This is a genomic window from Nonomuraea montanisoli (genome assembly GCF_013363975.1).
Lineage (GTDB): Bacteria > Actinomycetota > Actinomycetes > Streptosporangiales > Streptosporangiaceae > Nonomuraea > Nonomuraea montanisoli.
In genome coordinates this window covers 395,231-508,331 of record NZ_JABWGN010000003.1, presented here as the reverse complement: position 1 = coordinate 508,331, position 113,101 = coordinate 395,231, and the positions used below count along the sequence as shown (strand labels likewise).

103 protein-coding genes and 1 tRNA gene (2 of these 104 cut by a window edge) are annotated in these 113,101 nt (G+C 72.4%); 53 read left to right on the top strand and 51 right to left on the bottom strand.

Features of this window, described 5'->3' with window-relative positions; translation table 11 throughout:
• Both HTZ77_RS09215 and HTZ77_RS09210 read left to right on the top strand, forming a co-directional pair.
• Window positions 1-293: the 3' portion of an ABC transporter ATP-binding protein gene (locus tag HTZ77_RS09215; RefSeq protein WP_328808499.1), read on the top strand. The gene continues 1,462 nt to the left of window position 1, outside the view; the window shows 293 of its 1,755 coding nt (coding positions 1,463-1,755); the start codon falls outside the window, past its left edge; the stop codon is at window positions 291-293.
• On the top strand, window positions 290-2,005 hold the full coding sequence (locus tag HTZ77_RS09210; protein ID WP_175589043.1) for an ABC transporter ATP-binding protein: 1,716 nt from the start codon (window positions 290-292) through the stop codon (window positions 2,003-2,005). Before HTZ77_RS09215 ends, HTZ77_RS09210 begins: the two co-directional genes overlap by 4 nt.
• 21 nt (window positions 2,006-2,026) lie before the next feature.
• Here the strand turns inward: HTZ77_RS09210 and HTZ77_RS09205 are convergent, their stop codons facing one another.
• The 5 genes from HTZ77_RS09205 to HTZ77_RS09185 all read right to left on the bottom strand — a co-directional run bounded on the left by HTZ77_RS09205 (window position 2,027) and on the right by HTZ77_RS09185 (window position 12,749).
• Window positions 2,027-4,357: a polysaccharide lyase 8 family protein gene (locus HTZ77_RS09205; RefSeq protein WP_175589042.1), complete on the bottom strand. Its 2,331-nt coding sequence runs from the start codon at window positions 4,355-4,357 to the stop codon at window positions 2,027-2,029.
• A gap of 58 nt (window positions 4,358-4,415) precedes the next feature.
• On the bottom strand, window positions 4,416-6,269 hold the full coding sequence (locus HTZ77_RS09200; RefSeq protein ID WP_328808498.1) for an AAA family ATPase: 1,854 nt from the start codon (window positions 6,267-6,269) through the stop codon (window positions 4,416-4,418).
• A 67-nt stretch (window positions 6,270-6,336) separates the two neighbouring features.
• A complete protein-coding gene (locus tag HTZ77_RS09195) occupies window positions 6,337-7,749 on the bottom strand; it encodes a DUF2201 family putative metallopeptidase (RefSeq protein ID WP_175589040.1) in 1,413 nt (470 codons plus the stop codon).
• A gap of 111 nt (window positions 7,750-7,860) precedes the next feature.
• Window positions 7,861-10,368 carry a hypothetical protein gene (locus HTZ77_RS09190; protein WP_175589039.1) on the bottom strand — a complete coding sequence of 836 codons (2,508 nt, stop codon included), beginning with the start codon at window positions 10,366-10,368 and terminating at the stop codon, window positions 7,861-7,863.
• A gap of 2 nt (window positions 10,369-10,370) precedes the next feature.
• Window positions 10,371-12,749, bottom strand: coding sequence for a hypothetical protein (locus HTZ77_RS09185; RefSeq protein ID WP_175589038.1), 2,379 nt, complete (start codon window positions 12,747-12,749; stop codon window positions 10,371-10,373).
• A 296-nt stretch (window positions 12,750-13,045) separates the two neighbouring features.
• Here HTZ77_RS09185 and HTZ77_RS09180 point away from each other — a divergent pair, with 296 nt between their 5' ends.
• Complete coding sequence (locus HTZ77_RS09180) at window positions 13,046-13,627, top strand: YdeI/OmpD-associated family protein (RefSeq protein WP_328808497.1); 582 nt, start codon at window positions 13,046-13,048, stop codon at window positions 13,625-13,627.
• Window positions 13,628-13,652: 25 nt separating this feature from the next.
• On the opposite strand, the gene HTZ77_RS09175 is transcribed toward HTZ77_RS09180, so the two are convergent.
• Entirely contained in the window at window positions 13,653-14,375 is a 723-nt protein-coding gene (locus HTZ77_RS09175; protein WP_175589037.1) for a 3-keto-5-aminohexanoate cleavage protein, read from the bottom strand.
• A gap of 219 nt (window positions 14,376-14,594) precedes the next feature.
• On the opposite strand from HTZ77_RS09175, the gene HTZ77_RS09170 reads away from it, so the two are divergent.
• Window positions 14,595-16,550, top strand: coding sequence for a right-handed parallel beta-helix repeat-containing protein (locus HTZ77_RS09170; RefSeq protein WP_205302323.1), 1,956 nt, complete (start codon window positions 14,595-14,597; stop codon window positions 16,548-16,550).
• Window positions 16,551-16,671: 121 nt separating this feature from the next.
• Here the strand turns inward: HTZ77_RS09170 and arfA are convergent, their stop codons facing one another.
• From arfA to HTZ77_RS09145, 5 genes are read right to left on the bottom strand one after another with little or no spacing between them, the layout of a single operon-like run.
• Window positions 16,672-18,153, bottom strand: a complete 1,482-nt coding sequence (gene arfA / locus HTZ77_RS09165; RefSeq protein WP_175589035.1) for an arabinosylfuranosidase ArfA — start codon at window positions 18,151-18,153, stop codon at window positions 16,672-16,674.
• A gap of 3 nt (window positions 18,154-18,156) precedes the next feature.
• The gene (locus HTZ77_RS09160; protein WP_175589034.1) at window positions 18,157-20,280 is read right to left on the bottom strand and encodes a family 43 glycosylhydrolase; all 2,124 of its coding nucleotides are present in this window, start codon (window positions 20,278-20,280) and stop codon (window positions 18,157-18,159) included.
• 3 nt (window positions 20,281-20,283) lie between these two features.
• Window positions 20,284-21,093: a carbohydrate ABC transporter permease gene (locus tag HTZ77_RS09155; protein ID WP_175589033.1), complete on the bottom strand. Its 810-nt coding sequence runs from the start codon at window positions 21,091-21,093 to the stop codon at window positions 20,284-20,286.
• The gene (locus HTZ77_RS09150) at window positions 21,090-22,013 is read right to left on the bottom strand and encodes a carbohydrate ABC transporter permease (RefSeq protein WP_175589032.1); all 924 of its coding nucleotides are present in this window, start codon (window positions 22,011-22,013) and stop codon (window positions 21,090-21,092) included. Before HTZ77_RS09150 ends, HTZ77_RS09155 begins: the two co-directional genes overlap by 4 nt.
• Window positions 22,013-23,335 carry an ABC transporter substrate-binding protein gene (locus HTZ77_RS09145; protein ID WP_175589031.1) on the bottom strand — a complete coding sequence of 441 codons (1,323 nt, stop codon included), beginning with the start codon at window positions 23,333-23,335 and terminating at the stop codon, window positions 22,013-22,015. Before HTZ77_RS09145 ends, HTZ77_RS09150 begins: the two co-directional genes overlap by 1 nt.
• Before the next feature lie 127 nt (window positions 23,336-23,462).
• Here HTZ77_RS09145 and HTZ77_RS09140 point away from each other — a divergent pair, with 127 nt between their 5' ends.
• Window positions 23,463-24,482, top strand: coding sequence for a LacI family DNA-binding transcriptional regulator (locus HTZ77_RS09140; protein ID WP_175589030.1), 1,020 nt, complete (start codon window positions 23,463-23,465; stop codon window positions 24,480-24,482).
• Window positions 24,483-24,497: 15 nt separating this feature from the next.
• On the opposite strand, the gene HTZ77_RS09135 is transcribed toward HTZ77_RS09140, so the two are convergent.
• From HTZ77_RS09135 to HTZ77_RS09110, 6 genes are all read right to left on the bottom strand, one after another.
• The gene (locus HTZ77_RS09135) at window positions 24,498-25,154 is read right to left on the bottom strand and encodes a hypothetical protein (RefSeq protein ID WP_175589029.1); all 657 of its coding nucleotides are present in this window, start codon (window positions 25,152-25,154) and stop codon (window positions 24,498-24,500) included.
• 109 nt (window positions 25,155-25,263) lie between these two features.
• A complete protein-coding gene (locus tag HTZ77_RS09130; protein ID WP_175589028.1) occupies window positions 25,264-25,659 on the bottom strand; it encodes an SCO4402 family protein in 396 nt (131 codons plus the stop codon).
• A gap of 41 nt (window positions 25,660-25,700) precedes the next feature.
• The gene (locus tag HTZ77_RS48110; RefSeq protein ID WP_175589027.1) at window positions 25,701-26,861 is read right to left on the bottom strand and encodes a Wadjet anti-phage system protein JetD domain-containing protein; all 1,161 of its coding nucleotides are present in this window, start codon (window positions 26,859-26,861) and stop codon (window positions 25,701-25,703) included.
• Entirely contained in the window at window positions 26,858-30,268 is a 3,411-nt protein-coding gene (locus HTZ77_RS09120; protein WP_175589026.1) for an ATP-binding protein, read from the bottom strand. The genes HTZ77_RS48110 and HTZ77_RS09120 overlap by 4 nt, the downstream gene beginning before the upstream one ends.
• Complete coding sequence (locus HTZ77_RS09115; protein WP_175589025.1) at window positions 30,265-31,065, bottom strand: DUF4194 domain-containing protein; 801 nt, start codon at window positions 31,063-31,065, stop codon at window positions 30,265-30,267. The genes HTZ77_RS09120 and HTZ77_RS09115 overlap by 4 nt, the downstream gene beginning before the upstream one ends.
• Window positions 31,058-32,569 carry a DUF3375 family protein gene (locus HTZ77_RS09110; RefSeq protein ID WP_175589024.1) on the bottom strand — a complete coding sequence of 504 codons (1,512 nt, stop codon included), beginning with the start codon at window positions 32,567-32,569 and terminating at the stop codon, window positions 31,058-31,060. The genes HTZ77_RS09115 and HTZ77_RS09110 overlap by 8 nt, the downstream gene beginning before the upstream one ends.
• A gap of 699 nt (window positions 32,570-33,268) precedes the next feature.
• Between HTZ77_RS09110 and HTZ77_RS09105 the strand changes: the two genes are divergently transcribed.
• The 4 genes from HTZ77_RS09105 (at window position 33,269) to HTZ77_RS09090 (ending at window position 37,055) form a co-directional block, all read left to right on the top strand.
• Entirely contained in the window at window positions 33,269-33,487 is a 219-nt protein-coding gene (locus tag HTZ77_RS09105) for a hypothetical protein (protein ID WP_175589023.1), read from the top strand.
• A gap of 14 nt (window positions 33,488-33,501) precedes the next feature.
• Window positions 33,502-33,666 carry a hypothetical protein gene (locus HTZ77_RS09100; RefSeq protein WP_175589022.1) on the top strand — a complete coding sequence of 55 codons (165 nt, stop codon included), beginning with the start codon at window positions 33,502-33,504 and terminating at the stop codon, window positions 33,664-33,666.
• A gap of 854 nt (window positions 33,667-34,520) precedes the next feature.
• The gene (locus tag HTZ77_RS09095) at window positions 34,521-35,819 is read left to right on the top strand and encodes a hypothetical protein (RefSeq protein WP_205302321.1); all 1,299 of its coding nucleotides are present in this window, start codon (window positions 34,521-34,523) and stop codon (window positions 35,817-35,819) included.
• Between the two features lie 522 nt (window positions 35,820-36,341).
• A complete protein-coding gene (locus tag HTZ77_RS09090; RefSeq protein WP_175589020.1) occupies window positions 36,342-37,055 on the top strand; it encodes a GntR family transcriptional regulator in 714 nt (237 codons plus the stop codon).
• Between the two features lie 13 nt (window positions 37,056-37,068).
• Here HTZ77_RS09090 and HTZ77_RS09085 read toward each other — a convergent pair whose 3' ends face one another.
• Together HTZ77_RS09085 and HTZ77_RS09080 are read right to left on the bottom strand one after the other, a co-directional pair.
• Window positions 37,069-37,374, bottom strand: a complete 306-nt coding sequence (locus HTZ77_RS09085; protein WP_175589019.1) for a hypothetical protein — start codon at window positions 37,372-37,374, stop codon at window positions 37,069-37,071.
• A gap of 287 nt (window positions 37,375-37,661) precedes the next feature.
• Window positions 37,662-37,735 (bottom strand) — tRNA-Ile (locus HTZ77_RS09080).
• Between the two features lie 162 nt (window positions 37,736-37,897).
• Between HTZ77_RS09080 and HTZ77_RS09075 the strand changes: the two genes are divergently transcribed.
• Window positions 37,898-38,449 carry a histidine phosphatase family protein gene (locus tag HTZ77_RS09075; protein WP_175589018.1) on the top strand — a complete coding sequence of 184 codons (552 nt, stop codon included), beginning with the start codon at window positions 37,898-37,900 and terminating at the stop codon, window positions 38,447-38,449.
• 18 nt (window positions 38,450-38,467) lie between these two features.
• Here HTZ77_RS09075 and HTZ77_RS09070 read toward each other — a convergent pair whose 3' ends face one another.
• Window positions 38,468-39,400, bottom strand: coding sequence for a LysR family transcriptional regulator (locus tag HTZ77_RS09070; RefSeq protein ID WP_175589017.1), 933 nt, complete (start codon window positions 39,398-39,400; stop codon window positions 38,468-38,470).
• A gap of 95 nt (window positions 39,401-39,495) precedes the next feature.
• Here HTZ77_RS09070 and HTZ77_RS09065 point away from each other — a divergent pair, with 95 nt between their 5' ends.
• The 3 genes from HTZ77_RS09065 to HTZ77_RS09055 are packed head-to-tail and all read left to right on the top strand — an operon-like array spanning window position 39,496 to window position 40,886.
• Complete coding sequence (locus tag HTZ77_RS09065; RefSeq protein WP_175589016.1) at window positions 39,496-39,720, top strand: DUF6158 family protein; 225 nt, start codon at window positions 39,496-39,498, stop codon at window positions 39,718-39,720.
• A complete protein-coding gene (locus HTZ77_RS09060) occupies window positions 39,720-40,070 on the top strand; it encodes a hypothetical protein (RefSeq protein WP_175589015.1) in 351 nt (116 codons plus the stop codon). Before HTZ77_RS09065 ends, HTZ77_RS09060 begins: the two co-directional genes overlap by 1 nt.
• A gap of 36 nt (window positions 40,071-40,106) precedes the next feature.
• Window positions 40,107-40,886 carry a putative hydro-lyase gene (locus HTZ77_RS09055; protein WP_328808496.1) on the top strand — a complete coding sequence of 260 codons (780 nt, stop codon included), beginning with the start codon at window positions 40,107-40,109 and terminating at the stop codon, window positions 40,884-40,886.
• Here HTZ77_RS09055 and HTZ77_RS09050 read toward each other — a convergent pair.
• Window positions 40,849-43,080 (bottom strand): ATP-binding cassette domain-containing protein, encoded by a 2,232-nt coding sequence (locus HTZ77_RS09050; RefSeq protein ID WP_175589014.1) that lies wholly within the window; start codon window positions 43,078-43,080, stop codon window positions 40,849-40,851. The two genes, HTZ77_RS09055 and HTZ77_RS09050, sit on opposite strands and share 38 nt — an antisense overlap.
• A gap of 61 nt (window positions 43,081-43,141) precedes the next feature.
• Between HTZ77_RS09050 and HTZ77_RS09045 the strand changes: the two genes are divergently transcribed.
• Together HTZ77_RS09045 and secY are read left to right on the top strand one after the other, a co-directional pair.
• Window positions 43,142-43,762: a TetR/AcrR family transcriptional regulator gene (locus tag HTZ77_RS09045; protein WP_175589013.1), complete on the top strand. Its 621-nt coding sequence runs from the start codon at window positions 43,142-43,144 to the stop codon at window positions 43,760-43,762.
• A 103-nt stretch (window positions 43,763-43,865) separates the two neighbouring features.
• Window positions 43,866-45,155 (top strand): preprotein translocase subunit SecY, encoded by a 1,290-nt coding sequence (gene secY, locus HTZ77_RS09040; protein WP_175589012.1) that lies wholly within the window; start codon window positions 43,866-43,868, stop codon window positions 45,153-45,155.
• Window positions 45,156-45,161: 6 nt separating this feature from the next.
• Here secY and HTZ77_RS09035 read toward each other — a convergent pair whose 3' ends face one another.
• From HTZ77_RS09035 to HTZ77_RS09025, 3 genes are all read right to left on the bottom strand, one after another.
• Window positions 45,162-45,812, bottom strand: coding sequence for a response regulator (locus HTZ77_RS09035; RefSeq protein WP_175589011.1), 651 nt, complete (start codon window positions 45,810-45,812; stop codon window positions 45,162-45,164).
• On the bottom strand, window positions 45,809-46,879 hold the full coding sequence (locus HTZ77_RS09030) for a sensor histidine kinase (RefSeq protein ID WP_175589010.1): 1,071 nt from the start codon (window positions 46,877-46,879) through the stop codon (window positions 45,809-45,811). Before HTZ77_RS09030 ends, HTZ77_RS09035 begins: the two co-directional genes overlap by 4 nt.
• A gap of 97 nt (window positions 46,880-46,976) precedes the next feature.
• Entirely contained in the window at window positions 46,977-47,873 is an 897-nt protein-coding gene (locus HTZ77_RS09025; RefSeq protein WP_235994454.1) for a phosphotriesterase family protein, read from the bottom strand.
• A gap of 160 nt (window positions 47,874-48,033) precedes the next feature.
• Between HTZ77_RS09025 and HTZ77_RS09020 the strand changes: the two genes are divergently transcribed.
• The gene (locus HTZ77_RS09020; RefSeq protein ID WP_175589008.1) at window positions 48,034-48,489 is read left to right on the top strand and encodes a TIGR02611 family protein; all 456 of its coding nucleotides are present in this window, start codon (window positions 48,034-48,036) and stop codon (window positions 48,487-48,489) included.
• Between the two features lie 61 nt (window positions 48,490-48,550).
• Entirely contained in the window at window positions 48,551-49,552 is a 1,002-nt protein-coding gene (locus HTZ77_RS09015; RefSeq protein ID WP_175589007.1) for a hypothetical protein, read from the top strand.
• Between the two features lie 18 nt (window positions 49,553-49,570).
• Here the strand turns inward: HTZ77_RS09015 and HTZ77_RS09010 are convergent, their stop codons facing one another.
• Both HTZ77_RS09010 and HTZ77_RS09005 read right to left on the bottom strand, forming a co-directional pair.
• Complete coding sequence (locus HTZ77_RS09010; RefSeq protein WP_175589006.1) at window positions 49,571-49,891, bottom strand: GroES family chaperonin; 321 nt, start codon at window positions 49,889-49,891, stop codon at window positions 49,571-49,573.
• 49 nt (window positions 49,892-49,940) lie between these two features.
• Complete coding sequence (locus HTZ77_RS09005; protein WP_175589005.1) at window positions 49,941-51,059, bottom strand: endonuclease/exonuclease/phosphatase family protein; 1,119 nt, start codon at window positions 51,057-51,059, stop codon at window positions 49,941-49,943.
• 78 nt (window positions 51,060-51,137) lie between these two features.
• Here HTZ77_RS09005 and HTZ77_RS09000 point away from each other — a divergent pair, with 78 nt between their 5' ends.
• Window positions 51,138-52,391, top strand: coding sequence for an ArgE/DapE family deacylase (locus HTZ77_RS09000; RefSeq protein WP_175589004.1), 1,254 nt, complete (start codon window positions 51,138-51,140; stop codon window positions 52,389-52,391).
• On the opposite strand, the gene HTZ77_RS08995 is transcribed toward HTZ77_RS09000, so the two are convergent.
• From HTZ77_RS08995 to HTZ77_RS08985, 3 genes are read right to left on the bottom strand one after another with little or no spacing between them, the layout of a single operon-like run.
• The gene (locus HTZ77_RS08995) at window positions 52,388-53,215 is read right to left on the bottom strand and encodes an ABC transporter ATP-binding protein (protein ID WP_175589003.1); all 828 of its coding nucleotides are present in this window, start codon (window positions 53,213-53,215) and stop codon (window positions 52,388-52,390) included. The two genes, HTZ77_RS09000 and HTZ77_RS08995, sit on opposite strands and share 4 nt — an antisense overlap.
• Window positions 53,215-54,270 (bottom strand): FecCD family ABC transporter permease, encoded by a 1,056-nt coding sequence (locus HTZ77_RS08990; RefSeq protein WP_328808495.1) that lies wholly within the window; start codon window positions 54,268-54,270, stop codon window positions 53,215-53,217. The genes HTZ77_RS08995 and HTZ77_RS08990 overlap by 1 nt, the downstream gene beginning before the upstream one ends.
• Window positions 54,271-54,319: 49 nt before the next feature.
• Entirely contained in the window at window positions 54,320-55,444 is a 1,125-nt protein-coding gene (locus HTZ77_RS08985; RefSeq protein WP_235994453.1) for a FecCD family ABC transporter permease, read from the bottom strand.
• A 61-nt stretch (window positions 55,445-55,505) separates the two neighbouring features.
• Here HTZ77_RS08985 and HTZ77_RS08980 point away from each other — a divergent pair, with 61 nt between their 5' ends.
• Window positions 55,506-56,528, top strand: a complete 1,023-nt coding sequence (locus HTZ77_RS08980; RefSeq protein WP_175589002.1) for an ABC transporter substrate-binding protein — start codon at window positions 55,506-55,508, stop codon at window positions 56,526-56,528.
• Here the strand turns inward: HTZ77_RS08980 and HTZ77_RS08975 are convergent.
• Both HTZ77_RS08975 and HTZ77_RS08970 read right to left on the bottom strand, forming a co-directional pair.
• Window positions 56,512-58,950 (bottom strand): helicase-associated domain-containing protein, encoded by a 2,439-nt coding sequence (locus tag HTZ77_RS08975; protein ID WP_175589001.1) that lies wholly within the window; start codon window positions 58,948-58,950, stop codon window positions 56,512-56,514. The two genes, HTZ77_RS08980 and HTZ77_RS08975, sit on opposite strands and share 17 nt — an antisense overlap.
• A 77-nt stretch (window positions 58,951-59,027) precedes the next feature.
• The gene (locus HTZ77_RS08970) at window positions 59,028-59,531 is read right to left on the bottom strand and encodes an ATP-binding protein (protein WP_175589000.1); all 504 of its coding nucleotides are present in this window, start codon (window positions 59,529-59,531) and stop codon (window positions 59,028-59,030) included.
• 223 nt (window positions 59,532-59,754) lie between these two features.
• Here HTZ77_RS08970 and HTZ77_RS08965 point away from each other — a divergent pair, with 223 nt between their 5' ends.
• From HTZ77_RS08965 to HTZ77_RS08950, 4 genes are all read left to right on the top strand, one after another.
• Window positions 59,755-60,576 (top strand): helix-turn-helix domain-containing protein, encoded by an 822-nt coding sequence (locus HTZ77_RS08965; RefSeq protein ID WP_175589180.1) that lies wholly within the window; start codon window positions 59,755-59,757, stop codon window positions 60,574-60,576.
• Entirely contained in the window at window positions 60,577-60,813 is a 237-nt protein-coding gene (locus tag HTZ77_RS08960; protein WP_113703532.1) for a DUF397 domain-containing protein, read from the top strand.
• Window positions 60,814-60,937: 124 nt separating this feature from the next.
• On the top strand, window positions 60,938-61,192 hold the full coding sequence (locus HTZ77_RS08955) for a hypothetical protein (RefSeq protein WP_175588999.1): 255 nt from the start codon (window positions 60,938-60,940) through the stop codon (window positions 61,190-61,192).
• A gap of 102 nt (window positions 61,193-61,294) precedes the next feature.
• Window positions 61,295-62,053: a hypothetical protein gene (locus tag HTZ77_RS08950; protein ID WP_175588998.1), complete on the top strand. Its 759-nt coding sequence runs from the start codon at window positions 61,295-61,297 to the stop codon at window positions 62,051-62,053.
• On the opposite strand, the gene HTZ77_RS08945 is transcribed toward HTZ77_RS08950, so the two are convergent.
• Window positions 62,043-62,630 carry a histidine phosphatase family protein gene (locus HTZ77_RS08945; protein WP_175588997.1) on the bottom strand — a complete coding sequence of 196 codons (588 nt, stop codon included), beginning with the start codon at window positions 62,628-62,630 and terminating at the stop codon, window positions 62,043-62,045. The genes HTZ77_RS08950 and HTZ77_RS08945 overlap by 11 nt on opposite strands.
• 58 nt (window positions 62,631-62,688) lie before the next feature.
• Here HTZ77_RS08945 and HTZ77_RS08940 point away from each other — a divergent pair, with 58 nt between their 5' ends.
• Window positions 62,689-63,657, top strand: a complete 969-nt coding sequence (locus HTZ77_RS08940) for a zinc-binding dehydrogenase (RefSeq protein WP_175588996.1) — start codon at window positions 62,689-62,691, stop codon at window positions 63,655-63,657.
• A gap of 42 nt (window positions 63,658-63,699) precedes the next feature.
• Here HTZ77_RS08940 and HTZ77_RS08935 read toward each other — a convergent pair whose 3' ends face one another.
• A complete protein-coding gene (locus HTZ77_RS08935) occupies window positions 63,700-64,611 on the bottom strand; it encodes a TIGR03621 family F420-dependent LLM class oxidoreductase (RefSeq protein WP_175588995.1) in 912 nt (303 codons plus the stop codon).
• A 123-nt stretch (window positions 64,612-64,734) separates the two neighbouring features.
• On the opposite strand from HTZ77_RS08935, the gene HTZ77_RS08930 reads away from it, so the two are divergent.
• The 10 genes from HTZ77_RS08930 (at window position 64,735) to HTZ77_RS08885 (ending at window position 73,985) form a co-directional block, all read left to right on the top strand.
• Complete coding sequence (locus HTZ77_RS08930) at window positions 64,735-65,505, top strand: phytanoyl-CoA dioxygenase family protein (protein ID WP_175588994.1); 771 nt, start codon at window positions 64,735-64,737, stop codon at window positions 65,503-65,505.
• The gene (locus HTZ77_RS08925; protein ID WP_328808494.1) at window positions 65,490-66,446 is read left to right on the top strand and encodes a phosphotriesterase family protein; all 957 of its coding nucleotides are present in this window, start codon (window positions 65,490-65,492) and stop codon (window positions 66,444-66,446) included. Before HTZ77_RS08930 ends, HTZ77_RS08925 begins: the two co-directional genes overlap by 16 nt.
• On the top strand, window positions 66,443-67,636 hold the full coding sequence (locus HTZ77_RS08920) for a cytochrome P450 (protein ID WP_175588993.1): 1,194 nt from the start codon (window positions 66,443-66,445) through the stop codon (window positions 67,634-67,636). The genes HTZ77_RS08925 and HTZ77_RS08920 overlap by 4 nt, the downstream gene beginning before the upstream one ends.
• A complete protein-coding gene (locus HTZ77_RS08915; RefSeq protein ID WP_205302317.1) occupies window positions 67,633-68,460 on the top strand; it encodes an SDR family NAD(P)-dependent oxidoreductase in 828 nt (275 codons plus the stop codon). Before HTZ77_RS08920 ends, HTZ77_RS08915 begins: the two co-directional genes overlap by 4 nt.
• Before the next feature lie 84 nt (window positions 68,461-68,544).
• Complete coding sequence (locus HTZ77_RS08910) at window positions 68,545-69,402, top strand: Gfo/Idh/MocA family protein (RefSeq protein WP_175588992.1); 858 nt, start codon at window positions 68,545-68,547, stop codon at window positions 69,400-69,402.
• Window positions 69,403-69,602: 200 nt separating this feature from the next.
• Window positions 69,603-70,577, top strand: coding sequence for an ABC transporter substrate-binding protein (locus HTZ77_RS08905; protein ID WP_175588991.1), 975 nt, complete (start codon window positions 69,603-69,605; stop codon window positions 70,575-70,577).
• Window positions 70,578-70,750: 173 nt separating this feature from the next.
• Complete coding sequence (locus HTZ77_RS08900; RefSeq protein ID WP_407940487.1) at window positions 70,751-71,791, top strand: FecCD family ABC transporter permease; 1,041 nt, start codon at window positions 70,751-70,753, stop codon at window positions 71,789-71,791.
• Window positions 71,788-72,657, top strand: coding sequence for an ABC transporter ATP-binding protein (locus HTZ77_RS08895; protein WP_175588990.1), 870 nt, complete (start codon window positions 71,788-71,790; stop codon window positions 72,655-72,657). The genes HTZ77_RS08900 and HTZ77_RS08895 overlap by 4 nt, the downstream gene beginning before the upstream one ends.
• A complete protein-coding gene (locus HTZ77_RS08890; protein WP_175588989.1) occupies window positions 72,654-73,337 on the top strand; it encodes an adenosylcobinamide amidohydrolase in 684 nt (227 codons plus the stop codon). Before HTZ77_RS08895 ends, HTZ77_RS08890 begins: the two co-directional genes overlap by 4 nt.
• 21 nt (window positions 73,338-73,358) lie before the next feature.
• Window positions 73,359-73,985: a Uma2 family endonuclease gene (locus tag HTZ77_RS08885; protein WP_175588988.1), complete on the top strand. Its 627-nt coding sequence runs from the start codon at window positions 73,359-73,361 to the stop codon at window positions 73,983-73,985.
• Here HTZ77_RS08885 and HTZ77_RS08880 read toward each other — a convergent pair.
• Entirely contained in the window at window positions 73,966-75,675 is a 1,710-nt protein-coding gene (locus tag HTZ77_RS08880; RefSeq protein WP_175588987.1) for a hydantoinase B/oxoprolinase family protein, read from the bottom strand. The two genes, HTZ77_RS08885 and HTZ77_RS08880, sit on opposite strands and share 20 nt — an antisense overlap.
• A complete protein-coding gene (locus HTZ77_RS08875) occupies window positions 75,668-77,779 on the bottom strand; it encodes a hydantoinase/oxoprolinase family protein (protein WP_175588986.1) in 2,112 nt (703 codons plus the stop codon). The genes HTZ77_RS08880 and HTZ77_RS08875 overlap by 8 nt, the downstream gene beginning before the upstream one ends.
• Window positions 77,780-77,883: 104 nt before the next feature.
• Between HTZ77_RS08875 and HTZ77_RS08870 the strand changes: the two genes are divergently transcribed.
• The 6 genes from HTZ77_RS08870 to HTZ77_RS08845 all read left to right on the top strand — a co-directional run bounded on the left by HTZ77_RS08870 (window position 77,884) and on the right by HTZ77_RS08845 (window position 85,501).
• The gene (locus HTZ77_RS08870; protein ID WP_175588985.1) at window positions 77,884-79,377 is read left to right on the top strand and encodes a S1C family serine protease; all 1,494 of its coding nucleotides are present in this window, start codon (window positions 77,884-77,886) and stop codon (window positions 79,375-79,377) included.
• Window positions 79,377-80,903: a serine/threonine protein kinase gene (locus HTZ77_RS08865; protein ID WP_175588984.1), complete on the top strand. Its 1,527-nt coding sequence runs from the start codon at window positions 79,377-79,379 to the stop codon at window positions 80,901-80,903. The genes HTZ77_RS08870 and HTZ77_RS08865 overlap by 1 nt, the downstream gene beginning before the upstream one ends.
• Window positions 80,904-80,992: 89 nt before the next feature.
• Window positions 80,993-81,649, top strand: coding sequence for a response regulator (locus HTZ77_RS08860; RefSeq protein WP_175588983.1), 657 nt, complete (start codon window positions 80,993-80,995; stop codon window positions 81,647-81,649).
• A 113-nt stretch (window positions 81,650-81,762) separates the two neighbouring features.
• Entirely contained in the window at window positions 81,763-83,826 is a 2,064-nt protein-coding gene (locus tag HTZ77_RS08855) for a DUF6421 family protein (RefSeq protein ID WP_175588982.1), read from the top strand.
• Entirely contained in the window at window positions 83,823-84,452 is a 630-nt protein-coding gene (locus HTZ77_RS08850; RefSeq protein WP_175588981.1) for an SDR family NAD(P)-dependent oxidoreductase, read from the top strand. Before HTZ77_RS08855 ends, HTZ77_RS08850 begins: the two co-directional genes overlap by 4 nt.
• A complete protein-coding gene (locus HTZ77_RS08845) occupies window positions 84,449-85,501 on the top strand; it encodes a threonine aldolase family protein (protein WP_175588980.1) in 1,053 nt (350 codons plus the stop codon). Before HTZ77_RS08850 ends, HTZ77_RS08845 begins: the two co-directional genes overlap by 4 nt.
• 76 nt (window positions 85,502-85,577) lie before the next feature.
• Here HTZ77_RS08845 and HTZ77_RS08840 read toward each other — a convergent pair whose 3' ends face one another.
• Window positions 85,578-86,066, bottom strand: coding sequence for an RNA polymerase sigma factor (locus HTZ77_RS08840; RefSeq protein ID WP_205302315.1), 489 nt, complete (start codon window positions 86,064-86,066; stop codon window positions 85,578-85,580).
• Complete coding sequence (locus HTZ77_RS08835) at window positions 86,063-86,527, bottom strand: hypothetical protein (protein ID WP_205302313.1); 465 nt, start codon at window positions 86,525-86,527, stop codon at window positions 86,063-86,065. Before HTZ77_RS08835 ends, HTZ77_RS08840 begins: the two co-directional genes overlap by 4 nt.
• Window positions 86,528-86,599: 72 nt before the next feature.
• Here HTZ77_RS08835 and HTZ77_RS08830 point away from each other — a divergent pair, with 72 nt between their 5' ends.
• Window positions 86,600-87,100, top strand: coding sequence for a DUF3995 domain-containing protein (locus HTZ77_RS08830; protein ID WP_175588978.1), 501 nt, complete (start codon window positions 86,600-86,602; stop codon window positions 87,098-87,100).
• 19 nt (window positions 87,101-87,119) lie between these two features.
• Here the strand turns inward: HTZ77_RS08830 and HTZ77_RS08825 are convergent, their stop codons facing one another.
• A complete protein-coding gene (locus HTZ77_RS08825) occupies window positions 87,120-88,526 on the bottom strand; it encodes a phytoene desaturase family protein (protein WP_175588977.1) in 1,407 nt (468 codons plus the stop codon).
• A gap of 19 nt (window positions 88,527-88,545) precedes the next feature.
• Window positions 88,546-89,241, bottom strand: a complete 696-nt coding sequence (locus HTZ77_RS08820; protein WP_175588976.1) for a DUF305 domain-containing protein — start codon at window positions 89,239-89,241, stop codon at window positions 88,546-88,548.
• Window positions 89,242-89,375: 134 nt separating this feature from the next.
• Here HTZ77_RS08820 and HTZ77_RS08815 point away from each other — a divergent pair, with 134 nt between their 5' ends.
• Window positions 89,376-90,086 (top strand): DUF3105 domain-containing protein, encoded by a 711-nt coding sequence (locus tag HTZ77_RS08815; RefSeq protein ID WP_175588975.1) that lies wholly within the window; start codon window positions 89,376-89,378, stop codon window positions 90,084-90,086.
• A 29-nt stretch (window positions 90,087-90,115) separates the two neighbouring features.
• Here HTZ77_RS08815 and HTZ77_RS08810 read toward each other — a convergent pair whose 3' ends face one another.
• The gene (locus tag HTZ77_RS08810; RefSeq protein ID WP_175588974.1) at window positions 90,116-90,844 is read right to left on the bottom strand and encodes an aspartate/glutamate racemase family protein; all 729 of its coding nucleotides are present in this window, start codon (window positions 90,842-90,844) and stop codon (window positions 90,116-90,118) included.
• Window positions 90,845-90,939: 95 nt separating this feature from the next.
• Between HTZ77_RS08810 and HTZ77_RS08805 the strand changes: the two genes are divergently transcribed.
• The gene (locus HTZ77_RS08805) at window positions 90,940-91,518 is read left to right on the top strand and encodes a helix-turn-helix domain-containing protein (protein WP_328808493.1); all 579 of its coding nucleotides are present in this window, start codon (window positions 90,940-90,942) and stop codon (window positions 91,516-91,518) included.
• A gap of 40 nt (window positions 91,519-91,558) precedes the next feature.
• On the opposite strand, the gene ald is transcribed toward HTZ77_RS08805, so the two are convergent.
• On the bottom strand, window positions 91,559-92,683 hold the full coding sequence (gene ald / locus HTZ77_RS08800; RefSeq protein WP_175588972.1) for an alanine dehydrogenase: 1,125 nt from the start codon (window positions 92,681-92,683) through the stop codon (window positions 91,559-91,561).
• Between the two features lie 171 nt (window positions 92,684-92,854).
• Between ald and HTZ77_RS08795 the strand changes: the two genes are divergently transcribed.
• Window positions 92,855-93,841 (top strand): excalibur calcium-binding domain-containing protein, encoded by a 987-nt coding sequence (locus tag HTZ77_RS08795; protein ID WP_175588971.1) that lies wholly within the window; start codon window positions 92,855-92,857, stop codon window positions 93,839-93,841.
• Here the strand turns inward: HTZ77_RS08795 and HTZ77_RS08790 are convergent.
• The 3 genes from HTZ77_RS08790 to HTZ77_RS08780 all read right to left on the bottom strand — a co-directional run bounded on the left by HTZ77_RS08790 (window position 93,838) and on the right by HTZ77_RS08780 (window position 97,815).
• The gene (locus HTZ77_RS08790) at window positions 93,838-95,223 is read right to left on the bottom strand and encodes an NCS2 family permease (protein ID WP_175588970.1); all 1,386 of its coding nucleotides are present in this window, start codon (window positions 95,221-95,223) and stop codon (window positions 93,838-93,840) included. The two genes, HTZ77_RS08795 and HTZ77_RS08790, sit on opposite strands and share 4 nt — an antisense overlap.
• Before the next feature lie 87 nt (window positions 95,224-95,310).
• On the bottom strand, window positions 95,311-95,544 hold the full coding sequence (locus HTZ77_RS08785; RefSeq protein ID WP_175588969.1) for an EF-hand domain-containing protein: 234 nt from the start codon (window positions 95,542-95,544) through the stop codon (window positions 95,311-95,313).
• Window positions 95,545-95,607: 63 nt separating this feature from the next.
• A complete protein-coding gene (locus HTZ77_RS08780; RefSeq protein WP_175588968.1) occupies window positions 95,608-97,815 on the bottom strand; it encodes a xanthine dehydrogenase family protein molybdopterin-binding subunit in 2,208 nt (735 codons plus the stop codon).
• A 93-nt stretch (window positions 97,816-97,908) separates the two neighbouring features.
• Here HTZ77_RS08780 and HTZ77_RS08775 point away from each other — a divergent pair, with 93 nt between their 5' ends.
• The 5 genes from HTZ77_RS08775 to HTZ77_RS08755 all read left to right on the top strand — a co-directional run bounded on the left by HTZ77_RS08775 (window position 97,909) and on the right by HTZ77_RS08755 (window position 104,416).
• Window positions 97,909-99,585 carry a helix-turn-helix domain-containing protein gene (locus HTZ77_RS08775; RefSeq protein WP_175588967.1) on the top strand — a complete coding sequence of 559 codons (1,677 nt, stop codon included), beginning with the start codon at window positions 97,909-97,911 and terminating at the stop codon, window positions 99,583-99,585.
• A gap of 287 nt (window positions 99,586-99,872) precedes the next feature.
• Window positions 99,873-101,156, top strand: a complete 1,284-nt coding sequence (locus HTZ77_RS08770) for a helix-turn-helix domain-containing protein (RefSeq protein WP_175588966.1) — start codon at window positions 99,873-99,875, stop codon at window positions 101,154-101,156.
• A 44-nt stretch (window positions 101,157-101,200) separates the two neighbouring features.
• On the top strand, window positions 101,201-101,809 hold the full coding sequence (locus HTZ77_RS08765) for a copper resistance CopC family protein (RefSeq protein ID WP_175588965.1): 609 nt from the start codon (window positions 101,201-101,203) through the stop codon (window positions 101,807-101,809).
• Window positions 101,806-103,800: a cytochrome c oxidase assembly protein gene (locus HTZ77_RS08760; protein WP_175588964.1), complete on the top strand. Its 1,995-nt coding sequence runs from the start codon at window positions 101,806-101,808 to the stop codon at window positions 103,798-103,800. Before HTZ77_RS08765 ends, HTZ77_RS08760 begins: the two co-directional genes overlap by 4 nt.
• Before the next feature lie 226 nt (window positions 103,801-104,026).
• Complete coding sequence (locus HTZ77_RS08755; protein ID WP_175588963.1) at window positions 104,027-104,416, top strand: sensor histidine kinase; 390 nt, start codon at window positions 104,027-104,029, stop codon at window positions 104,414-104,416.
• Window positions 104,417-104,453: 37 nt separating this feature from the next.
• Here HTZ77_RS08755 and map read toward each other — a convergent pair whose 3' ends face one another.
• The gene (gene map, locus HTZ77_RS08750) at window positions 104,454-105,302 is read right to left on the bottom strand and encodes a type I methionyl aminopeptidase (protein WP_175588962.1); all 849 of its coding nucleotides are present in this window, start codon (window positions 105,300-105,302) and stop codon (window positions 104,454-104,456) included.
• Between the two features lie 32 nt (window positions 105,303-105,334).
• Here map and HTZ77_RS08745 point away from each other — a divergent pair, with 32 nt between their 5' ends.
• Window positions 105,335-105,511, top strand: coding sequence for a hypothetical protein (locus HTZ77_RS08745; protein WP_175588961.1), 177 nt, complete (start codon window positions 105,335-105,337; stop codon window positions 105,509-105,511).
• Between the two features lie 35 nt (window positions 105,512-105,546).
• On the opposite strand, the gene HTZ77_RS08740 is transcribed toward HTZ77_RS08745, so the two are convergent.
• Entirely contained in the window at window positions 105,547-106,197 is a 651-nt protein-coding gene (locus HTZ77_RS08740) for a cyclase family protein (RefSeq protein WP_175588960.1), read from the bottom strand.
• Window positions 106,194-106,445, bottom strand: a complete 252-nt coding sequence (locus tag HTZ77_RS08735) for a CBU_0592 family membrane protein (protein ID WP_175588959.1) — start codon at window positions 106,443-106,445, stop codon at window positions 106,194-106,196. Before HTZ77_RS08735 ends, HTZ77_RS08740 begins: the two co-directional genes overlap by 4 nt.
• Before the next feature lie 73 nt (window positions 106,446-106,518).
• On the opposite strand from HTZ77_RS08735, the gene HTZ77_RS08730 reads away from it, so the two are divergent.
• Window positions 106,519-107,460, top strand: a complete 942-nt coding sequence (locus HTZ77_RS08730) for a LysR family transcriptional regulator (RefSeq protein WP_175588958.1) — start codon at window positions 106,519-106,521, stop codon at window positions 107,458-107,460.
• Window positions 107,461-107,520: 60 nt separating this feature from the next.
• Here HTZ77_RS08730 and HTZ77_RS08725 read toward each other — a convergent pair whose 3' ends face one another.
• A complete protein-coding gene (locus HTZ77_RS08725) occupies window positions 107,521-108,099 on the bottom strand; it encodes a hypothetical protein (RefSeq protein ID WP_175588957.1) in 579 nt (192 codons plus the stop codon).
• A gap of 173 nt (window positions 108,100-108,272) precedes the next feature.
• On the opposite strand from HTZ77_RS08725, the gene HTZ77_RS08720 reads away from it, so the two are divergent.
• A complete protein-coding gene (locus tag HTZ77_RS08720; RefSeq protein ID WP_175588956.1) occupies window positions 108,273-109,469 on the top strand; it encodes a lipase family protein in 1,197 nt (398 codons plus the stop codon).
• Between the two features lie 201 nt (window positions 109,470-109,670).
• Window positions 109,671-110,324, top strand: a complete 654-nt coding sequence (npdG, locus tag HTZ77_RS08715; protein WP_175588955.1) for an NADPH-dependent F420 reductase — start codon at window positions 109,671-109,673, stop codon at window positions 110,322-110,324.
• A 70-nt stretch (window positions 110,325-110,394) separates the two neighbouring features.
• Here the strand turns inward: npdG and HTZ77_RS08710 are convergent, their stop codons facing one another.
• The 3 genes from HTZ77_RS08710 to HTZ77_RS08700 form a co-directional block, all read right to left on the bottom strand.
• Window positions 110,395-111,000: a response regulator transcription factor gene (locus tag HTZ77_RS08710; protein WP_175588954.1), complete on the bottom strand. Its 606-nt coding sequence runs from the start codon at window positions 110,998-111,000 to the stop codon at window positions 110,395-110,397.
• A 163-nt stretch (window positions 111,001-111,163) separates the two neighbouring features.
• Window positions 111,164-112,372, bottom strand: coding sequence for a sensor histidine kinase (locus HTZ77_RS08705; RefSeq protein ID WP_175588953.1), 1,209 nt, complete (start codon window positions 112,370-112,372; stop codon window positions 111,164-111,166).
• A 20-nt stretch (window positions 112,373-112,392) separates the two neighbouring features.
• Window positions 112,393-113,101, bottom strand: partial view of an ABC transporter permease gene (locus HTZ77_RS08700; protein WP_175588952.1) — the 3' portion only. It continues 17 nt past the right edge of the window; the window shows 709 of its 726 coding nt (coding positions 18-726); the start codon falls outside the window, past its right edge — the gene reads right to left on this strand; its stop codon occupies window positions 112,393-112,395.

Sequence of the window (113,101 nt, the reverse complement as noted above, 5' to 3'; positions counted from 1 at the left end):
CCGTCCTGGTGCTCGACGAGGCGACCGCCTTCGCCGACCCGCAGACCGAACAGGCGGTGCGCCGCGCCCTGGCGGCCCTGGCGGGCGACCGGACCGTCCTGGTCATCGCCCACCGCCTGGAGACGATCGCCGACGCCGACACCGTCGTGATGCTGGAGAACGGGGCGGTCGTCGAGCGCGGCGCGCCCGCCGAGCTGCTGGCGCGCGACGGCAGGTTCGCCGCGTTCTGGCAGGCCCACCGATCGGCCGTCGCCGGCGAGAGCGACGCGCCCCGAGGAGACGAGCCCCGATGATCCGTATGTTGCTGCGCGTGCTGGGACACGAGTACGCCCGGCCGGTGCGCCGCACCGTGGCCCTGATGACGACGACCGCGGTGGCCGAGGGGCTGTCGTACGCGCTGCTGGTGCCGGTGCTGCGGGCGCTGTTCGGGAGCACGCCCGCCGGCGCCCGCCCCTGGCTGGTCGCGTTCGGGACCGCGGTCGCCGTCTACGCGGCGCTGCGCTACCGCAGCGACCTGTCCGGTTTCCGCGTCGCGACCGCGCTGCTGCGCGGCATGTACCACCGGCTCGGCGACCACCTGGCCCGGCTGCCCCTCGGCTGGTACGGCGCGGCCCGCGTCGGGGAGGTGTCCGTCCTGGCCGGCCGCGGCGTCCTGGAGTCCATGAGCGTGATCGTGCACCTGCTGGCGCCGTTCCTGTCCGCCTGCGTGACTCCGCTGACGATCGTGGCCGTGATGCTCGCCTACAACGGGCCACTGGGGCTGGCAGCGCTGGTCGCCGCACCGGTCGTGGCGGCCGTCCAGGTCTGGACGGGACGCTCGATGGCCGCCGACGACGAGGAACGCCACGAACGCGACCACGAGGCCGCCGGACGGGTCATCGAATACCTCCAGGCCCAGCCGGTGCTGCGAGCCGGCGGCCGGACCGACGAACGCTTCCGGCTGCTCGACGACGCGCTGCGGGAGGTCCAGCGCGCCTCCCGCCGTACCGTGCTGTCGGCGCTGCCCGGCACCCTGGGCCTGACGCTCGCGGTGCAGGCGGTGTTCACCGCGCTGCTGGTCCTGGGGTCGTACCTCGCGCTCGGCGGGACCGTCGGCGTGGCGGAGGTGCTGACGATCCTGGTGCTGGCCGCCCGCTGCGCGGACCCGCTGCTGTCGCTGTCGAGCATCGGCGGCAAGCTCCGCGGCGCGCGCTCCGTGCTGGCCAGGCTCGACGCGGTGCTGCGCACCGAGCCGCTGCCCGAGGCGCCCGAACCGGTCCAGCCGGTACGCCACGACCTGGAGTTCGCCTCCGCCGTCTTCCGGCACGGCGACCGCGCGGTGATCGACGGCGTGTCCTTGTCGGTGCCCGAGGGGCAGCGGCTGGCCGTCGTCGGGCCGTCAGGCGCCGGCAAGAGCACGCTGCTGCAGTTGCTCGCGCGCTTCCACGACGTGGACGGGGGAGCGGTGCGGCTGGGCGGCGTGGACGTGCGGGAGATCGGCACGGAGACGCTGATGGCGCGCATCGCGATGGTGTTCCAGGACGTCTACCTGTTCGACGGGACGATCGAGGAGAACGTGCGGCTCGGCCGTCCCGGCGCCACCGACGCCGAGGTGCGGGCGGCGGCGGCCGCGGCACGCCTGGACGAGGTGATCGAGCGGCTGCCCGGCGGATGGGCGGCGAACGTCGGCGAGGGCGGCGCGCTGCTGTCGGGCGGCGAGCGCCAGCGCGTCTCCATCGCGCGGGCGCTGCTGAAGGACGCGCCCGTCGTCCTGCTGGACGAGGTGACCTCCGCGCTGGACCCGGTGAACGAGGCGGCCGTCCACCAGGGCATCGAGCGGCTGATGGCGGGGCGGACGGTGGTCATGGTGGCGCACCGGCTGCGGACCGTCCGCCGCGCCGACCGCATCGTCTTCCTGGACGGCGGCCGGATCGTGGAGGAGGGCGGCCACGACGAGCTGCTGCGCCGCGGCGGCCGCTACGCCGAGTTCTGGAACCTCTCCCTCACGCCCGCGGCGCGCCCATGAGCCGGTCGTTCGGTGGAGCTCTCAGACGCGCACCACGGCGGTGCGGGCGTGCCCGCGGCTGCCGCCGACCTTCACCTTGACCCCCCTCTTGGACCTGCGCACCCCGTGGCCGCCCTCCTTGACCGACCTGACTGGCCAGGGCAGCCTGATCCGCACCTCGTCGGCGGTCCTGGACGGGTCGGAGACCGCGAGCCGTACCCGCCCGTGGTCGCGGCGGATCAGCAGCGCGCACGGGCCGTCGGCGGTGAGCGGCCCGTGCGCGGTCTCGACGGTCCCGGCGCGCCAGAAGACGGCGGCGAGCAGGTCGCCGTGGGAGATGGCCTGCGCCGTTCCGGAGTTGGCGAGGATCTCGACCCGCCGGGCGTAGGCCGCGGTCTGCGCGACGGAGGCGTCGGGCAGCACGGCGTAGGCGTAGCGGGCCCGGTGCGGGTCCACGCCGTGGTCGATCAGGATGGTCGTGTAGTGCCTGGTGACGGGGGTCGTGTCGCCCCCGGTGGTGGCGCCCTTGTCGATGTCGCGCCAGCGGCCGGTGCGCTGCTCGCGGATCACCTTCGGCTTGGCGCCGTCGAGCAGCGCGTAGCCCGCCACGCCGGACAGGTGGACCCAGCCGTCGCCCCGGGCCAGCGGCGGGTGCGCGTCGTGCGTGTTGCGGTTCTCCACGATCGTCTCGGCGCGGCGGCCGTCGGAGGCGGTGATCCCGGCGCCGAGGGCGATCACCGCGTCGTCGAGCAGGAACCACGCCTTCTTGGCCCGCAGCGAGGAGCCGTCGGCGACCAGCTTCATGGCCGCCACGCCGCACTCGCCGTCGAGCGCCACGCCGCCCGCCCACGGGGTGGGCGGCAGGGCGCGCCCGCTGTGCGGCAGATCGGCCCGTCTGCGGCGGTCGACCGTCGTGCCCGGCAGCCGGTACGGGTCGATCGTGGGCCACAGGTCGTCGTTCCAGTGGGTGAGATCGGCGGTGTAGAGGTAGGTCATGCCGTCGCCGGTGTACCAGCCGTGCAGGTTCTCCCGGTTCATGGCCTCGGCCGCGCCGACGCGCTCCGAGCTCATCGCGATCGCGTACGCCCAGGTGGGGCGGCGGTGCACGACCCGGTCCATGTCGGCGAAGACGTACGTGCCCGTCGTACGCGGGCCGACCGGCACCGACGCGTCCTCCAGCAGGGCCCTGGCCTCCGCGATGCTCGGCAGCGGCGCGAGCGTGTCGTACGGGATGGCCGTGTTGCGGGTGAGCCAGCCCTTCACCATCGGCCGCCAGCGCCGGGCATGGCGCTCGGGCGCCGCCTCCAGCAGCGTGAGGACGGCCTCGACCGCCTTCTGCCCCGAATGGAAGTCGCGGTGACCCTGCACCGAGATCTGCCGCCCGCGGACGCAGTCCATCATCAGCCCGTCGAAGATGAACGGGACGAACGAGCGGTCCACGATGTCGTAGACGTCGCCGATGCCGGTGATCTGCCACGGCGAGCGCGCGAGCATGGCGATGAGCTTGGCCACGCTGTCCAGGTAGTCCACGCCGTAGCTGCCGTTGTAGGGGTACACGCCGTGCTGGATGAACGACCCGTCACGGTAGAAGCCGTCGCCCGGCCCGGAGGTCGGCCGCAGCAGGGCGGAGACCGCGTCCCTGGCCCGCTCGATCAGGCCCGCGTCGTGGGTGAGCAGGCCGCGCATCGCCACCGCCATGGCCTTGCCCGCCCGGTTGGAGCCGGTCTCGACGACGCCGGGATGGCTGACGCGCCGCTCCGGGTCGGGGCACCACCGATGTAACGGGCGCAGCCAGCGTTCGAGGCGGTCCCTGGGCAGGCCGTCGTACATCAGGGCGCAGGTGTCGGTCAGCGAGCGGGGGACGCCGATCTCCCACCAGTACCAGTTGCTGCCCCGCCGGTCGAGGCCCTCGTTGTAGGCGTGCTCGTACAGGAAGTCCAGTGCGCCGGCCGCGGTCTCGGCGACCCGCCTGTCGCCGTGCATGGCGGTGCCCGGCGTGGCCCAGCCCAGCGCCAGCGCGCGCATGCGGTTGTAGGCGCGGTTGAAGTTGCCGGTCGCGGGGTCGTCGAGCGGCAGGTCGGGCCACAGGCTCGGGCGGCCGGGGTCGGGCGCGAGCTTGCGCAGCACGGCGTTGGCCGAGCCCTCGACCGCCTGCGTCCGCTCCAGGTAGGTGGGGTCGTACGACCCTCCGGCCAGCAGGCTCACCCACCGCTCGCGCGCGGCGTCGAACGCGGCGGCGCCGGCCGCCGCTTCGGACGCCACGGCCGGTCTCCGCGCCAGGGCGAGGCCGGCCAGGGCCGCCGCGCCGAGCAGGGCGGACCGCCGGCTGAGGGAGTGGGGCATGGCGGCCTTTCCGGCAAATCTGGCGTGCATCAAGGAAAAATCATATGTCGATCAGTGTCCGGACATCGCGCAGCGGAGCCGCCAGGGATCACCCCTTCGCCATCCTGGCGAAGGCGTCCACCCAGAACCGCTGCCTGCCCTCGGCCTGCCCCACCAGGTACGTCGCGCGCAGCTTGGGCGGCAGGTGGCGCAGCAACCGGGCCACCACCTCGATGTGCTCGCGCAACTGCGACACCTCCGCGTTGGCGAAGATCTGGTGGACGGTGTCGGAGTCGGCGGTGCCCTCGCCGGAGGCCGCGGCCGCCGCCGCGAGCCGCGCCTCCCACGCGTCGGCCTCCGCGGCGAGCTCGCGGATGCCGATCGATCTGCGCCCCGACAGCCGCTCCCGCAGCCCGGCGAGCGGGATCGGGGCGTACTCGCCCTCGCCCAGGTAGATCAGGCCGGTCTCCAGCGGCTCGCCGACCTGGTGGAGCTTGATCAGCCGCTCCAGGGTGCGCTTGGTCACCCACTCGCGGCCCTCGTCGTCGATGTCGTTCTTCCACCAGTCGAGCACCACCTCGGCGACCTCGCCGTAGGTGTCGATCAGCCACTGGTTGGCCGGGATGTCCTCGGGACGCACCTCGTAGCTGACCGTGAACCGGCTCGCCTGGGCCACGTTGTTGGAGCTGACCAGCAGCTTGCGGCCCAGGTGGTAGGGCGGGTTCTGCAACGCGACCTGGGCGCGCAGGTTGCTGATCGGGCGCCCGGCGAGCGACCACTCCTGGGTGACCTCCATCAGCTTGGCGAAGGTCGACTTGTCCTTGGGGCGGTTGTACTCGTCCCAGACGAGCACCTTGGGATCGGGCCCCAGCAGTGACCGGGTCAGCAGCACGTCGAGTGTGCCGTCAGGGGTCGGGATCGGCACGCACAGGTCCTCGACGTTGGTGACCGGCAGCGAGAAGTAGACCGGAGGCCGCCCGATCTCCTCGGCGACGACCTGCTTGGTGACCTCGGTCTTGCCGCAGCCGGGCGGCCCTTGCAGCAGCACCGCCCACCGGTTGCGCACGGCCGCGCGCAGGATGCGCCGCACCGGGTCGGGGACCCGCGGGGGATTGGCCGCGCCCACCGCCGTCGCGATGCGGTCGAGGATCTCGCCGGTGCGGTCCTTGCCCGGCGACCCGTCCTGCTGGGGCTCGGACAGCTCGACGCGGGCGCCGTTCAGCAGCGGCAGCCCCCACCGCAGCGGGAACCCTTCGCGGGCGCAGTCGAGGACGTGCTCCAGCGTGCGCGGGGAGAGCAGGTGGCGCAGGTACGGGCTCAGCCCGGCCCAGAGCCGGAACACCTCGGTGAGATCCCGGTCGGGGTGCCGGGCCGCCAGGTGGTGCCGCCAGCCGGTGTCGTTGGCGGTGATGCGGAGGGTCACCATGCGGTCGAGGACGGCCAGGTCGCTGCGGCGCGCGCTGGTCTCGGCCGCCGACTCGTTGTCCGTGAGGAACACCCCCACGCATCCCAGGGCGCGCAGGTCGTGCTCGCCGAGCGTCCAGTTGCAGGCGACCTGCATGAGCTGCGCCTGGATCGTGTCGCCGGCCTGCAGCGAGTCGTCGATCAGCAACACGAAGGGCCGCCCCGGGCGGAGCTGGCGCATCAGCAGCTGGCGCAGCGCGAGCTCGCCGCTGCGCTCGTCGCGCACGGGCGCGTTGACCAGCAGGTCGTCGGGGGTCAGGTTGGCCGCGGGGATCAGCACGACCTCGGTGCCCGGGTACGCCTGGGGGATGTACGACAGGAAGGTCGAGGTCTTGCCGATGCCGTGCTCGCCGAAGACCTGCCCGGTCTGCCCCATGGACAGCATGGCGTCGATGAAGCGCTCCAGCCGCGGCCGGGCGGCCTTCCGCGGCGGCTCGGGGTAGGTGGCGCTGGGCTTCCAGCCGGCGGGGACCGTGAGAGCGGGCTCGGTGATGGTCACGTGGGGGTTCTCTCCGTCTCGTGCGGCGGACCTCGTGCGGCGGTTCTGGTCTCTTGTGGCGGGCGGATCAGCGGTCGCCGGTGGTGACCCGGTGGCAGGCCATCGGCGGTCTGTGCGTCTCGGGCCAGGTGTCGCCGCCATCGGTGATCAGCCAGATCCACCGGTCGGGATCGGCCGGGGTGACGTGGGGGGCGTAGCCGTCCGTCACCATGATCACGGCATCGGGGGTGAGGTCGAACGCGCGGCCGCCGACCTCCAGGCGGCCCTCGGCGTAGTCGACGACGTTCTGGAAGTTCGTGCCGCCGCCGCCCAGCACCCGCTCGCCCGGGACGAACGGCATGACCTGGCCGTCGAAGCTCAGCCAGTGCGTCTGCACGCCCTCGGTCTGTCCGACGAGCGTGGTCAGCCACTCCACCACCTCGTCGGACATGGATCCCGAGGTGTCGATGGCCACCAGCACCACCTTGGTGCGCTCGGGGCCGCGCCGCGACAACATCGGGTCGTGCCCCAGCGCCAGCAGCACCGCGCCCAGCTTCTTGGGGTAGACCAGGCGCTCGCCCTCGCGCAGCCTGGAGGCCAGCGTGTCGACGAGCCAGCGCTTCCACCACTCGACCCTGCGGGTGCGCGGGGTCTCGCCGCGCAGCGCCGCCAGACCCAGGTTGCCCCACATGCGGGTGAGCCGGTCGCCGCCGCCCTCGGTGCGCCCGGCCAGGTCGAGCAGCTCGGAGCGGGCCTGCTCGTTGCCTCCCAGGGCCTGGCGCATGACCTCGCCCAGCACCTCCTGGGCGACCCGCTCCACGGTCTCCGGATCCATCGGGACGCCGTCGCCGTCCATGTGGACGCAGAGCGGCGGCGGCACCGGCGGGTTCGTCATCCGCTTGAGCTCGCCGTAGACCGACAGGTCGGTGACGACGAACTCGTCGTAGGACAGCGGGCTCAGGCCCTGGGCGCGCAGATCCTCGGTGTACCGCCGGTGGACGGCCCTCGGGTCGATGCCGATCTTCTCGTCCTCCTCCGAGCGGGGCAGCTCGTGCCTGCCCAGCCGGGTGAGCACCACGTGGTTGATGGTCACCTCGGTGGCCAGGGTGAACACGGGGTCGGTGCGCAGCCCCTCCTCGACGTAGAGGTGGCGCTGGATGAGGTGACGGGCCTCGTGGTAGAGCACGAACTTGACGCCGTGGATGCCCAGGGCGACGAAGAAGCCGGGGTTGTACAGCAGCAGGCAGGTGCCGTCGCCCGAGGCGACGACCGCCGCCGTGGGGACGGCGGTCGTCGGGATCTGGTGGTGGCACTTGGCGTAGAGCCAGGACGCCACGGCGCTGTCCCTGATGCCGAAGTCGAGCAGCGCGGCCTCCTTGAGCCGGTGGGCCCGCTCGATGACGGCGGGGTCGGCCGGCTCGTGATCGGCCAGGGCGCGCCGGTCGGTGAGATCGATGACGCGCCCGCGGCCGGCGTGCCGTTGTCCGGACGCAGTGCTCATCGTTCCCCCTCGTGTCGTCGGCATCCGCACCCTACTGATCGCCACCGACAATGCGGCGGCCGCACTGATCGCCACCGACAATGCGGCGGCCGCACTGACCGGTGGCCGCGCTCAGCCCACCGCGGTCGCGGCGGTGCGCAGCAGTTCGGTGATCGATCCGGTGAACCCCGGCAGCATGCTCACGGCCAGCAGCCAGGCTTCCGGGCTGTCCTTGAGGGTGTCGCGCATGAGGGCCGACAGGGCTTCGTGCCCGCCGCCGTCCCGGCCGTGCCGGTTGAGGTGCCTGAGCACGTTCTCGGCGGGGAAGCCGTGCTCCACGGCCTGGGCCCAGGTGACGCGGCCCGCCTCGATGGCGGGGATCAGCCAGCCGTCGGGGTGGCCGATCTCGAACGTCGCGAGGACCTTCTCGGGGGGAATGCCCGACATCAGCCGGCCGTACATCTTCCCTTCGAAGGTCAGCAGCACGGTCTCGGCCTCCCTGCGGAACTCCTCCGGGCAGTCGGGCACGCGGGGGAGCAGGCCGACGATGTCGCCGTGGAAGGGCTCGCGGCGGTGCTCGGCCAGCAGCTCCGCCCAGTGCCACCGGTGGGTCTCCTTGAACATCGCGGCCCGGTCCCTGCGGGTGCGCCACATCGCGATCTGCGCCTGAACGGACGTGCCCTCCGCGACCCGCGTCTCGAGCTCCGCCAGCGCCGACCGGCGGTCCGGCCGCCTCAGCAGGTCCTCGATCACCTCGCGGGACCTGTCGTAGGTGGAGAAGGTGACGGGCGGCTCGGAGAGCATCGCGGCGACCGCCTCGGCCCCCCACGTCCGCCAGACGTGCAGGAACAACCGCAACTGCGGGATGGGGCCGAGGACGTACACCGTGCGGAGCATCGTGTCGAAGAGGTCGGTGTGGGAGCATGCGTAGAGGTCGGCGACGCGCCAGTTCTGGGCGTGTTCGGGCCGGGTCGGGAAGGCGTACTCCGGGTCCGGCCGCTCCTCCGCGACGGCGATGATCCTGGCGCGCTGGTCATCGGTGCAGGCGGCGTGCCAGAACAGCAGGAGGAGCACCTCGGGGTCGGCGGTGCTCATCAGCCGTTCGATCGCCTCAGCGTCCAGGCCGGGCCGGCCGGCCAGGATCCACGCCGGGGACACCCTGCCCTTGGGAGCGGTCGCCAGCGCCTGGTCGGGCCAGCCCGGACGCCACGCGCACAGACGGTAGAGGTCGTGCGTGGTCTGCCCGTCGAGATGGGGCGTCAGGGCCTCGTGCGCGGAGTCGGCGGCCGCGTCCAGCAGCGTCGCGAAAGCGAGCCGCACTCCGGTGTAGGAGGACGGGGCCGAGGAGTAGGGGCAGGACGCGGCATCCGGCCACTCACCGTCCATCGGGCTCGTCGCGGACCCGGCGACTGGTTTGCTCGCCGCGGCCTCGGCGAGCAGGTCCGGGATGGTGCCGGGGAAGTCCTTCAGCAGGGCGCGGGCGGACCGCCAGGCGCCGACGTCGTCCCCCAGGTGCTTCTCGACGAGGTCCGACAGCCGCTCGGTGAACTCGTCGACCGCCGGCGCGTACTCCCGCCGGACGCCCCGCACGGCTTCGAGGACCGCGACGGCAGGTGCGCCGTGGGCGGCCAGGTCGGCCCCGCTGATCCCCCGCCCCAGCCCACGCGAGACCAGGATCCGCGTCGCCTTGGCCCGGCCGCGCTTGTTGCAGTCGGCCCGCACCAGCTCCACGTCCAGGTGCGCGGCGTTCTCGGCGACCACCGTGGGATGCCGGGCGTAGAGCAGGACGCGCAGCTCGCCGGGACAGTCGGGACGAGCCGTCACAGCGGCCGCGGCGTCCTTGACGAACGGCTTCTTCCGCGCGGCGGCGGTGAGGGCCGCCCAGTCCAGCGGCTCGCGCCACTCCAGGGACCGGCGGTGGTCCCCGGGCGTCTTCCCGTCGTACAGCTCGGCGAGCAGACCTTCGACGCCTTCGGCCCGTTCGGCCGCCGCGCGCAGGACGCCCGCGTCGCCCGTGTCGAGGACGGTCCGGAGCACGCCGGCGACCTCCGGCCGCAACGGCCCGGCGTCGACGCGTGCGAGCCGCTCCAGGCCGTCCTCGGCGTGGTCGTGGAGCGTCAGCAGCGCGTCGAGCTGGTCGGCGACCAGCCCCAGCTCGGGCTCACCGGATTCGAGGACGCGCCGCGCGTGGTCGAGCACCGGCGACGGATCCGGGTGCTCGGCGGCGGCGACGACCTCGCGGCGCAGCCGCCACGACCAGGCCGGGTGCCCCAGGTGGGCGCGCTCGACGACCTCGGGACGCCCGGTCGCGGCCAGCCGCTCGCGCACGTCGGCGCGGTCCCTGGTGGCCCTGGCGGACATCAGCGTCTCGACGAACGGCGTGACGTCGCCGGCCAGCACCTGCTCGATCCGGTCCCGCGCGGCGGGGTCGGCGAGGAGCCGCGCGTTGTCGAGCACGGCGGCCAGGAACCGGGGCTCGCGTACGGCCAGCGCGTCCCGCAGCAGGCTGTCGGGGATCCGCCGGCCGACGCGAAGCACCTTCTCGATGACGTCGGCGGCCCCGGCCAGCGGCCGGGTCCAGTCCTCGACCGTGGCGGCCTCGACCAGCGCCGGGACCTCGGCCCAGTGGTATCCAGACATGTTCACTCCGTTTCGACGCCGGTGGCGGCGGCCGCGGTGCGCACCAGCTCGGCCACCGATCCGGTGAACTCGGGCAGCATGCGCAGAGCCAGCACCCAGGCCTGCGGGCTGGGGTCGAGGTGCTCACGTACCAGCGGGGCGAGCTGCGTCCGCATGTGGTCGCCCCAGCCTTTCAGGACGACATGGGCCGGACGCGCGTGCTCAAGGACGTCGTCCCAGGTCAACCCCTCCCACCTGACCGCCTGGAGCAGCCAGCTCCCCCAGTAGGGGGTGATGTTCGAGGCGCCCAGGATCTCCAGTGACGTCCGGCCCTCGTCCAGCAGGAGCTGGAGCTCGTCCGGCGCGCTGTCGTCGCCGATCGCCTCGGACTCGTCGCGGAACTCCCGGGAACACTCGGGGATGTTGCTCAGCCCCTTCAGCACCAGGGGAGGCAGCGGGTGACGGGCGTGCTCGGCCAGCAGCTCCGCCCAGCGCCAGTGGTGGGCCTCCCGGAACAGCTCGGCTCCGGAGAAGTGCTGCTCGCGCAGCGCCGCGCTCTGCCATCGGACCGTCTCGCCCTCGGCGACCTCCGCCCGGAGCTCGGCGAGGGCGGCGTCACGGTCCTTTCCGGCCAGCAACCTCGTGACGGTCTTGCGGACCTCCCTGCGGATGACCATGCGGGTGTGGGAGACCGCCCTCGGCGGGTTCTCCAGGAGCGCGGCCACCGCGTCCGCGCCGTGGCGCTCCCACAGGTTCAGCACCATCCGTAGTTGCGGGACGATCCCGCGGACCCGGACGTGCTCCAGGATGTGCCGTTGCAGCTCGACGTCGGCACAGTCCACCGGGTCGCGTCCACGCCATCCCGAGGTGCGTCGCATGAGCTCCTGGATCAGGGCGGGGTCGAGCGGCAGCGGCTCCGTGGCGCCCTCTCGCATGGGACGTCCGGACAGCAGGCGCTCGCGCTGCGGGGCCGTGGCGCCGGACCGCCGGAACAGGCGGGCGTTGACGGCGGGATCGTCCAGACGCATCAGCGCCTCGACGGCGCCGGCGGTGAGCGAGGCGCAGTTCGCCAGCACCCGTACGCAGCCGGGCTGCCGCGCGGTCAGCGCGAGGTCGATCCACTCCGTCCGCCACCGCCCGTGACCGAACAGGTCGCAGACGGTGCGATCGTCCAGATGGGGCAGCAGGGCGGCGTGCGTGGCGGTGGGCGCGGCGTCCAGCAGCGTGAGGAAGGCCGCCCGTGCGCCGGTGACCGAGGAGGAACGCTCCGGGGCGGGCATGCCGGCCCCGCCGGGCCAGCCGCCTTCGGACTTCGCCGATGTGGTGGCGGACTTGTCGAGGAGCTCGGGAACCGTCCCGCCGAACCGGGACAGCAGCGCCCGCGCCGACCGCCACGCCTCGACGTCGTCTCCCAGGCGCTCGCGAACCAGGTCGGCGAGCAGGGCCGCGAGATCTCTCCACGCGCCGCCGCTCGCCTCGGGCGGCTGCCGGACGGCCTCCAGCACCGCGGCGGCGGGCCGCGCCGACTCCAGCACCTGCGCGGCTGAGAGCCCCTCGTCGAGCCCGCGGCGTACCAGGACGGCCGTCGCCTTGGCGGCGCGCGGCCCGCCCGGGTCCAGAGTGAACATCCCCGGGTCCACGCGTGCCGAGTGGGTCGCGACCAGCACGCCCCGCTCCTGATACCAGGCCGTACGGAGCTCGTTGGGAAAGTCGGGGCGGGCGATCAGCAGCGCGGTGGCCTTCTCGTCGAAGGGCCGGCTCGCGGCGGCGGCGGCCACGGCGGTCCAGTCGATCTGTTCGCGCAGCGCCAGGCACTCCTCACGACGCTGCTCCGGACGGTCGTCGTGGAGCTCCTCGATCAGTCCGCCGGTGCCCTCGGCGAGCTCGACCGCCTTCCGCAGGGCGCCGGCGTCGGTCAGCGCCTCCCGTACGACCTCTACGACGTCGGGGCGCAGGGCGCCGGCGTCGGCGAGCTGCTCCAGGGCGGCCCGCCCGCCGTCGTGGTCGTGGATGGTGAGCAGGGCGCGAAGCTGCTCGGCGCGGGTGAGCGTGCCGCCCGCCTTCTCCAGGCAGGTACGCGCGGCGCCCGGCAGGGGACAGACCACGGCGGCCTGCGGCATGGTGCACGTGAACTCGAACAGGTCGGCGAGCGCGCCTTCCGGGCCGGTCCAGCCGGCGCCGCGGGGGGCCGCCAGGATGTTCCGCCGGGCACGCGGCGACCATGCGCGCGACCACAGTGAGGGCTTGTCCGACATGACGTCGACCATGCTGCCCAGAGCCCCCTTCATCACGTCGGCGTAGCCGGTGGCGGCGAGCCGGTCGACCAGCGACGGCTCGGCGGCGATGAGCGATTTGTTGCCGGCCAGCCGGCCGAGCCGCACGGGGTCGTCGTCGGCGAACACGGCCTCGATGAGCGCGTCCGGTAGCAGGCCCGCGCCGAGGGCGGGCGCGAGGACGTCCGAGGCCGAGGCGAGAGGGTGGCGCCAATCGTCCAGTGCGGAGACTTGTAACAGGTTCGAGCTGCTGATGGGGGACTCCGATGGTGTCGTCGGGGAGGGGCGACGGGCAGGCGTGGGAGTTTAGTTGATCAACGCCGTCACCGCCGGGCCGATCAGGGCGTCCTGGGAGGAAGGGCGCGCCGTAGCATGTGCCACGTCCGCTCGCCGTTGGTCTTCCGCTTGAAGGAGTGCTGCAGATCGTGACGGAAAAGCAAGACCTCCCCATCCTCGCCTTCCCCTCCCAGGCCGCGTTCGAGAACTGGCTGGAAGCCGAGCACGAAGCGGTGCCGGGGCTCTGGCTGAAGATCGCGAAGAAGGAGTCCGGCATCGCCTCGGTCAGCTACGCCGAGGCGCTCGACGTGGCGCTGTGCTTCGGCTGGATCGACGGGCAGAAGCGCACGTTCGACGCCGAGCACTGGCTGCAGCGCTTCACCCCGCGCACGGCCAGGAGCAGGTGGTCGCAGGTGAACCGCGTCCGGGCCGATGAACTCGTCGCCGCCGGGATGATGCGCCGCGCCGGCCTGGCCCAGATCGAGGCGGCCAGGGCCGACGGCAGGTGGGAGGCGGCCTACGCCCCGCAGAAGACCGCGGAGGTGCCCGACGACCTGCGGGCGGCCCTGGACGCCGACCCGGCCGCGGCGGCGTTCTTCGCCACGCTGGACAGCAGGAACCGCTTCGCGATCCTCCACCGGGTGGGCGACGCCAAGAAGGCCGCCACCCGGGCGGCGCGCATCGAGAAGTTCGTCGCGATGCTGCGGGAGAACAAGAAGATCTATCCCTGATCCCCGCGGAGCGACGGCGGACCGGTCAGTGAGCCGGGCCGAGCACGGCGCGGGCGGCGCGGACCAGCTCGGCGTTGGTCGTCGCCGGAGTTCCGTCGGGCAGCTCCAGCACGTCCTCAAGTCCGATGCGCGTGGCGAGCCCGAGCTCGCCCGCCAGCCTGAGGACCGGCCACGCGGCCCCGTCCTCGGCGTGGAGGAGGACTGGCGCCCGCAGCCCGTCGCCGAGTTCGCCCAGCAGCGTGCGCGCGGCGGCTCGCGCCGTGCGCGGGTCGGTGTCGGTCACCTCCGCGAGCACCCGCAGGACGCCGCCCGCGAGCGGGGAGGCCAGGAACCTGCGCGGCGCAGGCGTTCCGGAGAAGATGCCGGCCTCGATCCCGACGCCGCGCTCCAGCAGCGCCTCGGCCACCTCCTCCGCGCCGTCCTCGTGCCAGTTGACCGAGGCGTGGTCGGGCAGGACGGACCAGGACCGGATGAGCTCGACCCGCTGGCGGGGATCCGGTGCGGCCCACGCGCCGGTGGTGACCCCGACCGGTATGCCGGGAACGGCCTCGCGTACCGCGGTGACCGCGGCGGCCACGTGGTCCGGGATCAGGGTGTCGGCGCCTTCGGGGGTTTTCGGGTGGAGGTGGACGTCCGTCGCGCCGGCGGCGACGGCTTCCCTGACCGCCGCGGCCAGTTCGGCCGGTGAGATCGGCAGGTTCGGGCACGCACGCCGGTCGCGGGCGCCGTTGGGACACACTTGCAGCATGCGGTCATGATGCCCGGCGGCGATCAGCGCCTGCTCGCCGTGTGATGTCCGTCGCTGTCCCTGATCAGCAGGACGCCGGCATCGGCCCTGCAGTACTCTCTCAGCGTTTGATCTTGAGGCTTGGCGCGAGCTCTGGCTACAGCGACGACGGCCGACGGTCGAGTGCGCCCAGGGCTGGTCAAGACCTGGAAGGGAACAGGAATGCGAAGAACCTGGCCAGTGGCGTTGGTGGCCCTCGCCACGGTTGTCATGGGCGGCGCGACGCCGGCGAGTGGCGACGCGGTCGACAAGGCAACCGAGACGACGACGGCAACGGCAGCGGTCTGCGGGAGCTCGTCGCTGAACGGCCCGACCACACCGCCCGCCGGCGCGGTCGTGGTCCCCGAGGGCGACAACAGCGGTGTGAACTTACGCCAGGCGAACACCACGTACTACTTCGAGACCGGCACGCACACGCTGGGCACCGGCACGTATGCCCAGATCGTCCCCGGCAACGGCGCGACGTTCATCGGCGCGCCCGGCGCGGTGCTGAACGGGCAGCGGCTGAACCGGTACGCGTTCGGTGAGCGCGCGACCGGCGTCACGATCCGGTACCTGACCATCACCGGGTTCGTCGCGCCGCACGATGAGGGCGTGGTCAACCACGACTCCGGCGACGGCTGGGTCGTGGAGCACAACACCATCCGCGACAACGCCGGCGCGGGGCTGATGGCCGGGGCCACGAACAAGATCCGTGGCAACTGCCTCAAGAACAACGGGCAGTACGGCCTGAACGCCTACAAGTCCGGCAACACCATCACCGGCCTGGTGGTGGCGGACAACGAGTTCACCGGCAACAACACCGAAGACTGGGAGCACCAGATCCCTGGGTGTGGATGCACCGGTGGCATGAAGTTCTGGGCGGTGAACGGTGCCGATGTGACCGGTAACTGGGTCCACGGCAACCACGGGCCGGGGGTCTGGGCGGACACCAACAACAACGACTTCCTCATCGAGGACAACCTCATCGAGGACAACGACTCGCTCGGGATCTTCTACGAGATCAGCTACAACGCCGTGATCCGGAACAACACCATCCGCCGCAACGCCTGGGCCTCCGGTGCCGAGCGGGCGGCGAAGGGCGACCCGTTCCCCGAAGCGGCGATCTACCTGTCCGAGGCGGATGGCGAGCCCCGCGTGAAAGCGCGGACCAGCAAGATCGAGATCACCGGCAACGTGCTCGAGAACAACTGGGGCGGGATCACCGCGTGGGCGAACGCCGACCGGTTCTGCAACAGCCCGGCCTCGACGACCGGCGACTGCACGCTGATCGTCGGACCGACCAACACCTCACGGTGCTCGGCTCCCGCCATCGCCGGCGAGCCGCTCTACACCGACTGCCGCTGGTGGACGAAGAACGTCGACATCCACCACAACACGTTCGCCTTCAATCCCAGTGCCGTCAACGGCGGCTGCTCGACGCAGTACTGCGGGCACATGGCCCTGCTGTCCAACTGGGGTACATATCCGGACTGGTCACCGTACAAGGGCGCCGTGATCCAGCAGTCGATCGTCCACGGGTCGCACAACTCCTGGCACGACAACACCTACACGGGACCGTGGCAGTTCAGGGTCGCCGACATGGGCACCCGCATCGTGCCCGGGCTGTGGGTCGGCCCCCAGTACGGCCAGGACGCCGGCAGCACGTTCGACGGTGGCACGCCCGCCCCGCCGGCGATCGCCGAGCAGGACTTCGAGTCCGGTACGACGACCTCGCCCTACGCCGCGTGGTACGGGGCCGGCGTGGCGCACCAGACCGGCGGCGCGCACGGCGGCACGGGCTCGCTGCAGATGACCAGCACCCAGGGGTCCGGCAGCGCGGTGTCGCTCGACAACTTCCCCGGGTACAGCGGCGTGGTCGCCGGCACGAGCTACCAGGTGTCGCTGTGGTACCGGGAGGCCGTGGCGACCATGCCCGCCGTCACGTGGAACGTGCGGTGGCGCGACGAGTCCGGCACGGTGCTGCGTACCGACGCCATCTCCCTGGCCCGGAAGACCGCCTGGACCGAAGCGGCCGGCACGTTCACCGCGCCCACGGGCGCGACCCGCGTCGACTGGACCTTCGTCTGGAACGCGAGCGCCGCCGGACCCGCGTTCCAGATCGATGACGTGGCGATCCGTCCCGCGAAGGCCTGAGCGACAGACCTGAGGAACATCGGAACCCCTCGAACCCCCCGGGTTCGGGGGGTTCGTCAAAGATGCCGCGCCTCGATCGCGACGCCGCGCTCCGGGCCACGAGCCGGAGCGCGGCCGGACGTCATCGCTGCTCGCGCAGGCTCTCGCACTCCGCGAGAATCATCGTCCACGAGGCGGCGGGCAAGCGCGCCGTCAGCCGGTCACCGTCGGCCCGTACGGTCAACGGCTGCGGAAGCGCCTCCACCCGGTGCGGGTCGTCCCCGGCGGCGATCACCGAGGCCGACACCGGCCGGACCGCCGCCGGGAGCCGGGCGGTGAGGTCGAGGTCCTGGTCGGGCGACCGGTTGACGGCGAACAGCGCCACCCGGGACCCGTCGACGGTGGCCACCGCCGACAGCGCGGGCGCCTCGCCGTACCGCTCGGTCTCCAGGAGCGGCCCGGACGGCTCCACCCGCAGCACGGTGCCGCGCGCGTGCCGGGCCGTCAGCGCGAACGGGTGGAAGATCGTCTGACGCCAGGCCGGGCCGCCGGGCTCGGTCCTGATCGGCGCGATGATGTTGGCGAGCTGCGCCTGGCAGGCGATGCTCACCCGGTCGGCGTGCCGCAGCAGCGTGATCAGGAAGTCTCCCACCACCACGGCGTCGGCGGCGGTGAAGGTGTCCTCGATCAGCTCCGGCGCCTCCTGGAACGGCGAGCGCTCGCGCCCGGTGAACCGGCTCTGGTTCCAGACGTTCCACTCGTCGAACGACAGGTTGATCTTCTTCTTGCGCCGGAGCTTCGCCCCGACGTGGTCGGCCGTGGCCACGACGGCCGAGATGTAGCGGTCCATGTCCACGGCGCTGCAGAGGAAGCCGGGCAGGTCGCCGTTCTCCTCGTAGTAGTTGTGCAGCGACAGGTAGTCGACCGCGTCGTAGGCGTGTTCGAGCACGGTGGCCTCCCACGCGCCGAACGTCGGCATCCCGCTGTTGGAGCTGCCGCACAGCACCAGCTCGATGCCGGGGTCGACGAGCCGCATGGCCTTGGCGGTCTCGTTCGCGAGCCGCCCGTACTCGTGCGCGGTCTTGTGGCCGATCTGCCAGGGTCCGTCCATCTCGTTGCCGAGACACCAGAGCCTGATCCCGTACGGGTCGGTCACTCCGTGTTTGACCCGCAGGTCCGACCACTGCGTCCCCGACGGGTGGTTGGCGTATTCGAGCAGGTCACACGCCTCCTGGAGGCCCCGGGTGCCGAGGTTGACGGCCATCATCGGCTCCACCCCGGCGGCCCGGGTCCAGGTCATGAACTCGTTGAGCCCGAACGCGTTCGTCTCGATCTGCCGCCAGGCCAGGTCCAGCCGCGTGGGCCGGTCGGGGCCGACGCCGTCCTCCCAGCGGTAGCCGGAGACGAAGTTGCCTCCCGGGTAGCGGACCACGCTCACGCCCATCTCGCGGGTCAGCTCCAGCACGTCGGTGCGGAAGCCGTCGCCGTCGGCCGCCGGGTGGCCCGGCTCGTAGATGCCGGTGTAGACGCACCGGCCCATGTGCTCGACGAACGAGCCGAACAGGCGCCGCTCGACGGGGGCGATGCGGAAGGAGGGGTCAAGGGTCAGGTGTGCTTGCGGCACAGGTCAGGCTCCTCGGTAGACGCGTACATAGTCGAAGTCGGCGTTGACGGCCGGCTGGGCCCCTCCGTGGGCGGCCAGGCCGATGCGCACGGCCGTGTCCTTGGGGAAGGTCCACACGCCGCCCCAGGTCCAGGTCCTGCCGTCGCGGCTGGATCCGGCGCGGAACTCGTGCTCCCCGTTGGCCGGGTCCACGTGGTGCGCCAGCCGCAGCCAGGTGGTCCTGGCGGGCGGGCCGACGATGTTGCCGCCGTAGGACAGGCGGCCGGCGAAGGGCAGCTCGCGGCCGTACTCGACCTGGCGGGTGTTCCAGATGGCGACCTGGGACAGGCGGGCGAAGTCGTCGTCGGAGGCGTAGGCGACCAGCCCCGCCTGCTGGTAGTTGCGTACGGCGTCCTCGCCCAGGTCGAGCGTGACCTTGGTCTCGACGACGTAGTCGCCCCTGGGGGCCTCGCGCAGCAGCACCGACGCCTTGTTGTCGGCCCCGACCAGGTCGGCGCCCTGGACGGGCCAGCGCAGCACGCCCTCCTCGGTCCTGGCCGCGGCGTCCGGCCGCACCCAGGTCCAGCGGGAGTCGAGCGGCCCGTCGAACTCGTCGGCGTCCAGCAGCCTGCCCGTACGCGGCGTCGGCGCCGCCCTGGTGACGGCCTTGAACAGCGGGGCGGCGGAGACGTTGTCGAAGTCGGCGCCCCCGTCGGCGACCAGCCCGACCGGGCCGTGCGCGCCGCCCGTGACGGTGACGCTCGCCTGCGGGTCACGGAGCCGGGCCTCGGTCACCTCGGCGGTGATCGTCCGTCCCTTGACGGTGACGGCCAGGTTGTGCCAGGTCGTGGCCCCTCCGGGCAGCGCCACCGTACGGGACGCGCCGCCCGAGGTGAGCGTCAGCCCGTCGCGCGAGACGACCGCGGTCGTGCCGCCGACGCGGATCCCGGCGGACCGGTCCGTCCTGAGGTCGGTCTCGACGCGGACGTCCCCGCCGAGCGACGCGCGGCTGAGGAGCGTGCCCTGGCCACGGACATGTCCATCCTGTACGGTCCAGCCGGCCGTGTTCCGCCAGCCCGACAGATCGCCCGCGAACCGGTCGTCCACGACCCCGCGGGTCACCGGCGTCTCCCGTGACCGCTCGGAGGGCCCGGCCCCGGCACGCACGGCCGGCCAGCCGTCGATCCAGTCCAGCCGGTCCAGCAGCATGGGCCGCTCGTTGATCCCGTACGGCTCGTCCAGGAACGGGTCGCTTCGATCGATGGCGTGGTAGAGCATCCAGTCCTGACCGGAAAGGTCGGTGAGCTGGGCGTGGTGGCCGGTGCCGATGAAGCGGTTGCCGTTCTGGTCCAGGACCGGGGTGCCGCCGGCGCGCGAGGCCAGCAGCGGCACGCCCTCGCGGTCGACGAACGGCCCGCGCGGGCTGGTCGAGCGCCCGGCCAGCACCGAGTAGCCGGTGGTCGGCCCGGCGCAGCAGTTGGCCGAGGAGCCGAGCAGGTAGTAGAAGCCGTCGTGGCGCACCACGTACGCGCCCTCGAACTTGTTGTCGATCGCGACCTGCTGCGGCTGCCCGGTGGCGTGCAGCCCGTCGGCGGACAGCTCGGTGACCCACAGGCCGCCGAAGAACCCGCCGAAGTACAGGTACTTGCGCCCGTCCGCGTCGGTGAACTGCGCGGGGTCGATCGTGTTCCAGTACGAGCCGCCCGAGGGGCGCGGGGCGACGACCGGGGCGTCGATGTGCGTCCACGGCCCGGTCGGCGTGGGCGCCGTGGCGGCGCCGATCGAGTAGTCCCAGCCGGCGGGCGTGGTGGCGGTGTCGGTGACGGTGAAGTACATGACGTACCGGCCGTCGAGGTAGCGGATGTCCGGCGCCCAGAACAGACTGCCCGGCGCCGCGTACGACGGCAGGTTGTCCGGCCCGAACGCGTCGCCCACGTAGGTCCAGTCGACCAGGTTGTCCGAGCGGGCGATCGGCAGCCTGTGCAGGGCCTTCTCGCCCTCGCGCAGCGGGTCCGAGGTGCCGTAGGAGTACCAGTAGCCGTCCTGCCCGCGGATCACCGACGGGTCGGCGAACGTGTCGGAGAAGGAGCGGGACACCGGATTGGTGAAGAGGGAGAGGATCAGCGTGGCGATGACAGCCAGGTGCATGGGTCAGCCTTTCAGGCCACTGCGGGAGATGCCTTCGATGACGTACCGCTGGGTGAGACTGAAGAGGATCAGGACCGGGACGCTGGCCAGCGCCGCGCCCGCCATGATCACCGGATAGTGGATCGTGTACGCGCCCTGCAGGATCGACAGGCCCGGCGGCAGCGTGAAGTACTCGGGACTGAAGATCACGTAGATCGGCCAGATGAAGTCGTTCCAGTTGGACAGGAAGCTCAGCACGGCCAGCGTGGCCAGCGCGGGCCGCGACAGCGGCAGCGTGATCCGCCAGAAGATGTGCCAGTGGTTGGCGCCCTCCATCAGCGCGGCCTCGTCCAGCTCGCGGGGCAGCCCGAGGAAGAACTGCCGCAGGAAGAACACCCCGAACGCGCCGGCCGCCCCCGGCACGATGAGCGCCGTCAGGCTGTCCAGCCAGCCGAGCCGGTCGACGATCAGGAACTGCGGGATGAGGAAGACGAACCCCGGCACCAGCAGCGTGCCGACGATCATCCCGAACATCAGCTTCTTGCCGCGGAACTCCAGCCGGGCCAGCGCGTACGCGGCCAGCGCCGACACCGCGAGCACCAGCAGCATGTGCGCCGTGGCGGCGATGAGGCTGTTGGCGAACCAGCGCAGCACCGGCGTGTCCGTGGTGCCCTGGAAGACCGTCCCGTACGCGGACGTCGTCGGCTCGGCGGGCAGCAGCGTGGGCGGCACCCGGGTGGCCTCGGTCTGCGTCTTGAACGACACGCCCAGGGCCCACACCAGCGGCCCCACGAACAGCACGGCGAGGGCCAGCAGGCCCGTGTAGCGCTTCATGACCGGGTCCTGAACAGCCGGAAGTTGACCACGCTGACCAGGATCAGCGCCAGCGTGAGCAGGTAGCTCATGGCCGAGGCGCTGCCCATCTTGTACTCCCGGAGCCCCTGCTGGAGCATGTACATGATCGCGGTCCGTGTGCTCCCGCCCGGCGCCCCCTGGGTCAGCAGGTACGACTGCCCGAACATGTTCGCCGAGGCCAGGATCGTCGTCGTCACCACGAACAGCGCGACGGGCCGCAGCCCCGGCAGTGTGACGTGGACGAACTCGCCCCACCGTCCCGCGCCGTCCACCTTCGCCGCGTCGTACAGCTCGCGCGGGATGTCCTGCATGCCGGCCAGGTAGATCACGGCGTTGAACCCGAGCGTCCACCAGACCGTCACCCCGACCAGCGCGATCCAGGCCCACGGCGTCGCGGTGGTCCAGGGGATCGGCGTGCCGAGGATCCAGTCGACCAGGCCGAGGTTCGGGTCGAGCAGCAGCCGCCACATCAGGCACACCACCGCCACGCCCAGCACGAACGGCGCGAAGAACAGCCCCCGGAACAGCGTCCTGCCCCGGAAGGGCCGGTTGAGCAGCAACGCCACCCCGAGCGGCAGCACCACCAGGAACGGCACGCTGAACACGGTGAAGATCCCGGTCGCCCGCATCGACATCCAGAAGTCGCCGTAGACGGGCGACTGGTCGTCGAACAGCGCCGTGTAGTTGGCCAGGCCGACGAACGGCTTGCCCTCCAGCATGTAGTCCCAGTCGTGCAGGCTCACCCAGATCCCGAACAGGGCCGGGGCCAGCACGAACACGGAGAACAGGATCAGGTACGGCGCCAGGAACAGGTACGGCGTCGCCTTGCCCGCACGGGGAACGCGCACCTCCCGCTCCGGGGTCTCCTCCGCCGCCTGCTTCGCCGAGACCGCGACCATCAGGCGCCGTACTTCTTCCGGTTGGCCTCAAGGATCTTGTCGGCCTTGGCGGCGGCCTCCGTGAGCGCGTCCTTGGGGCTCTTCCTGAGCAGGATCGCCGCGTTGATCGCCTGGTCGACGACCGCGGAGGCGTCCCCGATGCCCGCCACCGACGGCAGGAAGTACAGGTAGTCGATCTGGGTGCCGATCGCGGCCTGTTCCTTCAGCGCCGCGAACTCCGCGCCGTCGCGGATCGACTTGCGGGCCGGCACCTGGCCGCCCTTGGCCCACTCCAGCGAGTGGCCGCTGATCCAGTTGATGAACACCTTGGCCGCGGTCAGCTTGTTCGGGTCGGGCGTACGCTGCTTGAACACCACGAACTGGTGCGAGCCCGCCCACGCCGCCGGCTGCGACCCGATCCGGGGGAGCGGCGCCACGCCCCACTCCAGGTTCTTGATCTCCTTGAGCGTGTTGATGGACCAGATGCCGTTCCAGTTGAACGCGGCCTTGCCGTTCTGCAGGGCGATGAAGTCGGCGTCCTGGCCGACGTTCTTGGGGCTGTAGCCCTTGTTGACGAGCTCGACGAGCCAGGTCAGGGCCTGCACGCCGGGATCCTCGGCGAAGCGCGAGACGCCGGCGTCGTCGGCGAAGAGCCGGCCGCCGTTCTGGTGGAGCAGCGTCCCGAACTGCATGCTTCCGGTGAACGGGAACGGCGTGGCCCAGTGCCCCTGGATGCCCGCCTTCTTCAGCGCCTCCAGCGCCGCCATGTACTCCTCGCCGGTCCGGGGCGGCTGCTCCGGGTCGAGCCCGGCCTGCTTCATGACCGTCTTGTTGTAGAACATGCCCAGCGGGTGCACGTCGAGCGGGATCGAGTAGCGCGCGCCCTTGTAGACGCCGGCCTTCCAGACCGGCGGGGAGAAGTCCGCCTCGGTGAGGCCGAGCGCGTTGGCCACGTCGTCGAGGGGCAGGACCACCTGGCGCGCCGCGTTGGTGGCGACGCTGTCGACGTGCATGATGCCGAGGTCAGGGCCTTGACCCGCGGAGACGGCCGCGGGGACCTTGGCGTAATAGTCTTCCCACTTGTAGACGTTCATCGACACCTGGATGTTCGGGTGCTCGGTGTTGAACTGGTCCACCAGCTTCTTCATGACCGGGCCGTCGCCGCCGGTGAAGCCGTTCCAGAACTTCAGCGAGACCGAGGGGCCGGTGTATTCGGTCGGCGCCGCCGTGGCGGCCGGCGCCTGCTTGGGGCCGCCGCCTCCGCCGCAGCCCGTGGCGCCGATGACCAGCGCGCCGAGGCCCAGGCCCAGTGCGCGCCGCCTGGAGAGTTTGTCGAGGGACATGCCAGATCACTCCTGCCCGTGGGGTTACGGACGTTCTACATCGTTGGTTCCAACGTTGTAAATTGCCTGGCGCCAGTTCGTTACATCGTTGTAAACCAGGTAGGGTGCCGATGGCGAAGGGGGCAGGGTGCGGCCGAGGCTGAAGGACGTCGCGGAGCTGGCCGGGGTGTCGATCAAGACCGTGTCCAACGTGGTCAACGACTATCCCCATGTCAGCGACGAGACACGCGCCCGGGTGGAGGCGGCGATAGCCGAGCTCTCCTACCGGCCGAACCTGTCGGCGCGCAGCCTGCGCGCGGGCCGCTCCGGCGTGGTCGCGCTGGCGGTGCCCGACCTGGACAACCCCTACTTCGCCGAACTGGCCACGAACGTCATCGAGGCGGCCGACCGGCGCGGCTGGACCGTGCTCATCGACCAGACCCGGGGCGACCGGGCCAAGGAACGCGTGGTGATCTCCGGGATCCGCGACCACCTCATCGACGGGCTGCTGTTCAGCCCGCTCGCGCTCACCGGCAAGGACCTGGCCGGGCGCGACGAGCGTACGCCGATGGTGCTGCTCGGGGAGCGCATCGGGACGGGCCGCTCGCCGTACGATCACGTCGGCATCGACAACGTGGCCGCCGCGCGGGCGGCCACCCTGCACCTGGCCGAGCGCGGCCGGCGCAGGATCGCCGCCATCGGCGTGCAGCGCACGGCCGCCGCCGCGACGGGCCGGCTGCGGCTGAAGGGCTACCAGCAGGCGCTCGCCGAGGCCGGCGTCCCCGCCGACCCGTCGCTGGTCGCGCCGGTCGCCCGCTGGGGGCGCGCCGACGGCGCCGAGGCCATGAGCCGCCTGCTCGACTCCGGCGCGCCGGACGCGGTCTTCTGCTTCAACGACACGCTCGCGCTGGGCGCCCTGCGGACGCTGCTCAAGCGGGGGTACGAGGTGCCGGGCGAGGTGATGGTGATGGGGTTCGACGACATCCAGGACGGCCGGTTCGCCACGCCGACCCTGTCGACGGTGGCGCCCGACAAGGCGCTGATCGCGCAGTCGGCGGTGGACCTGCTGGCCTCGCGGCTGAGCGGCGGGACGGACAGGGCGCACGAGGTGTGCGTGCCACATCGACTGGCGTTCCGGGAGAGCACGGATGTGACCGGGAAGGGGTGAGATGACTCCCTCATGTCACTCGGACGGATAGCCGATCTCCTGAAGGTCGGCCTGGACGTCGCCCAGGCCGACTTCCGGGTTGAGCGCTCTGACGACCCGTTCTGTCAGCGGCCGGAGCGCGAAGACATGCGCGACCGCCTCCAGCGGCACGGGCGGCGCGTCCTCGTCTGTGGCCGCCCATGCCGCGTATGCCTCTGGTGAACGATCAACCAGCAGATCGAACATCTGCTCCGAGCCGTCCCTCTCGTAGGCGGCCCTCCCCGTGCGCCAGCCGTCGTCCGATGCGGTCCGCCACAGGCAGCAGGTGATGAGTGGGACGTCCTCGAGCGTGAAGGCCATCTCCTCGAGCTGCGGCCTGAACACCTCGGGGACGTCGTCGACCACGCCCGGCCAGGGACGAAGATCATCACTGGCGAAGGGCGAGACGGGCGACTCGTGATCGAAGCCGCGGATGTACACGCCGGCTGGGCAGAACACGATGGAGTAGTCATCGCCCGAACCATTGCGCCATGAGGCCATCTCCTCCCCGGGCGCCCAGTGCGCGTCGAAGGAGTACTCGCGGTACTCCCACTCCGGGATCCGTATCGCATCCACCATGGCCAGCGCTCGGCAGTGGTCGCGCAGTACCTCGACGGGAGGCAGGGCGGCGGCCACCTGGTGCACGTTCTTCATGAGGAGATCTCTACAGCACGCCCCTGACACTGCAAGCGGCATCAAGCAGGGGCGTGCCACGTCGGTACAGCGGATCATGGATGGGGAGCCGCTCGCTCGTGTGCTTTCGTCACAAGCTCGGCTTGCCGGAGGACAAGGCCAGGTAGGCGGCGCCGGCCGCGTCTAGGGCATTGATCCACTCTGGATGGTCGAGATAGGCCTTGTCCGGAGCCGTGGGGCCGAGGTCATCGAGCACGTGCAGGAGCGCGTCGACCACCGTCTGCACGAGGTCGGCTTCTCGTTGATCAAGGAAAAGGTGGGGGATCAGCGCTCGTGCGCCGTGTTGATCGATGAAGGTGTCGTCGATGAGCCAGTGCACGGCAGCGGTGAGATCCGGCCATCCCTTCCCGGAACGCCAGTGCAGGTCCTGATGGTCGCGGTCGCCCAAGGCTCGTAGCGCCTCGAGCACGTCCTCGCGCCGCTCTGGCCACCGCACCTGCTGCTTGCCCGGATGTCCTTCCTCCACGAGAGCAAGCTACTCGGGACCTCCCCGGTCGAGGCAAGACCTCAAGAGCCCCTGATGGCCGCCTGTACCGCTGCGTTCGCGACGCTCAAGGGGACGCGTTCCTGCTCGATTCGCCGATGACCCTGCAGTGCCGGGTCCAGCAAGCGCTGATACACCGCCCGCTCGGCGGCAGTCAGGTGTGGCAAGGGCTTGGGGATCCCAGGCTGCAGTGGCTTTCCGTTGCGGTCGGTGTTGGTGCCGAAGGGTTCGTAGGCGTCGTAGGTGGCCTGATCCATGAGGATGCTGATGGCCGCGACTCCGTCGTCGCGCCAGCCGTTGAGGATCTCGAAGCCGTAGGCGTCGATATCGCCCCAATACAACAGGTGGCGTGAGCCGGTGAGCCAGCTGAAGGCTGCTGCGGCTTTGCCGCCGAACCCGTCCCCCTCCACGGCGATGCCGCCAGGTAGCGGCGGGAAGTGGATCGCGGTGTCCTTGTTCTCGGAGACGATCACGATGTCCGGCTGGTACGCCGGTGTGAACGCGTCGCCGACGGTGGCGCTGTCGTGGCGGCGGCCGCCGGTCGCACGGTGGCCGGGGTCGAGGTAGGTGAAGTGGATCCGTGACGGGTGGGCCGGCAGCAGGCCGAGGTCTTCCCGGCCTGCGAGGTTCAGGATCAGTGGCTGGTGGGTGTTGAGCCATTTGGCGTGGACGCCGGGGATGGGGACCTGCCGTGGGGTGTATCCGGAGGCGTCGTTGCGGGTGAACCAGGTGGCGACTTTCAGCAGCAGGGCGAAGTCGGTGTCGGTGTGGCCGTCCGTGGCGCGGATGATGCGTTGTGGTTCGGGCGCGGCGGGCAAGACGTCGGCGAGCAACGCTGCTCGGCGTCGGCCGCGTTCGAGCCGTTCGGCCCAGTCGCCGCCGACCACGGCGGCGGCATCGTCGGCGGTGAGGATCTCCAGGTGGCTGGGCACGTCCTGGACGGTGGTGAAGACCTGCCGCGAGGCGGTGTGCAGCCGGACGGGGTGTCGCGCGACCCAGTCGCGCCAGGTGCGGATCAGCGGGTGAATGGTCTGCTGCCATCCGCTTTCCAGTGCGTCCTTCTTGTCGGGCACGCTCAGCGGGAACTTGTGCGGCCACGCCTGGCCGGCTCCGACGGCCTGGTTGTGCCAGGTGTTCTCCAGCCTTCGCCGGGCGTCGGCGACAACCTGATCCGGAGTCTTCACGCCGGCCCCTCGTCGTCAGAGTTCTGCCGGGCGGGAATCTGCGGCACCGGTTCGATCGCGTTGACTGACGAGTAGCCCTTGGGGCTCTTGACCATCAGCAGAACGCGGTCGGCGTGGGGCTCCAGCGAGGTGAACTTGTCGAACGGCGCTCCGATGATCAGCTGGAATCCCAGGCCCTTCCACGCATCGACCGAACGGCCGGTGAACTCGCTGTCAGCTTTGACGAACCCTTCGTCGAGGAACACCGGGGCGTAGCGGGGGCGGACGTTCTCGTCGTCGCCGAGTTGGAAGCGCAGCGCGGCCCCGACAATGAACGCGACCAGTTCCTGGGCCTCGCCCCCGGATTTTCCGCCGATCCTGTCGAAGGTGGCACGCTCGCGGCCTTCGGCATCGTAGGCGACGGCGGTGACGTTGATGTGCTTGCGGACGTCCAGGAAGTAGTCGCGAGTGTTCTTCCCCCGCCCCTCGGGGCGGATCTGCTTCATGAACTCCTGAAGCCGGGCGAAGGCGGCTTGGACGTGGCGGTCGGTCATGCCGTCGACGTTCAGGCGCGCCAGAGCATTGAGTTCGCGTTTGAACGTGGTGATGTCGTCGCGGTTCAGGACGCGCAACTCGATCTTCAGACGGTCTCGGCGAGCGCCAAAGGGCAGCCCGGCCAGGATGTTGTTGATGGGTGTGAGCCGGTCGATGATCTCGTCGATGGCATTGCCGAACGCTCCGGCGAGAGGAACGAGGTCTTGGCCGGACCAATCGGTCAGGCGCCTGGTCCACTCCTCGCGACGCTTGTGAAGTCCGGTGGTCAGGATCCCGTCGAGGATCTTGCGGTAGGAGGGGTAGTCGTCGACGGAGTCGGACAGGTTCGGGTCATTCCAGGTCTGCTGGTAGTGGCGGAAAATCGTCTCCAGGGACTGAGTGGCCCGCTGTGCCTTGGCTCGGGCTTCCTCGGCGGATGTGGCCAAGCGCTTTTCGAGACGTTTGACGCCGATGGTGAAGCCGTTGAGATCGTCGGCGGTGGCCACCTCGGCGAACTCCGTGTTCAGGTAGGACTTCTGCTCGTTGGTGAGGGTGACTGCCTGTCGGGCGTTGATCCGGTCGATGGCGCCACTGACGGCGTCTTTTCGTTCGACCAGCTCACTCCACGCATCGTCGAGCTCTGCCATTCGGGTGTCGGCCCTGTAGTAGGCCTTGTCCGCCTCCCCTAGTTCTTGCTCGACGCCTTCCAGGTCGGTCCGGAGTTTGCGCAGCGTGTCGTCGGCTTTGAGGATGTCCTCACGCAGCTGCTGCTTGGACCGGATGTCGTTGTCGATGCCGTCGGGGTCAATGTCCCTGAAGCGGGCGACAGCCAGGACGTGGCGATGGGCCATGCGATCCTCGGCCAGTGCGTCGATCTTCCGGTCGGCATCGGCCAGTTTTTGATCATGGCGGGTCAGGATCTTCTCGATCTTCTCGAGGTCTTCGGCGATCTCGGCGAGGCGTTCGGTGTTGGTGAATCCGATGACGTCAGGGGCACCTCGTTCGCCGTGGGCGCCGGAGGTGCCTGATCGGGTCTGGCCGCTTGCGGTGACGCGAAGGCCGGGCCCGCGCAGCCCCTCCGGGCTCTCCACGCACAAGGCGTCGGTGTTGTCGGCGGTGAGGCGGTTCTGGACCCACGCGGTGAACGGGGAATCTTTGTACTCGAGTTTCCCCGAGATCCGGTCGGGCTGTCGGGTGCGTGGCCGTGCCGTGGCAGTCAGGTCGACGCCTTCGAAGCTGATGCGCCCTCGCAGCCGCAGCGGATCGATGATCTTCGAGACATGGTCCAGCTGATTCGCGTCGACGAGCATGACCCTGGCCAGTCCGAACAAGGTGGTCTCGATGGCTTTGCGCCAACCCCGATGATCGGCCTTGATGTCAATGAGCTCACCGACGAACGGCAGCAGCTCAGCTTCGATGTCGGCTTCTTCCGCGATCTGCATGCGGATCGCGTGGAGCTTGGGGTCCATACGGCCGGCGCGGCCGGACAGGGACCGTTGTTCCTCGAGCAGTTCACCTTTGAGCCCCAGCGGCTCGCGGGCCTCGTCTCTGATCGCGTCTCGCTCGTCGCGAGCGACCTTCGCGGCGTCATCGCAGCCTTCCAGAAAGGCTCTGGCAGCGGTCTGCGCATCGGCGAAATCGGATTCCTCGGACAGCTCCAGGTGTAGACGCCGCGTGTTGGCGTCGAAGGTCTCCCGTCGGGATTGGGCAGCCGCGCGATCCTGTCCGAGTTGCTCGACGGCCCGCTCCAGGCCGATGATCGTGGCGTTGGCTTCGTTGCCGCCCAGGTCGGCTTCCAGATGGGTCTTGCGGCCGGTGAGCTCGATGCGCCGGTTCTGCGCGACGGCTTTGTCGGTCCTGGCTTCGCCATGCTGGATGCGGTTCGTGGTCTCGGCCGTCTCCAGCAGCTGCTCCTCGTACGTCAGCTTCCACAGCCCGAACGGGGAATCACCGGACATGAGGTGGATACCGAAGCCGTCAATGAGCCGGGCTTGGGCCAACTCGGCCTCACGGGTGTCGTTCAGCTCCGGGATCGGCTCCAGGGCTCTGGCCTTGGCCTCCTCGGTGGCCATCGCTGTATGGGCGTCCTCCAGGTCGCCGAAGTGCTCCAGCGCCGCATCCGCTGCGGCATAGGTGCCGGGCAACTCCAGCACCATGGCGGTGTACAGGTCGTTGACGGAGGTGACCTGGTGGCCCGCCTGGATACGGGCCAGCAGCCGCAGCGCCCGGGCGCCGTCGCCGCCGACGCCGATGCCCAGGCGAGTGAAGAATGCCTGCGAGAAAGCGCTGTAGCTGTCGTGCATGGTCAGGTTCGGGAGCGCGGCGGTCACCGAACGCCGATCGAACTTGTCGGCAGCGAACCGTTCCAGGGCGCGCAGGTCGATGGCGCCGTCGATCGTGCACATCTTGCGGACCAGGTCGCTGTCGCGCACTGCCGAGCGCGGAACGTAGTACAGCCGCGCAACGGTGTAGCGCCGCTGCCTGTCATCGATGAAGGTCAGCGCGATCGCGCCCCAGGTGGCGCTGTTCTGTCCCCGCAGCACCTGGTCGGCGAGTTCCCCGGTGGCGCTGTCGCGCCCGATGTCCTGCTTGCCGCGCAGGTAGGACAGCAGGCTGCGCTGGTCCGCGCTGCGGGCCCGGCCGACGGTCGCATCGTTGGAGGCCCCGTTGAACGGCACCGAGGAGTCCATCATCACGGCGATGTAGGCGTCCAGGAGCGTGGACTTGCCCGTGCCGGACGCCCCCGACAGCAGCGTCGAGGTGGGCGAGAACGACACGCTGGCGTGGCCGGAGAATCCGCCCCAGTTGACCAGCTGAAGAGTCTCCACCTTCCACTGCGTGATGCCAGGGTCGGCCCCGGGGATGTAGAACATCGAATCCTGATGCACGGTCACCCCAGCGTCTCCATCTCCACCACATCGTCCGCCTCGTCCACGTCTTGCAGCTCATCGTCGATGTCGGTGCCGAGGTCCTCGGCGGTCGAGCCCTGGCCGCCGTTCTTGGCGATCAGCCACTCGTGCAGTTCGGCCAGCCGGGCAAGTGGCAGCAGGACGGCGATGACCGAGGAGATCCGTAACCGGTCGACGTCATTGGTCCGGGTCAGGACCCGGCTGGCGACCATGTTGTCGACAGCCTTATCCGCGCGCCCCTTGTCCCGCGACCGGTCGGTGGCATGTGGTGGCCGAAAGGTGGCGATGTAGTCGAGCAATTCCTGCCGCTCGACTGTGACGTCATCGTGGCCGGCCTGCTGCTCGGCGCGGTACCGGTGCCGCAGATACACCAGCAGGATCGTCTCCTCGCGGGTGTAGGCGGTGTTCTTCAGCAGGGTGGGGAAGTCGGCGCCATCGGAGATGACTTTCCGCTTGTAGGCGACCTCGTGCTGCAGGTCCACGTGCAAGTCGAGGAACATGTCGTTGAGCCGTGACTTGAGCAGCCGGCTGTGTTCGCGGATGACGCGCCACTCGGCGGGGTTGCCTGCGGCTGAGACGAACTTGTTCCGCATCAGGCACACCAGCGCGCGCCGTTGCTCAAGCGACAGGCCGCCTTCGTCGCCGGAGAACAGGGCGAGGGTGGACCGGTCGGCGTCGCTGTCGTCGGCGAGATCCTCGTCGGTCGCCACGAATTGCTCGTCGTATTCGCTCGGCGCTTCCTCGATGCTGTCGCCGGGCTTCGACGGATGGGGCTCAAGCATCGGTGCTTCCTTCATCAGCTGCGGCGGTAAGCCGTTCGGCGTGGTGGGAGGACAGCAAGGCGGTAGCGGCCAGGAAATTGCGGCGGTGCCCGTCAGGCCGGATGGCGCGGAACTCCTCGGTGGTCCCGTCGGTGATGGAGGAGTCGTCGAGGCTGGAGAGTATGTGCAGAAGTCCCAGGATCTCCACCGGTCGGCGGAGATCGGCCGGCAGTGCGTTGAACACCTGTGCTGTGGTTGCCACGCTGGACTCCGTCAGCGCGTCGATGAGGGCGGCTCGCAGTTGCTCCAGCGACGGGCCGCCCGCGGCCCTCAACTCCTCCACGCTCGGCGGGGCCGGAATGTCGTCGTCGATCTGCCGCAGCGGAGGTGGTGGGGCCGCTGCGGCCGGGTCGTACATCTTCTCCCGCAAATGGCCGATTTTCGCCACCGGCGGCAGCAGGTCAACGTTCACCATGGATCGGGGCCCTGCGGTCTCCATCCAGGTCATCAACTCCCGCTGGATACCGCGAAGGACACGCTCCAGCTCACGCTCGGCGAGCGGGTCGTTGTTGACGATGTGCTCCTTGAGGGTCTTGGACAGCCGGTGCCGCTGGTCCAGAACGTCCCTGGTGCCCTGGCGGATCACGGTGACCGTGCCGCGCAACTCGGTCACGTCCCGCTCGTCCAGCGCCTCGGCGGCCGGGTGGCCGAGCAGGACCTGGATGTTCTCGCGCAGTTCGTTCATCAGCTCTGCGTCTCGCAGCAGCTCGAATGCGCCGTCGAAAGCTCGCCCCTCGGGAGTGGTCCGCAGTAGGCGGTCCTGGCTCTCCAGATACTCGTCCAGAACCTCGCCGACCAACCGCTCTTCGTCACGCAGGTCCCTCAGGATCTGGCGGTGCATATCCAGCATGGATTCCTCGACGCGCTTGAAATCCGACGGTAGCTGGCCGATCAAGTCCATGAGGTTGGCGTATCCGTCGAGCATTCGATCCTCGGATGCGGCGGCCACGGCGCCGCCGCCGGCGATGCGGTCGCGCTCGACCTCCAACTCGCGGATCTGCGCGTTCAGGCGATCGACACGATCCTGAGGATCTGCCGAGGCCTCGGTCGCCCAGCGCCGGACCGTGTCCAGGATCATCGTCAGGCGGGACTCGGAGACCAGTGCCCGATCTCGTGACAAGTTCTGGATCAGGTCGAGAGCTTCCAGTGACGACGATGTCAGCGAGTACACCAGGCTGCCGTCCGGTGCGTTGTCGCGGAACAGCCATTGGTTCTTGACCCACGCGTTGCACAACGCCCGGCCGCTCTCCGAGGCCGGCACCTCGATGCCTTCACCGAGCATCTCGCCGAGGTATGTGTCGACCTGCGCATGGAGGGCGTCCACCTGGATCGAACGCTGGTCTCGGGAGAACGCGCTGCGCAGCACAGCCACCCGGAACGGGCCCCATTTACCATCAAGCAGTCTCAGAGTAGGGCGAGCTAGGGCATCGCCGGCACGTGTCAGCTCGCCGACAACTCCACTCATCCGCCCACCTGCCCTAGTTGTCGCACGGATTCCCGTCAGAGGGTAAGCCGCGCTCAAGACCGCATATCGATATGTCGCATTCGCTGCGATTTGCGGTCAGCGAACGACGAACTGTGGGAGCTGCGCCATCGTTGATACTCGATTCGGCTGGAATCGTAAGGCACGCCTATAGCTGCGGCCAATGGAGTGAAGACTCCAGGCCGACGGCGTGTTGTTTAGTACCGCGTTGACTCTCTTGCGCGCACGGGTTCTGTCCCGCAACGCGGTGCTGGGCGAGCTTGCTCAGCACCACCTGGTCGGCGGCCCCTTGACCGCACCCTCGTGATGTCAGGTCCTCCCGAACACCCTCTTGCCCGACCGCTTGAACAGGGTGTCATCGACCACCACGATGATCGCCGAGCCCGCCGGCGGCAACGGGTCACGACCAGATCCCACAACACCAGCCCGAGGGCGTCGGCTGTGGGTGCAGTGATGGGGCGAGCCGGACTGGTTGTCGGTGGTGGAGTCGCGGTTGCGGCCGACCATGCACCGGGCCTGCCGGGATCACGTGCGGCTACATCTGATCCCGTACCTGGGCAGGGTCAAGCCGGCGGAGTTGTCGCGGCAGGATGTGACGCGCATGTTCGCGGCGCTGGGACGGCGGCGGAATCGGTACGGCCAGTACTTGAGGACCTGATCGCGGGCAACCTGGGGCGGGGCGTGCGGCTGCCAGTGCCGGTGCGCTCGCATCCCGTGGTGTGGACCGCTCGTCGGGAGGTGGCCTGGCAGCGCGGGGGAGAGCGTCCGCCGGTGGCGGTGCGGACGGTCGAGCAGTTGGCCGCCCTTCTGCGCGTCGCGCAGGAGGATTCGCTGTTCGTGCTGTGGTGGCTGGTGGCCTTGCGCGGGCTGTGGCGCGGCGAGGTGGCCGGGCTGCGCTGAGGTATGCGGGCATCGTGCTGACCGCCGACACCTATCTCTCGGTGCTGCCGCAGCTGTACCACGACAGCGCAAGGGCGATCGCGCGGCTGGTGCTGAGACGGTTCGGGCGACCAACCGGGAGATCGGCAAGGCCCGTGACTCACGATCAGATGACTGCGATGCTGATCACGCTGTTCTGAGGACGGTCCGTGCATAATCCGGATTGAAGGATGCGCCGTTCGCCTGCGGAGAATCGGGATTTGAACCCTGGACGGGGTTGCCGCCGAACCGTATTAGTCAGGTCGGACCCTGACAGTTCCGGTGGCGACGAGCCGGTATGGCGTGTACAGGAGGTAAGGCGGGGCGAGATCGTGCGGATAGGCCTCGGCCCACTGCTGAGCCACCTGTATGGCCTGATAGAAAGACCCGATGCTCACGGCGAACCGGGGCGCCGACGCCCCAGTGCGCAGTAGACCTCCACCGCGTCATCTGCTGTTGGTTGCACGATCACTCGCCATCCGCCCGGCAGGCACACAGGAACCGCCGTTACGGCGTAGAAAGCAAACAGCGCAAAGATCGCCTTCGGCCGCATGTGGGAAGAGGGTGGGGCACAATCCCGCCCCATGATCAGTTGCGATGCCTTGGGTGGGGTGGAGCTCAAGCGCAACAGACTCCTGACATCCTGCTTGCGAAGACGCATGCCGATCTTGATCCACCCGTGGGAACGCAGCTCACGGCCCTGATCGTGTTCTCCGTGCCCCTCCGCTGTTCCCCTCCACTGGGCATGCGACGGGCACGGCTACATAGGGTGAACCTTTCATCCGCGCTTAATGATCGTGAAGACTGGCCTTCCCGTGCCCTGAACGATCGAGGTTGGGGTTAAAGAACACTCTCCGTTCGGATAGAGGACCTTTCATCCTCTGATGGCAAGCTCATGTCGATGCGTACTTGTCACACGCACAGGAGGGGCTGATTGAAGCCGACGAGAAAGCCTACGGAGGACGTTTTAGGGGAGCTAGTACAGCCGTCGAACGTAGCAGTTCACTCGGATTCTATGCTGCTCGGCAGCGTAGAGAAGGCGGCAGCGAAGGACGACAAGAAGCGAAAAAAGAGAGGTGACCAGCCACTTCGCCGAAAAAGCGGCTTGAAGCCCCTCCGTAATTTGGAGGTCGGCGGGTCGCTGGGATTGACCCCGTGGAATGTGCTGCACGATCTCTCTCAGGCTCTCTCATTGTCCCGTCAAGGCGCTGGCCGCGGCCTAGCGGAACACTGGGGAAGCCTCAAGTACAGCCAGGCGCTGGATCCGGTCCCCAACGCGTACCTGGGGTTGTCCGACGAAGGTAAGGGCATAGCACGGTACTACAAGCAACTTCAGTCGCGAGAGCTAGGGCAGGGTTTCGCCATAGCACTAGCCAGACACGTTCTCAGACAGCGTTACCCTGACCGCTTTGTATCGATCGTCAGCGCAGACATCGTCCTACGTGCGGGATGGCAAAAGAGCTCGTCCGGTTACCAGTATCAGCCCGACTTCTTCGCAGAAGTCTGGAAGCCGGGTGAGCAGTCATGGGTCTTTTTGATAGCGGCCAAGGGAAATCACGGTCGCGGACCCAACTCTTCCTACGGGCAACTCGCAGCATGCTCGGCCCACGTGGAAGCCATGCACATCGGAACGTGGGGCCAGACACCCTGCCTCATCTTCAGTACAGAGTTGCCGATGGAGGGCCCAGTCACAATCCACTGCCTTCATGCGCCTGGAAATGGCGACTGGATGGAGGCTTTCCCTAAGTATCCACTGCGGAACCTGGACAGCGCGGCCGAGAACGCGAACATCATGCCGGGAATCCAACCCCCCTCTGAGGGTAATGAAGTTCCGCCCCCCGAGCCTGGATTTCATGTCCAGCCCGAGCACTACGCATGGTTTCACCATGTTTTGGCGCGGACAGCGACCGCCGGAGTAGCAGCCTTCGCCGGCGATGGCGATACCACTGCTCAGTATTTGACCGCACGCCAGGGAAATCAGCGCTACACCACTGGCTTCGCGCACCCGGCGGCAGGCAGCGTCCAGGACGCGGCTCACGAACTGCTCGATATCCCATTCATCGGCACGGACCACGTCTTCCGTCTCAACGACAAGCGCGTAGAGGCGTTTTCTGGAGTCGCGGAGAATCTTTTCACCCTCCTCGCTCCGAAGGATAACGGGAAACCGGCACCGGGAAGAGTTGAGCAGTACCGCAGTTACGTATACGACGGGCGCGGGACCTGGCCGGAGCAGATGTGGGATCGAAAATGGGGAGGTCCCGTTTCGATACACGAGGACGGCACCGTCTTAGCTGTGCGTGTACTACGTATCTAACCTAGGCAGTTCGGTGATCAACGTGCTCGCCACACCGACCGAGACGTTCGGCGAGGTTTGATTCGGCTGCAGCATACTCGAAGGGCGACAGTTTTGGCGTTTATGCCTCGCTGGACCACCTGACGCGCCTACACCCGCCTGCATTGATTTCTACTCTCCAGCTGCGCCTCGACGTTTCAAGCCTGAGGAAGCAAACGCCACTGCGGCGGCCCCGGCCATGAAACCGAAGATTATTGCAGATAGGGCAAAAATAGAATAGGGTGACCAGCTGGAAAGATCGCCAGGTCGAACATTTCCCCTGGCTTGCAGTAGCGTATAGATGACACAGAAAAAGGGCAGGCAAGCACGCATGCGGCACTCAATGTATTAAATGTCGTAGACGCCTTTCCCTTCCGATGGGAGTAGTCGGACCATAAATCACTGAGGCCTCCCAGGGCAAATGTAAGGCCGAGGAGACATGTCGACCCATTACTCAGCCATGCCGGAAATGCCCATGTATTGGTCTTATCAGAGTGTTGGAACATGCAATCAGTCGCAACAACCTCACAGGCGCTTCAACAGCGTATCGAGGCGGGAACCTACCTGCCCGGCTCCATGCTCCCCAGCGAACATCAGCTCATCCAGGAGTTCGGCGTCTCCCGGCCCACCGTCGTGGCGGCGCTTCGGGTGCTGCGCGAGCAGGGCTGGATCGAGTCTCAGCAGGGCAAGGGCCGCTTCGTGCGCAGCCGTCCTGCGATGGCGACGCTGGAGTCCAACCGCACAGGTCAGGCGTACCTGACCAGTCCGGAGACGAACGCCCCCGGCGAGCTGGTCGAGGCCGGCGCGGTGGCACTGCCCAACCGGGTGGTGGCGTTGCTGGATGCGCAGCCCAAGAGCAAGGCGTTCCTGCGCCGGCGGCTGGTCATCCGTGATGGCGAGCCGAGTGAGCTGGTCTCGCTGTGGCTGCCTCTGGAACTGTCCGAGGGCACCGACCTGACCAGCGGTGAGCCGTTGCCGCAGGGCATCCGGCAACATCTCCAGTCACGCAAGGGGGTGCGCTTCGATCACATCGTGGAGCAGATCACCGCCCGCATGCCCACGACCCAGGAGGTCAAGCAGCTCGGCATACCGAAGAACGTGCCGCTGCCGGCGGTCTTCGGTGCTGTTCGCGATGCCTCTGGCCGGCCGCTGGTGGTGGTGGAGGTGCCGCTTCCGGCCGATCGCCACGAGTTGGAGGACGCCTACCCGATCGGGTGACCGGCGCTTCCGGCTACTTGTGCAGCGCCAGCCGGGCCCAGAAAACAGCCACCGCGATGAGGGCCAGGGTGAAGACGATGGTGGCGTTGCGCCGCTTGGAGGCGAGGGCGAGGAGGAGCCCCAGCATGGGCGCGCCGAATCCGACGATCAGCATGGCGTATCCGCAGATCTGGGAGAGCTGTTTGTTGGTTGCCTGCCCTCCGGCGAGGGCGAAGCCGTAGCTGAACCACAGCGCTCCCAGGAGCGGTGTGCCCAGGATCCATAAGAGGAACAGCAGCCATGGCCAGGCGGCGTCCTTGGGCTGCGGATCCGGTTTCATGATCTGGATTGTCCTGCTGAGGCGTCGGATCAGCCAGCAGCTTTCAGTACCAGCAGGGACACAACCTGACGTCGATCTTGGAAGCCCTGTCGCAGTGATCGCGCGGAATGCAACGGACCCCGAACCCATCCGGCGTCTTTTGCAATGCGCGACCTGGGGAAACGCCTCAAGATCCATTCCGCGACGGGTGGCACACGGCTGCTCTCCGCTGCTACCGGCTGCCTGTCCGCGTAACCCGCGATCCCGCGAAACCCCTGCTCAAGCCAGGTGTGCGGTGGTGAGAAGAGTAGGGCGGGTGGGACTTGAACCCACGACCCACGGATTATGAGTCCGATGCTCTGACCGGCTGAGCTACCGCCCCTGGATTCAGTTGTCCGCCGCCCCCGAACCCCGGGGCGCAGGCTAAGGGTAGAGCATAGGCCCTCGCGCCGAGGGAGGGTTCGCTGCGAGCACATCATTCCACGCTCCCACGGGTTGATCGAGTGGGTCACGGGTTTCCGGGGTGGGCCGGTAGCGTCTGGGGATGGGCGTGAGACTGGTCTACGAGACGCACTCCGTCACCGTGGACAACGAGATCGGCATCGCCACCGGCATCCTGCCCGGCGAGCTGTCGCAGCGGGGGCGGGAGCTGGCCGTCGAGCTCGGGGTCCGGCGGCGGGACGTGGACGTGGTCTACTGCTCCGATCTGCGGCGGGCGGTGCAGACCGTGGAGATCGCCTTCCCGGTCCGCGACAGGGACGGCAAGGAGGTCCGGGTCGACGCGCGGTTGCGGGAGTGCGACTACGGGATCCACAACGGGCGGCCCGTGAGCGAGGTGGCGGCCCTGCGGCGCCGGTACATCGACGTGCCCTGGCCCGGCGGGCAGAGCTACCGGGACGTGGTGGCCGCGACCGCCTCCTTCCTGGAGGACTGCATGAAGGAATGGCAGGGGCGCACCGTGCTCGTCGTCGCTCACTCCGCCAACCGGTGGGCGCTGCAGAACCTGCTGGAGGGCGTGCCGCTGGAGGAGCTGGTGGACGCGCCGTTCGTGTGGCGGCCCGGGTGGGAGTTCACGGTGGCCACCTGGCCCGTGTGAGCCGCTGGGAGCGCGTGGTCACGGGGCGGTGCCGAAGGAGGGGTTGCGGACGAGCCAGTCGCTGTACGCGGGGTTCCGGCGTACCGAGTCCATATGGGCCTGTTTGGCGTGGGACAGGACCCAGGTGGCGTCCGGCGCGGCGGGGTGGCGGCCGAGGAGCTGGCGCCAGCGTAACGGCGCCCCCGCCAGCGGCACCATCACCAGCCCCGGCTCCGGCACGTGCGTGGCCTGGCAGAGCGCCACCGCGCGCCCCACCTGGGCGAGGTGCGCGCAGGTGGCCACGTCGGTCTCGTAGATCGTGCCGGGCGTGAACCCGGCGCGGGCGCACGCCATCGCGAAGCAGTCGGCGAAGCAGGCGTCGCCCGGCGTGACGGCCCACTGCTCCTCCGCCAGGTCCGCCAGCTCCACCTCCTTCTCGCCGGCCGCCGGGTGCCGCTCGGGGACGAGCACGAAGATCGGGTCGAGGCTGATCGAGTCCCACAGCAGCGCGCCGGCGGGGGCGCCGCTGTCGCCGCAGGCGCCGACGAGCGCGTAGTCCAGGCGTCCCAGCTCCACCATCGAGGCCAGCTCGCGGGCCGACCAGCTCGTGTACGTGCTGACCGTGTGCTCCGCCGCCAGCCGGTGGACGAGGCCGCCGAGCACGGGCCCGTACGTGGCGCCGATGCGGAACCCGGGGGAGGGGCGGGTGACGAAGCGGGCCGCCTCGTCCTGGAGTTCCTGGGCGGCCGGGAGGAGGACGCGGGCACGGGCGAGCACCAGCTCGCCGAGGCGGGTGGGCCGGGCCCCGAGCCTGTCGCGTTCGAACAGGGTGCCGCCGAGCGCTCTCTCGATGCGTTTGAGTTGGGCGGACAGGGCCGGCTGCGCCAGACCCAGCGTGGACGCGGCCTTGCTCACGCTTCCCGCGTCGGCGACCGCCCGGACGATCCTGAGGTGCCGGAGCTCAAGGTCCATACCGGGAAGGTAAGGCTCACTTCTGTTCCCGGCAATCCCATGTGTCAGGAAATGTGACAGATATTGTCGAGGTCATTCAGGGTAGGGGGCACCGCATGACGACCATGGGAATAGACCCCAGAGACCTGAGTGACGACGATCTGCTGCGTGAGCTGCGGCAACTGCACGCCACCCGGACCGACGCCTTCTTGCACGGCTCCGACGACGCGCTCGCCCGCCACACCTCGCGGACGAACGAGCTGGAGAGTGAGTACCTGCGCCGCTACCCCGAGCGGGACGTGGACCCCGAGCGGCTGCGGGAGGGAGCGAGGGCGCGCTGATGACCCACCACGAGCATGAGGACGCGCAGGCTCACGACGTGCCGGCTCACGACGTGCCGGCTCACGACGTGCCGGCTCACGACGTGCCGGCTCACGACGTGCCGGCTCACGACGTGCCGGCTCACGACGTGCAGGCGCTGTCGGATGTGGACGTGCACGTCTACGAGGCCGTCGCCGCGGAGGCGCAGGGTGGAGGCGGCGCGGACGTCGGCGCCCTGTGCCGGGCCACGGGCCTGGAGGAGGACGGGCTGCGGCGCAGCCTGGCGACCCTCGTCGCCCACGGGTACGTGGTGCCCCAGGGCGACCGGGTGGGGCTCGGCCCGCACACCTTCTCCGTGGAAACGGACTGATGCGCTGAGCGACACCTCGGGGCGTACTGTCGAAGCGTGGATGTCGCCGACCTGACGCCCGCGCAGGCGCGCGAGCGGTTCCGCGCGGGCGAGCGGTCGCCCACCGCGGGCTGGTGCAGGGGCTGGACGCAGGCCAACCTGATCGCCGTGCCCCGGCCGATGGCCTACGAGCTGCTGCTGTTCGCCCATCGCAACGCGCGGGCGTGCCCCGTCCTCGACGTGGGAGAGCCGGGGGCGTACTCCACCGCGCTGTTCCGCGGTGACCTGCGCACCGACCTGCCGGGCTACCGCGTCTACCGGGACGGGCGGCCGGTCGCCGACGTCGACGACGTGCCGTCGTGGTGGCGGGACGACCTGGTGCCGTTCCTCATCGGCTGCAGCTTCACCTTCGAGAGCGCGCTGCTCGCGGCGGGCGTGCCGGTACGGCACCTCGAGCTGGGGACGAACGTGCCGATGTACCGCACGAGCGTCGAGTGCGAGCCGACGGCGACGTTGTCCGGGCCGCTCGTCGTGTCGATGCGGCCGGTGCCGGAGGAGCTGGTGGACACCGCGATCGAGGTCAGCGGCCGGTACCCGATGGTGCACGGCGCGCCGGTCCACGTGGGCGACCCGGCGGCGATCGGCGTCGCGGACCTCGCCCGTCCGGACTTCGGTGATCCGGTCGAGGTGCGGCCGGGCGAGGTGCCGCTGTTCTGGGCGTGCGGGGTGACGCCGCAGGCGGCGATCATGGCCAGCGGGGTGGAGTTCGCGATCGGCCACCTGCCGGGCCACATGGCGATCATGGACGCGCGCGACGACGACTACCGGGTGACCTGAGCGACCGGGCCAGGTACGCGCCCGTGGCGGTGGCGGCCCGGCTCAGCTCGGGCGGCGTGCCCTCGAACACGACCTCGCCCCCGTGCCGGCCGGCCTCCGGCCCCAGATCGATCACCCAGTCGGCGTGCTTGACCACCTCCAGGTCGTGCTCGACCACGACGACCGTGTTCCCGGCGTCGACCAGCCGGTCGAGCAGCGCGAGCAGCGTGCCGACGTCCGCCATGTGCAGGCCGGTGGTCGGCTCGTCGAAGACGTACACGTTGCCCTCCTCCCGCAGCCGGTGCGCCAGCTTGAGCCGCTGCCGCTCCCCGCCCGACAGGGTGGTGAGCGCGCGGCCCAGCGTCAGGTGGCCCAGCCCCAGCTCCGCCAGCCGGGCCGGTCCCGGCAGGTCGTAGACGCCGGCCGCCTCGTCGGCCGTCAGCGCCAGCACCTCGGCGATGGTCCGCCCGCCGACCCGGTACGACAGCGCCTCCGGCCGGAAGCGGGTGCCCTCGCACGCGTCGCACACGCGGGTGACCGGGTCCATGAACGCCAGGTCCGTGGTGATCTCGCCGCGTCCCCCGCAGGCCGGGCAGGCGCCCTCCGAGTTGGCGCTGAACAACGCCGCCCGCACGCCGTGGGCGCGGGCGAACATCCGCCGCAGCGGGTCCATCGCCCCCAGGTACGTCGCCACGGTCGAGCGCACCGACGCGGCGATGGCCGACTGGTCGACGAGGATCACGCCGGGGTGGCGGTCGGCCAGCTCGACCGTGGCCAGCGTGCTCTTGCCCGACCCCGCCACGCCGGTGACCGCCGTGAGCACGCCCAGGGGCAGGCGGACCGTCACGTCCCTGAGGTTGTGCGTGCGGGCGCCGCCGACGGTCAGCCAGCCGGCCGGCTCGCGGCGGGCGTCCTTGAACCCGGTCACCCGCTCCAGCATGCGGCCGGTCAGCGTGCCGCTCGCGCGCAGCCCGGCGACCGTTCCCTCGTACACCACCCGGCCGCCGTCGGCGCCGGCGCCCGGCCCCAGGTCCACGACGTGGTCGGCGAGCCCGATCAGGTCGCGGTCGTGCTCGACGACCAGCACGGTGTTGCCCTTGTCGCGCAGCTCCAGCAGCAGGTCGCCGAGCAGGTGCACGTCGCGCGGGTGCAGCCCGGCGCTGGGCTCGTCGAACACGTACGTCATGCCGGTCAGGCTGCTGCCGAGGTGGCGCACGGTCTTCAGGCGCTGCGCCTCGCCGCCCGACAGCGTCGGGGTCTCGCGGTCGAGCGTCAGGTAGCCGAGGCCGATCGCCTCGATGCGGCGCAGCGCCTCGACCGCCTCGCCGGCGACCGGGTCGTCCAGCTCGTCCAGCACGCCGATCAGGTCGGCGACCTCCAGGGCGCACAGGTCGGCGAGGTTGCGCCCGCCGATGCGCGAGGCGAGCGCCGCCGCGTTGAGCCGCGCGCCCCGGCACGCGGGGCAGCGTGCCTCGCGGACCACCCGGCGCGCCGTCTCGTCGAGGGCGTCGACGGCGCGGTTGAGGTGCAGGCGGTTGAAGCGGGTGACGACGCCCTCGTAGGTGTTCTCGTAGCCGCCGCCGCGCTCGACCTTGAAGCCGCCGCCGTACAGCAGCAGGTCGAGCTCGTCGCCGGTGAAGTCGCGCAGCGGCTTCGCGGGGTCGAACAGGCCGCTCGCCGCGTAGAGCTTCCAGGCGTACGAGCCGACGGGGTGGATGCGGATGGCGCCCTCCTCCAGCGACAGCTCGCGGTCCAGCAGCAGGTCGAGGTCCACCTCCATCGTCCGGCCGATGCCGTGGCAGCCGGGGCACATGCCCTGCGGGTCGTTGAAGGAATAGGCCGTGGCGGGGCCCGCCGACGGCTCGCCCCGGCGCGAGAACAGCACCCGCAGCATGGGGTGGATCTCGGTCATCGTGCCGACCGTGGAGCGCGCGTTGCCGCCGACCGGCTTCTGGTCCACCACGACGGCGGCCGTCAGTCCGGCCAGCCGCTCGGCGCGCGGGCGTTCGTAGGAGGGCAGCCGGTTGCGGACGAACGCGCTGAAGGTGGCGTTGAGCTGGCGCCGCGACTCGGCCGCGATCGTCTCGAACACGACCGACGACTTGCCCGACCCCGACACCCCGGTGAACACCGTGAGCCGCTCCTTGGGCAGCCGCAGCGAGACGTCCTTGAGGTTGTTCTGGCGCAGTCCGACCAGCACCATGTCGCGCGACATGCGAGCCTCCTTAGCTTTTGCTAATGCCATTAGCTAATACTCATAGCGTAAGCTACATGCCGTGGCTGACATTCCGGATCGCAGGGCCCGGCGCAGGGCGGAGACGCAGGACGAGATCCTCGGGCTGGCGCTCGGCGTGATGGCGGAGGAGGGCGTGGCGGGGCTCAGCATGTCCACGGTCGCCCGGCGGCTCGGGGTCCAGCCGCCGTCGCTGTACCGGTACTTCCCGTCGCGCACCGCCGTGTACGACGCGCTGTTCGAGCGCGGCCAGCGCCAGTACCTCGACGCGGTCCGCCGGGCCGCCGAGCCGCACCCGCCCGGCCTGCGTGCGCTCGGGGCCTCCTACGAGGCGGGCGCGCAGTGGATCATGGACAACCAGGTGCTCGCGCAGCTCCTGTTCTGGCGGCCGGTGCCCGGCTTCGCGCCGTCGCCGCAGGCGTACGCGCCCGCCCTGGACATCCACGCGCACTTCGCCGGCCTGATCAGGGGCGCGGTGGAGCGCGGCGAGCTGCACCCGGACGCGGCCGGCGACGACGGGCTCGCCCTGGCCGCGAGCCTCATCGCCGGGCTGGTGTCGCAGCAGCTCGCCAACGAGCCGGACGCGGGCTGCACGGAGGGCCGCTACACCCGGCTGGTCCCGCGCCTGCCCGGCGTCCTCGCCTCGGTCTACCCGCCCTCGTGACAGGAGCCGCTCGTGACGCGCACCCGTGTACGCGGATCCGCGTACACGGGTGCATCGGCTGAGCGGACGACCCCAGGCCGGCCCCGGGCCAGACTCATGGGCCATGCTCACTGTGCTGATCAGGGCGTTCCGGGTGCCGGAGCTCCGCCGGAAACTGCTGTTCACGCTGGGTCTGCTGGCGTTGTTCCGGTTCGGGCAGACGCTGCCCGCGCCCGGCGTGGACGTGGTCGCCGTCCAGCGGTGCCTCGGCACGGCGCGCGGCGGGCTGGTCGACATGATGCAGCTCCTCAGCGGGGGCGCCATGCTGAAGCTGTCCGTCTTCGCGCTCGGCGCCATGCCGTACATCACCGCGGGCATCGTCATGCAACTGCTCGCGGTGGTGGTGCCGCGCCTGGAGGCGCTGCGCAAGCAGGGACAGAACGGGCAGGCCCGGATCACCCAGTACACCCGCTACCTCACCGTCGGGCTGGCCGTCCTCAACGCCACCACCGTCACGGCGCTGGCCCGTGCCGGCAACCTGCTGCCCGGCTGCGCGACGCCGCTGCTGCGCGACCAGGGCCTGCTCGCGGTCGCCGTCATCGTGGTCACCATGGTCGCGGGGGCCTGCATCGTCATGTGGCTCGGCGAGCTGATCACCGACCGGGGGATCGGCAACGGGATGTCGCTGCTGATGTTCACCCAGGTCGTGGCCGTCTTCCCGTCGTACATGTCGACGATCTTCATGGTCAGCCCGTTCTCGTTCGGGGTGATGCTGGTGACGGGCGCGTTCCTCGTCGCGGGCGTCGTGTACGTGGAGCAGGCGCAGCGCCGCCTGCCCGTGCAGTACGCCAAGCGCATGGTCGGGCGCCGCATGTACGGCGGGACCAGCACCTACATCCCGCTCAAGGTCAACCAGGCGGGGATCGTGCCGGTCATCTTCACCTCGTCGCTGCTCTACCTGCCCTCGATGGCCGCGCCGCTGCTGGGCGACGGGGTGGGCGGGTGGCTGTCGCGGGTCCTCGCCACGGGCACGCACCCGCTCTACCTCACCGCGTACGTGCTGCTGGTCGTGGGGTTCGCGTACTTCTACGTGTCGATCAGCTTCAACCCGGTGGAGGTGGCGGACTCCATGCGCAGGTACGGCGGGTTCGTGCCGGGGATCCGGCCGGGCGGGCCGACGGCCGGCTACCTCGCGTACGTGCTGTCGCGCCTGACCGCCGCCGGGGCGCTCTACCTCGGCGTGCTCGCGCTGCTGCCGATGATCGCGTTCATGATCCTCAGGGATCCGGGGACGCAGCAGAACTTCCCGTTCGGCGGCACCAGCGTGCTCATCATGGTGGGCGTGGGCCTGGAGACGGTCAAGCAGATCGAGGCGCAGCTCCAGCAGCGCACCTACGAGGGCTTCCTGCGCTGATCGGCGTCATCCCGGGACGGCCAGGCCCGCCCGCATGGCGAACACCACGAGCTGGGCCCGGTCGCGCGCCCCCAGCTTCACCATGGCCCGGCTCACGTGCGTGCGGACCGTGTCGGGGCTGATCACCAGCTCCCCGGCGATCTCCTCGTTGGACCGGCCGGTCGCCACCCACGCCACCATCTCGCGCTCGCGCGGGGTGAGCGTGTCCAGCCCGCGCACGGGCTCGGCGCCGCTCCGGCCGAACAGGGAGATGACCTTGCGGGTGATCGACGGCGACAGCAGCGCCTCGCCCGCCGCCACCACCCGCACCGCGTTCACCAGCTCGTCGGGAGCGCTGTCCTTGAGCAGGAAGCCGCTGGCTCCGGCCTGGAGGGCGGCGAAGACGTACTCGTCGACGGCGAACGTCGTCACCACCACGATCCGCGTGCCCGCCAGCTCGGGGTCGGCGGCGATGGCGCGCAGCGTGGCCAGGCCGTCCATGCCGGGCATGCGGATGTCGAGCAGCAGCACGTCGGGACGGGTACGGCGGAGCAGGTCGAGCGCGGCGGCGCCGTCGGCCGCCTCGCCGGCGCACTCCAGGTCGGGCTCGCGCTCCAGCAGCGCGCGCAGGCCCATGCGCACGACGGCCTGGTCGTCGGCGACGGCGACCCGGATCATCCGCCCTCCACGGGGAAGCGGGCGAGGACGCGGAAGCCGCCGTCATCGCGGGGGCCCGCCGTGAGCCGGCCGCCGAGCGCGCTCACCCCGGCGCGCATCCCGGCCAGGCCGCGCCCGCCGGTGCCGGGCCCGCCGCCGGGCTCCCGGGTCACAGCCGCGTGGTTGACGACTTCCACGACGTACGCGCCCGGCTCACCGGACAGGGTCACCCTGGCCGTGGCTGAGGGGCCGGCGTGGCGCAGGACGTTCGTGAGGGACTCGCGCACGACGCGGTAGACGGCGTCCTGGAGAGGGGGCGGCACGGCGGGGTCGTCCGGCTCGACCTCCACGCGAAGTCCCGCGGCCCGCACCCCGTCGACGAGCGCCCCGAGCCCGCCGTCCGCGCCGCGCGCGCTGTCCGCTGCCCTGTGCGCCGCGTCCGTCCTGTACGCGGCGTCCGTCCCGTGCCCGGCGTCCGCGGTGTCCATGACGTACGGGATCCGGCCGGCGGGCTCGCCGGAGCGCGGGTCCAGGCGGTCGAGGGCGGCGCGGAGCTGCGCCAGGGCGGTCAGGCTCGTCTCGCGGATCGCGTGTAACGAGACCCGCGCCTGCTCGGGATCGTCGTCCAGGGTGACCAGGGCGACCCCGGCCTGCATGGCGATGGCCGCCAGCCCGTGACCGGCGGCGTCGTGCACCTCGCCCGCGATCCACGCCCGCTCCGCCGCGAACGCCTCCCGCGCCGTGTCCGCAGGAGCGGGGGAGAGGGCGAGGGCAGGGGCGGCTCGGAGGACGGTGGCGGGGACGTCGCGGGCCGCGGGCAGTCCCCACGCCTTGCCGGGCGCGGCGAGACCGGCCCCGGCGACGTTCTCGCGCGGGACGGGCGGGGCGGCGGCCTCCGGGGCGGCCGGAGCCGGAGGGAGACCGGCTTCGGCGGCCGCCGCTGCGGCGGCCCGTGCCTGGGCGAGGCCGCTGAACGACCACGGGACCGCCAGCCAGCCGGCCCACGCCAGCATCACCACGACGGGTACGTCGCCCAGCCGCGCGAACCACCCGCGCGACCGGCCGCCGCTGTGCGTGTCCTCGCTCACCATCCCCCACCCGGCCAGGCTCGTATCGCCTAGATCCTAGCCATTTCCCGCCCTCCGGGCGCCCGCGCCGGGCGGCGGAGGCGGGGCCGGGGACGGCTCAGGCGGCGCCGGAGGTGAGCCAGCGCAGCGGGTTGCCGTGGGTGACGAGCCGGATCGTGTCCTCGTCCACCCCGGCCTCGCGCAGGCGCGGCAGCACGGCGTGGAACAGGTGCGCGTACCCGGGCCCCTCGTACTTGGCGAGCTGCGACACGCGGCTCGTCCCCGTGCTCAGCAGCAGCCGCTCGCCGTGCCCCTCCTCGATGAGCCCGAGCGCGACCCGGACGGCCGCGTCCACGCCGTCGCCGAGGGCGGTCACGCTCACGTACGCGCCCATCTCGGCGATCTTGCGGGCCTCGGGCAGGTCGGAGCCCGCGTACCCGGCGGCGACCCGCGAGGACGGCAGTCCTTGGGCGAGCAGGATCTCCAGCACCCCGAGCGCGTCGCGGCCGTGGGTGGCGACCGGGAGGCGGGTGGCCATCGAGGCGTGGGCGGCGGCGATGAGGGCGCGCTCCTCGGCCGGCGTGGGCGCGGCGCCCCAGCAGCCGACCTCGCCGATCACGCCCGGGAACACACCGGTGCCGTCGAGGCCGTTCGAGATCTCGTCCATGAGCAGCCGGGTGAGCGTGTGCACGTCCGCGTCGCGCGCCGGGGAGAACGGCTCGCTGAACACGCCGGTCGAGGCGATCACGGGCACCCGCGCGGCGGCGGCCAGGCGGGCCAGGCCGGCGGCGTCGCGGCCCATGCCGAGGCAGGTGAGGTCCACGACGAGGCTCAGTCCCTCGGACCGGCGCAGGTCGAGGAGCTCGTCGGTGACCGTGTGCTCCTCGTCGAGCCAGCGGTGCGGGTCGGAGTCGATGCCGACCGCCCAGCGCATGTCGGTGCGCAGGTGCTCGTGGGGGAGGACGGCGCCCTCCACCGAGGCGGCGCGGATCGGGCCGGTGACAGTGCGAAGCATGACCTCGGGCATAGCGCACATTAACCGATGTTTGAAAGATAGTGCCGCTTGGGCCGGAATTTTTACTTTCGGCGGGGTTTATAGATCGTTAGGCTTCGGGTCGCATATGTCCGGAGCGTCGGCCGTATCCTTGGGACACGAACGAACGTCCGGGGGAACTGTGCCGATTCACGACTCAGACACCGGGGGCGCCGACGCGGTGAAGGACGAGGCCGCGCTCGCCTCCGACATGCCCGCGCGCCGCGGCGGCCTGCACGGCTGGCTGGACGGCGTCCGCTCCACCCGCACGGGCGCCCTGACCCTCAAGATCGTCATCGGCGCCATCGGCGCCGTCATGGTCGTGGGCGGCCTCATCATGGTGCCGTTCCCGGGGCCGGGCTGGCTCGTGGTGTTCGCGGGGCTGGCCGTGCTCGCCACCGAGTTCCACTGGGCGCGGCGGGTGCTGGAGTTCGGCAAGCGCACCCTGCACGCCTGGACCGAGTGGTACAAGCGGCAGGGCTGGGCCGTGCGCATCGTCGTGCTGCTCGTCACCGTGGCCGCCGCCGCCGCGATCGTGTACTTCGGCATGAAGGCGGTCGGCATCGACCTGCTCCTGCTGGCGCAGCGCTTCTTCTGATCCGTTCCACGTCGGCCCCTGTCATACCGGGCCGTTATCGCCCGGGATATCGCGGCGCGCGGTGTCTAGTGTGCGGGGGGTGCCCGCCTTCGCCGCCGCCGTGCTCTCCCTCACGCTCCTCGCGCCGTCCGGCCTCGCCGCGCCGACGCCCATCCCCACCCCCACACCGGCCGTGTCCGCCGGGAGGGCGACGGCCCTGCCGCTGCCGGGCGTCGGCGTGACGTACCAGCAGGCGTCGGGCGATCCCGCGCGGCTGTCCACGTACGGGCTCGGCACCAGGGCCACGTACGTGCGCGCCCGCACCGGCGACGCGTTCACCGTGCGGGCGGGCGTGTCGGAGGCCGCGGCGTCGCCCGACGGGCGCACCCTCGCCGCGGTGCCCACCACCTACCGGGCCGGCAAGGACGCCCTCCTCCTCCACGACCGGGCCACCGGCGCGCTGCGGCGCGTCCCGACCGTCGCCAAGCCGCTCGCCGCCTCGTCCGTCGCGTGGTCCCGGGACGGCCGGCGCGTCGTGCTGACCGTCGAGCGCAAGACCGGTGGGTCCTGGCGCGCAGCGGGCTTCACCGTCGTGGACGTGGCGGCGGGCACCGCCCGCACGGTCACGGTCGCCGGCCTCGACACCCGGGCGGCGTTCACGTGGACGCCCGCGGGCGAGCTGATCGCGAGGTACGGCGACGGGCTGCGCGCCTACCGCGCCGCCGACGGCGCCGTCCTCAGCACCCACGCCGCGCTCGGCCGGCCCGCCGGCCCCGAGGACCCGTACTCGCCCTCCGGCCGCCGCCTGGCACTGTGGTGCCCGCCGCGCTCCGCCGAGCGTCTGTGCGTCGCCGACCCGGCCACCGGCCGGATCACCAGGCGCGTCGCGGTACGGCCGGCCGCGCTGTTCGGCTGGTGGGACGAGGACCACGTCATCGCCGTCATGCCCCAGGGCGGCGCCTACCGGCTGACCGTCGTCGGCCTGGACGGCAGGGCCACGCGCGCGCTGGCCGTCATCCCGGCCCGCACGTGGACCGCCAAGCTGTGGCTGACCTTCAACCGCGCCTCGGGCGACCGGGCGTGAGGAGAGAACCGCGCGGGATCAGAGGTAGAGCCCCGTGCCGTGGTCGGTCTCCTGCGTGGCCACGGCGTGCAGGTCGCGCTCACGCATGACCAGGTAGACCTGGGCGTGCAGCTCCACCTCGAACTGCTCCTCGGGGTTGAGCAGCACCTTGTCGCCGACCTTGACCGAGCGCACGTTGGACCCGACGCCGCAGACCTCGCCCCAGGCCAGCCGGTTGGCGAGCTTGACGGTCGCCGGGATCACGATCCCCGAGCCGCTGCGCCGCTCCTCGGCCTTCTGCTCCAGCCGGATCATCACCCGGTCGTGCAGCATCTGAATCTCGAACTTCGGCTCTGCCACGGGCCAAGTTTACGATCCGCCGGGAGGACGTCGCGCCCGACCAGCGCTTTCATGATCCGTCCGCCTCGGCCGGCCACGACGCGGGCAGGGCCAGCTCGGCGAGGACGGGACGGTGGTCGCTGCCCACCGGCGCCTGCACCCCGTACCCGCGCACCGACACCCGCTCCGGCACGAGCACGTGGTCGATCGCCACGCCGGGCAGGCCGTGCCACCCGCGCGCCGGCCAGGTCGGCGTGAGCCCGCGCCCGGCGGCGTCGGCCGCGTCCCGGTAGCCGGAGGCCAGCAGGCGGCGCAGCGGCAGGTGGTCGAGGGTCGCGTTGAAGTCCCCGGCCAGCACCCGCAGGGTCCCGTCGGCGCGGGGGAGCGCCTCCAGCTCCTGTCGCCAGCACGGCCGGGTCTCGGAGACGTGGACGGCGCACGGGTGCACGGACACCACCTCCACCCGCGTGCCGCCCGGAAGCTCCAGCACCCCGGCCACCTGCTCGAACGTGCTCGGCGGCGGGCCCGCGGCCGGGGTCAGCCGGTGCCGCGCGTACAGCGCCGACCCGTCCGCCCCAGGACCGGGACGCGCGACCACGTACGGCAGCGCGCGGCTCAGCCCGGCCCGCTCCAGCCCCTCCTGCGCCGCGGGCGTCAGCTCCTGGAGCGCCAGGACGTCGGGCCGCAGCCGGTCCACCAGCGCCACGAGGGCCGCCGGGTCGGCCGAGCCGACGAGCAGGTTCGCGCTCAGCACCCGCAACCCCGCCCCGCCGGCGTCCCGAGGGTGTCCCGTGCTCGGCGCACCCGCCCCCGCCCCGCCCGCGTCCCGAGGGTGTCCCGTGCTCAGCGCACCCGCCCCCGCCCCGCCCGCGTCCCGAGGGTGTCCCGTGCTCAGCGCCAGCACCCTCGCACCGCCCGCGTCGCCATCCGGTAACGCCCTGGGCAGCACGGCGGCGCCCAGCCCCACGACCGCCACCAGGGCCAGCGCCGCCGGGGCCCGCAGCCGCAGCAGCCCCGCCGCCAGCAGCAGCACCACCGCCGCGCCCCCCGCGTACGGCGTGAACGCCACCACCGGGACCCACGGCCAGCCCGGCTCGAACCCGCTCCACCGCACCGCCGCCCACCCCGCCAGGACGCCCCCCGGAACCCCGGTGACGACACCCGCCGCGACCCGCTGCCATCGACGCAACCCGCACCTCCCCTCCTGTATCGCCACCACGCCAGGACCGGGTTCATGGCGGGGGCGCGGCGTGGCTAGGGTTGCCTCATGCGCGAGGTGGAAGCCCGGGTCCTGGACGCCGTCGACGACCCCGGCACCGTGAGCCTGCTGGCCGAGACGGTCAGGGTGCCCAGCGTCACGGGCACCGACGCCGAGTCGGAGCTCCAGCACCACGTCGCCGGGCTGCTCGTCGAGGCCGGGCTCGACGTCGACGTGTGGAAGATCGACATCGACGGGCTGCGGGCCCGCGAGGACTTCCCCGGCACCGAGGCGCCCCGCACGGAGGCGTACGGCGTGGTCGGCGTCATCGGCGGCGAGGGCGTGCCCGCGCTGGCGCTGCAGGGCCACGTCGACGTCGTGCCGACCGGTGACCTGGCCAAGTGGGAGGGCAGCGACCCGTTCGCCGCGCGCATCGTGGGCGACACCCTCCACGGCCGGGGGGCCTGCGACATGAAGGCCGGCCTGGTCGCCAACATCGCCGTCGTCCGCGCCCTGCGCGCCGCCGGGGTGCGCCTGGCCCGGCCGCTGGCCGTCCACTGCGTGATGAGCGAGGAGGACGGCGGGCTCGGCGCGTTCGCCACGCTGGCCCGGGGCCACACCGCCGAGGCGGCCGTCCTCACCGAGCCGACCAGCGGCACCGTCATCACGGCCAACGCGGGCGCGCTGACCTTCCGGCTGGAGGTCCCCGGCCGCGCGGCCCACGGCGCCACCCGGACCGAGGGGGTCAGCGCCGTCGAGGTGTTCTGGCCGGTGTTCGAGGCGCTGCGGCGGCTGGAGGAGGAGCGCAACCGCGACGTGCCGCCGCTGTACGGCGACAACGCGCTGCCGTACCCGATCGAGATCGGCACCGTGCGGGCCGGCGACTGGGCGAGCACGGTGCCCGACCTGCTGGTCGCCGAGGGACGGCTGGGCGTCCGGCTCGACGAGGACCCCGCCGACGCGCGCGCCGCGCTGGAGGAGGCGGTGCACGGGGCGGCGAGCCCCTGGCTGCGGGACAACCCGCCGGTGCTGACGTGGCCGGGCGGCCAGTTCGCCAGCGGGCGGCTGCCCGAGGGGCATCCGCTGCTGGGAGAGGTGAACCGGGCGGTCGCCGACGTCTCGGGCGCCTGGCCGCGCGAGGCCGCCGCGCCGTACGGGAGTGACCTGCGGCTGTACGCGGCGGGCGGCATCCCGTCGCTGCACTACGGGCCGGGCGACGTGCGGTTCGCGCACGCCCCGAGGGAGCAGGTGGAGCTGGCGGAGCTGCGCGAGGTGACCCGCGCCCTCGCCCTGCTCGCCGTCCGCCTCTGCGGCGTCCGCTAGGAGCCCTCCACGAGGGCGGCCGGGGCGCAGGCGCGGCGGCGGGCCTCCGGGATGACGAGCGGGGTGCCGGTCTGCGGATCGGCGATGATCTCGCAGCGCAGGTCGAACACCCGCTCCACCAGCTCGGGCGTCACGATCGCCGACGGGTCGCCCTCGGCGACGATCCGGCCGCCGCGCATGACGACGAGGTGCGTGGCGTAGCGGCACGCCTGGTTGAGGTCGTGCAGCACGGCGACCATCGTGCGACCCGCCTCGTGCAGGTCGGCGCACAGGTCCAGCACCTCGATCTGGTGCGAGATGTCGAGGAACGTCGTCGGCTCGTCCAGCAGCAGGATCGGCGTCTCCTGGGCCAGCGCCATGGCCAGCCACACCCTCTGCCGCTGACCGCCCGACAGCTCGTCCACGATCCGCTCGGCCAGCTCCGCCACGTCGGTGGCGCGCATCGCCCCGGCCACCGCGGCCTCGTCCGCCCGCGACCACTGCCGCATCAGCCGCTGGTGCGGGTAGCGGCCGCGGGCCACCAGGTCGGCCACCGTGATGCCGTCGGGCACGATCGAGGTCTGGGGCAGCAGGCCGAGCCTGCGGGCCACCTCCTTGGACGGCAGCGAGGTGATCACGCTGCCGTCGAGGTGGACGACGCCCTCGCGCGGCTTGAGCATGCGGGCGAGGGCGCGCAGGAGCGTGGACTTGCCGCAGGCGTTCGGCCCGATGATCACGGTGAACGACTCGTCGGGGATCGTCACGTCCAGGTCCTCGGCGACCACCCGCTGGTCGTAGGCGAGCGTCAGGCCGGATCCCGACAGCCGGGCGGCGGACTCGGGCATCAGTGACGGTCCTTTCGCAGGAGGAGGGCGAGGTAGACGCCGCCGATCGCGGCGGTGAGCACCCCGACGGGAAGCTGGACGGGCGCGAACACCCGTTGCCCGGCCAGGTCGGCGGCCGTCAGGAGGACGGCGCCCGTGAGCGCCGCGGTCGTCATGCTGACGCCGGGGGAGCGGGCCAGCCGCCGGGCGAGCTGCGGCGCGGCCAGCGCCACGAAGACGACGGGGCCGGCGGCGGCGGTGGCCACGCCGCACAGCAGCACCCCGGCGACGACGGCCGCCGCCCGCACGCCCTCCACGTTGATCCCCATGGCGCGGGCCGCGTCGTCGCCCATCTCGATCATGCGCATCGGCCGCGACACGTACGCGCAGACCGGCAGCAGCACGGCGACGGCCACGCCGACCGGGATCGCGTGGTCCCAGCCGCGCCCGCTCAGGCTGCCGGTGAGCCAGGCGCCGGCGGTGGCGGCGTCGTTGATGTTCGCCCGGGTCAGCAGGTACGAGTTCACCGCGACGAGCAGCGCGTTCGCGCCGATGCCGACGAGCACGAGCCGGTAGCCCCGCACCCCGCGCCGGAAGGCCAGCCCGTACACCAGCAGGGCCGTCGCCACGCAGCCGGCCAGCGCGCCGCCCGCGACGTGCACGGCCGTGCCGCCGGAGACGACGGCGAGGATGCCGCCCGTCGAGGCGCCCGCCGTGAACCCGATGAAGTCGGGGCTGCCGAGGGGGTTGCGGGTGAGGCTCTGGAAGATCGCGCCGCTCACCCCGAACGCCGCGCCGACCAGCAGGCCGGTGACGACCCGCGGGGCGCGCAGCTTGCCCACGATGAGCTCGGCGACCGGTGTGCCCTGCCCGAACAGCGCGTGCAGCACGTCCGGCACGGGAACGGTGAACTCGCCGGTGGAGATCGCCAGCACGGCCACCACGAACCCGGTGACGGCGAGCCCGAGGCACACCGCCGGCGCGCGGGGGGCCGGCCGTACCGACCAGGACCCGAGGCGCACCGCCCGCCGGGGCCGGGCGGGAGAGGAGGACCCGGGAGAGGAGGACAGGGTCACGGAAGGTCTCCTGCGCGGGATCGTACGGGGGAACTGTCTGAACGCGGGGTCACAGGGCGGCGAGCCTCCTGCGCCGGGCCATCAGCATGAACACCGGGGCGCCCAGCAGCGCGCACATGATCCCCACCTGCACCTCGCCGGGCCGGGCGACGAGCCGCCCGACCACGTCGGCCGCCAGCAGCAGCGCCGGCGCGACGACCACCGTGTACGGCAGCACCCACCGCTGGTCGCCGCCCACGAGCGCGCGCACGGCGTGCGGCACCGCGAGGCCCACGAACCACAGCGGCCCGGCCGCCGCGGTCGCCGACCCGCACAGCAGCGTGACGGCCAGCCCGGCGAGCACCCGGGTGCGGCCGACGGCCACGCCCAGCGCCCGGCCGGCGTCGTCGCCGAGCGCCAGCATGTTGAGCGGCCGCGCCAGCGTCAGCCCGAGGACGACGCCGGCCACCATGAACGGCGCCAGCCGCGTCAGCGTGCCCGCGTCCTGCCCGGCCAGCGACCCGGTCAGCCAGAACCTCATCCGGTCGAACGTCCGGGAGTCGATGCGCAGCAGCGCCGAGCACGCGGCCGTGAGCGCCATGCCCACGGCCACGCCCGCCAGCGCCAGCCGCACCGGGGCCGAGCCCGACCGGCCCGCCGAGCCCAGCGCGTAGACGAGCACGGAGGCCACGGCCGCGCCCGCGAACGCGAACCACACGTACACCGCCGGATCGGACACCCCGAGCAGCGCGAGCGCCACGGTCACGCCCAGGGCCGCGCCCTCGTTGATCCCGAGCAGGCCGGGGTCGGCCAGCGGGTTGCGGGTGAGGCTCTGCATGACGGCCCCGGCCAGGCCGAGCGCGGCGCCCACGCCGATGCCCAGCAGCGTGCGGGGGACCCGCAGCTCGCGGATCACGGTGTGGTCGCTGGAGGCGTCGGGCGCGAGGAAGGCGTCGATCACCGTCGAGAGCGGCACGGACCGGGCGCCCAGCGCCACGCTGGCCAGCGCGACGAGCACCAGCACGCCGAACGCGGCCATCAGCCCGCCGGTCAGGAGGGCCGTCCGCCGCCGCCCCGTCCCCCCGTCGCCCGCACCTACGCCTGCCGCGGCGTCCGCGTCGTGCGGGCGGGCCGTCCCGGTCGGTGGCTCGATCTGCTTGGCCGGGCGCACCCGCCCCCCTCTCGTCGCGGTCAAACTAAGGTAAGGCTAATCTCATAACGATCGACCAAGGCAAGCCTAACCTCAGGAGATGGAAATGTCCGAACCGGTACTGGCCCGCAGGGGCTTCCTCGCCGCGGCCGCGGGCCTGGCGGCGTCGCTGACCTTGGCGGCGTGCGGGTCAGGCACCGGGACGGAGAGCACGACGGCGGGCGGATCGCCCGCCCCGAGCGGATCCGCCGGCGGCGGCCCGTGGACGTTCACCGACGACCGCGGCCGCAAGCTGGAGCGCCCGAGCCGTCCGGCGCGCGTCGTGGCCCAGGTCGGCTCGGCCGCCGCGCTGTGGGACTTCGGGGTGCGGCCGGTGGCGGTGTTCGGCCCGCACAAGCTCAAGGACGGCGGCAAGGACCCGCAGGCGGGCAACGTCGACATCACCAAGGTCACGGGCCTCGGCAACGTGTGGGACGAGTTCAACGTCGAGCAGTACATCGCCCTGCAGCCCGACCTGCTGGTCAGCAACATGTACGTGAAGGACACCCTCTGGTACGTCCCGGAGAAGTCCAAGGACACCATCGAGCAGGTGGCCCCCACCGCCGGCATCATGCTGACCGGCAAGAGCGCCACCGAGGTGATCGGCCGCTACGAGGCCCTGGCCACCTCCCTCGGCGCCGACCTGCGGGGGGTGCCCGAGGCCAAGGCCCGCCTGGAGGCCGCCTCGAAGGAGCTGGCCGCGTTCAAGGACCTGAAGATCCTCATGGTGTCGGGCGGCGCCGACGCGTTCTGGGTGGTCAACCCGCCGGAGTACCCCGACATCGTCCACCTGACCGCCGCCGGCCTCGACGTCGTCAAGCCGTCCAAGGTGGACGAGGGCGGCTTCTTCCAGACGCTGAGCTGGGAGAACGCCGACACCTACGACGCGGACGTCATCCTGTACGACACCCGCACGCAAGCGCTCAAGCCCGAGGAGATGATGAAGAAGCCGACCTTCGCCAAGCTCCCCGCGGTCAAGGCCGGGCAGCTCTACCCGTGGCGGGCCGAGACGCCGTTCAGCTACCAGGGGTACGCGGCGTTCGTCGAGGCGCTCGTGGCCGACCTCAGGAAGGCTAGTAAGCTCCCCTGACCTCGACGATCTCGCCCAGCGGGAACTCGAGGTAGTCGCCCGCCTCCTCGCACCAGGCGTCGAGCGCGGCGCCCTTGAGCTCGCCATGGCTGATGGTGGCGGTCAGGCCGCCGGTCAGCGTGATGCCGGCCCGCACGCCCCGGTCGACCACGAAGCCGAGCAGCGACTGCTGCGCGGTGGGCAGCCGGGTCGCCATCCGCCCGATGACGGCCCAGGTACGACCGGCCGGCTGGGCGTTCTGGCCGGTCGCGAGCAGCCGGCGGGCATGCTCGTACGGGTCGGGCGCGGGGTCGGCCACGATGTGCGCGAACCCGTCGGGGCCGGCCAGCGCGGCGGCCCCCGGCGGGACGGGCCGTTCCGGCAGCTCGGCCACCTGCCCACCGGGCAGCAGGATCAGCTTGCCGCCCGCCGGCGGCTCCTCGGGGCGGATCCGGCGGATGGTGATCTCACCGGTGTCGGCGACGGGCACCGGGGCGTAGCCGTGGTCGCGCAGCGTGGCCAGGGTGCGCTCGGCGTCGGCCGAGCCGACCAGCACCGTGGGGGCCAGCAGCCGCAGCCCGAGCCGGGCCAGCCGCCGGTTGGCGGCGATCTCGGCGAGCAGCGCCGGGTCGGACGCCTGCACCACGCAGCCGACCGTGGTCACGGTCACCTCGCCGTGGCGGCGGGCCACGTCGCGCACGAGGTACTCCAGCGGCTGCGGCACCGTGCCGACCGCGGCCAGCTCCTCCAGCAGCTCGTCGGCGTCGTGGCCGTGGTCGAGCGCGCCGCGCACGCTCGCGGGCGTGAAGCGCCACACCGAGGCCGCCCCGCGCGACTCGCGCTCGGCCACCCGGTCGAGCAGCGCGGCCAGCTCGGCCGCGGGCGGCCCGGTGACCACCGCGGTCAGGTCGGGGCCGAACAGGGCGCTCCTGCGCACGCTGGCCAGCGCCCGCGTGGACGCCTCCACCAGGATCGGGTCGTGCTCGACGAGGGGCACGACCTCGTCGTTCTCGTCGCCCGCCTGCGCGGCCAGGCCGGCCAGGGCCCGGCCGAGGTCGGTGAGCGAGTCGTTGGCCAGCAGGCCGAGCAGCCGCGCCTCCTCCAGCGCCGCCGTGGCGCACTCGCCGAGCAGCTCCTGGTCGAGCAGCGGGGCGTGCCAGTGGACGTCGGCCACCAGGCCGGCGCGGTCGGCGAACGCGGTGCCCGACGGCAGGTGCGCCAGCACCGGCAGCACCGCCCGGCGGATGCGGGCCACGGCCGCCCCGGCCCGGTCGTCGCCGAGCACGGTGCCATAGCGGCCGTCGACGCGGCGCAGCGACGAGCGCTCCATGCGCCACCACGCCGACAGCAGCACCCGCAGCCGCGCCGCGCCCTCGTCGAGCCGCCACCGGTCGAACCGCTCGGTCGGCACCATGCCGCCCGCCTGCTCGTCCCAGGCCAGCAGCCGGGCCACCGCGCAGATCTCCAGCAGCAGCCGGGTCTCGTCCTCGTCGCAGCCGGTCTCCTTGGCCACGCGGCGTACCTCGCGCACGCCCACGCCGCCGGTCTTGAGCAGCGGCAGCGGCGTCTTGGAGATGTTGTCGAGCAGGGCCGCGCACCGCTCCACCACGTGCGGCGCGGCCAGCGTCATCAGGTGGTCGACCTCTTCGGGGTCGATGGGGATGGTGGCCACCTCGGGCGGTTCGGGCGTGAACGGCGGGTGGTGGCCGGGGCCGCGCACGCACAGCGCCACCTCGCGCGGCATCTCGGCCACGTGCCAGCTCGGCCGGTAGAGCAGGCCGTGGTCGGCGCACCACTTCTCGGGCGTGCCCGGCACGACGAACCGGTGGCCGTCGACGTCGCGGACGGGGCCGTTCCAGGCGAACGCGTCCAGCAGCTCGCGCGTGCCCTCGGGGGCGTGGCGCAGGAGCGCCGCCACGTGCGCCGGGTCGGCGAGCGTCTCGCTCACCCGGGCGATCGTGGCCCGCTTGGGGCCGCCGGGGGGCAGGCCGAGCCGGCGGGCCAGGGCGCGCAGGGTGTCGAGGCTGATGGTCCAGGAGTTGAGGTAATGGTCGAGCGGCTCGCCGAGCCCCAGCGGGGTGGGCCACCAGCGGGAGACGGCCTCGGCCAGATGGATCGCGCCCTCGGCGTCGGGCCAGGCCAGCGCGTGGTCCTGCAGCCGGTCGAGCCAGGGCGTCAGCTCGGGCAGCGGCACACCGAGGAACTCCGCGACCCGCTCGGGCGTGGGGCGGCGGACCACGAGGCACGCCTGGGCGAGCTCCAGGCACGGCAGCGGGAGGCCGCGCAGCGCCTCCATGACGGCGAAGCCGTTGCACAGCCGCTGGGCGAGCGTGTCGAGCCGCCGCGGCCAGGGCGCGGCGATGGCGTCGGGCCGGTTCGCGAGAATGCGGCCGAGCCGGTCTTCGTCGAGTGTCCGCAGCCAGCCGAGCAGGTGATCATCCATCGGTCAGCACTCTCAGGGGTCGCGCGCGGGACTCACCGTGAGCCATGAGCATCCACGGTAGTGCAGATCACCCCCGGTCAGGTGAGGACTGCCCAGACGATCTTCCCTTGTGGTGCGAGCGCCGACCAGCCCCAGCGGAGACTGAGGGACTCGACGATGTGCAGCCCCAGCCCGCCGGCGTCGAGGGGGCCGGGATAGCGCAGTTCCGGGACCCCGGAGGCCGGGTCGGTGAAGGCACTGGTGACGAGCGGCCCGCGGCGCACCAGCGACATGTGCACGGGCGGCCGGGTGCCGGGGTCGGAGACGTGCAGGCCGTGACGGAGCGCGTTGGTCGCCAGCTCGGAGACGACGAGCTCCATGTTCTCGGTGAGTTCTTCCAGCTTCCAGCCGCTGAGCGCGCCCATGGCGAAGGCGCGGGCGGCGTGCACGGAGGACGGTGTGGGGGGAAGGACGAACGTGGCGCTCGCGGAGGGGCCGGAAGTCAGCAGGTCGCGCGCCGCCTCCGGCCACCAGCCGACGGGGGGCCACCAGTCGAACGTGGTCCATTGGCCGGGAGCCAGGGTGGGTTGCACATAGATCATTCTGCGGCAAACTCTCGTGCAGGTGCAAGAGCGAATGCACGTGCAGAGGGTCCGTGCAGGCGCTACGGTTTCCCTCAAATGGTCAAACCGGCGGGAAAGGGGATCTTGGCCGCGGTTGATGATCTTTCGACCGTGAAGTGACAGACTAGGTGTCAAGGAAACGACCAAGGAGCAGCGCGTGTCCATTGATCCGCCGGGTTCTGGTTCGACCGTCAGGCGCATCATGCTCGGAGCCAGCCTCCGGCGCCTTCGCGAAGCCAGCGAGCTCACTCGGGACCAGGCCGGATTCCACATCAGGGCGTCCGAGTCCAAGATCAGCCGGATGGAGCTCGGGCGCGTCGGATTCAAGACACGTGACGTCGAGGACCTGCTCACCCTGTACGGCGTCGTCGATGACGCCGAACGCCGTGCACTGCTGGAGATGGTCCGCGAGGCCAACACCCCCGGGTGGTGGCACAAGTACTCCGCCGTGCTGCCCTCGTGGTTCACCACCTATGTCGGGCTGGAGGAGGCCGCCAGCGTGATCCGCACCTATGAGGTGCAGTTCGTGCCCGGCCTGCTGCAGACGGCGGCGTACGCGCGCGCGGTCTTCCAGCTCGGCAACCCCGAGGCGAGTCCCGCGGAGATCGAACGCCGCGTGCATCTGCGCATGCAGCGTCAGGAGCGTTTCACCCAGAAGGACGGGCCGCGCCTGTGGGCCGTCATCGACGAGGCCACGCTCAAGCGGACCATCGGCGGGCGGGAGGTCATGGCCGAACAGCTCCAGCACCTGCTGGAAGTGGCCGCACTGCCCAATATCACCCTTCAGGTGATGCCCTTCAGATACGGTATGCACGCGGCTGAAGGTGGCGCGTTCAGCATCTTGCGGTTTCCCGAGTCCGATTTGTCGGACGTTGTCTATGTCGAGCAGCTCTGGGGTGCCCTATACCTGGACAAACGTGAGGACATCGACCCGTACCTCACGGCCATGGAGCAGTTATGCGTGGAGAGCACCACGCCCGGGGGCACCGTCGAGCTCATCGGCGGTCTTCTCAGAAAGATGTAGATGAAGCAGACCTACAACGGCATGCCCGCGACCGACCTCAAGCAGGTCGCCTGGCGCAAGAGCCGCTACAGCAACTCGCAGGGCAACTGCGTGGAGCTCGCCCAGCTCCCCGACGGCGGCGTCGCGGTGCGCAACTCGCGCTTCCCCGACGGGCCGGCCCTGATCTACACCCGTGACGAGATCCGGGCCCTCGTGCTCGGGGTCAAGGACGGGGAGTTCGACGGCCTCCTCGTCTGACGCCTTCCTCGTCCGACCGGCGCCCGCATGAGGTAACCGCGTGTTAACCTCCGGCGTGCCCGCTTAACGGCGGCGCGCCGGGGGCGTAACGGCCCCGCCCCGCGAAGGCGACAGGATGCGGTCCATGCTCGACCAGATGACCCTCTATCCGATCGCCGACGACGTGCTGTTCGCGCCCGGCGGCAAGGTCGTGATCCGCACGTACGGCGTCGCGCCGGCGGAGTCCGGCACCGTCTCGTACCGCACCTGGGTGACCGGCCTGCGCGACCAGCCCCGTTACTGGCACTGGGGCCACTTCGAGGCCGCCGCCTCCGGCCACCGCCAGGTGCTGGAGTGGCTGACCGGCAGGGGGCCGCAGCCCGCCCAGGCGCTCTCCTGACCCTGCCCGCGCCCGCCCGAGCCTGCCCGCGTCTCCCGTGGCCGTGTTACGCTCACGCCTGAGCCGAGCAATCGCTTGGTCACATGAGGTCGAGGAGGCGTGGTGCGCCGGGCCATCTACCTGATCGAAGAGGTCGACTTCCGCCCCATGAACTCCCGGCGGCCGCTGGAGTACCTCACCTGGCTGACCCGCTACAAACGCGAGGACGAGACCCTCGAACGCCCCACCCTGACCTCCGGCACGTCCATCCGGTCCCGTGACATCGACCTGGCCGGCGCGTTCTACGCCGTCGGCATCACCGGGCACCCCCAGTTCAAGGCCGTCACGCTCTGGGAGTGCCACGGCGGCTGGGACGGCGGCTGGCGGCAGATGATGAACATCTACCGCGGGGTGGACGACCGCCTCTTCCTGTCGGACATCGACGACCTGCGCTTCTCCGCCTTCTCCCGCCCGCTCGGCGCCGTGCCCGGCACGCCGTCGCTCGCCGACGTCGGCCGCTCCGAGTTCTACCTGTTCGAGAGCGCCCGGGTGCGGCCCGGCGCCGCCCTCGACTACCTGGAGGCCGTGCGCGCCGAGCGGGCGCCGTTGATGGCCGAGCACGGGCACGAGCTGGTCGGCCTGTACGAGGTGCTGTTCTGCGACACCGAGGTGGTCACGATCTGGGGCGTCTCCCTGGACGACCACCTGCGCACCCAGCGCGCCCGCGACGCCGCGCTCGGCCTCGACGACGAGGCCGAGCCCGACGACCGGCTGCTCGGCTGGGCCAAGCGGGCCCGCGACCACCTCGACGGCCCGTGGCGCGAGACGCTGCTCGCGCCGTTCCCGGGCTGCCGGCTGTCCCCCGCCCCGGTCAGGGGGTGACGGGGGCGTTCCAGGTGACGACGACCGGCTCGGCGTGCTCGAAGCCGAGCCGTGAGTAGGTGCCCGTCTCCAGCTTGAACAGCCGCCCGTCCTGCGGCGGCAGCCCCAGCCAGCGGGCCGCGATCACGCGCAGCATGTGGCCGTGGGCCACGAGCGCCACCCGGCCCTCGGCCGCCCTGGCCCGGGCGATCACCCGGTCGGCCCGCGCCCCCACCTGCTCCACCGTCTCACCGGGATGCTCCGCGTCGCCGGGGGGCACGCCGTCACGCCACAGGTACCAGCCGGGCCGGCCCTCGCGGATGGCCGGCGTGGTGATGCCCTCGTAGCCGCCGTAGTCCCACTCCCACAGGTCGGGGTCCACCTCGTACGCGCTCAGCCCGGCCAGCTCCGCCGTACGGCGGGCGCGCTGCGGCGGCGAGACGAGCACGAGGTCGAACGTGCATTCCTTGACCAGCGGGGCCAGCGCCCGCGCCTGCTCCTCCCCGTGGGGCGTCAGCGGCACGTCGGTGCGGCCGGTGTGCCTGCCGGTCCGGCTCCACTCGGTCTCACCATGCCTGAGCAGCAACATCTCATCCATGCCTCCCATCATCCGGCACGCTTGACCTCAACCACGCTTGAGGGAGCAGCCTGGGCACATGGACGCGATCATCCTGGACGCCTACGGCCCGCCCGAGAACCTCCGCCCCGCCGCCCTGCCCGACCCCGAACCGGGCCCCGGCCAGGCGCGGGTGGCGGTGCGCGCGGCGGGGGTGCACTTCATCGAGACCCTGCTGCGGCGCGGCGTCGCGGTGGGCCCGCACCCGGCGCCCGCCCTGCCGGCGGTCCTGGGCGGCGAGGTGGCGGGCGTGGTGGACGCGGTCGGCGAGGGCGTCGACCCGGCGCTGGCGGGCGCCCGGGTGGTGACCGGCGACCTGGAGTCCGGCGGCTACGCCTCGCTGGCGGTGGTGGACGCGGCGTCCCTGATCCCGCTTCCCGCGCACGTGCCGTACGGCGCGGCGGTCGCCATGGTGACGACCGGCACCACCACGCTGGGCCTGCTGGAGCTCGCGCCGGTGACGCGGCAGGACACGGTGCTCGTCATGGCGGCGGCCGGCGGGATCGGGACGCTGCTCGTGCGGCATGCCCGCCTGGCCGGGGCGACGGTCGTGGGGGCGGCCGGCGGACCGGCCAAGGGGGAGCGGGTCAGGGAGCTCGGCGCCACGCTCGCCGTGGACTACCGGACACCGGGCTGGCAGGAGACCGTGCGGGAGGCGGCCGGCGCGGTGACCGTGGTGTTCGACGGGGTGGGCGGACGCCGGGGCGAGGAGGCGTTCGGGCTGCTGGCCGAGGGCGGCCGGCACGTCGTGTACGGGCAGGCGGCGGGGGAGTGGTTCCGCCCGGCCGAGGAGGAGGCGGCGGCCCGCGGCGTCACCTCCCATGACGGGATCGGGTACCTGGTGTCCCGGCCCGGCGGGCTCGGCGACCTGACCGGGCGGGCCCTGGCGGAGGCCGCCGGGGGGCGGCTGGAGCCGGCGGTCCAGGAGTTCCCGCTGCGGGAGGCAGCGGCCGCGCACCGCGCCCTGGAGGAGCGGCGCACGATGGGCAAGGTCGTCCTCACCCCCTGACGATCCGGGAGCTCGGGGCCGGCTCGCGGCGGGCCTGAGGGGTCAGGCTCCGGCGAGCTCCTCGACCACGGGGGTGAGGACGCCGAGGTCGCGCTCGTGGTGGACGACGAAGTACGACAGGTCGTGCTCGTCGCGCCAGTGGCGCAGCCGGTCGGCGATGTCGCGCCGCGTACCGAGCAGCACCTGCGGGGTGTCCTCCAGGCGCGCGCTGGCGGCGGCGCTCCACGCCTCCTCCGCCCGGCGCTCGCCGGCCTGGAGCACGCTCGTCCCGAGCTCCAGCCGCTCGTAGCGCCCGCCCGCCGCCTCGCGCACGGTCCGCAGCTTGTCCAGGTACGCCGCCAGGCCGCCGTCACGCTCGTCCGGGCCGCTGCCGTCGCCGCGCACCCGCGTCGTCAGGTGGACCACGTCGGCCTCGCGGGCGGCCAGCCGCAGCATCCGGGGGCCGCCCGCGCCGAGCAGCAGCCGCGGGTGCGGCCGGCTGACCGGCTTGGGCCGCTGGTCGAGGCCGCGTACGCGGTAGTGGGCGCCCTCGAAGGTGAACGGCCCGTCGCCCCACAGCCCCCTGAGCACGGCCAGCGCCTCGGCCAGCCGCTCCACCCGGACCCCGGGCGGGTCCAGCGGCATGCCCGCCGAGGCGTAGTCGCCGGCCATCCAGCCCGTGCCGAGCCCCACCTCCAGCCGGCCGTCCGACAGCAGGTCGAGCGTCGCCGTCTCCTTGGCCAGCACGGCCGGGTGCCGGAAGTCGTTGGCGAGGACCAGCGTGCCCACGCGCAGCCGGGTGGTCGCGCACGCCGCGGCCGTGAGCGCGGCCACGGGCGCGAAGCGCGGCCCGACCAGATGGTCCGGGACCAGCAGCACGTCGAACCCGGAGCCCTCCAGCCGCCTGGCCTTCTCGGCCCACTCCTTGCCGGACTCCGCCTGCCGTATCACGGCCCCGAACCTGAACCGCCGCACCGCGCGCCTCCTCGTCTCGCCCTCGTCTCGCCGCGAGCGCCCGGACGGCTCGCCCGGGCGCCTGGACAGCGAGTGTACGCCGCCCACTTACCAAGCGCTTGCTTCAAATGCGACACTGGCCGCATGGACATCCCGGTGCGTCACGCGACGGACGACGAGGTGCGCTTCTTCCACCGGCACGGCTGGGTCCGGCTCGCCAGGCTGGTGCCACCGGACACCGTGACGGCCCTGCGCGAACGGGCCCTGGACCACCTGCGGGCCCGCGACAAGGACCGCGCGGTCACGCTGGTGGACCAGGCGTTCGGCCAGTCGCGCGACGTGGCCGACGGCGACGAGGCGTTCCGCGCGCTCGCGCTCAGCCCCCAGCTCGGCCGCAACGCCGTCCGCCTGCTCCACGGCGTGCGCGACGTCCGCGTCCAGGTGACGAACCTGCTGGTCAAGGAGCCGGGCGAGCACGGCGCGACGGAGTTCCACCAGGACTTCCCGTGGATGCCGATGGACCGCTCGGCCATGCTCACCGTCTGGCTCGCCCTGGCCGACGTGCCCGCCGACATGGGGTCGCTGCGCTTCTACAGCGGCTCCCACCGGTACGGGGTGCTCGGGCGCAGCTTCACCCGGACCGGCGACGACCAGCTCACCCAGCACCCGTGGCTGAAGGACCTGGAGCTGTCGCCGCCGCTCGACCTCAAGGCGGGCGACGCCACCGTCCACCACGCGCTGACCGTGCACGGGGCGCCCGCCAACCGGCGCGAGAGCACCCGGCTGTCGTTCACGGTGACGTACTTCGACGCCGACGCCCTCTACACCGGCACGCCGTACCGGCAGACCGACGGGCTCGGCCTGGAGGTCAACCGGCCCTTCGACCACCCGAGGTTCCCGTGCCCGAGACCGTGAGAGGACCGGTCGCCGACCTCGGGGCGACGCTCATGCACGAGCACGTCTTCGGGCTCAGCCCGGAGATCCTGTGGAACTGGCCGGACATCCCCGAGGGCTGGGACCTGGAGACGCGCGCCCGGGAGGCGGCGGCCAAGCTCGACGCGGCCAAGGCCGAGGGCATCGACACGATCGTGGACCTCACCGTCGTCGGGCTCGGCCGCTACCTGCCGGCCGTCCAACGGGTCGCCGAGCTGACGGACGTGCACATCGTGGCCGCCACCGGCCTCTACACCTACGACGCGCTGCCCCCCTACTTCGGCAACCGCGGCCCCGGCACGCTGTTCGGCGGCCCCGACCGGCTGGCCGAGTTCTTCGTCCGCGACATCACCGAGGGCATCGGCCGGACCGGGGTGAAGGCCGCGATCCTCAAGTGCGCCACCGACAAGCCCGGGATGACGAAGAACTGCGAGCGGGTCTTCCGCGCGGTGGCTGAGGCCCACCGGGAGACCGGCGTGCCCGTCACCACCCACTCCCACAGCGCGAGCAGGGGCGGCCTGGAGCAGCAGCGGCTGCTCGCCTCCCTCGGCGTGGACCTCGGCCGGGTCGTCATCGGCCACGCGGGCGACTCCACCGACGTGGCCTACCTGGAGGAGCTGGTGGCCAACGGCTCCTTCATCGGCATGGACCGCTTCGGCATCGGCACGATCAGCCCGTTCGAGGACCGGGTCGCGGTCGTGGCCGCCCTGTGCGAGCGCGGGCACGCCGGCCGCATGGTGCTCGGCCACGACTCGTACTGCTTCAACGACCGCTTCGACGCCGACGTCGTACGCGAGCGCCACCCCGACTACCACCTCCTGCACGTCTCCCGTGACGTCCTGCCCGAGCTGCGCAAGCGCGGCGTCACCGAGGAGCAGATCCACCAGATGCTCGTCGACAACCCCCGGAGGATCTTCGGATGATCGAGGACTTCGACGTCGCCTCGGACTGGCACGTCGCCTCGCCGTACGCGTTCCTGGCCCGGCTGCGCCACGAGCGGCCGGTGTTCGCCAGCGAGCATCTCGGCGCGTACGTGCTCACCCGCCACGCCGACGTGCGCGCCGCGTACGGCGACCCGCGGCGCTTCTCCTCCAAGGGCTCGCTCACGATCTCCCGCAGCCTCACCCGGGAGACGCGCGACAAGCTCGGCGAGCACGGCTCGTTCCTGTCGAGCTTCGTGGCCAACGTGGACCCGCCCGACCACACCCGGCTGCGCCGCTCGGTGTCGCGGGCGTTCACGCCGCGCGCCGTGTCGGCCATGGAGGAGACGTTCCGGCGGCTGAACGAGGACCTGCTCGACCGGATCGGGCCCCAGGGCCGCGCCGACTTCGTGACCGAGATCGGGCACGAGCCGTCGATCAAGCTGACCGCCCGCTTCATCGGCGTGCCGGAGGAGGACGAGGCGTTCGTGCAGGCGCACGTGAAGGACTGGTTCCAGCTCTTCCTGTCGCCGCAGCCGCCGGAGCGCCAGCTCGAACTGGCCGACAGCTTCCTGACCTACCTCGCCTACGTGGACCGCCTGGTCGCCGCCCGGGCCGAGCGGCCGCGCGACGACTTCACCTCGCTGATGACCTCGCTCATCGGCACCGAGCTGACCCACCGCGAGGTGGTGGAGCTGATCTCCACGATCCTGCTCGGCGGCAACGACACCGTGCCCAACCAGCTCGGCAACACCGTCCTGCGGCTGCTGCGCGAGAAGGCGTGGCCGGTCGAGCCGGCGCTGCTCCAGAACGCGGCCGAGGAGTGCATGCGCATCGACGGCGCCTCGCTCGGCTCGTTCCGGTACGCCACGACCGACGTCATGCTGCACGGGGTGACGATCCCCGCCGGGTCGCTGGTGCTGCTGTCGACGGACTCGGCCGCCCACGACGAGACGGTCTTCCCGGAGCCGGAGCGGTTCGTGATCGACCGGCCGAACGCCGACGCGCACATGGTGTTCGGGTACGGGATCCACTTCTGCGTCGGGGCCGCGCTCGGGCGGCTGCAACTGCGCACGGCCCTGGAGGTGCTGGGGCGGCGCCTGCCGGGGCTCCGGCTCGCGCCCGGCCAGGAGATCGCCTACCGCCGCTCGATCGTCGGGCGCGGGCTGCCGTCGCTGCTGGTGGAGTGGTGACGGCCGGCCTGTCGCCGTCCGGCGGCCGGTTCGACGGGCGGGTGGCGCTGGTGACGGGCGCGGGCTCGGGCATCGGCGCGGCCTGCGCCGCGCGGCTGGCCGCCGAGGGGGCGTGCGTGGGCGTGCTCGACGTACGGGCCGCCGGGGCGAAGGCCACGGCTGCCGCCATCCGCGGGCGTGGCGGCACTGCCACGGCCCTCACCTGCGACGTCTCGGACGAGAAGCAGGTCGTCGCCGCCGTGGCCGAGCTGCTCGCCTCGTACGGGCGGCTGGACGTCGTGCACTCCAACGCGGCGGCGCTCGGCCGCGACGTGTACGGCCGGGACCACCACCTGGAGACCCTGGACGCGGACGTGTGGGACCGGACCATGGCGGTCAACGTGCGCGGCGCGATGCTCCTGGTCAAGCACGCCGCCCCGCGCATGGCCGACGGCGGCGCCTTCGTCCTGACCTCGTCGGTGTCGGGCCTCACGGGCGACCTGGACCACGCGGCGTACGGAACGTCGAAGGCCGCGCTCACCGGGCTCGTCCGGTACGTGGCCACCACGTACGGGGCGCGCGGGATCCGCTGCAACGCGGTCGCCCCGGCGCTGGTGCTCACGGACGCCGCCCGGCTGGCCCTCGGCCCGGACCGGCTCGCCGACAAGGAGGCCGAGCGGCTGCTGCCGTGGGCGTGCGCGCCGGAGGACGTGGCGGACCTGGTGGCGTTCCTGGCCTCGGAGGAGGCGCGGTGCATCACCGGGCAGACGGTCGTGATCGACTGCGGCACGCTGGCGCACCGGCCTGAGCACGCCCTCCACCAGTGGCGCCTCGCCCCGCCCTGAGCGCCGCATCCCGCGAGGCCCCCGAGCCTTCCATAAGCGTCCTCATCCCGTAAGGTCATGAAAAATCGGGTTTTGGGAGGGCTGATGGAGCCGGTGGCTGTGGGACTGATCGGGGCCGGGCCGTGGGCGGAACTCGCGCACGCCCCCATGCTGGCCCGCGGCCCGCACACCCGCCTGGCCGGCGTCTGGGCCCGCCGCCCGGAGGCCGCCGCGCGGCTCGGCGCGCCCGTCTTCGAGCGGGTCGAGGAGCTGTTCGACGCCTGCGAGGCCGTCGCGTTCTGCGTGCCGCCCGCCGTACAGGCCGAGCTGGGGATCAAGGCCGCCAAGGCCGGCAAGGCGCTGCTGCTGGAGAAGCCGCTCGCCGACTCCCTGGAGGCGGCCGAGCGGCTGGCCGCGGCGATCGCCGAGGCCGGCGTGGCCTCCCAGATGATGCTGACCCTGCGCTACGCGGCCCGCACCCGCGAGTTCCTGGCCCGCTGCGCCGAGATCGAGCCGTTCGGCGGGCACGCCGCGAACATCTCCGGCGTCCTGCTCGGCGACCACCCGTTCGCGACCCCGTGGCGGCTGGAGCGCGGCGCGCTGCTCGACGTCGGGCCGCACATGATCGACCTGCTCGACGCCGCGCTCGGCCCCGTCACCGCCGTGCGCGCGCACGGCGACCCGCTCGGCTGGGCCGGCCTGCTGCTGGAGCACGAGGGCGGCGCGGTCAGCGAGACGTCGCTCTGCATGAGCGCCCCCGGCCAGACCCCGCCCACCTCCGTCGCCGTCTACGGCCGCAAGGGCAGCGCCCTCCTCGTGCCGGACGACGGGGACGCCCTGACCGTGGTCGCCGAGGAGTTCGCCCGCACCGTACGGCAGGGCGGCCACCCCCTCGACGCCGCCCGCGGGCTGCGGCTCCAGCGCGTCATCGCCGAGGCGGAGGCGCAACTGACCGCCCCTTGACTTCGGCTCCGTCCGGAGCATTGATAGCGTTTGTCCGACGCGCAGTGTTGCAGCGAAGTCCGGTGCGAGTCCGGCGCTGTCCCGCAACTGTCATAGCCAGGTCGCCTGCCTCTGCGCTGACGTCATCAACCCTCGTGGAAAAGGGTGATCCGTCGCTCTTCGCGGGTCTCTCGGTTCCGAACAGTGTGAAAGGACTACTCGTGAGGCCCGTACGCACGGCCTTCGCGGGCGCGCTGCTGGGAACGCTCGTCCTGGCCGCATGCGGCCAGACCGCCCCCACCGCCCCCTCGACCACGGCCCCCGTCACCTCTGACTCCGCCGCCCCCGCCTCGTCGAGCTCCGCCGCGGCGGCCGGCTTCCCGGTCACCGTCGAGGCCGCCAACGGCAAGGTCACCCTGGCCAAGCGGCCCGAGCGCATCGTCTCGCTGTCCGCCGCGCACACCGAGACCCTGTTCGCCATCGGCGCGGGCCCGCAGGTGGTGGCCGTCGACGACCAGTCGAACTTCCCCCAGCAGGCGCCCCGCACCGACCTGTCCGGGTTCAAGCCCAACGTCGAGGCGATCGCCGCCCAGAAGCCCGACCTCGTCATCGTCTCGAACGACATCAACAAGGTCGTCTCCGAGCTGGGCAAGCTCAACGTCCCGGTCCTGCTGGAGCCCGCCGCCACCAAGCTGGACGAGGCGTACGACGAGATCGCCGACCTGGGCGCCGCGACCGGCAACAAGCCCAAGGCCGACGAGCTCGTCACCACGATGAAGGGCTCGCTCGACAAGCTCGCCGCGAGCGCTCCCAAGGACCGCAAGCTCACCTACTACCACGAGCTCGACCAGACGCCCTACGCCGCGACGTCCTCCACCTTCATCGGGCAGATCTACGCGATGTTCGGCCTGGTCAACATCGCCGACAAGGCGCCCGGCGCGGCCGGAGGCTACCCCAAGCTGTCCAAGGAGTTCGTCGCCCAGGCCGACCCCGACCTGATCTTCCTCGCCGACGTGAAGTGCTGCGGCCAGAACAAGGACGTCCTGGCCAAGCGGCCCGGCTGGAAGAACCTGAAGGCCGTCAAGAACGACCAGGTCGTCGCCCTCGACGACGACGTGGCCTCCCGCTGGGGGCCGCGCATCGTGGACCTCGCCCAGACGATCGGTGACGCGGTCTCCAAGGCGGCCGGCTCGTAGTGTCCCGGCCAGCGCCGCTCCGCCGCCTCGGCCGCTCCGGCCGGCCCTCGGGGTCCTCCGGTCCTGCCGGGTCCGCCGGTTCCTCGGGGTCCTCCGGTCCTGCCGGTTCCTCGGGGTCCTCGGGTTCCTCGGGTTCCTCGGGGTCCTCGGGTTCCGCCGGGTCCGCCGGTCCCATCGCGCCGCCGGGTCCGCCCGCGCCGTCCCGGGCCAGGCCGCTGTGGCTGGCCGGGGCGCTGGCGTTGCTGGCCGTGTCCATGATCGCCGGGCTGCTCGGCGGCGCCGCCGACATCTCGCCCGGCCAGGTGGTGCTCCAGGCGCTCGACTGGCTGCCGCTGGTCGACCTCCACTCCGGCCTCGCCCCCGTCGAGCAGGGCCTGCTGTACGAGATCAGGCTGCCCCGCGTGCTGCTCGCGGCCGTCGTGGGCGGCCTGCTGGCCGTCGCCGGAGCCGGCTACCAGGGCGTCTTCCGCAACCCGCTGGCCGACCCGTACCTGCTCGGCGCCGCCGCCGGGGCGGGGCTGACCGCGACCGTGGTCATCGTGCTCGTCCCGGCGGGCGTCGTCGCCGTCCCGGTGGCGGCCTTCGCCGGGGCCTTCGGCGGCGTGCTCCTCGCGTACGCGCTGGGCAACACCGCCGGGCGCTCCGGCGGCACCGCGACGCTCGTGCTGGCCGGGGTGGCGGTCACGTCGTTCCTGACCGCGATCCAGTCGTTCATCCAGCAGTTCAAGGTCGAGGAGCTGCAGCGGATCTACTCCTGGATCATGGGGGACGTGAGCGGCGGATGGGAGCAGGTCCGCCTCGTCCTGCCGTACGCCGCCGTCTCCTCCGTCCTGTTGCTCCTGCACGGGCGGATGCTCGACGTGCTGTCCGTGGGCGACGAGGAGGCGACCAGCCTCGGGGTGCGCGCGGGCCGGGTACGGCTCGCGGTGCTCCTCGCCGCCTCCCTGGCCACGGCCGCCGCCGTCGCGGTGAGCGGCCTGATCGGGTTCGTCGGGATCGTCATCCCGCACGTGGCCCGGCGGCTCGCGGGTGGTTCGTACCGGATCGTGCTGCCGCTGTCACTGCTGGGCGGCGCGGCGTTCCTCGTGCTCGCCGACGTCGTCGCGCGCACCGTGATCGCGCCCGCCGAGCTGCCCATCGGGGTGGTCACCATGTTCGTGGGCGCGCCGTTCTTCGTCGGCGTCCTGCGCATGACCCGCCGGAGCGCCCCATGACCCGCCCCACCCCGGGCGGCCCGTCCCCTGCCGCGTCCGGCTCCGCCACGCACGAGACCCCCGCCGACGGGAGCGCCGCGGGCCCGGTGATCGGCGCGGCGGCCGTCTCGGTACGGCTCGGCGAGCGACGCGTCCTCGACCGCGTGGACCTGTCCGTACGGCCCGGCGAGTGGCTGGCCGTCGTCGGCCCGAACGGCGCCGGCAAGTCCACCCTGCTCAAGGCCGTCATGGGCCTGCTCGCCCACGACGGCGAGATCACGCTCGGCGGCCGGCCCGCCGGCGCGCTCCGCCCCCGCGACCGGGCCCGCCTCGTGGCCTACGCCCCCCAGACGCCGGCCCTGCCGCCGGACATGACCGTGTTCGACTACGCCCTGCTCGGCCGCACCCCGTACATCCCGTACCTCGGCCGGGAGAGCCACCGCGACCGCGAGATCACGGCGTCGGTGCTCGACCGGCTCGACCTCACCGGCCTGGCCGCCCGCCGCGCCGGCGAGCTGTCGGGAGGGGAACGGCAGCGCGCCGTGCTGGCCCGGGCGCTCGCCCAGCAGGCGCCCGTGCTCCTGCTCGACGAGCCCACCACCGCCCTCGACCTCGGTCACCAGCAGCAGGTGCTGGAACTGGTCGACCGGCTGCGCCTGGCCGACGGCCTCACCGTCGTCACCACGCTGCACGACCTGACCCTCGCCGGGCAGTACGCCGACACCCTGCTGCTGCTGGCGGACGGACGGGTGGCGGCGGCGGGCCGCCCCGCCGAGGTGCTGACCGAGGACCTGGTCGGCCGGCACTTCGGCGCCGGCGTGAAGGTGCAGCCGGGGCCCGACGGCCGGCCCGTCGTCCACCTCGTCCGAGGCGGGCCGACGGCATGATGCCCGGCCGGTGCGAGGAGGCGGGCGGGGTGCGGCTCACCTTCCGTGAGGAGGAGGGGGAGCGGCTCGGGACGCTGCTGTGGGAGTTCGGGCCCGGCTGGCGGATGATCTCCTCGGCGGTGCTCGGCGGCGGCGTCGGCCCGCGCGCCTGGGTGCTGAACGCCCAGGTCGTGGCGGGCTACTCCCGCATGGACCCGGCCGGCCACCTGGCCTCCCTGGCGCCGCCGGGGGAGGGGGTGGGCATGATGACGGCCGCCTCGGTCTCGCGCCGCGTCCTGGCCTCGGACGGCGGGGTGCGGGTGGTGGCGACGGTGGGGCTGCGCGTCCCCACCTGGGCGGCCGCCCCGGAGGGCGCGCCCGATCCCGAGCTGGCCCCCATGCTGGCGCCGCCACCGGTCGGCACGATCAACATCGTGGCCGCGTTACCGGTGGCGATGACGGACGCGGCGCTGGTCAACGCCGTCATGACGATGACCGAGGCGAAGACCCAGGCGCTGGTGGAGACGGGGTTCGAGGGCACGGGCACGGCCTCGGACGCGGTGTGCGTGGCCGTGCGGCAGGAGGGGCCGGAGGAGCTCTTCGCCGGGCCCCGCTCGACCTGGGGCGCCCGCCTGGCGAGAGCCGTCCACCAGGCGGTCCGCGAGGGCGCCGAGGCGTGGCGCGCCAATGACACAGAGTGAAGAAAATTGGGGAAGTAGCATGTGACCGAGGGCGAGATCCGCGACAATGAGTGGGTGACCGCGATGGCGACGACCGAATCGACCACTGGGAGCACGGTCCTTCCAGGCGTGCCACCGTTTACCGCCGACGACCTGCTCAAGTTCCCGGACGACGGGAATCGCTATGAGCTCTTCAATGGGAGCCTACTGGTGAGCCCTGCCCCCACACCGCTGCACCAGCGCGTTGCCAGCCGTCTTTGCATGATCCTGGAGGCCGTGGCCCCTCTCGAGCTTGAGCCCCTGCAGACCGTCAATCTCCGGGCGAGCGACCTGGACGTCTGGATCCCCGATGTGGTCGTCGTGCCCGCCGCGGCCACTGAGAGTGTGGGCCTGATGTTCGCGCCTCGCGACATCCGGCTCGCCGTGGAGGTCGTCAGCCCGAGCAGCAGGGCTCAGGACAGGCTGCTGAAAGCCGGTGCCTACGCCGCCGCCGGCATCCCCGTCTACTGGCGCGTCGAGATGGACGAGGGTCCCACCCTCTACGTCTACGAACTGGACGGCAAGACCTACGCGCCGCCCACGGCGCACAAGGCCGGCACCGTCGCCGAGCTGCACAGCCCGTTCCCCGTCAGCTTCGACCCGGCCGACCTCATGAGGCGTCGCGGCTGAGCGTGCCGTCCGCGTGGACCCGGACCCCGTAATCCTCGGTGGCCCCGCGCACCGTCACGCGCCCCGCCCGCAGGTCCTCCTCCACCGCCGCCAGGTCCCGCTCCAGCGGCGAGCCGATCCCGCCGCCCCCCGTCGTCTCCACCACGAACGCCTCCCCGGCCGCGAAGCGGACGTTGTTCACCTTCGACGCCAGCCGCTCCGGCGTCCCGTCCAGGCGGCGCCGGTAGAAGCCGCCGAGGCGTCCCGGCAGGCCGCCGTCCCGGCCGGGCGGGGCCAGCCGCAGCCGGTCGCCGCGCGTGGTCACGTGGCAGTCGGCCAGGAACCGGTACACCGTGCGTGACCCGAGCCCGCCGCGGAACCGGCCGGGCCCTCCCGAGTCGGGGATGGTCTCGACCGACTCCACCAGCAGCGGGCAGCGGCTCTCCACCGGCTCCGCCTGGGGCACCGAGTTGCGGCCGATCCCGAAGTGCACGCCCGTCGCGTCCGGCCCGTCGAGCCCCCGCCGGGCGCCCACCCCGCCGAAGTCGTACGCCAGGTGGATCCAGTACGGCGCCCCCACGGCCGCGATCGAGAACGGCTGCAGGATCCCGCTCGCCGCGATGGCCCGCTCCGGCACCGCGTCCGACAGCGCCTGGAAGACGGCCTCCATGGCGGCGTAGATCGGCACGTACCGGCCGCCGCACGGATGGGGGGAGCGGGCGTCGAGCAGCGAGCCGGCGGGCAGCCGCACCTCGACGGCGCGCAGGCAGCCGTCGTTCATGGGGATGGCCGGGTCGAGGAAGCAGCGCACCGCGAAGACCGCCGCCGCGAGCGACTGCGACGCCGACGCGTTGATCGCCGCCGGAACCTGCGGGTCCGTGCCCGCGAAGTCCGCCACCGCGCCGGTCCCCGCCGCCTCGGGCCCGGGCAGCGTGAGGGCGACCCGGACGTGGCGCGGGGTGGCGAGGTCGATGCCGTCGTCGTCGATCGGGTACGACGCCCGGAACCGTCCCGCCGGCAGCTCCGCCAGCGCCGCCCGGGTACGGGCCTCCGTGTAGTCCAGGTACGCCTCGACGCCCTCCGCCAGGCCCGTCTCGCCGTACTCCTCGACCAGCGCGCCGAGCCGGGCGGCGGCCACCGCCGTGCCGGCGATCAGCGCCCGCACGTCGCCCATGACCTTGTCCGGGGTACGGCTGTTGGCGCGCAGGATCGCCTCGACCGCGGGCTCGATCCCGGTGGAGGTCGCCAGGCGGACCGGCGGGAGCTGGAGCCCTTCGAGGAAGATGTCGGTGGCCAGCGGAGCCATGCCGCCCGCCGACAGCCCGCCCAGGTCCGAGACGTGGATCATGGTGGCGGTGAAGTACGCGGGCCGCCCGCCGACGAAGACGGGACGGTAGACGAGCAGGTCGTTGGTGTGGACGCCGCCCCGGTAGGCGTCGTTGAGCACGTACACGTCGCCCGGCCGCATGGAGCTGAGCGGGATGTCCGTGACCAGCTCGGGCAGGGCGACCTTGAGGGCCATGCTGTTCATGAGGGTCGTGGCCATGGACTGGGCGATCAGCCGCCCCCGGGCGTCGAGGAGGGCGGCGGAGGCGTCCGAGCCCTCGACGATGAACGTCGAGTAGGCCGAGCGCACCACCACGATGCTCGCCTCCTCGGCGGCGACCACGAGGGCGTTGCGCAGCACGTCCGCGGTGAGCGTGTCAGACATCCCGCGTCTCCTCTCCGGCGGGGGAGGGGGCTCGGGTCAGGTGGACGGCGCGCCCGGGGCCGAGCCGGGCCGTCCAGCCGGGCGGCACCACGATGGTGGACTCGGCGTCCTCGACGATCGCCGGGCCGTCCAGCGCGGCCCCCAGGGTGGCGCGGGTGCGCACGGGCGTCTCGGCGTAGCCGCCCAGCTCGGGGAAGTACGCGGGGCGCGTCCCGGGCGGGGGCGGGGAGGACGTCCTCCCGGGCGCGGCCGGGGGCGGCTCCCCGGGCGCGGTCCCGGGAGGCGGGGAGGGGAGCGGTCCCGAAGGCGCGGTCCCGGGTGGCGGATCGCCGGGTGAGGCTCCGGACGGGGCCGCCAGCGTGACCCGCACCCGGTAGCCGACCAGCTCCACCTCCCCCCGCTGCTCGATCCCGTACACCTGCGCGTACCGGGCGAAGAACCGCGACTCCAGCCGGTCCCGCGCCGGCTCCCACGCCACCGTCAGGTCGTGCGACTGCCCGGCGAAACGCGCGTCCACCGACCGCTCGACCCGCACGCCCGGGTCGTCCGGCGACACGCCGAGGTCGGCCGCCGCCGCGGCCGCCAGCCCGGCGAAGACCGCCTCCGGATCGCGGGCGCCGAGCCGCGACAGCACCCGGTCGGCCGACAGCTCCCCGGCCAGCAGGCCGGCGGCCGAGGCGACCCCGCAGTGCTCGGGCACCACGACGAGCCCGATCCCGAACCGCTCGGCGACCCGCGCCGCGTGCGCGGGCCCGGCCCCGCCGAAGGCCACCAGCGCGAACCCGCGCGGGTCGATCCCGCGCTGCACGGTCACGACGTGCACCGCCGAGGCCATGGCGGCGCTGACGATCGTGTGGACGGCGTGCGCCGCCTCGGCCCGCGACACGCCGAGCGGCTCGGCCAGCCGGTCGAGGGCCTTGCCGGCGAGGGAGGGCGACAGCGGGATGGAGGCGGCGGCCAGGTAGCCGAGGACGAGGTTGGCGTCGGTGACGGTGGGCTCGCCGCCGCCGAGCCCGTAGCAGGCGGGGCCGGGGGAGGAGCCCGCCGAGTGGGGGCCGACGCGCAGGGCCCCGGCGGCGTCGATCCAGGCGACGCTGCCGCCGCCCGCGCCGACCTCGGCCAGGTCGATGGCGGGCGTCCTGATCGGCACGCCCGTGCCGGCGCGCCGCCCGCCGAAGCTGCCCTTGCCGCCGACGTGGAACTCGTGCGTGATCTCCGGCCGCCCGCCGCGCACCACGCACGCCTTGGCGGTGGTGCCGCCCATGTCGAACGAGATCACGTCCCCGAGGCCGGTGGCCGCCGCGGCGAGCACCCCGGCCGCCGGCCCGGACTCGATGGTGGCCACGGCCCGCCGGGCGGCCAGGCGGGCCGACATGACGCCGCCGCCCGACTCCATGACGTGGACGGGGGCGCGCACGCCGAGCGCGGCCAGGGCGTCCTCCAGGCGCGACAGGTACGACGCCATGAGCGGCCCGACGTAGGCCGACATGATCGTGGTGGTGGCCCGCTCGTACTCGCGGATCTCCGGCCACACCTCCGAGGAGGCCACCACGTCCGGCACGCGCTCGCGCAGGATGGCCGCCACGCGCCGCTCGTGCGCCGGGTCGGCGTAGGAGTGCAGCAGGCACACGGCCGCCGACGTGATGCCGCGCCGGGCGATCTCGGCGGCGGCCCGCCGGGCGGAGTCCTCGTCGAGCGGGGTCAGCACCTCCCCGCGGGCCGAGATCCGCTCGGTCACCTCGAAGCAGTCGGCGGGGTCCACGGGTGGCGGAGGGGGCGTGAAACGCAGGTCGTACCGGTCCTCCTCGACCCGGGCGTACCGGCCGAGCGGCACGACCGCGCGGAACCCCCGGGTGGTGACGAACGCGACGCGCACGCCCCTGCGCTCCAGCACCGCGTTGGTGGCCAGCGTGGTCGCGTGGACCACCCGGGTCACGAGCCCCGGGTCGAGTCCGGAGAGCACCCGCGTAACGCCGGTGACGATCCCCGCGATGGGGTCGTCGTGGGTGCTCAAACACTTGGCCACGATGACCGCGCCCGAGGGGCGGCGCAGGACCACGTCGGTGAAGGTGCCACCGACGTCCACGCCGATCGCGAAGCCCATTCCGGTACGGTAGACAACAAGCAAGCGCTTGTCTACAACCGTCCCTCTTGTACTTACGGCAGGCGATTGGGACGCTGTTGACAATCCTGCGAAACGGAGCGGCGATGGCTCGTCTCACAGCTCTGGCCGGCGGCGCCGCCGTCGCGCTCGCGGCGCTGTTCCTCCCGCTGTCCCTCCCCCTGACACTCCCGGCCGCGGCGCACGAGCACCCCAGCGGCATCACCGACCTCGTCACCCCCGCCGTGGTCCGCGTCGAGGCCACCGCGCACATCGACATCACGCTCCTGGACCACATCCGCGACCTCATCCACGTGGAACGGTCCTACCAGGTGCCCATCGGCGTCGGCACCGGGATCGTGGTCAACCCCGAGGGCGGCATCGTCACGCTCACCCGCGTGGTCAAGAGCGAGCAGGACCTCGCCGTCTACGCGGCCAACAAGATCTTCGCCGCGCACCACGGCGTGAAGATCCCGGCCGACTTCGAGCGGCACAAGCTCAAGGACGAGGTGCTCGACCGCCACCTCCAGCAGTGCTACCCGCCCCTGACCTCCAAGGCGACCTGCATCTACGACATCAGGACCGACATCACGGTCTTCCCGAACGTCTCGCCGGCCGACCCCAAGGGCCTCAAGGCCGACCTGGTCAAGGCCGGGCCGGGCCCGGACACCCCCGCCGTGCTCCAGACGTCGAGCAGGGTCGTCGGCGGCGTCGGCCTGCCCACCGCCCCGCTCGCCGACCGCGTGCCCGAGTCGGCCGGCTCGCCCACCAACGTGGCCGGCTTCCTCGGCCGGCCCGGCCCCACCGTCCAGACCACCGTCGAGATCGCCCACCTGAGCAAGGGCGGCGGCGCGGGCGAGAACGGCCGGCCGTTCGCCGACCCCGACAAGAAGGTGGACGAGCCCGTGAAGCTGGCCGGCCTGGCCGACCGCGGCCTGCGCGGCGCGCCGGTCATCGGCGACAAGGACGGCCACGTCGTCGGCATGCTCATCGGTGGCGGGCGGGCGGCCCGGATGATCGGCGTCAGGGAGGTCACCTCGGCGCTGGCCAAGGCCGGCGTCGCCCCGCGCAGGGGCGCGATCGACTCGGCGTTCGAGGCGGCGCTGACCCGCTACCACACGAAGTACTACACCGAGGCGGCCCCCGGCTTCCAGCGCGTGCTGGAGCTCTACCCCGGCAACGTGGTGGCCGCCACGCTGCTCAAGGACTCCCTGGCCAAGCGGGGCGGACCCGAGGACCGCGGCGTCCGGGCCGTCCCCGTGCCGGCCCGCTCCACCACGCCGATGTGGCCGTTCGTCGTGGCCGCCGGGGTGCTGTTCCTGGCCGCGGCGACCGGGGCGGTCCTGCTGTGGCGGCGCCGGCGCGGCCCTGGGCCCAAACCCGAGCCGCCGCCCCTGGTCGCCGTGCCCCCGCAGCCGCTGGACGAGGGCGCCAACCAGACCGTGGTCGTCCGCCGTTCCCAGCCGTTCGCGGTGATCCCGCAGCAGAAGCAGGTGCTGACGGCGCAGGAGCCGTCCGTGAAGTTCTGCACGGCCTGCGGGATGCGGCTGGGGGCCGCGCACCGGTTCTGCGGCTACTGCGGTCACCCCATCGAGTCGTGATGCCGGTGAACGAAAGATCACTCATCGGCCAGGAGGTGGCCGGCTACTACATCGAGGACATCGTCGGCAAGGGCGGCATGGCCGTCGTCTACCTCGCCCTGGACCCCCGGCTGAGCCGCCGGGTCGCGCTCAAGATCCTCAACCCGGTGCTGAGCGTGGACGACCGCTTCCGCCAGCGGTTCATCCTGGAGTCCAGGACGGTCGCCAGCATCGAGCACCCCAACATCATCCCGATCTACGAGGCCAACGCCGACGCCGACGGCGTGCTGTACATCTCGATGCGCTACGTCGACGGCCTCGACCTGCGCCGCCTCATCTACGACCGGGGACCGCTGCCGCTCGCCCAGGCCAACCAGATCTTCACCCAGGTGGCCGCCGCGCTCGACGCCGCCCACGCCCACGACCTGATCCACCGCGACGTCAAACCGGCCAACATCCTGCTGGCCGGCGACCACGTCTACCTGACCGACTTCGGCATCACCAAGCACCGCACCTCGATCTCCGGGCTGACGCAGACCGACCAGTTCATCGGCACCCCCCGCTACATGTCGCCCGAGCAGATCAACAAGGAGCACATCGACGGCCGCTGCGACCAGTACGCGCTGGCCTGCGTCGTCTACGAGGGGCTGTCGGGGCGGCTGCCGTTCCAGCGCGACAACGACATCGCGCTGCTGTGGGCGCACCTGGCCGAGCAGCCCACGCCGCTGTCGCAGATGCGGCCCGAACTGCCGCCCGAGGTGGACGCCGTGATGGAGCGGGCGCTGGCCAAGTCGCCCGAGCAGCGCTACCCGACCTGCGGCGCGTTCGTGGCCGCGCTGCGCGACGCGATGAGCGGCCACCTGGACGACCGGCCGCTCGCCGCCCCCCTCCCGGTGCGGCCCCGGCGGCCGGCCGTCCGCGGTGGGAGCGGCGGGACCGGCCGGCCGGGCCGGTTGCCGATCATCGCGGCCACGGTCACGGCGGCCGTCGCGGCGCTCGTGCTCGTCGTGCTGCTCGTGCTGAGCCAGCGGGGCGAGTCCTGGGCCCGCTACCAGGCCACCACGGCCGCGCCGGTCGGCTTCGAGTACCCGGCCGGCTGGACCGTGCGCACCCACGAGGACCTGTTCGCCCTGGCCTCGCCGCGCGCGCCGGAGTTCGAGTCGATGTTCGTCTCCGGGGCCGGCGCCGACTGGACGCCGGTGGTCCCGATCATCACCGACGACCCCGAGAACGCGACCGGCGTGTACGTCCAGGTCTCCGACACCCTCAGCACCACGGCCACGGACACGCAGATGAAGGCCATGCTCGAAGGGCTGCTGCCCGGCAAGATCGACGTGAGCGGCCCGGTCACCGAGCAGGCGGGCACCAGCCCCGCCACGCGCTACACGGGGTCGCTGACCGACCGCGACAGCGGCGCCCGGCTCGGCTTCGTCGGCTACGTCGTGGACCGCAAGCCCAAGCCGATGCTCCTGCTCTACTTCTGCGCCCGCAACACCTGCGACGACGCCGTGCAGGCGCGGGTGCGCCAGAGCGTGCGCCTCTCGTGACACCTCTGTCCGACTTGTGATCTTGTAAGCCACTTGTACGCGGCTTGACCTGGGTGTCCAATCCGCCGGCAGCCGTCTAGTCTCCGCGTGTGAGCATACGCATCGTCATCGCGGACGACCAGGCGATGATCAGAGCCGGCCTCCGCATGATCCTGGAGGCCGAACCGGGCATGGACGTGGTGGGCGAGGCCGCCGACGGGCGCGAGGCCGTCGCGGTGGCCCGGCGCACCCGTCCCGACATCGTCCTGATGGACATCTCCATGCCCCGCCTCGACGGGCTGTCGGCGACCAGGGAACTGCTCGACGCGCCGTCCCCGCCCAAGGTCATCACGTTGACCACCTTCGACAGCGACGAGAACCTGTACGCCGCGCTGCAGGCCGGCACCAGCGGCTTCCTGCTGAAGGTGTCGCCGCCCGAGCAGCTCCTGGACGCCATCCGGGTGGTCCACGCCGGCGACGCGCTGCTCGACCCCGCGGTGACGAGCCGGGTGATCGCCTCCTTCGCCGGCCGCCGGGACCCGACGCCCTCGCCCCGGCTGGCCGAGCTGACCCCCCGCGAGCTGGAGGTGCTGCGCCTGCTGGCCCGCGGCATCACCAACGCCGAGATCGCCAAGGAGCTGTTCGTCGGCGAGGCGACGGTCAAGACCCACGTGGCGCGGGTGCTCATGAAGCTGGACCTGCGCGACCGGGCGCAGGCGGTCGTCTTCGCGTACGAGTCGGGGGTGGTGCGCCCGGGGGCCGCGTGAGCCGGGTGCCGCTCGGAGCCGGGCGGATCTCAGCATCCGGAAGCCTTTTGTGAGGATTCGGGGGCCTGTGTGTATATTTTCCGTTTGGAAGCGGGAGTAACAGGAGATCTTTCATGCAGGCTTTCCCCAGGGTGCTGTTCGACGAGGCCCACAACGAGTCGTGGACCATCCGCCGTGACGTGGCCGAGGCCATCAACCCCGCCCATCCCGACGACAGCAGCTACGCCCGCGCGGCCGAGCTGCTGCGGCACCTGGGGCACACGGTGGCCGCCCACACCGACGGCCCGCTGACGGCTGGAGCGCTCCAGGACCAGGACGTGCTGGTCATCGCCCACCCGGCGGACGAGCGCTGGGAGCGCACCACCGGCCTCGGCGCCCCGGTCTTCACCGAGGCCGAGCTCGACGCCGTGCGTGACTTCGTCGCCGCCGGCGGCGGGCTCGTCGTGCTCGCCGAGGAGGAGCAGGACAAGTACGGCAGCAACCTGGCCGACCTGCTCGCCCGCTTCGGCGTCGGCGTCCGGCACACCACCGTGCGCGACCCCGGGCACGCCCACCGCGGCGTCGCCACGTGGGTCGTCGCCGAGCCCGCCGCCGGCGACGGGCTGCTCGCCGGCGTGAAGCAGGCGTGCTTCTACCGCTCCGGCGTCCTGACCGCCGGGCGGGACGCCACCGTCCTGTTCGCCACCTCGCCGCAGGCCGCCCCCGCAGGGGAACCCCTCGCCGTCGCCCTCGCGTACGGCCAGGGCCGGGTGGTCGTCTTCGCCGACTCCGACCTGTTCGGCGACGACTCCCTCGACGACCACGACCACCGGCGGCTCTGGGGCAACGTCGTCACCTGGGCGGCCCGCGTCCCCGCGGGCGCCGCCTCGGAGGCCGGCCGCGACGAGGCCAAGGCCGCGCTGTTCGCCGGGCTCAAGGCCGCCGTGGAGGAGCTGCGTCCCCTCCAGGTGAAGGACGGCTCGGTGCCGGAGGACAAGGAGCGGGCCAAGGAGCTGGTCGGCGACATCGCCGCCCGCGTGGCCGAGCTCGCCCCGCACTTCCCGCACGACGCCGCCTACCTCCAGGCCGTCCAGGACGACCTGGCCGCCTGGGCCCGCCAGGACCTCGGCGTGCCGGACTTCCTCGCCTCGCTGGAGCTCTTCCACCCCGACACCCAGCGCGTCGACGGGCTGGAGCACCTGGTGGTGTTCCCCATGTACACCCAGAACGGCAACCCCGACCGCAACCTCGAAGCGGTCTGGCTGCGCACCATCTGGCCCGGCTGGCTGGCCGAGCTGGAGGCCGGCGGCTACGACAACCCGATGTTCGTGCCCATCGCGTTCGAGGACTTCACCTCCGGCTACGACACCCACTCGGCCGTGCTCTTCCCCGAGACCGTCGCCGTACGGCAGGCTCCGGCCCGCTTCACCTGGGGCGGCATCTTCGCCGACCGCGAGGCCGCCCGCTTCCGGCGGGTGTCGGGCGCGGCGACCGAGACGCTCCGGCTCGACCTGCCGCCGGACGCCGCCCGGCTGCTGGCCTCGCAGCAGCTCGCCCAGGACACCTTCGTGCTGTGGGACCTCATCCACGACCGCACCCACAGCCACGGCGACCTGCCGTTCGACCCGTTCATGATCAAGCAGCGCATGCCGTACTGGCTGTACTCGCTGGAGGAGCTGCGCTGCGACCTGACCGCGTTCGGCGAGGCGGTCAAGCTGGAGGCGCGCGGCGTGCCGCACGCCCGCTACGTGCAGCACGCCATCCTGTTCGACCGGCTCTTCCGCTTCCCGATCACCGGCGAGCGGGTGCGCAACTACGACGGGCTCGGCGGCCAGCTCCTGTTCGCCTACCTGCACCGCAACGACATCGTCCGCTGGACCGACAACCGGCTCAGCGTCGACTGGGAGCGGGTCGCCGACGGCGTCGCCGACCTGCGCGGCGAGGTCGAGAAGCTCTACCGCGACAGCATCGACCGCTCCAAGCTGGCCCACTGGCTGGCCGCCTACGAGCTGGTCAGCGCCTACGTCGAGCCGCACCCGGCCTCCACCTGGGCCAAGGGCGTCCAGGCGCTGCCCGAGGAGCAGAAGGCCAAGGTGGACGCGGTGCTGTCCGACGAGTTCCCCCTGAGCATGTTCTACGAGGCACTGCGCCGTAAGCTGGCCGACGTGGTCGAGTCGACGAAGGGGATCCGGGGATGATCATCGTGGTGACCGGGGCCGCCGGCCCCACCGGCCAGGCCGTCGCCGACCACTTCCGCGCCGGCGGGCACACCGTCATCGGCGTCGACCGCGACGAGGTCGACCTGCTCGACCGCGAGGCGGTCCAGGCGTTCGCGGCGCGCGTGGAGAAGGAGCACGGCCTCGTCGACGGCGTCGTCCACCTCGTCGGCGGCTGGCGCGGCTCCAAGAGCTTCGCCGAGACCAGCCTCGACGACTGGGACACCCTGCACGCCCTGCTCATCCGCACGCTCCAGCACGTGTCGCTGGCCTTCGAGCCGCTGCTGCGCAGGAGCGCCAACGGCCGCTTCGTCATCGTCTCGGCCCAGGCGGCGCAGCGGCCCACGGCCGGCGGCGCCGCCTACGCCGCGGCCAAGGCCGCCGCCGAGGCGTGGACCCTCTCCCTGGCCGACGCGCTGCGCGACACCGGCTCCGCGGCCGTCATCCTCGTCATCAAGGCGCTGGTCAACGACGCCATGCGCGCGGCCAAGCCTGAGGCGCGCTTCGCCGGGTTCACCGACGTGCGCGACCTCGCCCAGGCCGTCGGCGGCCTCTACGACCGGCCCGCCGCGGAGCTCAACGGAACACGACAGGACCTCACGACGTGACTGCACGGCACGACCCCTCGATCAAGGGCTTCGCCAGCGACAACTACGCCGGCGTCCACCCGGAGATCCTCCAGGCCATCGCCGAGGCCAACGGCGGCCACCAGATCGCCTACGGCGACGACGTCTACACCGAGGCGCTGGGCGAGGTCTTCCGCCGGCACTTCGGCGACACGGCGCAGGCGTGGCCGGTGTTCAACGGCACCGCCGCCAACGTCGTCTCGCTGCGCTCCATGCTCGCCCCCTGGGAGGCGGTCGTGTGCGCCGAGACGGCCCACATCCACACCGACGAGGGCGGCGCCCCCGAGGTGGCGGGCGGCATCAAGCTGTTCACCGTGCCCACGCCCGACGGCAAGCTCACCCCCGAGCTGATCGACCGGCAGGCGTGGGGCTTCGGCGACGTCCACCGCGCCCAGCCGCGCGTGGTGTCCATCTCCAACACCACCGAGCTGGGCACCGTCTACACGCCGGACGAGATCGCCGCGATCTGCTCGCACGCCCACGAGCTCGGCATGCTCGTCCACCTCGACGGCTCGCGCCTGACCAACGCCGCCGCCGCGCTCGACGTGCCCATGCGGGCGCTGACCACCGACGCGGGCGTGGACGTCCTCTCCTTCGGCGGCACCAAGATCGGCATGCTGTACGGCGAGGCGGTCGTGGTGCTCAACCCGGAGGCGGCCCGCGGCATCGACTACCTGCGCAAGACGTTCATGCAGCTGTCGTCGAAGATGCGCTTCGTCTCCGCCCAGTTCCTGGCGCTGCTGTCGGACGACCTGTGGCTGCGCAACGCCCGCCAGGCCAACGCCATGGGCCGGCGGCTGGCCGAGGCGGTGCGCGACCTGCCGGGCGTGGAGGTGCCGCGGCCCGTCGAGGCCAATGCCGTCTTCGCGATCCTGCCGCGCGACGTCACCGAGCGCCTGCAGAAGCGCTTCCGCTTCTACACCTGGAACCCGGCGACGGGCGAGGTGCGCTGGATGTGCGCCTTCGACACCACCGAGGCCGACGTGGACGCCTTCGCCGCGGCCCTCGCCGAGGAGGTCGGCGCGAGCTAGCTCGCGCCGACCTCCTCGCCGCGAGCTAGCCCACGCCGACCTCCTCGCCGCGAGCCGGCGCGCGGCGGCGGGTCCCTCACCCCTGCCAGGCGCGGCGGAAGCTCGCGCGCGCCCGATGCAGGCGGGACTTCACCGTGCCGGAGGGGACCCGCAGCATCCGCGCCGCGGCCTCCTCCGGCAGCCCCTCCAGGTCGCGCAGCACCAGCACCGCCCGATGCTCGGGCGGCAGGCGTTCCAGCACGTCGCGGATGTCGACGGCGCGCTCCACGTCCTGCGGTGACGGCAGCCCGTCGAGCTCCGCCGGGCTGGAACGGCCGTCGCGCCGGGCGATCCTGACGGCCTCGCGCACGGCTATCGCCCGGGCCCAGCCGTGCAGGGCCTCGGGCTCGCGCAGGTCCCGCAGGTGCCGGAAGATCGCGATCAGCGCCTCCTGGACGGCGTCGGGCCCGCTGTCCAGCGCGATGGGACCGCAGATCCGGCCCAGGTACGGGGTCAGCTCGGCGAGCAGGTCGTTCATGGCCATCGTGTCGCCCCGCTGGGCGGCGCGCACCAGCGCGGGCGTCACGACGGGCTCCCGGCGACCCGGGCCGCGAGCCGGGCCAGCGCCCTGTCCCCGGCCGCTCGCACACCCCACGGCACCAGCGCGGCGCGGCCCGGGACGCGGACCCCGCCCGTCTGCGCGACCAGGGTTCCCTCCGGCACCGGCCGCGCCGCCAGGCCCACGAGCAGGAACCGGCTCTGCATCCAGCACCAGCCCGGCCGCAGGTCCACGTCGAACCGGGCGCGCATGCCGTACCGGCTGCGCGCCCTGGCCACCAGGCGGCCGTCCGGGCGCGCGGACTCGACGACGAGCCGGCGCATGTCGGGTTCGAAGGTGCCGAACTCCTTCTCCAGGTCGCCCGCCACGGCCCAGACCGTCGCGAAGGGGGCGGGGATGACGCGCTCGGCGACGTACGCCCCGGGGATGGCGGCGGCGAGCGCGCGCAGCCGTCGTACGGGGTCCAGGTCGGCAACAGGCCAGCTCATGTCCATCCAGAGGCGGGGAAGGCGCGAAAGGTTCCATGGAACCATCGGGCTGTTGGCCGGCTCTTGCCGGGTATGAACACTTCACGCCTCGGCGCCCTGACCGCCGCCGTCCTGCTCACCGACGCCGCCGCGCACCTGTACTGGCTGACCGGCCGCACCTGGCCCGCCCATGACGTCAGGTCGCTCTCGCTGGCGGTGCTGAACGCCGAGGTGCCCTTCACCCCGCGCGTCCTGGTGCCGCTCGCCGTCGTGCTCACCACCGGGGCCGTGGCGGTGCTCGCGTGCTCACGGGGGCGGGGCGGACTGCCCGCGCGGCTGATCACCGGCGCCGTGGCCGCCGGGACGCTGGTGCGTGCGGCGGCCGGCCTGGTCTGGATCCTCGGGATCGGCGCGGACACCGCGACCCCGTTCTTCTGGCTGAACCTGGTCCTCTACACGCCGCTGTGCGTGGGGATGGCCGCGGCGGCGGGGCTCATCGCGATCCGGCGCCCCGCCCGCGCGGCCCGGCCCCCGCGCACGCCGCGACCGGCGGCTCCGCTGTCGCAGGCGCCCGGCCGTCCGGGCCGGCCGTAAGACATGGCGGGGCGGGCGGCTAGCTCGCGCGCAGGGCCAGGCGGGCGGCCTGCCAGCCGCCCATGCCGTGGGTGCCGGCGCCCGGAGGCGTCGCGGCCGAGCACAGGAACACCCCCGGCAGCGGCGTACGCCACGGCGCGGGCGACCAGACCGGCCGCCGCGCGAACTGCGCCAGGCTCGCCAGCCCGCCGCCGATGTCGCCGCCCACCAGGTTGGCGTCGAACGCCTCCAGCGCCGCCGGCCCCATCGCGTGCCGGGCCAGCACCCGGTCGCGGAAGCCGGGGGCGTACCGCTCGATCTGCGCCTCGATCGCGGCCGTCATGTCCACCGGCGACCCGTGGGGCACGTGGCAGTAGGCCCACAGCGTGGGGCCGCCGCGCGTGGGGTCGGCCGCGTACGGCTGGACGAGCAGCACGTACGGGCGGGGCGAGTGGCGCCCGCGCGCCATCTCCGCCTCGCTGAGCGCGATCTCCTCCAGCGTGCCGCCCAGATGGACGGTGCCGGCCGAGGCGACGGCCGGGTCGCGCCACGGCACCGGCCCGTCGAGCGCCCAGTCCATCTTGAACACCGCCGGCCCGTAGCGGTAGCGCCGCAGCCGCCGCCGGTAGGCCGGGGGGAGGTCGGCCATCGCCAGGAACTGCCGGGGCGTCACGTCCAGCACGACGGTCCCGGCGTCGCCGAGGTCGGCCAGGCGGCGCACCCGGTGCCCGGTGACCGCCTCCCCGCCCAGCTCGCGCAGCCGCGCCACCAGCGCGTCGGCCAGCACCTGGGACCCGCCCCTGACCAGCGGCCAGCCCACCAGGTGCGCCAGCGTGCCGAGCATGAGGCCGTACGCGCCGCTGAGCGGGGCGCGCAGGTCGAGCATCGAGTGCGCGGCCAGCCCCGCGAACGCCGCCCGCGCCTCGGGGGTGCGGAACACCCGCCGGGCGAACGTCGTGGCCGGCGCCAGGCCCGCCAGCCCGAACGCGGCCGCCGACGCGAACGCCCGGGGGCTCCCGCTCCACGGCCCGAGCGGTTTCAGCAGCAGGTCGGTGAGAGGCAGTCCGGCGCGGGCCGCCGCCCCCAGGCTCGCCCGCCACGCCGCGCCGTCCGCGCCCAGCCCCTCCGCGGTGCGGCGGGCGTCGCGGTGGACCAGCACCGCCGGCCGGTCGTCCAGGGGATGGGCGACGGCCACCGGCGGGTGCGCGAACTCCACCAGGCGCTGCACGCCCAGCTCCCGGAACGCGGGCGAGGCCAGGGCCAGCGCCATGACCGTCGCCCCCACGTCGTGGACGCGGCCCGGCAGCGTCAGCTCCTCCGAGCGCAGCCCCCCGCCGAACCGCTCGGCGGCCTCCAGCAGCACCACCTCGCGGCCGGCCGCCGCCAGCGCGACGGCCGCGACGAGCCCGTTCGGGCCCGACCCGACGACCACCGCCCGGTCGCTCACCGCGCGCCGACCCTCGCGATCATTTGAGGATCGTGGGCAGAGGCTGCGCGCCGCGGGCCCTGAGCAGCTCGGTCATGAGCTTGATCTCGCCCGACTGACCCTTGACGATCTTGTCGGCCATGTCGGCGACCTCCTCCCGGTCGGACAGCCGCAGCAGGCCCTGGGCCATCTGCACGCCGCCCTCGTGGTGGCGGATCATGAGCTGGAGGAACAGCACCTCGGCCGGCGTGCCCTTGAGCGTCCTGAGCCTCGCCAGCTCCTCGGGGGTCGCCATGCCCGGCATCACGCCCGGGGTGGCGGCGGTGCCGCCGCCGTGGCCGTGGCCGTTCATCCAGGCCATGGGGCGCAGGTCGGTGGCCTGGTCGAGCCCCCACTGCTGGAGCCAGCCGATGAACATGCCGCGCTGGTTGGACTGGGTGGTGATGATGTCGTAGGCCAGGTTGCGGATCTCCCGCGACTGGCTCTCGTCCCTGATCGTGAACGCCATGTCGACGGCCTGCGCGTGGTGGGCGGCCATGTCGCGGGCGAACCCGGCCTCGGGGGAGGCGTCGGCGGGCGTGCCGCCCCGGCCGAACACGAGGAAGAGCGCCGCCGCGGCGACGATCAGGACGGCGAGGCCGGCGAACAGCGCGCTGCGCGCGGACCTGGCGGGCCTCGCCGGGGACGCGGACGCCTCCGGAGCTTCGAGCCCTGCTGGGGTTTCGGGGTTGTCCATGGCGTGTCCAGCGTACCCACCCGGGGCACCGGATCCTCGCCTTCGCCGGTGCTGGACGGCATGGAGAGCCCTTATTCTCCCCATACGATTTCAGGGCATAGGGTGACCCGAGTTGGCACGCCGATGGAGGACGGATGAAGGAGAAGGCGCAGGCGCGGCGCGAGCATCTGCAGAAGATGCGCGCCGACCAGAAGCGCAAGGAGCGCCGCGCGGCGTTCCTGATGTGGGGCGCGGGTGGCCTCGTCGTCGTGCTGCTGGTCGGCGGGGTCGGCTTCTACCTGGTCAAGCAGAGCCGCGAGACCTCGCTCGACGCGGTCTCCAACTACTCCTACGAAGCCGGCCAGCACGTGTGGAACACGGTGTCGTACAAGGAGGCCCCGCCCGTCGGCGGCCAGCACAACAACTACTGGCAGGCGTGCGACATCTACTCCAAGCCCATCCACAACGAGCACGCCGTCCACTCGATGGAGCACGGCGCCGTGTGGATCACCTACCGGCCGGACCTGCCCAAGCAGCAGGTCGACGCGCTGCGCACCGTGGCGACCAGCACCGGCCAGCAGGACTTCATGCTGATGAGCCCGTACCCCAGCCTGCCCTCGCCGATCGTGGTCTCCTCCTGGGGGCACCAGCTCAAGCTCGACAAGCCGGACGACCCCAAGCTCCCGGCGTTCATCAAGAAGTTCCAGAACGGCAAGGACACCCCCGAGCCGGGCGCCATCTGCGGCGGTCCTGACGCGATCACCACGACGGCCGACCAGGCGCCGCTGCCGCCGGAGCCGAAGGGCAACCAGCAGCAGCCGATGGAGACCCTGGCCCCGACGGCCAGCCCCACCCAGAGCAAGTAACGCTCGTCGGTCCCCTCACGCGCCGCTCATCAGGCCGTGAGCGGGCCGCCGCGCCACGTCGGCAGCGGCCGCTCGCCCACGGCCACCTCGTAGGCGGCCCGCGCCAGCAGCCGGGTCGAGTCCAGCGTCGGCAGCGGCGCGACGTCCGGGGTGACGAGCAGCGGGATCTCGGTGCACACCAGCGCGACGGCGTCGCAGCCGCGCGCGGCGAGCCGCTCGATGACGTGGACGTACTCCTGCCGGGAGGCGTCGGTGAAGACGCCGTTGACCAGCTCCTCGAAGATGATCCGGTTCACCGTCTCGCGGTCGGCGGGCTCGGGGACCTCGGCGGCGATGCCGCGCGCGGCCAGCGCCCGCGGGTAGACGGGCCCGTCCATGGTGTAGCGCGTGCCGAGCACGCCGACGCGCCGGTGTCCCTCGGCGGCCGCCCGGTCCGCGACCACCTCGGCGATGTGCAGCCCGGGCAGTGTCAGGTCGGCGCCCGGGTGTTCGAGCGCGAGGTGCGCGGTGTTGTCCGGGCAGGCGAAGAAGGCGGCCCCCGCCCGTTCCAGCCGGTCCACGCTCACGGCCAGGGTGCGCCGCACGGCCGCGTGGTCGCCGGAGTCCCACGCCGCCATGCTGCGGCCCACGGCGATGTAGTCGAGCGTAACGTCGGGATGTTCGTTGCGGCCGGTGCGGCGGAAACCCTCCTGGCAGTAGTCCAGGAAGCAGAGCGCCGCGCCCTCCGTGCTGTGCGCGAGGATGCCGAGGTGGGGCATGGGATTCCCTTCCGGTGTTCGGTATGCCGAACGGCTGTATCGTCAGAGTGGACCAGCGCCGTAGTGTTCGTCAAACCGAACGACTGTCCAGGAGAGTGAACGCCTTGGGGAACGGCCCCGCCGGCGAGCCCGGCCTCATCGCGGTGATCGCCGCCTCGCTGCGCCGGGAGCGCGAGCGCGCCGGCATCTCCCTGAGCGAACTGGCCAAACGGGCCGGCGTCGCCAAGTCCACCCTGTCCCAGATCGAGTCGGGCGCGGGCAACCCCGGCGTCGAGACGCTCTGGGCGCTGGCCACCGCGCTCGGCGTGCCGTTCAGCCGGCTCGTCGACCCGCCGCGCCCCGCCACGCGCGTCCTGCGGGCGGGGGAGGGGCCCGCCGCCCACTCGGAGGTCGCCGGCTACACGGCCGCCCTGCTGGCCTCCTGCCCGCCGAACGCCCGCCGCGACCTGTACCGGGTCACGGCCCGGCCCGGCGAGCCCCGCCTGTCCGCGCCGCACGCGCCGGGCACGGTCGAGCACGTCGTCCTGGCCTCCGGCCGGGCGCTGGCCGGCCCGGCGGAGGAGCCGGTCGAGCTGCGGCCGGGCGACTACGTGACCTATCCCGGCGACGTGCCCCACATCTTCGACGCCCTCGCCCCCGGCACGAGCGCGGTGTTCGTCATGGAGCACGTCTGACGGCCGCGCGTCCCCCCGGCGGCGACCCCTCGCCCCGGCGCTAGGCCGCGCGGCCCATGACGTCCTCGGGAGGCGTCCACTCCAGGCCGTGCGCCTCGGCCACCGGGCGGCTCACCAGGTGACCCTCGTGGGTGCTCAGGCCGCGTCCCAGCACCGGATCCAGGTGCATGGCGCGCCGCCAGCCCAGGTCGGCGATCGCCAGCGCGTACGGCAGCGTGACGTTCGTCAGCGCGTACGTCGAGGTGTGCGGCACGGCCCCGGGCATGTTGGCCACGCAGTAGAACACCGAGTCGTGGACCTGGTAGGTCGGCTCGGCGTGCGTGGTCGGCCGGGAGTCCTCGAAGCAGCCGCCCTGGTCGATGGAGACGTCCACCAGCACCGAGCCGGGCTTCATGCGGCTGACCAGGTCGTTGGTCACCAGCTTGGGCGCCCGCGCGCCCGGCACCAGGACGGCGCCGATGACCAGGTCCGCCTCCAGGACCGCGCGCTCGATCTCCAGCGTGTTGGAGGCGATCGTCTGGCAGTGGCCCTGGTAGATGAGGTCCGCCTGGCGCAGCTTGTCGATGTTGCGGTCGAGCAGCATGACCTCGGCCTGCATGCCGAGGGCGATGGCCGCCGCGTTCATGCCGGACACCCCGGCGCCGATGACGACGACCCTCGCCGCGTGCACGCCGGAGACGCCGCCCATGAGCACGCCGCGCCCGCCGCCGGAGCGCATCAGGTGATAGGCGCCCACCTGCGGCGCGAGCCGGCCCGCCACCTCCGACATGGGCGCCAGCAGCGGCAGCGCGCCGTTGTCGGCCTGCACGGTCTCGTACGCGACCCCGGTGACCCCGGAGTCGAGCATCGCCGTGGTGCAGGGGCGGGAGGCCGCCAGGTGCAGGTACGTGAACAGGACCTGCCCCTTGCGCATCCGGTGGTACTCCTCGGCCACCGGCTCCTTCACCTTGAGCACCAGGTCGCCCTCGGCCCAGACCTCGTCCGCCGTGTCCAGGATCACGGCCCCCGTCGACTCGAAGTAGACGTCCGGGATGGACGAGCCGACGCCCGCATCCCTCTCGACGAAGACCTGATGCCCGTTGCGCACCAGTTCGTGGACGCCCGCCGGTGTGAGCGCGACGCGGTACTCGTTGTCCTTGACCTCGCGGGGAACGCCGACCTTCATGACTCGCCCTCGTTTCGTCAGCCGGACAGAATCGCCGCCATCTCCTCCTTATTCCTCCAAAACCCGCCTTATCCCAGGACAGCATCACGAATCTCCGTCTGATTACCTGGGTGCCGCTCCTCCTCGCTAAGCTCACCGGCAGCCCGTACGTCAGGGATGGGGTCGCCAAGGATGGACAAGCCGGAGGAACCGCCACCAGCGGTCCCGGAGGAGCCGCAGGCCAGTCGGCTCACCACCATCGTGTTGATCGTCTCGCTCGTCCTGGTCGTGGTGATCGCGGGCGTGCTCGGCACCGTGGCCGTCCTCATGACGCGCAGCCCCGACGCGCCGTTGCTCGGCGGCGCACCGCCCCAGCGGCTGCCCACGCCCATCCACTTCGCCCCCGTCCGGGAGCAGAAGCCCGCGCCGTGCCCCGGCGCCGAGGCCGCCCTCGACGACCGGCAGACCACCTGCTACCTGCTGGAGGACGGCGTCACGGTCGAGGCCGTCCAGCGGATCGAGCCCGTGCGCGAGAAGGACGGCACCTACTCCGTGCGCGTGGCGATCGCGCCGAAGTTCAAGGACAAGGTGGTCGAGCTCATCGACGAGATGGCCACCGACCAGCGGCAGATCGCCGTCGTGCTGGTGCCCCGCACCGTGGTCGCCGCGCCCGTCGTCACGCAGACCATGAACGGCGACAGCCTGAGCATCGCGGGCTACACCAGGCAGGAGGCCGAGGCCCTGGTCGCCCGCCTGCTCGGCGGCCCGCCCGCGACCGGCCAGCCCGGCACCGGCCAGCCCGGCACGGATCAGCCGGGAGCGGGCCGGCCGTCGCCCGGCGCCACCGACCCGGGCGCCACCGACCCGGGCGCCACGGACCCAGGCGCCACGAACCCGGGCACCCAGAGCACCCCCGGAACCCAGGGCACCCAGAGCACCCCGGGCACCGGCGTCACCGACCCGTTCGCGGCGAACCCCGCCACCGCCCACGCCGCCACCCCCGGCGGCACGAACACCGCGACCGGCGGCCGGCGCACCCCCGACCGCAGGTACACGAGCTGCAAGGAGGCCGTGGCCGCCGGCCGCGGCCCCTACACCAGGGGCGTCCACGAGGAGTACGGCTGGTACACCGACGTGGACGGCAACGGCGTGGCCTGCAACAGCGCCGACATCCGCTAGGTGGCCCACCCCTCCAGGGCGTCGATCGCGTAGTAGGCCAGGAAGATCACCGACACCACCCACAGCAGCCACGGGATCTGCGCGAACTTCCCGCGCACCGCCTTGATGAGCGTGTACGAGATCACGCCCGCGCCCACCCCGTTCGTGATCGAGTACGTGAACGGCATCATCGCGATCGTCAGGAACGCCGGGATGGCCAGCTCCAGGTCCTCCCACGGCACGTTCCGGCTCTGCGTCATCATCAGCGCCCCGACCAGCACCAGCGCCGGAGCCGCCGCCGCGGCGGGCACCACTCCCGCGAGCGGCGTGAACAGCAGCGTGAGCCCCATCAGCGCGCCGGTCGCGACGGCGGCCAGCCCGGTCCGCGCGCCGTCGCCCACCCCGGCCGCCGACTCGACGAAGACCGTGTTGGCCGACGAGCTGGTCGCCCCGCCGATCACGCCGGCGACGCCGTCGACCGTGAGGATCCGCCCCAGCCTCGGCACGCGGCCCTGCTCGTCCACCAGCCCGGCCTCGTCGGCGACGCCGATGATCGTGCCCATCGCGTCGAAGAAGCCGGACAGCACCAGGGTGAACAGCACCACGGAGGCCGTCAGCGCCCCCGCCCGGGCGAAACCGCCGAACACGTCGACCTGGCCCACCAGCCCGAAGTCGGGCGGCGCGATCAGCCGTTCGGGCACCCGCGGCTGCACCACCCCCCACGAGCGGGGGTCCACGCGGGCCGTCGCGTCCACGATCACCGCCAGGATCGCGGTGACGATGATGCTGATGAGGATCGCCCCGGGCAGCCGCCGGACGTACAGGACGATCATCAGCAGCAGCCCGAAGGAGAACAGCGTGACCGGCCAGCCCGTCAGGTGGCCGGTCGAGCCGAGCTGCACCGGCGTCCCCGACCCGCGGGTCACGAATCCCGCGTCGACCAGCCCGATCAGCGCGATGAACATCCCGATCCCCACGCTGATCGCATGCTTGAGCGCGAGCGGGATGGCGTTCATGATGATCGTGCGCAGGCCCGTGACGGCCAGCACGATGATGACCACGCCTTCGAGCACGACCAGCCCCATCGCCTGGGCCCAGGTCATGTACGGGGCCGCCTGGTAGGCCACGACCGCGTTCAGCCCGAGGCCGGCCGCCAGCCCGAACGGCGCGTTGCCCACGAACGCCATCAGCAGCGTGCTGACCGCCGCCGCCAGCGCGGTGGCGGTGGTCAGCTGGACGATCGTGAGCCGCGCGCCGGTCACGTCGTGGGCGCCGGCCAGGATGATGGGGTTGAGCAGGACGATGTAGGCCATCGCCATGAAGGTCGTGATCCCGCCGCGCACCTCGCGCGCGACGGTCGTCTCCCGAGCCTTCAGCTCGAAGACCCTGTCGAGCACGGACATCCCCCCTCGCGGTCAGGGGGACTGCCGATGCCCTACCCGGCGAGAGAGGCGATCATGCCTGCTCGCCGCGGCCGCCGGCGGCGGCGATCATGCCTTCTCGTGGCGGCCGCCGCCCACCAGGGCGACGAACTCCTCCAGCCCGATCCGGCCGTCGCCGTCGCTGTCGGCCGCCGCGATGAACGCCTCGACCTCCTCGTCCGTGACGCCCTGGCCGCCCAGCGCCTGGTTGACCTGCCGGATCTCGGCCGCCGTCAGCAGGCCGTCGCCGTCGGCGTCGAACCGCTCGAACTCCGCCTTGGCCGCTTCGCGCGCGTCAGCCATCGGAATACCTCCCCGTCGCCGGCCCGGCCGGCGCGGCGCGTGATCGCCGCAGGTCCGGGCCCCTCAGCGGACCGCGTCATCGGACCGGTCCCAGAACAAGGCGATATCTTCGGGTCTGATGGGAACACGCGTCAACTCGCGTCCCGTCGCCGCCCGCACCGCCGCCGCGATGGCGGGCGTGGACGACAGCGTCGGCGGCTCGCCCGCGCCGCGCAGCCCGTACGGCGCCGCCGGGTCCGGGTTCTCCAGGATCCGCAGCCGCATGGGCGGCATGTCGAGGATCGTGGGGATCAGGTAGTCGGTGAACGACGGGTTCAGCACCCGGCCGTCGCGCACCTGGATCTCCTCCATCAGCGCCAGCCCGAGGCCCTGCGCCGAGCCGCCGTGGATCTGCCCCTCCAGCGCCGCGGGGTTGAGGATCCGGCCGACGTCCTGCACGGCCGCCAGCTCCACCACCTTGACCAGGCCCAGCTCCACGTCCACGTCCACCACGGCCCGGTGGACGCACAACGCGAGCTGCGTGTGCGAGTCACCCTGCCCGGTCTCCGGATGCATCGGGTACGTCGGGCGGTGCCGGTACTCGCGCGTCTCCTCGACGGGCCCGAACTTCTCCAGCGCCTCCCGCGCCGGCAGCCCCTCGAAGCGGGCCCGTACCGCCTCGCACGCGGCCTTGACCGCGCCGCCGGTCACGTACGACTGGCGCGAGGCCGACGACGACCCGGCCGAGCCCACGGTGGTGTCGGCCGTCGCCACGGTCACGTGCTCGACGCCCAGCTCGGTGCGCGCGATCTGCGCCTGGATCGTCACCAGGCCCTGGCCGACCTCGGCCGCCGCGGTGTGGACGGTCACGTGCGGCTCGCCGCCGATCAGCTCCGCCCGCACCCGGGCCGTCGAGTAGTCGTCGAAGCCCTCGGAGAAGCAGATGTTCTTGATGCCGACGCCGTAGCCGACGCCCCGCCGTACCGACTCGCCGTGGGTGGTCTGGGAGACCCCGCCCGGCAACCCCCGCAGGTCGGCGCCGGAACGCCCCGGGGGCACGGGCTCGGGCAGTGGCATCGCGTCGAGCTCGCGCAGCATCGCGGCCAGCGGCGCCGGCGAGTCGATCACCTGGCCGGTGATGAGCGACGAGCCCTGGGAGACCGCGTTGCGCACGCGGATCTCCACCGGCGACAGCCCGCACGCCTCGGCCAGCCGGTCCATCTGCGACTCGTACGCGTAGCACGCCTGCACGGCGCCGAACCCGCGCATCGCCCCGCACGGCGGGTTGTTGGTGTAGACGCCGGTCGCGTCCACCCGCACGTTGGGCACCTCGTACGGCCCGACCCCGAGCGAGGCCGCGTTGCCCACGACGGCGGGGGAGGAGGAGCAGTAGGCACCGCCGTCGAGCAGGATGTCGGCCTTGACGTAGACGAGCCGGCCGTCGCGGGTGGCGCCGTGCTCGTAGCGCATGCGGGCCGGGTGCCGGTGGACGTGGCCGAAGAACGACTCCTCCCGCCCGTACACGATCTTGACCGGCCGGTCCAGCCGCAGCGCCAGCATGCAGGCGTGGACCTGCATCGACAGGTCCTCGCGGGCCCCGAACGCGCCGCCCACGCCCGACAGCGTCAGCCGCACCTTCTCCGGCGGCAGGCCGAGGCAGGGCGCGAGCTGGTCGCGGTCCACGTGCAGCCACTGCGTGGCGATGTACAGCTCGACGCCGCCGTCCTCGGCCGGCACCGCGAGCCCCGACTCCGGGCCGAGGAACGCCTGGTCCTGCATGCCGACCTCGTACTCGCCGGTGACCACCACCTCCGCCTCGAAGGTGTCGCCCACCCGCACCGGCTGGTGGCGCACGACGTCACGCGACTCGCGCGGGTCCGTCACCGCCGGCCGCACCTCGTAGTCCACGACGATCGCCGCAGCGGCCCGCCGCGCCGTCTCCGGGTGGTCGGCGGCCACCAGCGCCACCGGCTCGCCCTGGTAGCGCACCTGGTCGACGGCCAGCACCGGCTGGTCCTTGACGTCGAGGCCGTAGAACTTCTCGCCGGGCACGTCCTCGTGGGTGAGCACGGCGAGCACCCCCGGCATCGCGAGGGCGGGACCGAGGTCGATCGAGCGGATCCACGCCGACGGGTGCGGGCTGCGCAGCGTCACGCCCCACACCATGCCGTCGAGCCACAGGTCGGAGGCGTAGGCGAACTCGCCCGTCACCTTGAGCGTCGCGTCGGGGCGCGGGGCGCTCGCGCCGACGCCCCACACCGCGGCGCGGGTCCCGGTGCTGGTCTCGGTCATCCTTCGAGTAGAGCACCGCCGCCGCGGCCCTCCAATGCGCGGCGAGTGAAATCCGGGTCCGCACTCGACCTGCGGACTTGTATATTCCTCCAAGTGCGCATCAGTGAGCTGCTGGCGGTGGGCAGCCTGCGGCTCGGGCTGCTCACCGGCGACCCGGACACCGAGTTCCGCGGCGTCCACATCACCGACCTGCCCGATCCCGGGCGCTACCTGTCGGGCGGCGAGCTGGTGCTGACCGGGCTCATGTGGCGGCACGGGCCCGCCGACTCGGCGCCCTTCGTCGCGGCGCTCGCGCGGGCCGGGGTGGCGGCGCTCGGCGCCGGCCTGGCACGGCTCGGCCACGTCCCCGGCGACCTGGTCGCGGCCTGCGCCGAGGCGGGCCTGCCGCTGCTGGAGGTGCCCACGGAGGTGTCGTTCGGCGCGCTGGCCGAGCTGGCGGCGTCCCGCCCGCCCGGCGACGCCCGTGACGCCCGAGATGCCCGCGACGCGCTCGGCCGTCACCGCAGGCTCGTCGCCGCCGTCGCCGAGGGCGCCGGGCTGACCGAGCTGTTCGCGCTCACCGCCGCCGAGCTGGGCGTCACCGGCGCCGTGGTCTCCGCCTGCGGCCAGGTGGTCGCCGGACGGGCGGACGACCCCGTGGGCCTGGCCCGCGCCTACCTCACCGCGCCGGCCCTGCCCTGCCGCTCCGGTGCTCACACGCTGTTCGCCGTGGGCCCGGGCGGGACCGGCGACGGCCGGCGGGCGGCGGGCTGGGTCCTCGCCTGCGACGGCGACCTGACGGACCGGACCGACCTGGGCCACGAGCTGGCCGCCTGCGTCACGCTCGAACGCAACCGGATGGAGGAGGGCCGCCGGGTCGAGCGGCGGCTGGCCGAGCAGCTCGTCACGGCCGCCCTCACCGAGCCCGACCCGGCCGTCGTCGCCGCCCGGCTGCGCACCTGCGGCATCGGCGACGGCGAGCCGTACGCGGTGGTGAGCGCCACCCTGCCCCGGCGGACCCGGCACGGGGACGTCCCCGAGCGGGGCCCCGGCCCCGCGACGCTCGGCGGGCGGGCGCTGGAGGAACTGCTCGGCCGCGAGGTCGTCGCGGCGGTCGGCGCCGACCGCGCGGTGGCGGTGACGTGGCCGGACGGCGCGGTGGCGGGGGCCGCGGCGGCGGTGAGACGGCCGGACGGTGCGGTGGCGGGGGCGCGGCCGGACGGTGCGGTGGCGGGGGCGCGGCCGGACGGTGCGGCGGGCGTGACGCTGGAGGGCGCGCTGGCGGTGGTGCCGCTGGGCGGCGCGAGCGCCGGCGAGCTGGCGGAGCGGCTGCGGCGCGGAGCGGAGGTGCTGGCGGCGCTGCCCGACGGGCGGCTGCGCGTCGGGCTCAGCGGCGAGCTGACCGGGGCCGCGGCCCTGCGGGGCGGCATCGAGGAGGCCGGTCACGCCAGACGGCTGGCGGAGGCCCGCTCGGGCGGCGTGGTGACCAGCGACGAGATCTACACGCACGCGCTGCTGCTGGCCACGGTGCCGGGGGACGTGCGGCGCTCGTTCGCCGCCCGGCTGCTCGGGCCGCTCGTCGACTACGACCGCCGGCACCAGTCGGAGCTGGTGCGGACGCTCGCCACCTTCCTCGACTGCGCCGGCTCGTGGAACGCCTGCGGGGAACGGCTGCACGTGCACGTCAACACCGTGCGCTACCGGATCGGGAGGGTGGAGGAGCTCACCGGCCGCGACCTGTCGACGATGGCCGACCGGGTCGACTTCTTCCTGGCCCTGCGTGCGGGCTGAGCCGGAAGGCCGGTGAGCGAGACCTGTGTCCGGGTGCGGTGCCGGACACAGGGAAAGCAGCAGTGCGAGCGGTTGCGGGTCAGCAGCAGATGGGTTCCGAGAAGGAGGCGGAGATCTGGCTCGAATCGGATGGAGACGAAACGGCCGCATCGGCCGTAGCATTGCCTCCGACCACTACAAAGGCCGTGACCAAAGCGGAAAGCACGGACAGGGCAATGCGCGCGCGCATGGGGGTTCTCCCTCGCCTCTAGGTTGTTCGGACGTCATCATCTCAGGGAGCGATAGCTGTGACCACATCTGACCTGGTCGGACTTCGCATCAAGACGGTGAGGCGGCAGCGTGGCCTCTCACAGGCGCAGCTCGCCCACCCGGAGTTGTCGGACAGTTATGTCTCCTTGATCGAGAGTGGCAAGCGTACCCCGACCCCGGCCGTGCTGGAGCTCCTGGCCCAGAAGCTGGACTGCTCGCTGTCCTATCTGCTCAACGGCGTGACCGCCGAGCAGATGGAGGACATCGAGCTCTCCCTCGGCTACGCGCGGATCGCTCTCGAGAACGGCGAAGTGATCGAGGCCCGCACCAGGTTCGCCGAGCTCATGGCGAACCACAACCTGGCCGGCCTGACGTCGCTGCGCCTGGACACCGAGTACGGGCTGGCGCTGGCCCTGGAGGCGTGCGGGGAGCTGGGCGAGGCGATCGCCGTGCTGCGCCGCCTGCAGACCGAGGACCTCGACGCCGAGCGGCAGATCAACGTCGCCATCGCCCTGTGCCGCTGCTACCGGCTGAGCGACCGCCTCAGCGAGGCGATCAAGGTGGGCGAGGCGGTCCTCGGCGTCTCGCCCCGTCCGACCTGGACCGACGGGCTGGTCGAGCTGGGCGCGACCCTGCTCGGCGGCTACCTCTACAGCGGCGATCTGCTGCGCGCCCGCCAGTTCGCGGCCGAGCTGCTCAACGCCGCCGACATGCTGGGCACACCCAGGGCGATCGTCGCGGCGTGCTGGAACGCCGCCATCGTGGCCAGGTACACCGGCCATGGCGAGGAGTCCCTGGGCTTCCTCGAGCGGGCCCTGGCGATCCAGTCGGAGAACGGGCAGCCACGCAACCTCGCCCGAGCCCGCGTGGCCTACGCCGTCGTGAAGCTGCGCCTCCACCCCGAAGCCGTCGACGAGGTGCGCGCGATGCTGGTGCGGGCCGAGGAGGAGCTGGCGCAGACCTCGGCGAGCACGCTCGACCGCGCCAACGCCCAGGCCGAGCTGGCCCGCACCGAGGTCGTGGCGGGCAACTTCGAGCTGGCCGTCCAGCACGGCCGCGCCGGGGTCGAGATGATGCCGAAGACCGCCCGGGCGCAGGAGGCGGAGGCCCACCTGCTGCTCAGCCGCGCGTACGGCGGCCTGGGCCGGCTGCCCGAGGCGCAGGAGGAGCTGCGCGCCGTCAGCGACTGGCTCCTGCCGCTTCCCGACTCGCGCCAGGTCGCCGGCATGTGGTACGCCGCCGCCGAGAGCATGGAGCAGCTCGGCGACAGCGAGGGAAGCGTCGCGGCCTTCCACCGCGCGCTCGCCTGCGCGGGTCTGTGACCGAAGTCTGGACCGGGCGGCGGCGTCGGTAGCCTGGGGTTGCCATGAAAAGAACCCCGATCGCGGCAATCACCGCGTTCCTCGCCGCCCTGTTCCTGCTCGGCGCGACCGCCGGGCCCGCGCTGGCGCACGACTCGCTCAAGAGCAGCGACCCGGCCAAGGGCTCCACGGTCAAGACCGTCGAGAAGGTGAAGCTGGAGTTCAGCGCCAAGGTGCGCATGCCGTTCGTGATCGTCCGCGGCGCCGACGGCGCCCCGCACCAGGCCGGCTCGGCCGAGGCCGACGGCCCGGTGGTGCGCCAGGCGCTCAAGGACACCCTGCCCGACGGCAAGTACACGATCGCCTACCGCGTGGTCTCCTCCGACGGCCACCCGATCGAGGGCGAGATCCCCTTCACCGTCAAGGGCGCCCCCAAGCCCGAGACGCAGAGCCCCGCCACTGAGACGCCCGCCGCTCAGACTTCCGAGACGGCCGCCGCCCAGCCCGCCGCCCCGCAGTCGCAGGCCCCGGCCTCCTCCGCTCCCGCGGCGGCCGCGACCCAGGAGGCCGGCGCCTCCTCCGGCACCTTCCCCGTGTGGCTGGTCGTCGTCGTCGGCGCGCTGGCGGGCATCGGCGTCGGCTTCCTCATCAGCATGCGCAAGAAGCGGCCGTGACCAGAGCCGCGCGTCTCGCGCTCGCGGCGGCGGCAGCGGCGGTCGCCGCCCTGGTGATCGCCATGATCGCCGGAGGTGCGGCCTTCCCGCGGATCATCGCCGGACTTCCCGACGCCGGGGCGGTCACCCGATGGGGGCTGCCACTGGCCAAGCTGGCGATGGACGCCGCCGGCGTGCTGACCGTGGGCCTGCTGCTGGCGGCCGCCGCGCTGCTGCCCAACGACAAGGGCATGCTCGGCGCGAGCGCCACCGGCTACGTCCGGGCCGCCTCCTGGGCCGCCCTGACCTGGGCCGGCAGCGCGTTCCTCACCCTCGTCTTCGAGGTGTCCGACTCCTGGGGGCAGCCCGTCCTGCAGGCCGTCTCCAGCGGCAACTACCTCAGCTCCTACGCCACCCAGACCAGCCAGGGCATCGCGCTGACCCTGGTCATCCTGTTCGCGGTGGCCATCTCGCTGTTCTCGCGCGGGGCCATCACCGCCGGCGCGGCGGCCGGGCTGCTGGTGTTCGCGCTGGTCACCATGCTGCCGCCGGCGCTCACCGGGCACGCCTCCTCCTCGCCCAACCACGGCCTGGCCACCACCGCCCTGTCGCTGCACCTGCTGGCGCTGGCCCTGTGGGTGGGCGGCCTCGTCGTCGTGGCCGTCCATGCCGTCCGCCGCGAGCCCCGGCTCGACGTCGCCGCCGCCCGCTTCTCCCGGATGGCGCTGTGGTGCTACGTCGGCGTCGGCGCGTCCGGCGTGTTCAGCGTCCTCGCCCGGCTCTCCGCCGTGTCCGACCTGTGGACGTCGTCGTACGGCGTGCTCGTGGTGGCCAAGGTCGTCGCGTTCGTGCTGCTGGGCTACGTCGGCTGGTGGCACCGGCAGCGCACGCTCGCCGCGCTCGCCGCGGACCGGCCGCGCGCCTTCACCCGGCTCGCGGCCGGCGAGGCGCTGCTCATGGCCGCGACCGTCGGCCTGGCCGTCGCCCTGTCGCGTACCCGCCCGCCCGAGGTCAGCCTGCCCGCCGACCGGGCCTTCGAGCTGCTCGGCTTCCCGGTGCCGCCGCCGATCTCCCTGGCCAACCTCGCCACGCTGTGGTGGCTCGACCTGTTCTTCGCCCTCGTGGCCGCCCTCCTGGCCGGTCTGTACGCCGCCGGCGTGGTCAGGCTGCTGCGGCGGGGCGACGCCTGGCCGTGGGGCCGCACCGCCGCCTGGTTCCTGGGCGTGGCGATCCTCGTCATCGCCACGCAGAGCGGCCTGGCCCGCTACGCCAAGGTCATGTTCGACGTGCACATGATCGAGCACATGACCCTGTCGATGATCGTGCCGATCTTCCTCGTGCTCGGCGCGCCGGTCACGCTCGCCCTGCGCGCGCTCAAGCCGGCCGTCCGGCGCGGCGACCGGGGGCCGCGCGAGTGGCTGACCACGATCCTGCACAGCCGCTTCGTGCGGGTCGCCGCCCATCCGGGCATCGCCACCGCCCTGTTCATCGCCTCGACGTACGCGCTGTACTTCACGCCGCTGTTCGCCTCGGCGATGGAGGAGCACCTCGGGCACATCTGGATGACCCTGCACTTCCTGATCACCGGGTCGCTGTTCTTCTGGGTCATCATCGGCGTCGACCCGGCCCCGCACCGGCTGCCGTACGTGGGCCGGCTGCTGACGCTGTTCGTCACGATGCCGTTCCACGCGTTCTTCGGCGTCGCGCTGATGATGACCGGCGCGGTCATCGCGTCCGACTGGTACGAGCAGCTCGGCCGCACCTGGGGCGGGCCGCTCATCGACGAGCAGCGCGACGGCGGCGCGATCGCCTGGGGCTTCGGCGAGATCCCGACGCTCATCGTGCTGCTGGCCATCGCCGTGCAGTGGTACCAGGACGAGGACCGCAAGGGGCGCCGCGCCGACCGGCGGGCCGACCGCGGCGGGGGCGACCCCGAGCTCGACGCCTACAACGCCTACCTGGCGCGGCTCAACAAGGCCGGCAAGGCGGGCAGGGCCGACCAGGCCGACTGACCTCGGGCGGGTGCGCGTAGCCGGATCGGCAGGGCAATCTATCCTCAAGCCGTACGTCTCCCACCCGCCAGGTAGCCTTGCCCTACGGGGAGGTGGGCATCACCTTCCCGCAGGGGTGCGCGGGGCCTTGAGGGGGGCCGCGTCACCCGGTGCGCGACGCCGGTGTGGGGTCCGGCCAGGAGTCCGGGATGCCCCGGGAAGGCGAGCAGAGGTGGAAGATACGCGTATGCGTGGGGGTCGGAACCTCGCCGAGACGCTCGAGAGCCGGCTGGCGCAGTGGTCCGAGCGCACCGGTGTCCGCGTGGAGACCTGGGCCCTTCCCGCCACCGACGTGGCCGCCCCGGTCGGCCAGGCGGTCCTGGAGACGCTGAACGAGGCGCTGGCCAACATCGAACGGCACAGCGGCGCCAAGGTCGTGTCGGTGGCCGTCACCGCGAGCCGCGACGGGCTGCGCATGACGGTCAGCGACCACGGCCGCGGCTTCCCGGCGGAGAAGGCCGGGCGCGGCATCGCGCGGATGCGGGCCGCCATCGCCGAGGTCGGCGGCACCCTGTCGGTCAGCAGCGTGAAGGGCGAGGGCACCACCGTCACCGCGGCGGTGCCCAGGCGCCGCTGACGGGCCGTTCCCCAGGACGCCGTGGCCCGTCGTGCGGCTACGGCGTGGTGAGGATCTCGCTGCCCGTCTCGGTCACCACGATCGTGTGCTCGAACTGGGCCGTGCGCTTGCGGTCCTTGGTCACCGCGGTCCAGCCGTCGGGCCAGATGTCGTAGTCGATCGTCCCCAGCGTCAGCATCGGCTCGATGGTGAACGTCATGCCGGGCACCAGCTCCACCCGCAGCGACGGGTCGTCGTAGTGGGGCACCATCAGCCCGGAGTGGAACGTCGTGCCGATGCCGTGACCGGTGAAGTCGCGGACCACGCCGTAGCCGAACCGCTTGGCGTACGCCTCGATGACCCGGCCCACCACGTTGAGCTGCCGGCCCGGCGCGACCGCCTTGATGGCGCGCATCGTCGCCTCGCGGGTGCGCTCCACCAGCAGCCGCGACTCCTCGTCGACCTCGCCCACCAGATAGGTGGCGTCGGTGTCGCCGTGGACGCCGCCGATGTAGGCGGTGATGTCGACGTTGACGATGTCGCCGTCGCGCAGCACGGTGTCGTCGGGGATGCCGTGGCAGATGACCTCGTTGATCGAGGTGCACAGCGACTTGGGGTAGCCCTTGTAGCCCAGCGTGCTCGGGTAGGCGCCGTGGTCGAGCAGGAACTCGTGGCCGATCCGGTCGAGCTCGTCGGTGGTGACGCCCGGCCGGACGTTCCTGCCGACCTCTTCGAGCGCCTGCGCGGCGATCCGCCCCGCCACCCGCATCCGCTCGATGGTCTCCGGAGTCTTGACGTCGGCCTCGCCGGTCTTCGGGCGCTTCTTTCCGACGTACTCCGGCCGCTCGATGTGCGCGGGGACCTTTCGCATGGGCGAAACTCGCCCGGGCTGGAGCAGTGTCGTCATGAAAGACGAGTCTACGGGGCAGAATAGCCCCCGTGAGCGATGGCCAGTGGTGGTTCTGTCTCAAGCACATGCGGGTCGAGCCCGATCAGGGCTGCCCCAACAAGGACCGGTTGGGTCCGTACGAGAGCGAACAGGAGGCCGCCGGCGCCCTGCAGCGCGCCGCGGAGCGCAACAAGGCGTGGGACGAGGCCGACACCGACGAGGAGTGACCGGCGGACGCGCCTGATCGGCCGGTGACCACCGGTCAGGGGACGACGGCGTAGGCCCGAACGGGGAAGGTGCCCATGCCCGCCACCATCGGCGGCGCGGCGTGGAACCGGAAACCCTCGTCGGGCAGCGCCGCCAGTCCCGTGAGGTGCTCGACCAGCGGGATCCCGGCCGCCAGCAGGACGGTGTGCGCGGGCCGCTCGCCGCGCGGCGGGGTGTCGTCCATGTTGAGCGAGTCGATGCCGACCAGCGCCGCGCCCCGATCGGCGAGCCGCCGCGCCGACTCCGGCGCGAGGTAGGGGTGCCCGTGGAAGTAGGCGTCCGTGCCGAAGTGCCGGTCCCAGCCGGTGTGCACGAGCACGGCCTTGCCGCGCACGTCGAGGTCGGGGTCCAGGACGATCTCGCGGTCCCGCGCGCCGGTGGCCCGGACCACGATCCCGGGCAGGTCGGCCATGCTGCTCAGCGGCACCTGCGACAGGTCCGGCCCGCCGTCGTAGCGGTGGTGGGGCGTGTCGAGGTAGGTGCCGGTGTTGGCGGCCAGCGTGATCGTCCCGATGTGGAACTCGGTGCCCGGCGCGTACACGCCGCGCGAGTCCTCCCGGCTGAGATGCGTGCCGAGGACCGGGCCCGGCACGCCCGGGTAGGTGACCATGCCCTCGACGATGGGGTGGCTCAGCTCGACGATCATGTGGACACTCCGATCCGTACCAGCCTGACCAGCGCGACCGCGCCGATCACGGCCCAGACGAGGTTGAGGCCGGCCGACGGCCAGGCGTCGTTGCGCGCGCTGTTGGCCATGAGGGCGAGTGAGCCGGCGAGGTTGACGACCTGGTAGGCGAGGCCGCCCGCGGGCAGCCGGCCGGCGGAGACGAGGCCGTAGCCGAGCAGGAGCAGGCCGGCGCCCAGCCAGCCGGCCACCTCGAAGAGCAGGTCCATGCAGCCCATTGTCCGAATTACTAGTCATAAAGTGCAATTAAAGGTTGCTACAGCCGCAAGTAAGCTTTCCTGTATGGACATCGACCCCCGGCGCCTCCGTGTCCTGCACGAGGTGGCCCGCCGCGGCGGGGTCATGCGCGCGGCCGAGGCCCTGTACCTGACGCCCTCCGCGGTCTCCCAGCAGCTCGCCCAGCTCGAACGCGAGGTGGGCCTGGCCCTCATCGACCGTTCCCAGCGGCGCGTCTCCCTCACCCCGGCGGGCCGCGTGCTCGCCGGGTACGCCGAGCGCGTCGAGGAGGAGCTGGCCGAGGCCCGGCGGGAGCTCACCCGGTTCACCGAGCGGCTGGCGGGGCCCGTGCGCATCGCCGCGTTCCCCACCGTGATCAAGCACATGCTGGTGCCCGCCCTGCGTGACCTGGCGGCCCGCCATCCCCGCATCACGCCGATCATCCACGAGGTGTACGGCCAGCCCGCGCTCCAGGAGCTGCGGCTGGGCGCCGTGGACGTGCTGATCACCGAGCAGGACATGAGCCTGCCCGTGCTGTCGCAGCCGTCGCTGGCCACCCGCGCCCTGTACGTCGACGAGTACCGCATCGTCGTGCCGCCCGACTGGCCGAACCCGCCGCGCTCCATGGCGGACCTGGCCGACGTGCCCTGGGTGGCGGGCGAGCCCGACCAGGCGTGCGGCCAGGCGCTGGACCGGCTGGCCGGGCTGCACGGCTTCGAGCCGCGCAAGGTCCACGTCATCACGGAGTTCGGCCCGGCACTCGCTCTGGTCGCCGCCGGGCACGGGGTGGCGATCGTGCCCACGCTGGCGCTGCTCGACGTGCCGGAGGGCGAGGTGCGGGTGAGCGAGCTGCGGGACGTGGGCGCCCGCCGGCTCGACGCGGTGACCCGGGTCAGCCGGACGCGGTCGGGGGAGCCGGACCCCGTGCAGGCGGTCGTGATCGGCGCGATCGAGGACGCCACGGCCGCCCTCGAAGGCAGCCTGAAGGGCCACCTCCAACCGGCCTGACGCGCCCGGTGCCGGGCGGCGGCCTCAGCCGGTGACGGCCGGGTGCGCGCCGTGGAGGCGTCAGTCGGTGACCTGGGGGCCGGTGACCTTCTCCAGCAGGCGCGCCAGCCGCTCGCGCAGCCCCGCGTTGCGGGGGATCTCGCCCGCGGCGGCGCTCACGAGATGCTGGGCGCCGTCGAACGAGACCGGCCCGCCGGTCGGCACGGCGATCGCGTCGTGGGCGAGCCCCGCCACCTCCGGGTGCGCCCCCTCCAGGGCCAGGATGGTCGCCCCGACGCGGCGGGCGTCGTCCACCCGCTCCAGCAGCGGCACCGGCGCATGCCCCTCGGCCACCACGAACAGCGTCTCGCCCCGACCCGCCTGACGCACGCGGTCGAGACCGACCCGCAGGTGCGCGGGCGCCCCGGGCGGCGGCGACCAGCGGACCAGGGTGGGGGCGAGCTGCGCCAGGCCCGACAGCCGCGCCTCGTCGGCGAGGTGGGCGGTCAGATGCCACGGCTCCTCCTCGGGCGTGCCCACGAGGAGCAGCCCGCCGGGAGAGCGCGTCGCACGCAGCGCGAGCCCGAACTCGCGGGTGCGCTCGACCCATCCGGTCTCGGCGAGGATCTCGCGGAGGAAGTCCACCGAACCAGAGTCCATCGCCCCATAGTGCATGACCGTCGCCGCTGCGTCGGCCTGTTTCACCGCCATGCCCATCTGACATCCGCCGAGTGTCGATGTCATTTCGGGCCTTGACAGGTGGTTACTGCCGGGTAACGATCGGCTCGCGGCGCCGCCGTCCCCAACCGATCCCCCCACGGAGAGGGCGGCACATGACCCTACGTGTCCGCGTCAGCATGTCCATCGTCCTGTTGGTGATCGCGTCACTCCTGGCCGCGTCACCGGCGCGCGCGGCGTCATCCGCGGCGTCATCTGCGGCGTCATCCGCGGCCCTGGCCGCGCAGGCGCCCGGCGACGTGGTCTCCGCCGAGCCGACCACCGTCTACCTCCTGCCGGGCAAGCTGCTGGAGGTCCCGGTCGACGCCTGGCACCTGCTCTACCGCTCCACCTCCGCCACCGGGCAGCTCACCACCGTGTCCGGCACCCTGCTCGTGCCCAAGGCCGCCTACCCCCTGGGCAGGCGGCCCGTCATCGGTTACGCCACCGGCACCCACGGCCTCGGCGACCAGTGCGCCCCCTCCGCCAGCATGAGCCGGGGCGGCGAGGCCGAGCTGGCGCTGGTGAGCCTGTTCCTGCTCAAGGGGTTCGCGGTCGCGATCACCGACTACGAGGGCCTGGGCACTCCCGGCCGGCACACGTACATGGTGGGCGTCTCCCAGGGCCACGCCGTGCTCGACTCGATCAGGGCCGCGACCCGGGTCCCGGCAGCGAACCTGTCGGACCGCGCCCCCGTCGCCGTCATGGGGTACTCGCAGGGCGGCGCGTCCGCCGGGTGGGCCGGGCAGCTCCAGCCCTCGTACGCCCCCGAGCTGCGCCTCAAGGGCGTGGCGGCCGGCGGCGTGCCGGCCGACCTGCGGGCGGTGGCCGCCCACCTGGACGGCGACCAGAACTTCGGCCTCGCCGCGGCGGCCGGCGTCGGCCTCGACGCCGCCTACCCCGAGCTCGACCTGGAGGCCGACCTCAACGACCGCGGCAGGGCCCTGCTGTCCGACGCGGCCGACGACTGCGTGGGCGAGCTGGAGGACAAGCTGGCCGGGCTGCGGTTCTCCGACCTGAGCCCGGTGGACCTGCTCGACCTGCCCAAGTGGCGGGTCCGCCTGGCCGAGAACCGGCTCGGCGCCACGCCGCCCAAGGTGCCGGTGTTCCTCTACCACGCCCAGGGCGACGAGATCATCCCGCAGGCCGTGGGCGCGACGCTGCGCTCGGAGTACTGCCGGGCCGGCGCCAACGTCCGCTGGACCTCGCTGCCCGCGAACTCCCACGTCCTCGGGGCGGTCGAAGGAGGGCCGCTGGCGATCGAGTGGCTGGCGCTGCGGGTGATCGGCCTGCCCGCGATCGGCAACTGCTGACCGGTCGTCCGGCACGTCCGGGCCCGGCCGCCGCACAGCGGCCGGGCCTGTCGCCGTTCGTCCGGGATGTCCGGGCTCGGCCGCCCCTCAGCGGTGCGGCCGGGCCCGTCTCCGTTCGGGCCTTCCGCCGGTGCCGGGGGCTTTCCGCGTCCGGACGGGGCCGCGCGGGGACCTCCCCGGTGTGCTGGCATGATCGGGGGTATGACTGACGTGAGCGGATTGTCCATCGGCATCCTCGGTGGCACGGGCGACCAGGGCAAGGGGCTGGCGCGGCGTTTCGCGCTGGCGGGGCACGAGGTGCTGATCGGTTCCCGGAGCGCCGAACGCGCCCAGGAGGCGGCCTCCTCCCTCGGCGAGGGCGTGCGGGGTGCGGCGAACGCCGCCGTCGCCGCCGAGGCCGACGTCGTGATCGTGGCCGTGCCGTACGAGGGGCACCGGGCGCTGCTGGAGTCGCTGAGCGACGAGCTGGCCGGCAAGATCGTGGTCGACTGCGTCAACCCGCTCGGCTTCGACAAACAGGGCGCCTACGCGCTTCCCGTGGAGGAGGGCAGCGCCGCGCAGCAGGCCGCCGCCGTGCTGCCCGGCAGCCGCGTCGTGGCGGCGTTCCACCACGTGTCGGCCGTCGTGCTGCTGGACCCGGCCGTGGAGAAGGTCGACCTGGACGTGCTCGTCCTCGGCGACGACAGGGAGGCCACCGACCTGGTCCAGGCGCTGGCCGGGGTGGTCCCGGGAGTGCGCGGGGTGTACGGCGGGCGGCTGCGCAACGCCCACCAGGTCGAGGCGCTGACCGCCAACCTCATCTCGATCAACCGCCGCTACAAGGCCCACGCCGGGATCCGCATCACCGACGTGTGACCGCCGCCGCGCCGTCCCGGCGGGGCCCGCGCGTGACCGGGCATCGTCCCCCATCTCCGGCGGGGCCCGGTCACAGCCAGCCGGCGTCCTCCGCGATGCGGATGGCGTCGATCTTGTTGCGGGCGCCCGTCTTGGTGATGGCGCTGGTCAGGTAGTTGCGTACGGTGCCGGCCGACAGGTGGAGGCGGGCCGAGATGTCCTCGGCCGAGGACCCTCGGGCCGCCTCCCGCAGGACGGTCGTCTCCCGGGGCGTCAGGGGGCTCTCGCCGTACTGCAGGGCCGAGGCCACCAGTTCGGGGTCCAGCACCCGCAGGCCCGCGGCCGTCCTGCGCACCGCGTCCGCGAGCCGCTCGCCCGGCGCGTCCTTCACCAGGAACGCCTGGATGCCCGCCTCCAGCGCCCGCCGCACCTGGCCCGGCCGGCCGAGCGCCGTGAGCACGAGGATCCGGCACGAGGGCAGCTCGGCGCGCAGGGACGCGGCCGCGGTGATGCCGTCGAGGACGGGCAGGTCGATGTCCACGATGGCCACGTCCGGACGGAGCCGGAGCGCCGCCGGGACGATCTCGTCGCCCCTCGTCACCTCGCCCGCCACCTCGATGTCCGGCTCCAGGCGCAGCAGGGCCGTGAGAGCGGCGCGGATCATGTGCATGTCCTCCGCGAGCAGGACCCGGATCACGCCGTGTCCCTCATCCCCGGCCCCTCCCACTCCGCACCGCCCGTTCCCACGCCATGTCGTGCCTGCCGTGCTTGCCGTGCCTTCCGTCCCGCGTCTGGTGTGCCACGTCCGCCGGGGGCGCGTGCGACCCGTCGTCCGCACCGGCTCGTCCGCACCGGCCCGCTCACGCCGGGACCTCCATCGTCAGGCGGAAGCCGCCCGCGGGAGTGCGCCCGGCGTCCACCGTGCCGCCGGCGTGCGCCGCGCGCTCCGCCAGCCCGGTCAGTCCGCCCCCGGGCACGGCCTTCCCGTCCCCGCTCGGCCCGCCTCCGCCCGGACCCTTCCCGTTCTCGCGCGACCCGTCCCCGGCCGCGTCCTTCCCGTCGCCACTCGGCTTGCCCCCGGCCGCGTCCTTCCCGTCGCCACTCGGCTCGCCCGCGGCCGGGACGCCGTCGTTGGCGACCTCCAGCCGGACGGAGCCCGCGTGCCGCGACGTGGCGATCGTGCACGTGGTCGCCGCGCTGTGGCGCAGGACGTTCGTGACGGCCTCCCGCACGCCCCAGGCGAGGGCCTCCTCCGCGGCCCGGGGCAGCGTGACGTCGGCCAGATGGACCTGGCAGCCCACCCCCGCCGACTCCAGCAGCGCCGCCCCCCGGTTCGCCTCGCCCGCCAGCGACAGCTCCCGGTACCCGCGCGCCACCTGCCGTACGTCCTGCGCCGCCTCCCGCGCCACCCGCACGAGCTCGCCCACCTCGTGCCGGGCGGCGGCCGGGTCCCGGTCCATGAGGCGCCCCGCCAGGTCGCCCTTGAGGGCGATCGCCGTGAGGCTGCGGCCGAGGCCGTCGTGCAGGTCGCGCGAGATGCGCAGCCGCTCCCGGAGCACCGCCGCCTCGGCCAGCTCGGCCCTGGCCTGTTCGAGGTCGGACGTCACCCGGACCAGCCGTACCAGGGCGTGGACCATGCCGCTGGTGAGGAGCACGGTGAGCCCGTAGAACAGCGCGACCACCGGGTTGTACGGGAAGATCACCGCACCGGCGTACACCGTCATCAGGCCGACGAGCGGCCAGCCGAAGCGTGGCGGCAGCGTCACCAGCACCGCGCCGCCCAGCATCGGCGCCGCGACCCCCGACCAGCCGCTGGGCAGGAACAGGTCGGGGACGTACGTGGCGACCGCCTGGAGCGCCACAGTGAGCGGGAAGAGCGGCGGGCGCTCGTCCCGCAGGGCGGCGCGCATGGTGAGGAAGTGCAGCGCCGCCACGGCGACGATCAACACGGTCGCGGCGAGGCCGTAGCCGGGGCTGACCGAGAAGTACCACAGGCCGATCAGGATGTAGACGGCGCCGACGGAGGCGATCAGGACGCGGGCGAGCCGCTGGGCGGAGGAGGAGGTCATGTCCCGGCCATTATGACCGGCTACGACCGGCGCGGTTCCCAGCGGAACCAGAGCCGGATCGCGACGACCCCGGCGACGCCCCACGCCGCCAGCACGAGCGCGGGCCGGGCCACCGCGCCGGTCCTGACGGCGTCCACGACGGCCGTGGTCGGCAGCAGGTCCAGCACGGCGCCCACCCACGACGGCAGCGCCTCGCGGATCGGCCCCATCGCGCCGGTGGCGATCCCCGACAGCAGGAACACCGGCATGCAGGCGGCCCCGGCCAGTTCGGCGCGCGGGATCGCGGCCGTGTACGCGGCCCCGAGCGTCGCCAGCACCACCGATCCGGCGATCACCATGGCGGCGAACAGCAGGGGGTTCGCCGGGTACGGCACCCCGGCCGCCAGGTTCACCGCCACCGTGCAGGCCGCGACCACCGCCACGGTCTGCGTGGCCGTGGCGGCGATCTGGCCGGCCAGGATCCGGCCGTCGGTGAGCGTCGTGGCGCGCAGCCGCTTCAGCACGAGCTGGTCGCGGCGCGCGGACAGGGCCACGGCGATGTTCATGAACGCGGTGATGGACAGGATGACGGCCAGCGTGCCCTGGAACTGGGCGGTCGCCTCGCCGGTGCCGCCGGGCCGGAGATGCCGCATGAGCAGCGGCAGCCCGATGGCGATCAGGGCGGGGGTGAGGACGGAGCCGAGCAGCAGCGCGCGGTCCTGCCAGAACAGCCGCGTGCCGAGCCGGTAG

Bases quoted from the DNA above. Each gene is read 5' to 3' on its own strand.
- HTZ77_RS09175 (WP_175589037.1), bottom strand. From the start codon at position 14,375: ATGCTGCAAGTGTGTCCCAACGGCGCCCGCGACCGGCGTGCGTGCCCG.
- HTZ77_RS08890 (WP_175588989.1), top strand. From the start codon at position 72,654: ATGATGCCCGGCCGGTGCGAGGAGGCGGGCGGGGTGCGGCTCACCTTC.
- HTZ77_RS08835 (WP_205302313.1), bottom strand. From the start codon at position 86,527: ATGAGCTGGCCTGTTGCCGACCTGGACCCCGTACGACGGCTGCGCGCG.
- HTZ77_RS08730 (WP_175588958.1), top strand. From the start codon at position 106,519: ATGGACATCGACCCCCGGCGCCTCCGTGTCCTGCACGAGGTGGCCCGC.
- HTZ77_RS09110 (WP_175589024.1), bottom strand. From the start codon at position 32,569: ATGAGTGGAGTTGTCGGCGAGCTGACACGTGCCGGCGATGCCCTAGCT.
- HTZ77_RS09070 (WP_175589017.1), bottom strand. From the start codon at position 39,400: ATGGACCTTGAGCTCCGGCACCTCAGGATCGTCCGGGCGGTCGCCGAC.
- HTZ77_RS08940 (WP_175588996.1), top strand. From the start codon at position 62,689: ATGGACGCGATCATCCTGGACGCCTACGGCCCGCCCGAGAACCTCCGC.
- HTZ77_RS08755 (WP_175588963.1), top strand. From the start codon at position 104,027: ATGCGTGGGGGTCGGAACCTCGCCGAGACGCTCGAGAGCCGGCTGGCG.
- HTZ77_RS09195 (WP_175589040.1), bottom strand. From the start codon at position 7,749: ATGAGCACTGCGTCCGGACAACGGCACGCCGGCCGCGGGCGCGTCATC.
- HTZ77_RS09050 (WP_175589014.1), bottom strand. From the start codon at position 43,080: ATGTCGCGCGACATGGTGCTGGTCGGACTGCGCCAGAACAACCTCAAG.
- HTZ77_RS08910 (WP_175588992.1), top strand. From the start codon at position 68,545: ATGGAGCCGGTGGCTGTGGGACTGATCGGGGCCGGGCCGTGGGCGGAA.
- HTZ77_RS08785 (WP_175588969.1), bottom strand. From the start codon at position 95,544: ATGGCTGACGCGCGCGAAGCGGCCAAGGCGGAGTTCGAGCGGTTCGAC.
- HTZ77_RS08830 (WP_175588978.1), top strand. From the start codon at position 86,600: ATGAACACTTCACGCCTCGGCGCCCTGACCGCCGCCGTCCTGCTCACC.
- HTZ77_RS09205 (WP_175589042.1), bottom strand. From the start codon at position 4,357: ATGCACGCCAGATTTGCCGGAAAGGCCGCCATGCCCCACTCCCTCAGC.
- HTZ77_RS09095 (WP_205302321.1), top strand. From the start codon at position 34,521: ATGCTGCTCGGCAGCGTAGAGAAGGCGGCAGCGAAGGACGACAAGAAG.
- HTZ77_RS09025 (WP_235994454.1), bottom strand. From the start codon at position 47,873: ATGCTTCGCACTGTCACCGGCCCGATCCGCGCCGCCTCGGTGGAGGGC.
- HTZ77_RS09210 (WP_175589043.1), top strand. From the start codon at position 290: ATGATCCGTATGTTGCTGCGCGTGCTGGGACACGAGTACGCCCGGCCG.
- HTZ77_RS09145 (WP_175589031.1), bottom strand. From the start codon at position 23,335: ATGTCCCTCGACAAACTCTCCAGGCGGCGCGCACTGGGCCTGGGCCTC.
- HTZ77_RS08945 (WP_175588997.1), bottom strand. From the start codon at position 62,630: ATGGATGAGATGTTGCTGCTCAGGCATGGTGAGACCGAGTGGAGCCGG.
- HTZ77_RS09190 (WP_175589039.1), bottom strand. From the start codon at position 10,368: ATGTCTGGATACCACTGGGCCGAGGTCCCGGCGCTGGTCGAGGCCGCC.
- HTZ77_RS08875 (WP_175588986.1), bottom strand. From the start codon at position 77,779: ATGGGCTTCGCGATCGGCGTGGACGTCGGTGGCACCTTCACCGACGTG.
- HTZ77_RS08995 (WP_175589003.1), bottom strand. From the start codon at position 53,215: ATGCCCGAGTCCGCCGCCCGGCTGTCGGGATCCGGCCTGACGCTCGCC.
- HTZ77_RS08765 (WP_175588965.1), top strand. From the start codon at position 101,201: ATGAAAAGAACCCCGATCGCGGCAATCACCGCGTTCCTCGCCGCCCTG.
- HTZ77_RS08810 (WP_175588974.1), bottom strand. From the start codon at position 90,844: ATGCCCCACCTCGGCATCCTCGCGCACAGCACGGAGGGCGCGGCGCTC.
- HTZ77_RS09075 (WP_175589018.1), top strand. From the start codon at position 37,898: ATGGGCGTGAGACTGGTCTACGAGACGCACTCCGTCACCGTGGACAAC.
- HTZ77_RS09060 (WP_175589015.1), top strand. From the start codon at position 39,720: ATGACCCACCACGAGCATGAGGACGCGCAGGCTCACGACGTGCCGGCT.
- HTZ77_RS08870 (WP_175588985.1), top strand. From the start codon at position 77,884: ATGGCTCGTCTCACAGCTCTGGCCGGCGGCGCCGCCGTCGCGCTCGCG.
- HTZ77_RS08740 (WP_175588960.1), bottom strand. From the start codon at position 106,197: ATGATCGTCGAGCTGAGCCACCCCATCGTCGAGGGCATGGTCACCTAC.
- HTZ77_RS08965 (WP_175589180.1), top strand. From the start codon at position 59,755: ATGCTCGGAGCCAGCCTCCGGCGCCTTCGCGAAGCCAGCGAGCTCACT.
- HTZ77_RS09155 (WP_175589033.1), bottom strand. From the start codon at position 21,093: ATGAAGCGCTACACGGGCCTGCTGGCCCTCGCCGTGCTGTTCGTGGGG.
- HTZ77_RS08855 (WP_175588982.1), top strand. From the start codon at position 81,763: ATGCAGGCTTTCCCCAGGGTGCTGTTCGACGAGGCCCACAACGAGTCG.
- HTZ77_RS08850 (WP_175588981.1), top strand. From the start codon at position 83,823: ATGATCATCGTGGTGACCGGGGCCGCCGGCCCCACCGGCCAGGCCGTC.
- HTZ77_RS09065 (WP_175589016.1), top strand. From the start codon at position 39,496: ATGACGACCATGGGAATAGACCCCAGAGACCTGAGTGACGACGATCTG.
- HTZ77_RS08780 (WP_175588968.1), bottom strand. From the start codon at position 97,815: ATGACCGAGACCAGCACCGGGACCCGCGCCGCGGTGTGGGGCGTCGGC.
- HTZ77_RS08795 (WP_175588971.1), top strand. From the start codon at position 92,855: ATGGACAAGCCGGAGGAACCGCCACCAGCGGTCCCGGAGGAGCCGCAG.
- HTZ77_RS08955 (WP_175588999.1), top strand. From the start codon at position 60,938: ATGCTCGACCAGATGACCCTCTATCCGATCGCCGACGACGTGCTGTTC.
- npdG (WP_175588955.1), top strand. From the start codon at position 109,671: ATGACTGACGTGAGCGGATTGTCCATCGGCATCCTCGGTGGCACGGGC.
- HTZ77_RS09090 (WP_175589020.1), top strand. From the start codon at position 36,342: ATGCAATCAGTCGCAACAACCTCACAGGCGCTTCAACAGCGTATCGAG.
- HTZ77_RS08920 (WP_175588993.1), top strand. From the start codon at position 66,443: ATGATCGAGGACTTCGACGTCGCCTCGGACTGGCACGTCGCCTCGCCG.
- HTZ77_RS08970 (WP_175589000.1), bottom strand. From the start codon at position 59,531: ATGATCTATGTGCAACCCACCCTGGCTCCCGGCCAATGGACCACGTTC.
- map (WP_175588962.1), bottom strand. From the start codon at position 105,302: ATGACGACACTGCTCCAGCCCGGGCGAGTTTCGCCCATGCGAAAGGTC.
- HTZ77_RS09035 (WP_175589011.1), bottom strand. From the start codon at position 45,812: ATGATCCGGGTCGCCGTCGCCGACGACCAGGCCGTCGTGCGCATGGGC.
- HTZ77_RS08720 (WP_175588956.1), top strand. From the start codon at position 108,273: ATGACCCTACGTGTCCGCGTCAGCATGTCCATCGTCCTGTTGGTGATC.
- HTZ77_RS09135 (WP_175589029.1), bottom strand. From the start codon at position 25,154: ATGAAGAACGTGCACCAGGTGGCCGCCGCCCTGCCTCCCGTCGAGGTA.
- HTZ77_RS08895 (WP_175588990.1), top strand. From the start codon at position 71,788: ATGACCCGCCCCACCCCGGGCGGCCCGTCCCCTGCCGCGTCCGGCTCC.
- HTZ77_RS08975 (WP_175589001.1), bottom strand. From the start codon at position 58,950: ATGGATGATCACCTGCTCGGCTGGCTGCGGACACTCGACGAAGACCGG.
- HTZ77_RS08705 (WP_175588953.1), bottom strand. From the start codon at position 112,372: ATGACCTCCTCCTCCGCCCAGCGGCTCGCCCGCGTCCTGATCGCCTCC.
- HTZ77_RS08930 (WP_175588994.1), top strand. From the start codon at position 64,735: ATGGACATCCCGGTGCGTCACGCGACGGACGACGAGGTGCGCTTCTTC.
- HTZ77_RS08790 (WP_175588970.1), bottom strand. From the start codon at position 95,223: ATGTCCGTGCTCGACAGGGTCTTCGAGCTGAAGGCTCGGGAGACGACC.
- HTZ77_RS08725 (WP_175588957.1), bottom strand. From the start codon at position 108,099: ATGGACTCTGGTTCGGTGGACTTCCTCCGCGAGATCCTCGCCGAGACC.
- HTZ77_RS08865 (WP_175588984.1), top strand. From the start codon at position 79,377: ATGCCGGTGAACGAAAGATCACTCATCGGCCAGGAGGTGGCCGGCTAC.
- ald (WP_175588972.1), bottom strand. From the start codon at position 92,683: ATGAAGGTCGGCGTTCCCCGCGAGGTCAAGGACAACGAGTACCGCGTC.
- HTZ77_RS08980 (WP_175589002.1), top strand. From the start codon at position 55,506: ATGTCCGAACCGGTACTGGCCCGCAGGGGCTTCCTCGCCGCGGCCGCG.
- HTZ77_RS09160 (WP_175589034.1), bottom strand. From the start codon at position 20,280: ATGCACCTGGCTGTCATCGCCACGCTGATCCTCTCCCTCTTCACCAAT.
- HTZ77_RS09085 (WP_175589019.1), bottom strand. From the start codon at position 37,374: ATGAAACCGGATCCGCAGCCCAAGGACGCCGCCTGGCCATGGCTGCTG.
- HTZ77_RS08880 (WP_175588987.1), bottom strand. From the start codon at position 75,675: ATGTCTGACACGCTCACCGCGGACGTGCTGCGCAACGCCCTCGTGGTC.
- HTZ77_RS09000 (WP_175589004.1), top strand. From the start codon at position 51,138: ATGCGCGAGGTGGAAGCCCGGGTCCTGGACGCCGTCGACGACCCCGGC.
- HTZ77_RS08815 (WP_175588975.1), top strand. From the start codon at position 89,376: ATGAAGGAGAAGGCGCAGGCGCGGCGCGAGCATCTGCAGAAGATGCGC.
- HTZ77_RS09115 (WP_175589025.1), bottom strand. From the start codon at position 31,065: ATGCTTGAGCCCCATCCGTCGAAGCCCGGCGACAGCATCGAGGAAGCG.
- secY (WP_175589012.1), top strand. From the start codon at position 43,866: ATGCTCACTGTGCTGATCAGGGCGTTCCGGGTGCCGGAGCTCCGCCGG.
- HTZ77_RS08960 (WP_113703532.1), top strand. From the start codon at position 60,577: ATGAAGCAGACCTACAACGGCATGCCCGCGACCGACCTCAAGCAGGTC.
- HTZ77_RS08735 (WP_175588959.1), bottom strand. From the start codon at position 106,445: ATGGACCTGCTCTTCGAGGTGGCCGGCTGGCTGGGCGCCGGCCTGCTC.
- HTZ77_RS08820 (WP_175588976.1), bottom strand. From the start codon at position 89,241: ATGGACAACCCCGAAACCCCAGCAGGGCTCGAAGCTCCGGAGGCGTCC.
- HTZ77_RS09150 (WP_175589032.1), bottom strand. From the start codon at position 22,013: ATGGTCGCGGTCTCGGCGAAGCAGGCGGCGGAGGAGACCCCGGAGCGG.